This is a genomic window from Virgibacillus proomii, assembly GCF_018916875.1.
GTDB classification, from domain to species: Bacteria; Bacillota; Bacilli; order Bacillales; family Amphibacillaceae; genus Virgibacillus; species Virgibacillus proomii_B.
Map to the genome: position 1 here is coordinate 1 of NZ_JAHLNO010000017.1, position 108,299 is coordinate 108,299.

Below are 108,299 nucleotides of genomic sequence, written 5' to 3' on the forward strand. Positions count from 1 at the left end.
AAGTATTGGGAGTTAATAAATTATATTAGAAAGAATGGAATGAAACAGAAAACTCCTGTATTTGTTGAATATAAGACTAGCTATATGGGAAGACATTATGTGGAAATGAGCGTAGGAGTGTAGCTTCCATTTTTAAAAGTATTAACAGAGGAACGGAGAAAAATTTTTATGTTTAGTGTGGCGGTACTTCTACTTTAAGAAAGGAACTCTGATTATGACAAGCTCTATTTTTGCGCAGTTTGATGGGGGGATATATAGAGTCAGTAGTATTAAAGACAATATTGTAAGACTAGTTAGCGATAATGAGCAAGATATTAAAAAAGGTTTTGTAGAAAAAGTATATCCAGATATTTATTTAAACAAAGATTCCTTGCCAAGATTATTTATAAAAGAGGTTGATAAAACCTCTTTAATTGAGTTATACAAAATTACATGGAAAGTTATTTATAAAAATGGAATTTTTGAACTAATTAATGAAAATAAACAAGATGTAATTATAGGAACATCAAATGCTAAATTAGCAAGAATATATAAAATGGATAGAGTAGATAAATATTATTATGAAAAGCAAGTTCCAAAAAATGAAGTAAAAATTATTAAAGAACGAAAAGATTTACTACTTCAAAAGTAGAAATAAAAAAGAGTATACAACAATCTAGGTAGAGATTACTTGGGTTGTTATTTTTGATTAAACTTCAGTTTCTGATGTTACTAGGGTTGGCAAACGTTAGAAGAAAATGTTCATCAGTTTTTAGATTCAAATGCACAATGTTTGAATGAGACTGTTGTCTTAAAGTAGTAGCGCCCGTTTTGCTCATCAGGCAGCAAATATGAGACAATTTGGAGTGAAAACAGGAGTTCAAGCCACAGCAAAACAGGAATGGAAGCACGTAAAGGATACGGTTCTCTCTGCAAGCCAATATAGCAAACTGAGAATAAAAAATGCCGGTGCAGTAGTTAAGGATAAATTGGCATTGGATGCTATTGAAGTGGGAAAAGCAGCTGATACAACCATTGCTAAAGTCCATCAAATTCCTTCCACTCGTCAGGTACTGGTAAAATGATCAGGTAGAAAAAATTGCATAAGCCGGATCATGCGCCTGTACAACCTAAGTCTATATAGAATGTGGATTTAAATTTATACCAACATGGAAGCTGATCTGCTAAATCAGTGTAGTTATTACTCTCTACATAGATTGTGGGATAAAAGAGGTGTTGAAAAAAAGTTTTACTCTTGAATATTAATTAGAAAAAATTGACGTAACTAATAGGTGGTCATTTTTTGTTTTTAACGTGATGAAACTATTTAGTTTACATTTTATGATATATTAGTTGAAGGTAGAAATAAATTATTAATAGATTTAAGGAAGATGAGGATGTTTTCACATATTAAATGGATTTCATTACGTGCAACATTTATAGCGCAGCGTGATGGTCAGTTACCTCCCTATTTAGGTTCAACAGTGCGTGGCTTGATAGGCCACAGCTTACGTAACATGGTTTGTCCAACTCCTAGAGTCAAATGCTTTACATGTAAACTTGCCAGCATTTGTGACTATGCAACCTATTTTGTATCGCCTAAAAATGTGGCAGGTTCTGTGAACCCGTTTGTCTTACATGTGCTAACGAAGGATAAAACAAAATGGTATAAAGGAGATATTTGTGAATTTGATATTACTTTGTTAGGTGATGCAGCAGCTAACGGTGCAATGTTGATGACGCAAGTAATCCAGCAGATTGAAAATTTGGGTTGGGGTGCAGCACGTATTCCATTTAAGTTGGTAAAAATCACGGATCCAACAACGAATCGAATGATATGGTGTGAACATCAGCTTTGGCTAAAAAATGTGCAAATTCACGAATTGAATTGCAAAGAACGACCCACTTCATTCGTATTTCTACACTTTCCAGCTCCACTTCGCTTACAAAAGAGTAAGAAACTACTCATTGTGCCTAGTTTTGAGGATATCATTCGAGCGATTACACGAAGAGTAAGTTTAATATCCCATGCCTATGCAGGGCACAAATTAGAATGGGATAGCGAAGCAATGTTAAGCGAGGCAAGAAAAGTAAAAGTGGTAAATAGTGATTGGGAACAAGCAAAATTCAAGCGTTATTCGATGAACCAAAAAAATAAAACATTAGAGGTGGATACGATAACGGGCTGGGCGTGTTATGAAGGGGATATTACGCCATTTACCCCCATTTTAGAAGCAGGCAAAGTCCTTCATATCGGTAGAAATCCAACGCACGGATTTGGTTATTATACAATTGATTATTTATGAGGTGAGAGAAATGAATGAAAAAGTCATTGCAAAATTAGCAGAAAATTATTGTAATCTTGAGCGAACGTTGATAGAGGAATTAAAGATTGACGAGCAAAGTGATGTGTCGAGTGCTGAAGAAATATGGCAACCTGTATTTCAGCGCATTGTACCAACGAAATATAATGTAGAGAAAAATGTCTATATTATTGATTCTCATAAAGAATTTTCTCAAAAAGTGAGCCTAGCGATTTATGATGAGCAGTACACACCGTATATTTTTAATTACGGTACGATTAAGTATATTCCCATTGAAGCAGTTGCTGGGGTAGTGCTATGTGAAAATGAAAATTCAAGAAAACTTATACAAAAAGAAGAAAAAAAAGAAACATGGTTGCAATCAATTCAAAAGCTAAAGACAGAAATGAATGCTTATGTGCGTATCCATTCAGGTATATTGGATATAAACGTAGATAGTTTGTACAAAAAATTCATTTGTGATAGAGAGAGGTATGAGAAACAAAAAGGAAAATGTACTGAACCAAATTGTAAGATTCGAGAACCTCAAACACAAAACCGAACATCAACCAGACCTGTTACGATTTTGTGTACTACAGCAGTAGAGGAACATTTAGAAAAAAATGAGTTTGATATTATTTTATCTGTTCAAGATGAAAAATTAAAAAAGCAAATTCCAAAAGAAAAAGATTCATTAGATGATTGGAACAAGTGCTTAAATCACTATCGTTTAGAACGTTATGGAGACGAAAAAATCAAATTGAAAACCTTAGCTGGAATAGACAATTCAGAGAAAAATAAAACGTCTGAGCGTACATTAGAGAGCTTGAATGTTATGAAAGACAATGATCAAAATGTGTTACTCTCCTTAATGTTTCAATTAAATCAACTATTAATGCTTATTAATAACCCGATTTTCTTTCCGCACCAATCGTATGTAAAAGCATTTAATGAGGTGAATAACGATGGAAGAGTTGAATAATCTAAATGAACATTATCAAAGGCTAGCAGCAACAATTTCATCTCAATTACAACTTGAAACACCTAATCATCATGTTACTTCTGGGACAAGTCGGGAATTTGTTTGGCTAGATCTTTTTGAAAGGCTTGTTCCTAAAAAGTTCAAATTAGCCCGAAGTGTTTTTATAATTGATTCGTATGGTCAAATTTCAGCTGAGGTAGATATTGCCATCTATGATGAGCAGTACACGCCGTATGTGTTTAACTATGGAGAGATGCAATTCATTCCGATTGAAGCCGTTGCTGCAGCTGTGCAGAGCAAGAGTCGAACGATGGATCGGGATACTTTGAATAATGTAACGGCTTGGGCAAAGACGATTTACCAATTAAAACCTGTTTTAAATGCTTGTGTACGTATTCAACCAGATTTGTTAGATACGGGAAAACTCAATTCACCACAAGCTCAAACAGCCACGCGTCCCATTTTAATTTTATGTACATTACATTCTTTAAAAACAGATGCAAAAAATGATGATATTTCAATTTTGCCAGATATTAAACGGAATTTTGATTTTATTTTACATTTAGATAAAGAACAACAATTTCAACTAATAGTGGATAAAGAAAAAACATTAGCTGAATGGTATAAAGAATTAAATCATTATGAGCTCAAACGTTATAATGCTGAATATAAAAAATTAAAGAAATTACAGAAGTGTGTGAAAGAAAATGGAAAAAATAGAAGGTTACAAGACTTAGAAATAATGAAGTTATCTAATAAAGAAGAAGATGAGTCAGGCAAACAAAATCCATTATTAACCTTCATGTTCCAATTCAATCAATTATTAATGATCATTAACAATCCGATGTTCTTCCCTCATCAGGCTTATGTCAATATGTTTAATAAAGCAATTCAAATAAAAGAGGAAAAGGAGCGTGTGAAACGAATGGAAGACTCAAAAGATGATTTTTTGTTAGCTGTTTATGATATTACTGGTATTCAAGACTATATTTTCGCCTCTAATCGTTTAAAAGAGAATATCGGCGCCTCTTATATTGTTGGAAAAATGGTAGAAACGCACTTTGTGGACATGTTAAAGGATAGCGTTGAGAAAGATAGGGAGGAGCTATTAAACACCAGTTGGGATAAGGAACTCAACAAAGTTTCTATTTTTAAGCATGATAAAGTGAAAGCTGAAGTCGTTTATATCGGTGGTGGTAATGCCCTTGTTATTTATCGTGATTGGAAATTATATAACAAAGTTAACCGTGCATTTGCGAAAAAAGTACTGAAAGAAAGTGCATCGCTTACCATGGTAACAGAAGCGATTGAATTTTCATTAGAAGACGGGAGAAGTTATGTTACGCTCTACAAACAACTTATGCAAAAATTAAGCGATACGAAAGCAAAGGTGGTACGGACAAACTTAAATCAAACATTACCTATTTTTGCACAAGAACCTTTCAAAGGAAATCCAATTACACACCATGTTGACGACATGAATGTATCTACGGAACAATGGTTGAAACGAAAAGCAGCAGGTGAGGACAGTTCTTTTAAAAAGTATAAATGGAAATTTGCTAAAGAAACGGAAGATTTAAAGCGGAAAAAGGATGAAGATAGTTATATCGGTGTTGTGCATATTGATGGGAATGGAATGGGCGAATGGATTCGCAGTGAATTAGAACAAATTGAAAATGACGCTCATAATCTAGAGAATACAGAAAAACTCATTACTTCTATTAAAAAACATCGTGAACTCTCTTTGCAAATTACGAACTATTTTAGGGAAGCTTTTGATAAAACAGTAGAGAAAGTCGTAAATCAATCGGATAAGAATAGTGGGAAAGAACAGTTGCCATTACGCCCGCTTATTTTAGATGGGGATGACTTTACATTTATTTGTCAAGGCGATTTGGCGATACCCTTTACGTTAAAATTTTTAAAGCAACTTAAATTGCAAAAGAATGAGTATGATATTTTTGCTTGTGCAGGTGTAGCCTTTGTACATAGTCATTTTCCATTTGATCTTGCGTATGAAATTGCAGAACAGTGCTGTCAAAATGCGAAGAAAGTTTATTACAAGGAAAGAGACAAGGGAAGAGAAAATTCTTATTTTGATTTTTATTTGGTGCGTGGTAGTTACGTGCAAACGATGGAGGAACAACGTGTAAATCAAACGCACTTAGAGAAAAAAATTTATAATGTAGCGGAGCTAGAAAAGTTGTATCACATGATGCAATGTCTAAATAGTGGTGATGAAAAAGTATGGCCACACTCACGTTTGATAGCACTTTATGAAGCATATTTGCAAAGCGAAGAAGAAGTTGAATTGGTCACGTTAGAAGCGGCGTCTCGTGGTTATGAAAAAATAGCCTCTGCAGATGAGCGTCTGCTTTTTGATGCATTGCAGTTAATGGATTTTGGGAAGGAACAGGAGTGGAAAATATGCCGAAATATGAGCTAACAATTACACTACAAAGTGACTTAAGTCCTGGAAGTGGTGATAGTATTGCAGGCGTTGTTGATCATGACATTACACATGAATATGGTCTACCAATTATTCCTGCAAAACGTATTAAAGGTGCATTGCGGGGTGTAGCAAAAGATTTAGTAGATTGGCAGGTAGTATGTAAATGTGATGTGGATAAGTTATTCGGCAAACCTGGTCAGCAGTTTAGTTCAGGTTTTAAACTATACGACGCAAAACTTGCGGATGTACCAGCGAACTATTTTGAAAATGATCAAGCCGCGTTTTCAGTTGATTATCATATGCTTTTAGCAGCAGCGAAAAAGTATGGTGCAGCCAAAATTTTACCTCTTTTCACAATGCTGTATACTAAAACAGCAACTGAAAAAGGACAAGCTGAAACAGGTTCATTACGTACAATACGTGTGATTAATCGTGGGTTAATGTTTAAAAGTGTGATGGAGTTAAAAGATAGAAAGCAAGAAGAGTTACTAGATTTATGCGCCAAAGGACTACGTCATCTAGGATATGGACGTACACGTGGTTTAGGTGAAGTAAAGTGTAAGTTAAAGAAACTATCAGTAGAAACAGGGATAAAGCACAATATATCAATAAAGAAAAATGATTTAGTTAAACAAACTAAGTTAGCTAAACAAGCAATCCGCATTACGTTGCAACAGCCAGCCTTACTAGCTGGTAGTAAAGGACTTTATTACAGTTGCATGAATTTTGTACCGGGAAGTGCTTTGCTAGGCGTTTTTGCAACGCTTTACATTAAAAAACATAATTTGAGGACGGAAGCTCATAAAGATAAGAGGTTTGCGCGTCTATTTTTACGGGGAGATGTTTCATTTGGTTACGCTTATCCAGAGGTAGAAGGCAAAGTTTTTATGCCTTGTCCAGCGCATATTCAGCGTGTGAAGAATGGGGATCGAGCGATGTTAGAAAATAAGAAGACAGAGACAAAAATTGTTTTACGAAAAATTAATTCGCTTGCTTACATAGAGGAAAGCGCAAATAAATTATGGCTATATGAGCCAGAAAAAGAATTCCGGATGCATCATTCCAGACCCGAAGATCGGCGAATAGGTCGAGCAGTAAACGATACAAAAGGTGCTGATATATTGGAAGGAGAAAAAGGACAATTTTATTACTATACAGCACTTAGTAAAGGTCAAAGTTTCGTTGGAGAATTAAAAGGTAAGCAAGAAGATATTGAAATGTTGATTTCTTTATTAGAAGAGGTGGATCATACCATCCATCTTGGTCGTTCACGTACAGCAGAATATGGCGCAGCTAAAGTAGAAGTGATAGATAAAAAACTTGATATAGAAGCATATAAAGCTCAACCAGAAGATCAGCAAGTTGCCATTTATTTAGTTACTCCTTTAACGCTTCAAAATGAAGTTGGTCGTTATGTGATAGATGTCGAACTTTTAACTGCGCAAATGGAAAGGAAATTAGGTGTTCCGTTAAAGGTTGAAAAAACGTATTTAAAAGAAACTGTATTGACAGGTTATAATGCCAAATGGTGTTTACCAAAGCAAGAAAAACCTGCTCTGGATGCAGGTACCGTTCTACTTGTATCAACGGAGGATCAAGTAGATTGGTCCATGCTAAAAAACGAGCAGTGGGGAGAGGAAACGAGTCAAGGTTGTGGGGAAATTCGTGTGTTAAAATATGAAAATATACCAGATATATTCGACTGTGAATCAGTTACTTTAAAAGCAGATCCATTAACTGATTCCGTTTATTATATTGATTGTGGAATAGAAAAGTATGAAAAAGAGAGAAGAGATAGAAAAAAAGCAATCTGTTTGGCAAAGGCAAAAGCAAATGAGTTGAAACAATATAGTAAAACAAAAATCTATCAGTTAAAGGAATATGTAGATAGTGAAAAAAGAGCATTGGAAAAGGGAGACACGAAGGACAATGAAAAAATTACTTTACCAAAAGATTTTCCAGAGGTTTTAAAAAAGTTTGCAGACGATGAGTTAATCATAAAATCTGAGGTTTTTGTTGAAACTTTCTTCCATACGATAAAATTGGAGGTGAGAAAAGATGCAAAAGAAACCAATCAAAAATAAAATCACTAAACGCACCTATATTCAAATTACCGGAAAATTAGCTTCTCCTCTTTTGGCAGGATCAGGTGAAGAAGATCGCTCTGACATGGATATTTTACGTGATTATTATGGTCGTCCTTTTCTAGCTGGTACTGCAGTGGCAGGCGCATGTCGCCAATGGTTACTGGCAAATAAGGTGAATGAAAAGGCGATCGACTCTTTGTTTGGTGCTAGGAAAAAAGCAGGAAATCAAGGAGATCAAAAGGATGAAGTAAGGATGGATGACTTCAATCAAAGTCGCATCTTTGTATCTGATGTACAATTTATAGAACCTAAGACAATAATACGTGATCATGTAAAGTTAACAGAGAATAAAACAGCAGATGAAACAGGAAAATTTAACGTAGAAGTGATTGATACAGGTGCCTCATTTGTAATGCGATTTGAGTATATAGAACGCGAAAGTACGGAGAATCAAGCGGATCAAGATTTAATCGATACGTTAATTAGTGCGATTCATCGTGGGAAATTAACATTTGGTGGGAAATCTAATCGAGGTTACGGGAAATTAGAAATTAATGAAGTGAAACGAAAACAGTTTCATTATACTAATAAAGAAACTGTGATGGAATGGTTAGACTGGTCATGGGGTAAAATGTCCGAAGAACAGCCTGAATCACTTGACAGTGACATTTACAATGAAGCTGAAGAGAAGTTTCATGTTATTATAGTTCCTCTTAAAATCAAACAAACTTTACTCATTCGTGATTATCAAACGATGGAAGAAGATCTAGATTACACCTATCTTCGTAGCAATAAAAAACCTGTTATACCTGGTACAACGTGGGCGGGTGCATTTCGCCATCGTTTACATCAAATCGTTCATGAGTTAGACGGTGATGGACAAATTGTAGAAGAGCTATTTGGTTGTAAACATGATAAGGAGCAAACGAATCCTTCTCGATTGATTTTTGAAGAATCTGTGATTGAAAATGCAAAAAAACTAACAGTGACAAGAAATGCTATCGATCGTTTTTCTGGTGAAACCATAGACGGAGCATTATTTACAGGGGAAACTGTTTGTAAAGGCCAGACAACATTAGTAATTAGTTGGCGAAAGGATAGTTCTATTGATTGCAAGATCATCAAGGGAATCATGTACTGGCTCATTAAGGATCTGACTTGTGGATTTTTAGCGATTGGTGGAGAAACAGCAATTGGTCGAGGTGTTTTTGAATTACAAGATGAAGATGCGGTTTCTACCATAAATAACGAAGCTTATCGGAAAGCAGCAATTGCATGTATTCGTGGAGGTGAATGTGGTGCGGCATCAAAAGCTTGATTCAGTAGTTACGAAAGGGCATCTGACAAAAGATGAACTAATAGAGTTTATAAGGGATACAAAGAATGGTGATCTTTATCTAGTAATAGATTATGGAGTTTACTTGGGGAAGGTAGAAGCTAGTGAAATTAAACTGTATGACGATGATGCGATTCTGGAACCACAATTTATCCAAGAAGTGCGTATCTTTAATAAACAGAAAGAAATAAAAATTTCACGTATAAATGATAGATTCGTATGGCGCGAACGTAAAGATACGAATGAAGGTAAAGAAGAAACAACTTGTTTCGATGAAACATATAAACTATGGGGACAAGTAACAGCACACAAAGAAAATTGGTCCATTTTAACAGAACAACGTGGGACTAGTATTGCCATTCCTGATTCATACGAAAAGGGACAAAAAGTAGGACTTGTTTTCCGTAAATATATTGAGTTTCAAGATTGGGATTTAGTAAATGATCAACCTTTTTCTTATCAAGTCGTAGATGATCGTTTAGTTAAATATGCATTATGGAAGGAGGAAAAGGAAAATGAATAATAAGCAAAATGGCGATCGTTTTGTTAATCCATATAATTTTGTCCCTTTAGAAGGAAAATGTGATAAAAAAAAGCGTGAGACCGGTAATTTAACAGGAAAAATAACTTGTACAATAGAAACATTGACGCCGTTGTTTATACAAGATAACCAAAATAAAGAAGAATTTTTCCATTATCCAGATGATGAAAGACCTGTTATCCCAGGCTCAGAAATACGTGGTACAATTCGAAGCGTATTTGAAGCCGCGTTTAATGGTTGTTTATCGCAAGTAAATGATGAGCCATTTCATAGACGTTCAATGGAACCAAAAAAACCTGGGTTATTATATATGACTGATGAGGGCTGGAAGCTTCAAGAATGTGAACGTGTGATGTTAAATACAACATTTTCCAAGGATAAAGATGAAAATAAACATGGAAAATTTATAAACTCCAAAAAATTACAAACAGGACAGCTTATTTATATTAAAAAATCTGAAAGTAAATATCGAACTACAAATGTTAAAGCTCGAAAGTATGTACCTAATGTTGTGCAAGACTATTCTTTTCAGCCTAAGCAGGGCTTTGATAAAGGAATAATATATCTAGGTGAACCACTTGAGGGAAAGAAACATCATGAATCTGTATTTATAGAACTTACATCTAAAGCAAATAAACCGAAAAGTTTAAAAGAACAGGACATAAATAATTTAAAGGATGTTGTATTACTCTATCTTAAGAATAGTGAACAAAACAACAAAGATAGTAAGCCAAATGATAAGAAACCTAGACGTAAACCTTATAATAGTTATTTGAAACTGCTAGACAACGCAACGATTCATCATCAGCTACCCGTCTATTATTCAATAGATTCAAAAGGTAATATTAGTCACTTAGCACCTGCTGTTTTTTCTCAAGAGGTGTATCAAAATACTTTACTTGATATTTTAAAGGCACAAGGAAATTATGAGCCTTGTGAGTGTAAAGAAAAAATATGTCCAGCTTGTCATTTATTTGGATTTGTAAATGAACAAAGTATGCAAGCATCAAGAGTCCGCTTTAGCGATGCTACTATAGAAAAAGAATTTGCATTTTTAGGCAAAATGACTCTGCCAGTATTAGGACAACCTAAGCCAGGAACAGTCGAGTTTTATACAGAAAAGCAGGATTCCGCGAAGTACTGGACGTATGATTATATTCAAGTTGGGAAAAAGCGTGAACCTTTAAAACCAAATAATATTAAAATCCGAGGTCGGAAATTTTATTGGCATCATAATCCTAAATCATATTCTTTAAAGACTACGAATAAGTCAGAAATGGAAACGACAATAAAACCTCTTAATAAAGGTAATAAGTTTACTTTTACTATTTATTTTGAGCGTCTTTCAGAAAAAGAGCTAAGCCAATTATGTAATGTATTAGATATCAACTATTCAACACAGCATGCACATAAAATAGGTCGGGGGAAGCCTTTAGGGTTTGGTAGTGTAAGGATGAAAATTAATGAGATTAAAATTCGTCAGATTAATAAAAAAACTGGAGCTTTTGAAGTAGTTAACAAGGAAAGAGCAAACTTTATGGATGTTAAAATAAATCAAAAAGCTAGTTTATTAACAATTTTACGTTTTCCACCAAGTTTTGCTGAACATTTAATTTCATACCCAGAAGTAGAAGCAACTTCCAAAAAGGAGCCTAAAAATCTGAATAAGTTAGCTTCACATCAATGGTTTACCAAAAATAGTAAGAATAAAGGTCAATTTGAAAAAGTCTTGCCTACGATTGAGGAAGAAGTAGCGACAAATGCTAGCAAATGGCTGAGGGTAATAAAAGTAGGACAGGGAAAAAAACGCACATGAACTTCTAGAAGATTCGCGCACTGTTCGGATATTTTATAATAAAATTGCTACTATGAAAAAAACATATTTCTACTTAATAGATATGCGTCAGTCGAAGATATTTCTTGGTTATTTTCTACATAGAGAATGACATAGTTGGAGATGGCTAGTTTTTAATATATATTTTTCCTTCACTGGATAAAAGTGCAATTGGTTAGATTGTTTGATATGGAAATCGTACAGATCGTTTTTTCTGTATCTAGTTTCTGTTTCAAATCGTAAGTAAAACAAAGGCAATCAATATTTAAAGTCATCATAATAGATAAAAAAATTATCTACTGTTAGATAAACAAATAATTAGAAAAATCTTTGGACAATCAATAGTAAAGATAGTTATTTACGTGCGTGAACCCAAGCTCACATGGAACTTCCGGGAGGGTTCGCGCGTTTTTTTGCACCTCAAACACAAAAATATAGTACGCTTATTTAGCAAGTATTTAGAACTAGTAAAAATGTCATGAAAAATTGCTAAATGTATCCGATTTCACGAAGTGGTTTATGTTATATTCATGTTTAGAACATTCAAGCAAAAATAAAAATTATAGGAGTGAAAGTAATGAAAGCAGCAGTATGGTATGCCAAAAAAGAAATTCGCGTTGAAGATGTAACAGAACCAGTAGTGGAACCAGGGGAAGTAAAGATTAAAGTAGCTTGGGCAGGTATTTGTGGAAGTGACCTTCATGAATATGTTGCTGGACCGATTACGATTCCAACAGAAGAGCCGCATCCTTTAACCAATAAAACAGCTCCAGTAATTATGGGGCATGAATTTTCAGGAGAAATAGCAGAAGTCGGTGAAGAGGTACAAACTTTAAAAGTCGGTGATCGTGTTGTCGTTGAACCGGTTATTTCTTGTGGGGAATGTAATTCTTGTCGCCAAGGATTTTACAATAATTGTGAACGTATCGGGTGCTATGGGATGTCTGGTGTTGGGGGCGGATTTTCTGAGTATGCAGTTGTACCAGAAACAATGGTACATAAAATTCCAAATAAATTAAGTTATGAACTGGCGGCTCTAGTTGAACCTATGGCAGTGTCTTTGCATGCAGTTAGGCAAAGCAGATTAAAAGCGGGAGATTCCGTAGCAATATTTGGAGCAGGACCAATAGGTTTATTAACTATTCAAGCATGTTTACTTGCCGGAGCAGAAAGAGTATTTGTTGTTGAATTGTCTGAAGAACGGAGAAAAGTGGCAGAAAAGCTTGGAGCTATAACAATTAACCCATCAGAAGTTAATACCGTTGCAGAAATTTTAAACCAAACCAATGGAGGAGTAGATGTCAGTTTTGAAGCTACTGGGGTTTCTATTGTACTGCAGCAAGCCATCGATAGTACAAAAATGGCTGGTGAAGTAGTAATTGTCAGCCTTTGGGAATCAAATCCTGAATTAAGTGCCAATACGGTTGTATTTAAAGAGATGAACATTGTAGGGTCAATCGGTTATAGAAATATTTTTCCTACAGTAATTCATCTTATTGCTGAGGGACGATTGCAAGTGGCTGACCTGATTTCGAAAAAAATAGATTTAGATGATATCGTCGGTGAAGGCTTTGAAACATTACTGAACGATAAGTCACAAGTAAAGATATTAATCAAGCCATAGATTTTAACAACAAAACGCCAACTATCCATGGTTGGCGTTTTGTTATGTGTCCCCATGAAAGCTCTGATTTTTAAATAAGGAAGAATTAAAAACGATAATCTCGAAGTCTTACTAGAGCTTACATTTTATATGCACTTACCTTTCTCATTATTGTCAGCTCCTAAGATTAGTAAATTAGCGATTCCGAGGAGCGTATACTTCCCGATTTTTAATATTCATATACTTCGCTAAGATTATTTAAAATTATAGGCTGTAACAATTTTATCTCGTCCAGTTACGTGGTCGTTGTAATATTCGAATAAGCAAATGCCGAGAAATGAACCAGATATATTATATATATTTGTGTAGCCTAATTGTTGTAAAGCCATGACGGCATTATAGCTTCTTTGACTTGAACGGCAATGAACATAAACAGGTTTATCTTGAGGAATTTCTCCTAATCTGTCTCTTAATTCGCTTAAAGGAATATTTACAGCATTTTTTAAATGCCCTTTTTCATATTCGTGTTTTTCTCTTACATCTATAATAAATGCATTATTTTCTATTAATTCTCGGACTTTTGTTACAGGTACTTGTTTAAATTCTCCATTTAATCTGTTTAATGCAACTAATGCAGCAAGGTTAACAACGTCTTTTGCTGTACCGAACATTGGAGAATAACAAAGCTCCAGCTCTTTTAAATCTTCTAATGTTCCACCCATTGTTATCATAGCGGCGATAACATCGATCCGCTTGTCTACATTTCCTTTTCCAATTGCTTGAGCGCCTAAAATTTTACCGGTTGGATATTCATAAATTAATTTAAAATGTAGAGGATGACTATTTGGCATTAAGCCTACTTTATCGTTGGGCATAATATAGACGAAATCATATTTAATTCCGGCACGCTGTGCGTCTTTTTCATTAAGTCCAGTAGATGCTGCATTTTGCTCAAATACATGAATACAAGAAGAACCAATAACTCCTTTATATTGATGTGGAATACGATAAATGTGATCAGCAGCGGCTCTGGCTTGTCTTTGTGCTGGACCAGCTAAAGCTAACCTGGTTGGTTGGTGAGTTAATTGATGATAGACTTCAATAGCATCACCAACTGCGTAAATATTACTATCATTAGTAAGATAATTATGGTCGACTTTGATGCCTCCAGTTTCACCAATTTCTAGTCCGGCATTTTTAGCTAAGTTAGTTTCCGGTTTTACACCAATAGCTAATACAACTGCATCTGTATTCACTGTTTTTCCAGATTGCAATTCAATATGATTCTCTTCCACCTTTGCCAGTCCATCATTTACGTTAAGATCAACGCCTTGGTCAATCATTTCCTTATGGAGAATTTGCGCCATATCATAGTCAAATGGAGCCATAATTTGCTCGCTAAATTCAATCAATGCTACATCTAAACCAGCTAGTCGAAGGTTTTCAGCTACTTCGACGCCAATAAATCCCCCGCCAATGACGGATACATGTTTAACCTTGTTTTGTTTTACATATGCATTCAGTTTTTCGATATCTACTACATTTCGCACTGTAAATACGTGAGGTCGGTCAATACCCGGTAAATTAGGAACAATTGGATTGGCTCCGGGTGATAAAATTAATTTGTCATATGCTTCTTCATAAGTTTTGTCAGTGGCTAAATCTTTTACCGTAATCGATTTGTTATTTCGATTAATGGCGATGACTTCACTGTTCACTCGAGCTTCAATGTTGTATTGCTTCTTAAAACGCTGTGGATTCATAACAATAAGCTGGTTGCTGTTTTCTACGATCCCACTTAAATGAAACGGTAATGAACAGTTAGAAAAAGATACATGTGGTCCTCTTTCAAACATGATGATTTCTGCATGTTCATCTAATCTTCTTACTCTGGCTGCAGTAGAAGCGCCACCGGCAACACCGCCGACAACGACTATTTTTTTACTCATTTGTCTATCTCCTTAGCTAATGTATTTTGGATGCTTTATTAAATTTATGGTTGTTTAATCGAAAATAAAGAATTACCAGCCTAGCTGTTTTGAATATCGTTGGATGTAGGAAGCAAGTAAAAAATCAAATCTGTACAGATACGGGTATGGGTACAAAAACAACGGTTTAAAGGTAAGACTATATTATATTAGTCTGATCATAGAGATTTTAATTTGGGCTGTTCCGTTTCTTGGATAAAAACAGGGTATATTATCGATGTAGATCAAAACAATACGATACAATAGTTTACTAGCATAATTGTTAATTTCAATCAAAATTACTAAAAATCAAATATGTTTCCATATCTGTGATCATTTCTTTATTAGTAGTAAGTGAAGTTAAAATGAACGATTCATATGCAATAATAAACGATTATTTAAGCAGTAACTCTACATTTACACACATATGTTAAACCCCTTTCATTAAACATTTCTAATGTGAACACATTCACGTTTTAAGTATATATAGTACTCCTTTATATTTCAACAAAATGAACTCAGCTAATTCATTGGGATGATGGACTACACCATGACCTGTGCAACCCCATGAGTAGTGAAAACTATATGTAAAAGGTTACGAAGAGGTTTTCTTTTAATATCTATGAAAAAAGCATGTACCAAAAAGGCACATGCAAAAAGCAATTTCATCAATTTTTATTTTCATGCTACTCGTATACGCCCTGATTTGTCGGCGACAGCTGCACCAACAATATCACCCAACACATTAGAAGCAGTACCAGCTATTCCGATCAGCGCATCCACCCCGGCGATTAACGTAACAATTTCTAAAGGCAGGCCAAACATACTTAAGACAGCAGATAATGTCATAAGTCCCGCAGCAAGTACGCCTGTAGTACCAATCGATAACAAAGCACCGATGACTGCGATACTTAAAAAATCGAGCGGGGAAAGACTTAAATCTGTAATATTTGCTGCAAGAACCAATAATACTCCCATGCGCAGTGCTCTCCCGTCTGAGTTGAAAACAGGCCTAGTGGCAGGGCGAAGTTAGCTGTAGTTTCGGAAACCCCGGCTTTTTTTACTGAACGAATAGCGATTGGTAACGAAGCGATACTGCTAGATGTAAAAAAGGCAGTCGTATAAGCTTCTTGTTTGAAAAACGCGAGCACAGGTGTTTTTAAAAATTTTAAAAAGGCTGTATAGACAAATACCATAATAATGCAATACCAGCAAAAGACAAGTGTAAACTTTAATAAGGATTGGAAGGTTGCCAATCCTTGGCTTCCAAATGCTGTGGCACTAATCGAAAAAAATCCCGACTGGCGCATATAAAAGCACGCCTTGCACAATCTTATAGAACATTATTTCATTTAATACTGTAAAAAAAGTATTGAGCAAATTTCCATATTCGATTATTTTTTTATCGGAAGCATGTCTCATGGTAGAAATAGCAATCCCAATAATGACTGCGATAAATAAAATCGCTATTAGATTACCAGAAGTGAAGGCGGAAAAATATTTCCTGGAACAATCTGTAAAAGAATATCGGAAAAACTAGGTGTTTCCGGTTTTTCTACTGTCGTGTCTGGTAAAGAAAGGTTTTCTCCTGGATTAATCCATAAGGCTAGCCCAAGTCCGATAAGTACTGCACAAGCAGTAGTAGCTATATAGTATAGAATAAGCTTTCGGTCCATATGATCTAGCTGAGTCATATTCATTTTGTTACTGCTAATACGACTGTAAGAAAAATAACCGGAATGGCAATTAAGCTAAGTAGATGTATAAGTAATCTTCCTAATGGTTTGAGTATAGTTGTTTGTTGGCGGAAAGAATTCCTGTAAGTATACCAAGCAAAAATGCTGTTGTCATTTTTATTACGAAGGATGTTTGTTTGAAACGTCTCCATAAACGCATAACATTTATCGTATTCTCTTATAATGATTTTATATATTTTTTATAGTACCAAAAAAAGGCTTTTCTTCAGTTTCTATATACTATTTACGTTTTACTTTATACCGTACTAACAAATATAAAGCTGTTAACATTTGAAGAAACTGTGACGAATAAGCATTTTCATTACTTTTTTTATCGTTTTGAAATTGAATTCAGTTATAATAGGTTGGAAAGTGAGGAGGAAGTCATGACTAAGCTATTATATTTTATTATTATTGTTGCTTTTATTGATACTTTTATTCAACTGCCTATCATTACCCCGTATGCAGTTGGTTTGGGTGCTTCTCATGTATTAACGGGAGCAATTGTGGCTGTTTATTCACTTACCAATATGGTTGGTAATGTTCTTGGCGGGCATTGGATTGATAAATATGGTAGAAAGCGAATGTTACTTACCGGTATGGTTTCTGTTACCATTATTTTATTGCTCTACCCGCTGGCCCAATCAGGATATCAATTGCTGGCGATTCGATTTTTACATGGACTTGCAGGTGGCTTTTTAATTCCAGCGGCATTTGCGTATGTCGGAGATAAGACAAAAGCAGGAGCACAAGGAAAAACAATGGCGTTTACTGGAGCGGCCATCGGACTAGCTGCCATTATCGGTCCGGCTATAGGCGGAGCTATGGCTGCTCGTTCCAAAATAGAATACGTATTTTTATTTGTTGCCATCTTATTTGTTATTACATCGTTTTTATTATTTCGATATATTGAGGAGTCTTTCGTCTCGAGTGATAGGGGAAAGGTTCATATGAAACATTTCATCCCCCTATTAAAAAATCCAATGTTGTTACAAGCCTCCTTGGCTGCATTTACAATTATGATAAGTAACGGAACGTTGGCATTTGCTCTACCGTTAAAAGTCGAAGCCATCGGGTTAGATACTAGTGTGACCGGAGCATTATTAAGTACGTTCGGTATTGTTGCCATCATTATTTTTTTAACTCCGCTGAACAGAATCTATGATTATATGAAACCTTTAACATTAGTGGGAATCGGAATTTTTCTGATAGGCTGTGCCTTGTTGTTCTTAAGTTATATTACAACTTTTTGGACAGGGATACTGGCAATGATTATTTATGGAACTGGTTTTGCTTTTATTTTTCCATCCATGAATCGAATGGTAGCAGAAGGCTCTACGCAAATGGATCGGGGAAAAGCGTATGGAATTTTTTATGCTGCTTTCTCATTAGGTGTTGTAGCAGGATCATTCATTTCTGGTGCTATTGCTGAACTATTTGGACTTCCTTTTATTTTTATTGCTGTTATTATGTTTATTGCTTGTACTAGTTTGTTGCTTATTGGTCGAATGCGGCAAAAACGTAGCCAAAAATCAGATTAAAGAAGACAGGGGAGAGAGATTCTCTCCCTACATTTCTTCTACTGGCAATAGTTCAACATCATAGAATAAATTTTGTAAAAGTGGAATTGGCTTTGATTTCAGAAGCATTAGAAAGACTCATAATAGTATAAAATCAGTATAATAGCATAAAGCAAGCTTTGGCAACAATATAGCGTATGAAGTAAAAAGCGTTTTTCTTTTTCAAGGACAAGTAGTAAAATTACTTGATTATACTTCGTAAATTTCACGGAGTTTCATTTTTAGTCTCTGCTTCACTTCAAGAAAAGTTCCTCTAAATGAAGCTTCCCATTATTGTACGTCGGCAATTTCTTCACTTTTTATTTGGAAAAGATCCTTTACCGACATGTTATGTGTATTTGCATAATTTCGGACAAGATATTCTCCAACGCAATAGCCAAGCATCTTTGGATAAAACTGTGAACCGTAAAGTAATTGAACGTATTTTTTATTTCCCGCTTTCAATTGAGCGTTAGGCAATATGAGTTTGTTCCAAAAACGTTTTAATGTTTCATCTGTATATTTTCCTATATAGGTAGCTGTATAGTCTTTCCCTAACTGTTTCCGAACAGCATATTCTGCCATTCCTTCTAAAATGATCGTATCTAATAATGTATATTTTTCTTCAGGTTTTTGGTATTTATTTAAACGGCAGACATGATTATATTCATGGGTAAGAAGTGCATGTATTTCGCTTTCGGTATTCCCCTCAAAGACAAAAAGAAAGATTTTATCTTTAAATGTTAATCCCGACTTTCCATTATATTCTTTCATTAGCCTATGGTTAGTATCAGAGGGGAAAATAAAAATTGGTACGTCTGGCCCACTCCATTCCTTTTTTAATTTCGCGTATTCTAGATCAATTATTTTCCAAATTTGTGCATCTTGCATTTGTTTAATCCGCTTTTTCGATAATGGTTTTCGATACATTCCATACTTAGTAAGATGAGAATAAATTTCTTCCGCCTCCGCATTTGAGAAATAGGATTCAACTCGTTTGGTTATTTTTATTGGATGATTGTAATCCTTTAACAACCATTCATCTGTTCGAACTACTCCGCTCATTTGATCACTCCTTAAACAAGATGAAGTTTTAGATAGCATATGCAAATGGGTGGAAAAGATTTCATTTGTAGCCAATTCGATGGTTTTAACATAAAGTATTGGAGAAAATTATTTTGATTAACAGGAGCTTCATATAGATAAGTTAAAAATGAGAGTCAGGTGAAAAAATGAATTATCTGGACAGTTTAGCTAATCTTGGAGTGGGTGGAGCACATCCGGGAGGGTTGCAATTAACAAAGGCCATGTTGAAAAGAGAACAAATTGGTCCAGAAACATTTGTACTGGATATTGGTTGCGGAACGGGGCAGACGGCTGCTTTTATAGCAGAAAACTATTCATGTTCGGTCACAGCAGTGGATAATCATCCATTAATGATAGAAAAAGCTTTGAAAAGATTTAAAGATCGCAACTTACCGGTTACAGCTATATGTTTAGATATAGAGAAATTAAAACTTGATCAGCAGTTTGATATGATCGTTGCAGAGTCTGTATTGGCGTTTACCGATATTTCATTATCTTTGGCTTCCGCTATCCAAGTTTTACGACCAAGTGGGCGGTTGTTGGCAGTAGAAATTGTAGTGGATTCAAGTATGTCTGAAACGGATCGAGCGTTGATTATGTCATTTTATGGCTTCCGTAAGCTATTAACAGAAGCAGAATGGAAGGACAGATTCTTCCAGGCAGGTTTTAAGCAAATTGAAGTTGATCAGCCAATCATAGATCCTTCGTCAATCAGCTTAGATGATGCGCAAGATTTTCATTTCTCTAAATCAAAACTGGAAGAGGCATTAAATTTACTACAAGAACATCAAGAGCTAACCCAAGCGTACGAGGATATACTTCACTATCGAATATTTCGTTGCTCGCGATAAGAAAGAAATCATATAAAAAGGAGCGAGGAGCAGTTTAATATTTATCGATTAGCGGCGCCTAAGAGTTATTCTGTATTTCGTTTTGTAAAGTACAGCTTTTGTTGATAGACTATTTAAAGTTAAAGAGTTAACAGCTAGTAATAGAAAGTGCTCAGGGTATGTTTACGATTCCTTGCTAGTTTTCTGATAAAGAGAAGCCTTCATGGCAAAATTTAAACGATATGTGCAGGAGATGGAAAACTTTTCGCGAATAATAGATTTAGGATTAAGTTAATTTACTATGGAGGTATGAAATGAACAGACTAAATTTAATTACATTAGGTGTCAATGATATGCAGGAGTCTTTAGCGTTTTATCGAGATGGTTTAGGATTTGAAGTAGTTGTTTATGGAGAAGAGAATAATCCCAGTGTTATTTTTTTCAATAATGCAGGCACCAAAATTTCCTTATTTCCGATTGATCAGTTATCTAAAGATATCAATGAAGAAAACCCACCTGCAAAAGCGAATGTCTTTTCAGGAATAACCCTTGCTTATAACGGAAAATCAAAGCAAGAAGTGGATGAGGTATTTGCCAAAGCGGAAAAAGCAGGTGCCATTATTGTCAAGCACCCAGAGCCAGTGTTTTGGGGAGGCTACAGTGGTTATTTTCGAGACCCTAATGGATTCTATTGGGAAGTTGCATATGGTGAAAACTGGCAATTCGATGAAAACGATATGTTGATCATAACAAAGTAAATAAAATTTTTAAGGGGAAAAGTGTAAGGACTCGCTTAGCTACGTTAGAAACGGTTTTTAAGTATAAGTCGGTTATGCCAGTGGGGTAGTGCAGTTTTGCTTACAGGAAACGATGGACAGGTTTACGTGATAACAGCATGTATTGACCTCACTTTTAAGGACTGTAAACGTTTTATAGTTGGGACAGCAAATGGTACAATCCTTACAAAAGAGATTCTCTAGCAATAGCTTCTGACTTTAAATACGTTACCGATTTGAGAAATGTTTATTATTTATTGCTTCAGAAATAAACAGTCATTTATTTATTACTGTCCATTTGTTTCACTGTATAAGAGATAGTAAGATTTAATGGCTGTTTCTAATGAAAGGCGATGAATAGGATTTATCCCGCATGTAAGGTGCCGTAAGACTCCCACTTCAAGACCTGAGTTGATACAAAAGGGTTTAAGTGGGAGAAAACGGCACCTAAATGCCCGATTCGTTCAAGGTCCTTTAGGTCATACCCTTGTGGTACTAACATTCAGTAGGAGATGGAAGAAAAATCCTACTGAATGAAGTTTCACTTTATAAATTCGTTTCCTAATGACTGTTTTATCTTGGTAAGCGATGGTAAAGTGTTTGTCTAACAATAAATAAACGCTCTGTTTCATCGTATTCTTACCTTGTAGTAGGTTTTTTACAAGTTCATCTTCGGTGTTTAATTTTCGCTTTTCTAAGGTGCGATTTCTTAATAGAATTTGTGCAATTGCCATCGAAGCTCTGTTTATAAGGGATAATAAAAACTCATTATTTATTGGTAATGTTATTTATAAACATAAATACCTCATGTGTTTCCGAAAACAATAATTGGCAAGATGCATACGGCCATTTTAAAATTTTGGAAATGGAATGATGGGTTAATTCATTTAAAAACAAATATAGGAATGTGCATGTAACTCTTTCATTTTAGGCGGATAATAATATACCGTTGTTTGTTCGAATATACATAAAACTTTTTGTCTTTGATAATTATATAGCTCTTGTGAAATTTTCATAATGTAATTAGGGGCTAGTGAAAGTTCATTAAATGCTGTGTTAGATTAATTGATGAAGTTTTGATGATATGGGATTTATCAACATGCTATGTAAAGCTTGTATAATATCTACAAAATTATCAATTTCCCAAAGATAATAATTGGAAAAGCATGCTTATCAGTAAATTGTTTCACTTTAGGCGAATTTGTTTCAAAATATTCTCCTCTCTCAATGCAAATCCCTGCCTCATCTTTTTCAAGCAGTCGCTCATAGGTAGTATGATTTGGTAAATAAATTACTTCCAGTTGTAAAAATTAGTTCATTACTATTTAATAGAGAATCAACATTATTAACTTCTAGAATTTGTGTAATTAAATTTGCCTATCTAATCCGATTGGCTCCTGCAAGTAATTTAGTTTTTTAAAGTTTTTCGTGACAATACATCTTTACCATCAACAGATACAATTAATGTAGTGCCATCAATTTATTCACAAGAATCCTCCTAAAAGTTAAAGAAGATATTAAAAGATTTAACAACCAGTAAAATGAGAATATTTAAAATGATTTGTAGAATATAATTATGATGAAGGATAAAGACAATCCAAATAACCATCGTTTTTAAGACGTTAAAGACGTATAAAATTTGGACAATGTTCATCAGAGGTATAAAAATGCTTTAGCTTTTACGTATAGCACAGCTAAAAAATAGCTTGGACTAAGTTTTTAATTGTCTAGGAAACAATATCTGTTTTTACGTGGTGGATAACTTTTTTGAAAAGTAATATCGTCTAGCTGCCGTCCTCAAGCCCTAGCCCTCGAAGGTCGCTTCCCTTGTGGAGGCAACAGCTTCCTCGTGCTTGGTGAAGGGTCGACCAAGGTGAATATGCTTTTATTCTTCAACAAATAACATGAAAAGGAGAGATAAATTGAACCGAGTGGACAAAGAAACAAAAGGATTGCTTCGTAAAGATCAAGAAAATGTTTGGCATCACATTTCTAAATTTAGTGCTCATAATCAGCCATTAATTGCTGAAGAAGCAAATGGGGTATGGATTACGGGACATGACGGAAAGCGATATTTAGATGGAATGTCAGGGCTATGGTGTGTGAATGTGGGCTATGGACGTGAGGTACTGGCAAAAGCAGCCTACGATCAAATCAAAAAGATGGCTTATATGTCTATGACACAAAGTCATCCTCCGGCGATTGAGTTAGCGGTAGAACTAAATCATTTACTGGATGATGAGTATGTATTTTTTTATTCGAATAGCGGATCGGACGCGAATGAAACAGCATTTAAAATTGCTCGTCAGTATCACCAGCAAAATGGAGATCCATCTAGATACAAAATAATTTCCCGTTATCGAGCATATCATGGCAGTTCCATGGGGGCACTATCTGCTACTGGTCAAGCACTTCGGAAATATAAGTATGAACCGCTAAGTACAGGGTTTTTACATGTTGCACCACCAGATAATTATAGAAAGCCTGCCAGTTTAAGCGAAGAGCAATACAATTTACAAAAGGCTCAGGAAATGGAAGAAGTAATTATTTGGGAACAAAAAGAAACCATTGCAGCTGTGATTATGGAGCCATTAATAACTGGAGGAGGAGTGTTAATTCCACACCCTGTCTATGTTAAGGAAGTAGAAAAGATATGTAAGCGTCATGGTGTATTACTAATCATAGATGAAGTGATTTGCGGTTTTGCGAGAACTGGTAAGATGTTTGGACACATGCATTTTGGAATTAAACCAGACATGATTACAATGGCAAAAGGAATTACAAGCGGGTACTTACCATTATCTGTTACGGCTGTAAGAAAAGATATCTATGAGGTATTTAAACAACAACAAGCGAGTTCTCATTTTCGCCATGTGAATACATTTGGAGGAAACCCGGCAGCATGTGCAGTTGCGCTAAAAAACATGGAGATTATCGCGGAAGAAAACTTATCCGATCGCGCAGCTTTATATGGCGAAAAACTGCTAAAGGAGTTACAAGTACTGTATGATCATCCATATGTTGGTGATATACGAGGATTGGGTTTATTAGCAGGTATTGAATTAGTTGAAGATAAAGAAACGAAACAGCCTATAAGTCCCGATATGATTGGGAAAATAATGAGTGATTGTAAAGAAAAAGGATTAATTATTGGAAGGAACGGGGATACGGTTGCCGGTTATAATAATATTCTTACGTTATGTCCGCCTTTATCCATAAGCGATGAAGAAATAGCATTTATCATTACTATATTGAAACAAGTGTTTCATAAGCATAAAAAAACGAATTAGTACAGAAGTAGAGGAAGTGTTATTCAGAAAAACAGCTTTACACTTAGCAGATGAACTCAAATAAAATGGGCTCATCTTTTTTGTTTTTGTCGGTAGTGGCTTTTCTAAACTGTTGTGCATAGGCTATAGAACAGGTTTTTAAAATATAAGAGGATATTCAAAAAGTGTAGTAATTATGGGGTAGCCGATTTTTGTGTTATATGTTTTGAAGTTTTAGTGTACATTCTACCTGTAAAAACGTCTTCACAACTGTCGTTCTGCTTATCCTCTTATCAACACGTAGTATAAAGGAGAAGAAATATATGTTCAGTTACCCATATCTTATGTATCCCGGGTTGATTTATCTGGTCCCTATGTATCGTACTAGACAACAGTTTCCACCTTTTAATACAACACATTTTTTTGCTTCAGCTAATGAAATTAAACAATTAATGAATGATGCTCATATTGTTTTAAATAAACTATCCACTTCCAAACAATTTGATAAGCAAGTAATGAATGCAGCGCAAAAGTCAGATGAAAAGGAAGTTAAACGATTAATTAAATCTCTAAATATTAAGTCAATCGTAGATGTTAAATTCAATCCCGATTATTTACAGCTAAGATTTAGACAAAAAACAGTAGAGAACGTACCAGCTTGCTGTTCGTTAACACTGGCATTAAAGTGGAGTTAAAATAGCGTTTATTACAAAGTGAATACTTCCCCCATATATAAGGAACGGAATAGCAAATGTTAGTGTGTCCGTGCAAAGCGGCACTTAAATAGTTGATTCGTTCAGAAAAGGAAGGTTTTTTACAGCAATAGTATTCACGAAGAAAAAGCCGATTTCTTTTTTTATACTATAGGAAAGTATAAAACTTTATGGTTTATAGTATAAGAAAAACTACAGCTTTTGCTAAAGACTTGGCAACAAGCCAAGTTTTTCTAATAACCCTTTGATCACTCATTTTGGTTGTTTAATACTAATATACGAAGCAATAAAAATTTGCAATTGGAACAGCTGGTTAGACGATAGAATTTGCTTTATACTGTAAATATAGTAAAAACCAATGTTAGATATGTTTAGTTAGCAAGATTATTTAGCTAAATATAATCTTCATTTTTTATACTATAGGAAAGTATAAAACTTTATGGTTTATAGTATAAGAAAAACTACAGCTTTTCGCTAAAGACTTGGCGATAAGCCAAGTTTTTCTAATATAACATGCACTTGGGGGAGGTAGTTTCATAGATGAAATTTTTTCATACTGCCGATTGGCACCTTGGAAAGCTTGTTCAAGGTGTTTACATGACAGAGGATCAGAGACATATTATGCAAGAGTTTGTACAAGCTGTTGAAGATGAACAGCCAGATGCTGTGATTATTTCAGGAGATCTTTATGATCGAGCGGTTCCGCCAACAGAAGCAGTGCATTTGCTAGATGAAATCTTGGGTAAGATCGTACTGCAATTGAATATTCCTGTACTAGCTATAGCAGGTAATCATGATAGTCCCAGCCGGCTGGACTTTGGCAGCAAAATCATGCGTGAAAACGGCTTGTATATTGTTGGACAGCTGTCTAAACATAATAAGCCTGTTGTTTTACAAGATAAGCATGGTGAAGTTCATTTTCATCTCATCCCTTATTGTGATCCAACTGTTGTTCGTAACGTTTTTGGTGATGATCAAATCCGTAATCATAATGATGCAATGGGAAAAATTATTGAACAGATAGAAGCTACAATGGAACCAGATGCAAGACATGTTTTTGTTGGACATGCGTTTGTTACGCCTTATGGTGAAGAAGAAGCTAATACAAGTGAATCGGAACGTCCACTTGCGATTGGTGGCTCTGAATATGTGGATGCAAGACGGTTTAAAAACTTTCATTACACGGCACTAGGTCATCTCCATCAAGCTCATTATGTAAACGAACCAACCATTCGCTATGCCGGTTCACCATTAAAGTATTCTATTTCAGAAGAGTATCATAGGAAAGGATTTTTAATGGTAGAAATGGATGGAGAAGGGAATGTCGAACTTGAAAAAAAATTGCTGACACCAAAAAGAGATATACGAACAGTAGAAGGTTCATTAAAAGAACTCCTGCAACAGTCGATTAACGAAGATTATGTGTTTGTAAAATTAACGGATGAAACGCCTGTGCTTTCGCCAATGGAAAAAATACGCTCGGTTTATCCTAATGCGATGCATGTAGAACGAAAAATCAACTTTGTAAAATCAGGTAATTCTAATCAGGTCAAATCGGTTGAACGGACAAAAATGACGGATATTGAACTATTTCAAGCCTTTTACAAAGAAGTAAAAGGGTATGAACCAGATGAAGAAACGATTAAGATGTTCCAGGAAGTATTGAATGATCTTTTAACAGATCAAAACGAAACAAAGGATATGGCTCATGTAAACAATTAAATAACGCTGTGAAGTTGATGGAGTTGGAAAGGGTGAGTGAAGTTGAGGCCAGTAAAATTAACCATGATTGCGTTTGGGCCGTATAAGGATAAAGAGGTCATTCATTTTAATGAGTTGGGTGATCGTCGTTTGTTCGTTATCGCTGGTAATACTGGAGCGGGAAAAACAACCATTTTTGATGCGATTTGTTTTGCGTTATATGGTGCTGCTAGTGGCCAAGATCGAGAAAATAACGCAATGCTAAGAAGTCACTTTGCAGATGATCATGTACATACAGCTGTGGAGCTGGTGTTTCGTTTAAAAGGAAAAACATATCGGATTTTACGGCAAATGGGACATGTGAAAAAAGGAAATAAGACCAAAACTGGAGAACGATACGAGTTTTTTGAAATAACCGATGATGAAGAAGTTCCTTGTGTAGATAGACAAATCGTATCGGAGATTGACAGAAAAATTGAACAGCTAATCGGTTTAACCCAGGATCAATTTAAGCAAATCGTTATGTTACCACAAGGGGAATTTCGTAAATTATTAACATCACAAACCGAAAACAAAGAGGAAATTTTACGCAGACTATTTAAAACGGAAACCTATAAGGCAATTGGAGACCGATTTAAACAAAAAAAACAAGAGACAGAAGAAGCTTTTAGGCAAGCAGAACAAGAACGTCAACAATACATTGCTCATATTTATGCAACACTTCCAATCAGAAAAGAATCTTCCCTATTTCAAACATTAGAGCAAGAAAATTATAATATGAATCAGATATTACAAGGTCTAGATGAAGAATGTTTGTACTATCAGGGCAAAATATCAGAAGGTAAACAGATATATGAGCGTGCTTATCTGGACCATGATAAAAAGCAAAAGGAGTTTTATCAAGCAAAAGCGGTAAATGAACGTTTTATCGAACTCAAGCAAAAAGAGTCCCGCTTAAAAGAGCTTGACCAACAGAAATCAGCTTATAACCAGAAAAAGGAACAGTTAAACAAAGCAGAACGAGCTCAGCAAATCATTCCTTTTGAACAGCAGCAGAAAGAATGGCATCAGGAAGAAGAAAATAAAATGCAGGCTTTGGAAGTAGCAGAGCGAAATAAACAATTCATCAATGAACAAGTTGAGCAGGCAGATGCATTGTATAAAACGGAAGAAAAACGTGCGTCAGAAAGAGAAGCTCTTCATAAGCAACTAGATAAATTAAATGATTATTTACCAACAGTTAAACAAATAGATGAAATGAAACAGCATCTAAGTGAATTAGAAAGGCAAAAAAAAGCTGCTTCTGAGGTATTGAATACGATCGATGATAAGCGTGGTAAACAAAGTAAAGAGATTGAACAGTTTGATAAACAAATAAATCAGCTTGAGAGCTCCGTAGATAAGCTTCCTGATATGCAAGAGCAATTAAATATAATGCGTGAACAATACAAGCTTGTACATGAATATAGCAGGTTAACTGAAAAACAAATTCTACTTAAAAATGAAGTAAATCAAAAAGAAAAAGTAGCCATGCAAATGAAAATAACCTACAATAAGCTGGAGCAAACATGGATGAATAATCAAGCGGTTTTACTGGCGACACATTTACATGATGGTGAGGCATGTCCTGTTTGTGGGAGTTTAAACCACCCACATAAAGCAAATCAGCAAAAGGCGATTGTTTCTAAAGAACAATTGGAAAAAGCGAAGCAGCAATATGATAGATTAGATAAAGAGTATCGAGAAGTTGCAGCTAAATTAAGTGCCATTCAGGAACAGATGAAAGAAAAAGCAATAGATGTGGAGAAACATGGAATAGAATTGATAGCAGTAAAGCAAAAAGAAGTGCAGTTGGCTTTTTCAGGAAAACAATTAAGCAACAAGGTTGAACAGCTGAAGCAAACACGTATTAAACTAACCGGATTGAAACGCCAAACGGAGATGCTGAGAGTTTCCTACAAAGAGTTGGAAGATAACCAGAAACAGCAAGAACGACATTATCATCAATTAGAGAGGGAACTAGCTGAAGCACAAGCGCGCTATCAGGAAAGAATAAAATCCATTCCTGAAAACATGCGAATGTTGACAGATCTAAACCAGCAAATAACACGAACAGAAAGACAATTAAAGCAACTGGAAAAGGCATGGGAAGAGGCACAAAAGAAGCAACAGCAATCTAAAGAGGCACAAACCAAGGCCCTTTCAGAGGTTACTCACGCACATAAGCAATTACAAGAAACGATTCATAGACGTGAAAAAGCAGTTCATCAATTTAAGCATGCATTGGAAAAACAACATTTTTCCTCTGAAGCAAGCTATCAAGCAGCTAAAATGAAAGAATCCCACCGTTTAGCATTAAAAGAAGAACTTGAGCAATTTAGACAAACACAAGCGACTTTACAAAAGCAAGCAGAGGAATTAAAAGCAATGCTAAAGGATAAACAACAATTGGATTTATCCAGCATCCAAAACGAGTTAAACCAATTGAAGGATAAATATGAAACAGCTATGGAGAAATGGAATGCATCCAAGCAATATTATCAAGAGGCATTAGCCTTAAAGCAAAATATTCAAACAGCAAGCAAAAGATCAGATAAACGAGAACAACAGTTACAGATCATAACCGATTTGTACGATATGATTCGGGGGCAAAATAATCGTAAAGTATCATTTGAACGCTATTTGCAAATCGAATATTTAGAGCAAATTATTGCTGCTGGAAATGAACGATTGAAGGAATTATCAAATGGACAATATACCTTTATCCGCAGTGACCGCCAAGAATCCCATGGAAGACAGAGTGGGCTTGCTCTGGATGTCTATGATGCATACACAGGTCAGACGAGAGATGTAAAGACATTATCAGGCGGTGAAAAGTTTAATGCTTCACTTAGTTTAGCACTTGGAATGTCTGATGTAATCCAAAGCTTTCAAGGAGCCATCTCCATTGATACAATGTTTATCGATGAGGGCTTTGGAACGCTGGATGAGGAAGCATTAAATAAAGCCATTGATACATTAGTAGATCTCCAGCATTCAGGAAGGACGATTGGAGTTATTTCTCACGTGCAAGAATTAAAGACGATTTTTCCTGCTGTGCTTGAGGTGTCTAAGTCTAAAGAAGGCTCTAGCAGAACTAAGTTTTTAATTAAATAATGCTGATGAATCATTGGATTTAGATGCAGCATTTTTTATTAAGTGTATGGGAGCAAGGTATTTGCTGAATAATAACTGAGACCGAGTCAGGAAAAGCTGATAACATCGTGTGTAAGAAAACTTATGTTAGAGTCTAAGCTCTTTAACTTGCGTCTGTAACGCCCGTCTCGTTCTTTTAAAGGGGGCTAAAAAAATATTCTATTTAAAAACCGGGAACTTTCCCGGTTTTTTGCTCTCTAAAAACAGTATCCGTTTCTACATGGCGAATAACTTTTTTAAAAGTAGTTTCGTCTGCTTAAGCGTTTGTGCTGCTAGTAACTTCGATCTCCTTCCTACAAGAAGTCAACATCGGCTCGAATCTAAAGGAAGGCCGGTTAAAAGCGGGCTTGCCGTTCAACGTCGATATAACTCTGTTTTAGAGGCATGTTTTCTTTATCTTGTTGTAAGGAACCGTATTTTTTTATTCCAAAATATCTGCTTTTGAGGTTACGAACATAATCCAGAAAAATGGCTCTTAAATCCCCAATTCGTTCGGGCGACGAACAAAAGAGACTGCTTGAATAGGCATCGCACACAGAAAAGTGAATTCCTTTTCAAGGACAGAGAAGCTACGTCAGCAATACTTCGTGATTTTTCAAGGACAAGAAAAAACCACGACAGCGAGACATCGCACGCAGAAAAAGTGTTCTTCTTTTTCAAGGAGAAAAGTGCCCCTTGCAGTTGGTACGTTATTAGACGAGTGCTTTTCGCTTTTGTTCCTGGAAAGAAGACTCTATACGGATAAAGCTGAAACGTTCATTGTTTCTAACAATACGCTTGCAATAATCTTTCCGGCTGTCTTAGGTGCTGTTTTCCCTGGTAATCCGAGTGCATGAATCGCTTGAATCCCCTCTTTTTTAGCAAAGGAAAAATCTACACCTCCAGGTTTAGAGGCAAGATCAATGATCACAATAGAGGATGACATGTTAGAGAGAAGTTCCTCATCGATCACCGGATGCGGAATAGTGTTTATACAAATCGCCATTTCATTTATTACTGTATTTAGGTTCTGGAGTTTAACTGCTGTTAATCCCATCTCCGTAATACGTGCGATATCAGCTTGATTTCTCGCTACTACCGTTACATTGGCACCAACTGCGTCAAATAGCCGTGTTACCGTTTTCCCCACTCTGCCAAACCCCAAGATGCACACATTTGCGTTATGAATCGTTTCATCCGTTGCGTTCATTGCCAGCTTCAAGGTTCCTTCTGCTGTAGGAATCGAATTATAAATAGCCACATCGTCACGTTCAAATATTTTTACTAATGTTCTTTTAGTGGCTGTACAAATATGCTGTAAATAATGATTAGCAGTACCTGTATAAATCGTGCAATGTTCTGGTGTACAGGAGATAATTTGTTCGGTAAGAAACAGAGCTTTATCCGAATAAGTTACTTCAACTTTTCCTTTTTCGTCTGTTCCGCCAACTGGAAGAATGATCGCATCCAGTAGTGAAAGATTCGTATTTTCTAATTCTGTATGTTTAATATTGCTTTTCTCAAAAGATAGGTGGTCAAATCCAATTAAATAAAGATGTATGTCAGTATCAGCCAGTAAATTTATTACATGTATGTACCTTGCATCTCCTCCCATAATCAGTACATGTTTTTTATCAGACATACTTACATCCCCTTTCTTTACAAAAACTAAATTACCTCTACCTATTCATTCTATAATAATATTACTGGAAGTATGAATAATTTTAATAATTTCATCATAACGTGAATCTTCAATCAGTAGAGGGGGCTGTTTCCCCGCACTGATTGTTAGTACCGTAAGGGTATGACCTAAAGGTCTCTGAACAGAATCGGACATTTGACTTGCAGTTGGATCCTCTACTTATCCTCCTAGGTTTCACCTCATATTACGGAAAAGAGGTCTTATGGCCAGTTAGTTACATTCGGGATAAAAATGATAAACAGTTGGCGTATTTGCTTGCTTTTTTATAAACTATTGGAATTATTTTGATTAAAGGGTTTATCAAATTTACAGTTCATGGTAAATTAAAAGTATAATGATATTTGAAAGGAGATTTATTGAATGGCGAATTATGTTAAATTAGGAAAATCTGATATTTCTGTCTATCCAATTGGACTAGGTACGAATGCTGTTGGCGGTCATAATATTTATCCAGATATGCTAGATGAAGAACAAGGAAAGAATGTGGTTCGTACTGCATTAGAGCATGGAATTAATATGCTGGACACGGCATTTATTTATGGTCCTAAACGTTCAGAAGAATTAATTGGTGAAGTTATTAAAGAATATAAACGTGAAGATATTGTTCTTGCGACAAAAGGAGCACATAAATTTGTTGGTGAGGAAGTTGTAATAGATAACTCACCAGCTTTTTTAAAACAGTCAGTAGAGGACAGTCTTCGCCGTTTACAAACGGATTATATCGACCTATACTATATTCATTTTCCAGATGAAGATACGCCAAAGGATGAGGCAGTGGGGGCATTAAAAGAATTAAAAGATGAAGGAAAAATTCGCTCCATTGGTGTATCGAACTTCACATTAGAACAGTTGAAAGAAGCGAATAAAGATGGGTATGTTGATGTGCTGCAGGCTGAATATAATTTGCTAAAGCGCGATGCTGAAACTATCTTTTTCCCTTATACAGGGAAGAAAGAAATTTCCTTTATTCCCTATTTTCCTTTAGAATCAGGCCTGCTTGCCGGAAAATACAATAAAAATCAGACTTTTACTGATTTACGTGCAGATAATCCTAACTTCCAAGGTGAAAAGTTCCAGGCAAATCTCACTAAAGTAGCAAAATTAAAGCGATTTGCTGAAAAATATCATACAGAAATTGCTCATGTTGTACTTGCTTGGTATTTCACTCGTCCTTCTGTTGATGTCATTATTCCTGGAGCTAAACGGCCGGACCAGGTGATTAGTAATATGCGTGCTGCGGAAATTCAACTCTCTGAAGAAGATGTACAGCTTATTAGCGATATTTTTTCTTAAGAATTCCTTTTGTTTCGTGGGGGATAAATCCTCACGAAACGTTTTACCATTGTATAGCATATTATATTCGTTTTTGCATGGTGGATAACTTTTTTGAAAGTAGCATTATCGTCTAGCTTAAGCGCTCAAACGACTAGCAAATTTCGATCTTCTTTCTACGATAAAAGTCAACATCGGCTCGAATCTAAAGGAAGGCCGACCAAATAGCGGGCTCGCCGCTCAGGTGTTGGCATACCCCTGTATAGAGGCATGTTTTCTTTTATCCCTTTATATTTTATGAACTTTATGAGAAAAATGGATCCTAAATTCCCGATTCGTTGGGGTCTTGAATGAAGTTTCACTGTATCGCTTCAGATGGTCTCCAGTTTGTACGTTGCTAAACGAGTTCTTCTAGCTTTTATTCTATTTATCTATGCATAGTGTCCGCCAATTTTATGGCTTCTTTCGATGGTGATACCAGCATCGGTATAGCTGATGGCGCGAAGAAGAGAGGTAGGACCGTATTTAGAACGGATCGCATCCATGGCATAACCAATGTCATTTTTCTTAGCACGATCTTCAAATAAGCTAAGCTGAGTATCTTGTTTTACATATAAATTTGTTAATGTTACATAAACCCTCCGGATGCTACTTACTCCATCATAAAACCGTAAGAACAAATTTAGACAAACATGATACATATCCATGGTAACATTGGTAGGAAGGGAAATTGACTGAGAACGTGAAAATCCGCCTCCTGTTACTTTTGAATAACCGATTCCTAATTGAATGGTTTTTCCTGCCCTGTTAGCGGCTCTTGCTCTACGGCAAACTTCTTCACACAAATCAAGTATGCAAACTTTTACTTCCGCTTTCGAATAGTCACGTAGTAACGAGATACCATGTCCAAATCCTTTTTGTTCTGTTTTTATAAAATTTCCTAGTACGGGGCTTAAATCGATCCCCCAAGAATGCCAATACAATTGCTCGCCCATGATGCCAAAGCGTTTTTTTAAATGACGTAAATCAAAACGGGCTAACTGTTCTATTGTTACAATCCCCATTCTGTTCAAATTCTTTTTCATTCTGTTGCCAATCCCCCACATTGCTTCTATAGGAAAAGGCCATATTTTTTGTTGTACTTCCTCATAGGTGCATTCAGCGATGCCTTGCTGCTTTGCATGGAGATCCATAACAACTTTAGCGAGAAATTTATTATCGCCAATACCGATGGAGCATGTAATTCCAAAGCATTCATAAATATCATTTTTAATTCGTCTAGCTACCTCTCGTCGATTGCCAAACAATTTTTGCAATCCATTGACCGTAACCCATACCTCATCAACGGAATAAGGGTGAATAGCTTCTTTAGGAACATATTGGTAAATTAATTTAGTTATTTCAGCTGATACTTTTAAATAATCTGCCATATGTGCTTGAACGATATAGAGATTTGGATCATTCGGCAGCTCGAAGAAACGACTCACATTACTAATGCCGTATTTTTTCTTTAGTGCTGGGGAAGCGGCGAGTACAATGCTTCCCGATCTATTCGGATCTCCTACAACTGCTAGTAAATCCTTCATTGGATCTAATCCTAATTTCATTGCCTCTACACTGGCGTAGAAGGAGCGCATATCGATACATAAGATATCGTTACGTGGATAGGGACTATAATCCATCATGAATCCTCCAATCAAAGAACGTACGTTCCTATTATATGCCGCTAGCAATGGAAATACTAGTGGGAATTTATTCCTGGATAACCATTGTTAATGGTGAACAAATATTAGAAAAACTTGGCTTGTCGCCAAGTCTTTAGTGAAAGCTGTAGTTTTCTTATACTATAAACCCTAAAATTTTATACTTTCCTATAATATAAAAAAACAGTTTAAAAGAAATTTTTCATTTACAGAGGAGGAGGTTTAAAAATTTAAGGTTCATCCTTTTATGGAACATGTACTTCCAACAGAAAACAGGAGAATTTTTATTGACGTGGAATTACTTTAGTTAAGATTAAAATTTGAATATTTCAAATAGATGGGAAGAAGATAGATGAAAAGACAAATAGAATCATATCTTAATCAGGAGCAAAGACTAAAGGGCGCACTAATAGGGATTAGCATTAGGGAAGCGGAAACTGGCAAACAAATTTATGAGTATATGGGGGATACGAGACTTCATCCAGCCTCTAATATGAAGCTTTTGACCGCAGCAGCAAGTTTATCTGTTTTAGGAGAGAATTATCGGTTCTCTACGGAGTTATATACAGATGGAACAGTAGAAAAAGAAATAGTAGCAGGAAATCTTTATTTAGTTGGAAAAGGCGATCCAACCTTATTACCTGAAACTTTTTGTTCGTTTGCTTTTGAGTTAAAGACATTAGGCATTAAACATATTAGCGGTGATATTGTTGGTGACGATACTTGGTATGATAAGGAACGGCTCGCAAAAGATGTTATATGGAGTGATGAACAATATTATTATGCAGCACAAATTTCAGCATTAACTGTTTCTCCAGATACAGATTATGATGCAGGATCCATTTATGTAGCCATTCGTCCAGAGAAATACGGTGAAAAAGCTGCCGTTACCATATCGCCAGAAACAGCGTATGTCCAATTAGAAAATAATACGCTTACAGGGCAAGAAACAGATATAGAGGATCTAATTATAGAGCGAAATCATGGAGAGAATGTGATCAAGCTATCAGGAAGGATACCTAAAAATGGTGAAATGAAAGAAGAATGGATCGCCGTTTGGGAGCCGACCGGATACGCTTTAGACATGTTTCAACAGGCGTTGAAGGAGCATGGTATTACATGGTCAGGAATGATCAGGTATGGACAAGTGCCTGATACTGCAAAACTTTTGTATAGACATGCTTCGAAGCGATTAGCTGAAATAATTATTCCGTTTATGAAGCTTAGTAATAATACAATTGCTGAAGTACTTATAAAAGAAATGGGAAAAACGGTATATGGGAAGGGGAGCTGGGAGAAAGGGATTCATGTATTAAACAGAGAAATACAAAAATTGGGCTTGAAATCTGATACAATGGTTATACGTGACGGTTCGGGGATATCCCATGTAAATTTAATACCAGCTTCAGAAATAACAAAGCTATTATATACGGTCCAACAAGCAGAATGGTTCTCTGCTTTTGAATACTCGCTTCCACTTGCGGGAGCTGTTTCTCGGATGGTTGGTGGTACGTTACAAAATCGTATGCAACATGTAAATGTACGTGCCAAAACAGGAACAATTGATGGAGTAAGCACATTATCAGGATACTTAAAAAAAAGAAATGGCGAAAAATTAATTTTTTCCATTTTGATTAATAATTTACTGGATGAAGATGAAGGAAAAGACATAGAAGATAAAATTATAGATTTAGTAAATCATGTTGAGGAACGGTAGAAAAAGGGCAGTATGACATATTGTTTGTAGATTTTCTTGGGGAAGCGAGCAAGTCCTAAGAAGACGGATTTGCGTTGAAGTCTTAGAACAAAACGCTGTACGTTTTAAAGGCAACTATGAGGGGAAAAGCAATAGCAATAAAAAATAAAAAAGGACTTTGAGGTAATGACAGCGAACCAAGTTGGATTTGCATTTTTATATTTAGCAGCATTTTTGCTAATTGGAAAGTGGATTCGAGTCTGAGTGACTTAGTTACAGAACTTATTTTTACCATCTTCGATTATAGGGGGGGTTTTTAGCGTTAGCGCCGCGGATCATCCCTTACTATTGGTTGAAAGAGGTATTGGTGATTTTGGGCAATCATCAGGTATTACTGCTATAGGTTTATTATTAATGCGAATTGTCGATCCTAAAGGTGATACACCAGCCTTTGAAGGATTTGGTTATAAACAGCTAGTTTATAAAGCCTTTCTTGGCGGAGGACTAGTAACGGCATTATCGGTGTCGCTAATTTATCAATTTGGAGCAATTCCGTTTTTGATTTTTTGCGATGATTATGTGCTTAATTGGAGTCCTCGTAGGATTGCTGCATTTTGGGAAAAAATAATTAGTTAAATGTGTGTTCAAAAAAGAAGTAACGAATCGGTAAGTTTGTAGGCAGCGAGCTTTTGATCAGTAGAAGGAGTGCATTTAAGCAAAAGAGCTACCAGAAACGAGTCAATATAAAACCGGTGTGTTTGCTTGACTTTTTGAACAGCCTGTAGGGGTGAAGGCTTTTTGAATGAATATCATCTTCTTCTATTTTTAGCAGTAGGGTACCTTGTTTTTGCCATTGATAAAAAACAAACGTATTTTCCAGTTCCGGTAGTACTTGTAATAATTGGTATTCTTCTGTCGATAATCCCGTTTTTTCATGATGTCATGATTACAAAAGAAATGTTGTTTACATTTTTTCTTCCGGCTTTGTTATTTATTTCAGCTTATCAATTTTCAAGCAAAGCATGGCAGAGAAGCAAGTATATCATTATAACTTTAGGCACGATTGGGTTATTTTTAACGGTAGGGCTGCTCGGGATATTCATCTACACAGTAGCAAACTGGTTTGTACCGCTATCTCTTTTAGCTGCTTTACTGATAGCAGCTGTATTAGCGCCTACGGATCCGGTGTCAGTTGTTGCTATTTTAAAACAAGCTTCTCGAGATGAGGAAATATCTGAGATAGTCGAGGGCGAATCGATGCTTAATGATGGAACGAGCATTGTCGTTTTAGGTGTATTATTACAGATGTATACACAGAATACAGGGTTTAACTTTATTGAATTTGTTAACGAGTTTTTACTTGTTTCGTTTGGTGGGGCAGCGATTGGTATTTTATTCGGTTGGATTATGAGTAAGGCAATTTACTATACGGATCATTGGCAATACCAAGTAATGCTTAGCATTATTGTGGCCTATGGGAGCTTTTATTTAGGAGAGCTCATTGGGGTTTCAGGTGTATTATCAACGATCACTTCCGGTATGATGCTGTCGTATGAATTTGGGAAAACCATAGAAGAAAAGGATTTTCGCAGACAATTAGACGGTTTTTGGGGGATTGTAGAACCTACTATCTTATCCATCATTTTTTTGCTGATTGGTATTCAAGCAGCAACATACCTCACTTTTTCAGAATGGTTATTTGCGATTGCCATTTTTATCGGAACACTGTTGGTTCGATTTATTGTTATTATCATAATTACACAACTTCAGCCGACATGGAAAAAAACAATTTCTGTAAAAGATTGCGGCATTATAACGTGGGCAGGAATTAAAGGAACGATGTCAATTGCTCTAGTGCTTGGATTAAAGGCAACTTTTGGAAATGATGAGATGTTGTTAATCGCTCTTATTTTTGTAACTATTTTACTATCACTCGTCGTTCAAAGCGCAGGTGTTTATCCGATGATGAAAAAGTTGCAGCAAAAAGAAAAAAGAGTATAGTCCATGAAAAAACTCCACTGTTACTCATAGTGAAGTTTTTTTATTGTATGGAAGTTATATCCATTTTTATCCCGCATGTAAGGTGCCGTAAGACTCCCACTTTAAGAGTCTGAGTTGGTACAAAAGGGTCTAAGTGGGAGAAAACGGCACCTAAATGCCCGATTCGTTCAAGGGCCTTTAGGTCATACCCTTCTAGGTACTAACATTCAGTAGGAGATATGGAAGAAAACTCCTACTGAATGAAGTGTCACTTTATCTTCCCAGTTTGAGCGCTTTTAGCTTTTGTTCCACTATAGGAAAGTATAAAACTTTATGGTTTATAGTATAAGAAAAACTATAGCTTTCGCCATAAAGACTTGGCGACAAGCCAAGTCTTTCTAACAATCTAAGAGGTTAATCTTCGTTAGACAGTTTTAAGATATCTAAAATCTTAAAGAATAAGCTAAGCATGATGGCAGTTACCGTCGCTAACCCCATCCCTGATAATTGAACAGTACCGATTTGCACGGTTGTACCACTTACACCAATTACAAGTACCACGGTTGATAAAATTAAATTTTGTGAACGGCTATAATCTACATTAGCCTCAACTAGCATTCGTAAGCCACTTGCTGCAATAATTCCAAATAAAAGTAAGGAAATACCGCCCATAACAGCTGTTGGAATGGAAGAAATTAAGGCAGCGAGTTTTCCGACAAAAGAAAGAATAATTGCGATAATAGCTGCCATCCCGATAACCCATGTAGAATAAACGCGTGTAATAGCTAATACACCAATGTTTTCCCCATATGTTGTATTAGGTGTAGAGCCAAAAAAGCTGGAAATAATCGTAGAGATTCCATTTCCTGCTAACGATCTGTCAAGACCAGGTTTTTTTGTCAAATCTTTTTTTATAATATTTCCTGTAACGAATAAATGTCCTATATGCTCTGGAATAAGGACAATAGCAGCAGGTAAAATTGTTAAGATAGCGCCCCAGTCAAATTTCATTTGGTAAAAATCAGGTAGTGAAAACCAACTTGCTTCCTGAACAGCAGTAAGATCGACAAGACCGAAAAGAGAGGCGATAATATACCCAGCAATAATACCGAGTAAAATGGGAATGATTTTTAAGAAACCACGTAACGTTACCCAGCAAACAATAGTTATAACTAATGTTAATAAAGAAACAATTGCTGTATCTGGATCTATTGTCCATGACTTATCTGCACCAGCAGGAGCAATCCAACCGGCCATTTCTGCTGCAGTAGGAACTAGTTCGAGCCCAATTACAGATACAATAGCACCCATGGCGGCAGGTGGAAAAATAACATCGATCCAACTAGTTCCAGCAAATTTAATAATGAATGCAACTAGAGATAGAACAACACCTACAGCAAAGAAACCTCCTAATGCATAACTATATCCATCACCACCTGTGTAATCTGCTAAAACTGCAGATACAGGAGCAATAAAGGCGAAACTTGATCCCAAGTAAGCGGGAATTTTCCCTTTTGTAATAAATAGATAAATGATTGTTCCAATCCCGTTCATTAATAATATCGTTGCTGGATTAACACCAAATAAAATAGGTACAAGAACGGTAGATCCAAACATAGCGAATAAATGTTGAATACTAAGTGGTAGACTCGTTAAAAAAGGCAATCGCTCGTCTACTTGAATTTCTGTATGTTGTGCCATCTTGAGTTCCTCCTTGAAAATTTCCAACAGTTACCACTTAAAAACAGAAAAGCACCCTGCCTTGTAAGGGCAGGGTGCTTGAATAAGAAGATCAGCAAAACACATTTTTTCTCTTATTCACAGATTTCCATCTGTTTCACCTTAGCAGCCTCACAGGACTGAATTAAAGGTAACCGTCTAAATATATCTATGTTATTATGCCAGTTAATAAACTTTTTGTCAATCATAGAAAGATGAAAATTTAACACAGCATGCTATTCCAGGCTTTAGAAATATCCAAACTATTAGAAAAATTAGGTGAACTTTTGTGCCTTTGGACGGTGAACTTAATTCCATCTGTGTGCTATGGAGGATGTTCAATAAATCTGTATAAATGACACCATTGAAACTCATTGACAAGCTTATGTTTCTAAATACAACCATTTCGTACTCCAAAACGACGCCGCTTCGAACTTTTATGCGCAGGATGTGCTTAGTGTCGGCACTGCAAACGGATAAGTAAGATTTCTTAAAAAGTGTATTTCTTTTTCAAGGACAAGTAAAACTCTGACAGTGATACATCGTAGCTTTCTCATGGTTAAGGAAACACCGACAGCAACCCATCGCAGTTTTTCAAGGGAGTCCAGTCTTAACCGCCTCCGTCTTTTTGACTCTTTTTTAACAAGCACGCTTAAAGCCATTTTTGCAGTTCTCCTTTTAAAATCTTTCCACTTGTTGTCTTAGGCAACTCTTCGACAAATGAAATTCCTTGCGGACATGAAGAATTCTTAGATTTTTCTTTACAAAATGAGAGGATTTCCTTCTTAGATACCTGTTGTTTATTTTTTAGAACAACAAAGGCATGGGCAATTTCACCAATTTCCTTATGTGGTACCGGAATGATAGCCACTTCTTCTATTTTGGGATGCTGTAATAATAGCTTTTCTAAATAGGCAATTGAAATGCCTTCATCCGGGATATCTTTACGAGCTTCTTTCACATGAATGCGACCATCTTCATCAACTGTTCCTTTATCTCCAGTGAAAATCCATCCGTCTTCCAGCACTGGATGAAACTGTGCATGCTGTAGTGTTCCATTTCCTTTGACGATAATATCTCCAACTTCCTTCCCGTTATGAGCAACATCTTCTCCCTTATGATTAACAACACGTACTTTTGTTTGATTCATAAAAACCCCACCTTATTTCCTTTATTCTTCATATGCGATATTATAAAAATTATATCATAATTTTTTGAAAGCGTTTTATTTAATGTTTTAAATTTCTTAACGAGTTCTTCTTGCAAGTTATGAGTTTAAAAAACAATGGGTGCAACTAGATTTTCCTAAATGTACAAATCTAAGAATTAAAGTTCGGTTTCAAATGAAATAGGTAAATAGTTAATAAATAGGAAAATTGTCTCTAGTTATTAGATTAAATATAAAAATTTTGTTATGATTAATATGTTGAAAAATAGGTATAAGCGATTCTATATTGTATATTTGAATCATCATATATTATAGAGAGAACGCTTTTCCTGTGAATATATAAGTAAATATATGGAAGGTGGAAGTTTTATGAGTTTTAACAAACCCAAGATAGTGATCTTAGGTGCTGGTTATGCTGGTCTAACGACAACTAGACGTCTTTTACAAAAACTATCTCCAGAACAAGCAGAAATTATTCTAGTTAACAAACACAATTATCATTATGAATCTACATGGTTACATGAGGTTGCTGCTGGAACAATTAATCCAAATCAAGCCCGAGTGATGATTAGTGATGTAATTAACCCAAATAAAGTTCGCCTTGTATTTGATGCAGTAAAAAGAATAGATAAAGATGAACAACGTGTAATTTTAGAAAACAGTGAACTTGAATATGATTATCTTGTTGTTGCACTTGGCTTTGAATCAAATGATTTTGGAATTAAAGGAATGGCTGAATATGCTTTTGCAATTGAAGATATTGAGTCAAGTCGCTTAATCAGTGAACACATAGAATACCAATTTGCTAAATATCAAAGTGGGGAAGAAGTAGACGAACATAGCTTAAATATTCTAGTTGGTGGAGCCGGATTTACAGGAATTGAATTTGTAGGAGAGCTCGCTGAACGTATACCGCAGTTATGTAAAAAATACGATATCGACCGCAGTAAAGTAAGAATTATCAACGTAGAGGCTGCTCCATCTATTCTGCCAATGTTTGATAAGGAATTAGTTGCTTATGCTAAAAAGTCCTTAGAAGATCGCGGGGTAGAAATTAAAATCGGTGCCCCTATTTCCGAATGTACACCGGAAGGCTTTATCGTTGGAGAAGATAAAGAACTAATAAAAGCTGGAACTATTGTTTGGACAGGTGGAGTAAAGGGAAGCTCTGTACTAGGTGAGTCGGGCTTTGAATTAGTAAAAGGAAAAGTGAATGTAAATAGTGATTTACGTATGCCTGAAGAAGAAAATATATTTGTAATGGGTGACTGTTCTTGGGTTTGGAATAAAGAAGAAGATCGTCCATATCCTCCAACTGCTCAATTAGCCATGCAGGAAGCTGATGTTGTTGCAGCAAACTTGGTTGCTTTACTTAACAATGAACCATTAACTGATTTTGTATTTGAAAGTAAAGGTACAGTCGCATCACTTGGTCTTTCTGATGGTATTGGAAGCATTTTTAATGATTATAAGATTAAAGGAAAAGCTGCTGCTTCAATGAAAAAAGTAGTAGATAATCGCTCACTATTCCTTATGGGTGGACCTAAATTAGTGCTTAAAAAAGGAAAATTCCGCCCTTTCTAAGAACTTAGATCGTTAAATTTTATCCCGCATGTAAGGTACCGTAAGACTCCCACTTCAAGACCTGAGTTGATACAAAAGGGTCTAAGTGGGAGAAAACGGCACCTAAATGCCCGATTTGTTCAACTAACATTCAGTAGGAGATGGAAGAAAACTCCTACTGAATGAAGTTTCACTTTATAAGGAGGCTTTACAAATATGAAAAATAAGACGCTATGTAGTATTTTATTAGTAATTGCTTCGTTGATAGGGTATAGGCTGTTAAATGATTATCTAGAAGATCAACGTGATTTTAGATAATCATTCAGTAGAAACCAGCTTATGACAAGTCATAAGCTGGTTTCTACATTATCTAGGAAATTATATATCCACTTTTACATCATGGATAACTTTTTTACACTATAGGAAAGTATAAAATTTTAGGGTTTATAGTATAAGAAAAACCACAACTTTCGCCATAAAGACTTGCCGATAAGTCAATATCGGCTCGAATCTAAAGGAAGGCCGACTAAAAGCGGATTTGCCGCTCAGGCGTCGGCATGCCCCTGTTGCAGGAGCATGTTTCCTATATCCCAAATGTAACGATTTCTCATTTGAGAAGTCTGCTTATTATTTTACGAACTTTATGAGAGAAACGACTCCTAAATCCCCGATTCGTTTAACTAACATTCAAGGAGAAAAGCACTCCTTGAATGAAGTTTCACTTTATTTTATGAATGACCTTATAATAAATTAGCAATACTACGTACAGGAGGTCATTTACATGAAGAGAGTAATCATCATTGCTTCTTTGTTATTTTGTTTGGTAATACCGGAGTTTGTTAATGCTGAAAGCGAGCATCCATCTGATGTTTTTATTAAAAAAGTTGAAGTGAATCAATACAACTTAAATGAAGTTGATCAATTGTTTATTGATCAGCGAAGGTTACAAACATTAATACAACAATTAAAACAAAAAATATATCAACCCCCCGTTAATGCAAGAATTAATCAGAAAGGAAAAATTATTCCTGAACAATTAGGAACGACTGTTGATACAGATGCGTTTCATATTTTGTTTCATAAAACGTTTTATGATGCTACAGCTAAAGGATTTAACGTACCTACGATGCCAGTCTATCCTCGTGTTGATAAAACATTACTAGAAGAAATTAGTAAAAAACAATTAGGGAGCTATGTAACTCACTATAAAGAAAAAAATCAAGAAAGAACACGTAATATTGAGCTTTCCGCCAAAGCCATTGATAATCATGTTGTATTCCCTGGAGAATTATTCTCATTTAATAAAGTAGTCGGCGAAAGAACAATAGATAAAGGGTATAAACGAGCACCAGTTATTGTTAAAGGGGAGTTATCGGAAGATGTCGGGGGCGGAATATGCCAAGTATCTTCTACCTTATTTAATGCTGTTAATTTGGAAGGAATTGAAATTGTGGAAAGGTACACACATAGTAAGCAAGTGCCGTATGTTCCTCCGGGAAAAGATGCGACGGTAAGCTGGTGGGGACCTGATTTCAGCTTTAAGAATAGATATAATCAACCTCTTTTAATTCGAGCGGATGCAAATAATGGCAAAATGAGAGTACGAATATTTTCTTCAGATATAGCTGAGAATTTTGGCGGTCAAAAATAAAGTAATTTGTAAACGAATCCTGGGTGTATGATGTAGGAGTCTGTATAATAAATAATTGGGGCCCACCCTGAGATTTGTGTGATATGCTCCCCTTTAAGTAGACAGATTAAAAAATAAAAATCTGTTGACCTAAAGGGGAGTGTTCTTGTGTTTAATAAACGGTTTTCCAAAGAGGAAAAATATAAAATCTTAATGGTTTATGAACAAGGTAGACGGTGATTTACTTAATTGTTTCTTATAGAAAATTCATCCCTGTTTATGGGCTTCAATTGCAAAGCTAAGCTTTACTTCATCGCCAACAAGTACGCCACCAGTTTCCAGCGTTTGATTCCATGTTAGTCCAAAATCTTTACGGCTAATCGATGTTTCTCCATTAAAACCGGCAACCATGTTTCCACTCATTGGGTCCTTACTTTGGCCCCCAAGTTCAACAGCCACAGTAATAGGCTTTGTCGTACCACGAAGAGTAAGATCACCTACTACCCCATAATTGGTTTCTGACTTTTTATTAATTTCTTTCGATACAAACGTTGCTTTCGGAAATTTTTCTGTATCAAAAAAATCTGCAGAGCGCAAATGATCATCCCGGTCTTTATTGCGTGTATCAATACTATTTACATCAACAGTAAGTTCAATTTTTGCATTGGTTAAAGCATCCAAATCTGCTTCAATTGTTCCATCAAAATCATTAAATGTACCTTTTGCTCGAGAAATCATCATATGCTTCACTGAAAAGCTGATTTCACTATGAACAGCATCCACTTTCCAAATAGATTTCGTCACTATAAACACCTCTCTAATAACTTATTCTTTGTTTGTTACTTTATGTAACTAAGTATAAAATAGGAACTTTGTATTGTCAAGTAATCATTGACTGATCATCTCTTCGTCATTTTTGTTTCGCTAAGGCTCCAAAATCATCATGTCAAGCAGTCGTATGAGAAAAGAAGGATCTTAGTAAGAAAGAAAACTAATTCTCAGAAAGTTATTCATTTACATTTGATGTGAGATAGAATGTCACTTTTGTATTACGTTTACCCACAGCAGAATAATTTAAAACAAAAGTTTATCCTGCATGTAAAGTGCCGTAAGATTCCCACTTCAAGAACCTAAGTTGGTACAAAAGGGTCTAAGTGGGAGAAAACGGCACCTAAATGCCCGATTCGTTCAAGGGCCTTGAGGTCATACCCTTGTGTAATAACATTCAGTAGGAGATGGAAGAAAACTCCTACTGAATGAAGTTTCACTTTATTCGCGTGCCAAAAGTGAAGGAAAGTGAAAAACAGTAGAAGGAAAGAGATTATTTGGAAAAAGAAGGAGCGGCTATAAATAGATAAAGGGATATTAATTCTGTAATACACATGTTGCCTTCTAATCAGGTATTAGTAGTTTTTGATCGGACACCCAATAGATAGTGAATTGCTTGAACAACCTATTACAACAACTTATAATAACTACTTCGGTTATTGCATGGTTTAAAAACAATGATGTAACTACAAAAGAGAAACAACAACAGCAAGTATTACAAGCTAACGGACTAATTAGTTCGCTAAAAGATAAGAAGAATTGTTAGCTTTTTGATAGGATGGTTTTAGACTTGGGATATGAAATGTTTTTTATATAATAGGTGAGTAATCTAAAGGATATGTATCAATTATTTTTTATAGCAAAACCATATACAATTTGAATTAAAATGTTTTTTGAAAATTAATTTAATTTCAAGTCTATGTTCAAAAAGGGAGCTAAAAAAGGAATTAAACTACTTATTATGTTCATGGGGTAAAAAAGTTGGGATTGTCAAAATATCTAACCTAGTGTAAGTTTTCATCACACGAGTAGGTAGTACATTTTATTGTGATAGAAAAAGACGATTTGTTTGAATAAAACATAGTGGATTATTCAAAGGAAGGAGAAAAGATAAAGCGTCAACGAACCTTATTTTTAGTAGAAGTTGCTATTTTTGCAGCCTTTGCTTTATTATCTGATATTATTCCATTTTTATCTTTTAAAATTTGGGCGTAAGGTGGTTCGGTATCTTTTGCTATGATTCCGATTTTTATTGTTGCTTTTCGGTGGGGAGTAAAAGGAGGACTCTTGGCTGGGTTTTTATGGGGTGTTTTGCAGATTGCTGTTGGCACCGCTTATATTTTATATCCAGTTCAGGGATTTATTGATTATGCACTTGCTTTTACCGTATTAGGATTTACAGGTGTTTTTGCTGAGAAAATTAAACAGGCAGTACGGCAAAACAAAACAAAAAAGTATTTGGCTTATATTGTTTTAGGCGTGCTGTTAGGCTGCGGATTACGTTTTATTGTCCATTATATTGCTGGAGTTACCTTTTTTGAATCAGCAATTAAAGGACAGCCAGTTTGGTTATATTCACTAATTTATAATGCTTCTTACATGATTCCAGCATTTCTACTGAGTGCTGCTGTCATCATATTGTTATTTCATAATCATCCTCGGGCATTACTGTAAAAACCGGCGGCCTAAACTTAAGGCTAAGTACAAGGCACATTTTAAGATTTACCTCTGACGCTTACAGCTGAAATGTGAAGGATATAACAAAATATCATTCCGTTTAAAACAGCTATGAGAATACTAAACTTGCTAAGAAAGCGACATCTTAAAATGAACTAAACTCTCAAAAAATGCATAGGCTATAGCACACTTATTAGAGAGGAAGGTTTAATGATGGAGCTATCTTTACCTCATTTTTTATATGGTCTATTTACATTAATCATAATCGGAACCATGATCATGCGAAAAGGTGTTGTCCTTCCAACTTTATTAGGTACATTTTTTATTGCTTGGTTGTACAAAGGAAGTATCGTAGATGGGTTTACAGCAATTTTTAAAGCGAATTTAGTTGCAGCGCAAGAACTGTTTAGCATCTTTCTGATTATTACGTTTATGCTAGCTTTATTAAATTCGCTTAGAGATCTAGGGGCAGATAAGCACATGATTCAGCCCATTCAAAAATTGATGGTTAATGGGCATATATCCTATTTTGTATTAGTTGCAGTAACCTATGTTATTTCCTTGTTTTTTTGGCCGACATCTGCCGTTCCGTTAGTTTGCGCTTTGTTAGTACCGGCAGCTATACGAGCAGGATTACCGGCGGCTACAGCTGCAGTAGCAATCGCAATTGCAGGACAAGGTATGGCTCTTTCCTCTGATTATATTGTTCAAGTAGCTCCAAACTTATCTGCTGTCTCTGCAGGTGTTGAGACAGCCGCGGTAGCAGAGCAAGCGTTAATTTTATCCTTAATTGCAGGTGGAATTGCTATTGGTTTAGCTTATATATTGTATCGGAAAACCATTCGCACTAAAGTAGACCCTTTAAATAATCAAGAACTTAAAAATATGCAAAACATTGGAGAAAGAACTCAAGAGCAACAAGGACCAAGACTGAAAACATGGAGTAAGATCTTTGCTGTTATTGTTCCACTAACGTTAGTTGCGGTAGTCATTTATATGGTTTATGAAAAACTTAATTCCGGAAGAATGAGTGGGTTAGAAGAAGGAGATGGTGCTGCTTTTATAGGTGGAGTTGCGGTTATTCTTCTGCTATTATCGACTATTGTTCTTCGAAAGCAACAAGCACTGGATTATGTCACCAAACATATTACGGATGGATTTGTTTTTGCTTTTAAAGCGATGGGACCAGTAATTCCCATCGCAGGATTTTTCTTTTTAGGCAGTGCGGATTTCTCAGCAAATATATTGAGTTTGGAAAATCAAGCACCAGCGTTTTTATTTGATTTTGTGCAGTCAACCCAAGCATATTTACCACAAAATGAATGGTTATCAGCATTAAGCATTTTAATAATCGGAATTGTTACTGGATTAGACGGTTCAGGATTTTCAGGTCTGCCATTAATAGGTGCACTAGCAGCCTCTCTTACTACAAGTGGAATGGATACAGCCACTCTGGCTGCAATTGGACAAATAGGAACGATATGGACGGGAGGAGGAGCTCTGGTTGCTTGGTCTTCACTTATTGCAATTGCAGGATTTTGTGGAGTACCTGTAATGGAGCTTGTTCGGAAAAACTTTATTCCCGTGATTTGTGGCTTATTTGTAGCAACTCTGGCTGCTGTGATGATTTTTTAAGAATAGAAAGTTATTTATTAACCTGAATCTCATAATAACATGGGATTCAGGTTTTTAACATTATCCCACTACTTTCGGATAACGTCTTAAAAACATGTAATATAAAACAAAAAACAATAATATAGTACACATAGAAAGTCCATTTATTTTATTATTCAAAACTATTTTACGTTTAAATAAATTAAAGCTAAAAAAATAAAAAAGCGTTTTCAAAGTGGTTTACTAAAAAAGGGGGGAGAGGGATGTCTAGTATACTAGTGGCTGTTATTGGAATAATTGTTTTTGCTTTAGGTTATCGCTATTATTCTAAATTTGTCGCGGAAAAGATTTTTAAACTAGATCCAAATTATGTTACACCTGCATATCGCTATAAAGATGGGGTAGATTTTGTTCCAACAAATAAATTTGTTTTATGGGGACATCATTTCACATCTGTTGCTGGAGCTGCACCAATTCTTGGGCCAGCTATTGCTGTTTACTGGGGATGGTTGCCGGCATTTTTATGGGTCGTTTTAGGTACCGTATTTGCTGCCGGTGTTCATGACTTTGGTACACTAGTTTTATCGGTACGTAATAAGGGGCAATCCGTTGGAACATTGGCTCATCGCTTAGTTGGTCAACGTGCAAAGATATTGTTTTTATTCATTATTCTTATCCTTGTATTAATGGTAAATGCAGTATTTGCCTGGGTTATTTCCAACTTATTTATTTCCTACCCGGCAAGTGTTTTACCGGTGTTTATTCAAATTCCTTTAGCCGTTTGGATTGGGTATGCGGTATACAAACGAAATGCCAAGATGCTTCTTCCATCCGTGGTAGCTTTAATTATTATGTATGGAGTTGCCATTTTATCAAGTAAGATTGAAATATTGCAAATTGACTTTGTCCAGTATTTAGGTGGCGAAGGGGGCGCGGGAATATTTGGACTAAGTACCGTGTCTTCGGCATTCTTTATTTGGATTATTATTTTAATGGTCTATGTTTATATAGCTTCCACGTTACCGGTTTGGAAATTATTACAGCCACGAGATTTTATTAATTCACATCAGCTTGTTGTTGGCTTAGGAATTTTATATTTAGGATTACTGTTTACCAACCCTGAAATGACTGCGCCAGCAACAAATGCTAATGCAGATACACCATGGCTACCATTATTATTTATTACGATTGCTTGTGGAGCTATATCTGGATTTCATGGTCTGGTATCTTCTGGAACTTCTTCTAAACAATTAAATAAAGAAACGGATGCCCGATTTGTTGGTTATTTAGGTGCAATTGGTGAAGGTATATTGGCACTAATTTCTATTATTGCAGTTGCAACGTTTTTTACCAGCACCCGAGACTTTTCAAATGTATATCAGAGCTTTGCTGATGCTAATGCGGATGGCCTGGGAGTATTTGTAGAAGGTGCGGCTGTATTAGCAGGAGGACTTGGCATTCCGAGTGATGTTGCAGTTACCATTGTATCCATTATTGTAGTTAGCTTTGCGGCTACAACGCTTGATACGTCCGTGCGACTAATGCGCTACATTATTTCTGAACTGGGTAGTGAATACAAACTTCCAGCGTTAACTAAAGCTCATGTCGCAACATCCATTGCTGTTATCTCCAGTACCGCACTTGTTTTACTCCCGGAAGGCCCGAAAGGATTTGGGTCTGGTGGCTATCAATTATGGCCATTGTTTGGTACTGCCAATCAACTCTTAGCAGCAATTAGTTTAATGTTAATCGCAGTTTGGTTAAAGCGGTTAGGAAGAAATTATGCACTCGTACTGATTCCAATGATATTTTTGATGGTAATGACGCTTTATGCTATGTTCCAGCAGGTTGCTTTTGAATGGTCATGGATGGGAAGTACACCTAACACATTATTATTCATTTTAGGAGCGATTATATTTATATTTGCCATCTGGATTATCATCACAGCTTTTTCAGTTTTACGAAAAGATTATGAACGCCCATTAGATGGATAGTAACGGCTTTTAAAAATAAAAGGGGATTAATTCCCCTTTATGTCTTTAATGGTGTCAAAGATCTGATTAAATATCGTTGGTATGTTTTTAGTGGATTTCTTTTTTAACTACAGCTAACAGTTATTTTGCTTTTGAATACATTTAAAGGGGCAGATAAAGATGCTTGAACAAATTAAAAAACTTGTCCACTACTATGAGGAAGTTATTAGTTTACCGCATCGTCAAGAGATCGCACGGGAGTTAAGGCATGAAGATGATATATTTTTATTATTACTTTATTCAGAGATGATTGGAATTCCTAATCCAGTCTATTATTACACATTAGAACTATATCCGTATATATTAGAAAAGTTCCATGACTGGCATCTGCGAATGGGAATGGAAAAATCACCTTTATCCGGTATTCGCTGCTGTTAATTATCAAGTAGGGGGGGAAGAGAAATGGAAGACTTCCTAAAAAAAATTATCTTTGTAGGTGGTAAGGGAGGAGTGGGAAAGTCGACATCTGCCGCTGCGCTTGCTTGGAACAGAGTAAAAGAAGAAACACAAACACTGCTTATATCCACCGACCCCGCCCATAATCTAGGTTATATATTTAATCAGAAAATTGGAGGACGAATAAAAAAGATCAGTAAACATTTACAAGTCATAGAAATTGATCCAGATCATGAAACCAAAGTCTATATTAACGAGGTAAAAGAAAATATCAAGCATTTAATCCAGCCACAAATGATGGATGAGGTAAATCGTCAACTCGACACAGTACGGGCATCCCCTGGTGCAGATGAAGCAGCACTATTTAATAAACTAGTGTCAATCATTTTGGAAGAAAAACATCATTTTGATCAAATCATTATCGATACCGCACCGACTGGTCATACCATTCGGCTACTAACGTTACCTGAGTTAATGGGTGTTTGGATAGAAGGCCTATTACAACGGCGAAAAAAGACGAATGAAAACTATACACAACTATTAAATGATGGAGAACCAATTGAAGATCCTATTTATGAAGTATTACTTAAACGGAAGGAACGATTTACTAAAGCTCGTGAGTTGTTATTAGATGATCAAACAACAGGATTTATTTTTGTAGTTAATCCAGAGAGTCTGTCTATTACAGAAACAGAAAAAGCAATTCATTTTCTTGTAAAACATGGCCTACATGTAAAAACATTAATAATAAATAAAGTCTTACCAGAGGAGGTAGAAGGAGATTTTTTACATCAGCGAAAACAAATGGAACGTTCGTATATGAAAAGAATAGAAGCCACTTTTACGGATCAAACAAAAGTGTATGTTCCTTTATTTGCTAGTGATATTATTGATATAATACAATTAGAAAAATTCAGTTCCTTCTATTCCACTGGTGATGTGTAAAAAAATTCCAAAAGATAAAGACACATAGAAACTTGTGGTAGCAAAAGTTTCAGCAAAGTGAAAGACTTGTGTTTAGAAATACTAAGTGTAAGAAAAAAGCACCGAAGCCGAATAGTTCGATGTGATTATTGGAAACATTCTCTAGAGTATGAGGACTATTAGTTATCTATGCTAGAATTAGTGGCGCTTAAAACTTTTCTTTACATAAGCAAAAAATTCTGAAAAAAATAATTGGAAAGAGGTAGGGATTTCTATGAAAGCATTTGTCCATGAACGTGATGCATTAATAGTGAAGGAAATGGAAGAGCCAATTCCTAAAGCAAATGAAGTATTAGTTAAACTCAAAGCAGCGGGACTTAATCGTCGAGATCTATATATTTCTCAGCGACGAAAGGGTGTTGAATCACCACTTATTTTAGGTTCAGATGGAGCAGGAGTAATAGAAAAAGTTGGCGAAGAAGTTCAAGGGGTGCAGGTAGGGGATGAAGTTATCGTAAATCCATCGCTAGGATGGTTTGATAATAGTGATGCACCACCTGCAGGGTATGAAATATTAGGAATGCCTGATCATGGTACTTTTGCTGAAAAAATTGCCATTGATTATCGTCAAGTGGAGAAAAAGCCCGCTCACTTATCGTGGCAGGAAGCCGGAGTGCTTACATTATCTGGGTTAACAGCATATCGAGCACTGTTTACTAAAGGACAAATGAAGGCAGGAGAAACGGTATTTATTCCTGGTGCCGGGAGTGGTGTAGCTACGTTTTTAGTTGCATTTGCAAAAAATATTGGTGCAAAGGTGATTGTAACATCCCGAAGCAGAGAAAAACTGGAACAAGCAAAATCATTGGGAGCCGATATACTGCTCCATAATGAGAATGATTGGAAAGAGGCGTTGAAATCGGAAACAGTGGATCTCGTCATCGATAGTATAGGGCGAGCTACCTTTCAACGATCCCTCGATGTGTTGAAAAAGGGCGGAAGAATGGTTGTGTTTGGTGCTACGACGGAGGATACAGTGACCATCAATTTACGTGAATTTTTCTATGGTCAGTATCAACTGTTTGGCTCAACGATGGGAAGCAGACAAGAGTTGGCAGCGATGCTTGCTCATGTTGAACAATATCAATTACACCCGGTTGTCGATAAAACTTTTTCATTACAAGCTATGCCAGAGGCGCTGGATTATTTAAAGGATAATCACCAATTCGGAAAGATAGCTATTGATTTATCCATATTATAAACAAAAGCTAGAAGTGCTTGTTTAGTGGCTTACAAACTGGAGAACTTCTGACGAGATAAAGTGAAACTTCATTCAAGGAGTGCTTTTCTCCTTGAATGTTAGTACCGCAAGGGTATGACCTAAAGGCCTTTAAACGAATCGGGGATTTAGGACCCGTTTTTTCTTATCATGTTCAAACATCATTAGCACATTTTTAAAATGAGAAAAATACGGATCCTTACATCCGGGAAAAAGTGAAACTTCATTCAAGGAGTGCTTTTCTCCTTAATGTTAGTACCGCAAGGGTATGACCTAAAGGCCTTAAACCAATCGGGCATTTAGGTGCTGTTTTCTCTACTTATTCTCTATAACTCTTGAATGGAGATTTTTCTAGCGCTCCTTAATAAGACATAGGAAACATGCCTCTAAAACAGGGGTTGCCGACGTCTAAGCGGTAAAGCCTGCTTTTAGTTGGCCTTCCTTTAGATTCGAGCTTGATGTTAACTTCTAAGAAAAGCCAATTTTGCTACGGCTAGGCTGGAGATTTTTCCATCCAGTCTTTACCTTCTAAATGTCTAGTTACCAGCATGCTGGTAACTGTATCACCAGTAACATTAATCATTGTTGCAGGAGCGTCAACCACTATTCCAATAGCAGAAATGATTGGCAAAGCTTCTAATGGCAAGCCGTACAGTGTAATAATCATCATTTCACCCATAAAACCACCACCCGGAATACCACTCATCACAATCCCAGACAATAAACAAATTCCAATTGCTGTTAAAAAAGTATCGATTCCGGAAAAGTCCATATTAAATACACCGAAGACAAATGCTATTTTTAACATTGCTGAAAGACATGAGCCATCCATATGTATGGTAGCTCCAAGTGGAAGCACTGTTTCCCGAATATCCTTAGGAACTCCTATTTGCTTTGCAGCTTGTAAATTAGCAGGTAATGAGGCCACACTGCTACCAGTTCCAAGTGAAGTTGCAGCTGGGGCAAGTATGTTTTTCCAAAATCGGGCTACCCCTTTTTTACCACCAGCGATAAAAGCATATAAGGTAAAGCCAATGGCAAAATATAAGACGGATACTGGATAATAAATAATTACTGCTTTGGCATAATCACCAATTAACTCTGCACCAAACTCCCCAACTAAAGATGCAAAATAAGCGCCTAATCCAATCGGAGCATAGTACATAACGAGTTGTATAATTTTCATAAACACTTCTGAACCGCTTGTTAGAAATGTGGTAAATGCTCTTCCTTTTTCTCCAGTAAGTCCAGTTGCTACACCGATAAGTACAGAAAAAACGATCAAAGCAAGCATGTTATCGCGTGAAAATAAGTCTACAAAATCCGAAACAGTCAAAGTATTTACTAGTTGTTCAGAAAAACTCATTTTCTCTTGGACCTCATCTGGTTTTATTCGTGGAATATCCACACCAGAACCAGGTTGGAAAATAACGGTAGCAACTAGCATAAATACTGCAGCAATGATTCCGGTACTCACAAACACCGATAGCATGGAACCCATTATCTTTCCCAGCCTTTTCATACTGTCCATATTTGCTATAGCAGAAGAGATTGTAAAGAAAACAAGCGGAATTACAATCATAAATAGCAAGTTAATAAACAGATCCCCTAATGGCTTAATAACTGTAACGTCTTTGCCGAATATAAGTCCAATAATGGACCCGATAATAATTGAAGCAAGTAATATGATCGGAAAGCGATAGGATTTTAATTTATCCTTCATATCTGTTCATTCCTTTTTCGTGTAATAAAATAAGATAACTACTCTAGTCTACACGAAAAACAATGTTAACAAAAGGGAGTTCACCTATTTGACCAGTTATATTTATCATAATCAGGGCTTTTAACGAGAGCTAAGATACCAAACTAAATCGGTTAACAAAAGACTGTGTAAGAATTTCTTTATAAATACGGTTGAACAAGATCAATCGCATGTTGGAGTTTCTTACTGTTTTTTTCATATACATACTTACTTTCCTCGTTTTCAGTGGCTAAAGAAAACAGCTCCAAATCCGCTTGACATTTTTTCAAGTTTGCAAGCAATAACGCTTTTTCTGTTGGTTCAGGGACGGTTATTTTATCATCGTATAAATCAAGGTATAACTGACCATTGTTATCGGCTTGGGCTAGAAATACATTTTCAATACTTACATTTTGTTTATCTAATTCAGTTTCTAACCAGTTTACATTTAACGATAAATTAGCAAGTGATTCTAACATTATCTCTCCATCCATTATAACCGTTTGTGGTTCTTTTTCTGGGGCTACATTTATTCCTAAATCTTTTGCTGTTAATGGTCGATTTTCTTTTTTAGGAAGTACATTTAATTCTCCAGAAGACTCAAGAACAGCAAATTCCACATCTGATGCTAAAAAAACGTTATTCTCTCGCAATGCTGCTAACAAATCATCTGTTGAGTATCCTTCTTTTTTTAGATTATCTTCCATAATTTTACCATCTTGAATAAGTACAGTACTTTTACCTTCTGTAAAATTACGAAATCGTTTACTTTTTAATGACAAAAACTCGGCGATAAAGGGAACAATAAACCAAATGAACATGGAAATTAAGGCATACATGAAATTGGCATTTGGATCAATAGCATGAACAGCAGCAATTCCCCCCAGCACAATACCCGATATATATTCGAAAATGTTTAACTGTGATATTTGTTTTTTACCTAGCCATTTTGTCATAAAAAACAAAATGATTAACATAGAAAACGACCGGATGATTACGTTAATCCAATCTGGCATTGGGAAACCTCCTTTCATAAAAAACTAGTAAAAATGACGGAGCAAATTTCTTCGTTAACTTATTTCTTGGGTTCCTTCATTTTAACTCATACACTGTATACCCAAAACGTAAGCCGTCTCGAATTTTGTCGTACGGGACTAGCTTGTGTCGGCTTACCAACAGTACCGGAAAACATAGAATCGATATTTTGTACGCAGAAAAAGCGTTTTTCTTTCTCAAGAAAAAGGAAAGCTACGTCAGCGATCGTACGCAGAAAAAGTGTACGCTTTTTCAAGGTCAGAGTAGCTTCGACAGTAATATAACACGGTTTTTTAAAGGATAGGGAAAAAAAGCGATACATCAAAGTTTAATGGACGGCATAACCTTAGCCGGCATCCTTTTCATTCCGGTTTGAACTTGCTCAAAACATAGATTTATTTATATTGCGGTTCCTCCTTCGTCAGTTTAATGACTTGTTGTTGTAAATCTTTTTTCACTTCCGCTACAATCTGCTTTGCTTGTTCGAACTTTTTTTGTTGTTCTTCTTCATTGGTTTTTTCTATAAGCAATTGTAAAGTAGCCTCAATACTTTTAACAGAAGAAAAACATCCTTTTACTTGTGCTCCGACTGTCACGTTAATAGCCTCCTAGCCTCTTGATTTAAAAATTAATGCTCCAATTACACCGAAAACAATTGCTGAAGAAATACCAGCACTTGTTACTTCAAACATTCCAGTTACGACACCGACAAGACCATGGATTTCAGCTTCTTTCATAGCACCATGAACTAATGAATTACCAAAGCTTGTAATTGGCACCGTTGCACCTGCACCAGCAAAATCAATTAATGGTTCATATAAACCAAAACCATCTAATATAGCACCTGTTACAACTAAAATAGTTAAGGTTTGTCCAGGATTTAATTTAAAAATATCGAATAAAAGCTGACCGATTACACATATTAATCCGCCAACTAAAAATGCCCAAAAAAAGATCATTATACATCACTTCCTGATTCTATAGCTACTGCATGTGCAATACATGGGATTGGATCGTTTTGCTGTACGCTTAACGGTGAATGCAGTGCACCAGTAGCTACAACTAAAATACGTTTTAGTTCTCCATTTTTCATGCGATTTAACAAGTGGCCATATGTTACTACAGCAGAACAGGCAGAACCACTTGCCCCAGCCAGGACGGGTTGACCTTCTCGATAGATGATTAGTCCACAATCTACATATTGGTCTTCTTGAATATTTAATCCTCTCTCCAATAATAAGTCATACGATACTTCTCGACCGATATGACCTAAATCGCCGGTAACAATTAAGTCATAATAGGATGGCTCAATATTCAAGTCTTTAAAATGATTTTCAATGGTATTGACAGCAGCAGGTGCCATCGCTCCGCCCATATTAAATGGGTCGGTTATTCCCATGTCTACTATCCTGCCAATTGTAGCGGACGTAATCACCGGTCCCTTGCCCTGTTGAGCTATCAAAGAGCAACCTGCACCAGTAACTGTCCATTGTGCAGTTGGTGGTTTTTGCCCCCCATATTCCGTAGGGTAACGGAACTGTCTTTCAGCGGAAGCATTATGACTTGATGTCCCGCTAAGAATATAATTTGCACCTTTATTATTAACGATCATTGCTGATAGGGCGAGGCTTTCCATCGATGTAGCGCAGGCATTAAATAAGCCAAAAAAAGGGATATTCAGTGTTTTTGCTGCAAAATTAGTAGGTGTAATTTGATTAATTAAATCTCCGCTTATAAAGAATTGAACGTTTTCTTTTTCAATTGGACTTTTTTTAAGTGCTATTTGACAAGCTTCTTCCATTAATGTTTGCTGAGCTTTTTCAAAAGATTCTTGTTTTAACCATATATCTTCATGTAGCAAATCAAAATCTTTAGCAATTTTTCCATTAGCTTCAAACGGTCCGCCCACTGTACCTGTAGAAATAATCACCGGTTTATTAGCAAAAACCCATGTTTGATGTCCTCTTAACATTATAGCCCCCCCCAAATAATGAGGATTGTTTTAATAAGCGCTACAACAAATGCTGCGAAGACGCCATATACGATTACGGGTCCAGCCAGCTTTAACATGTTCATACCAACTCCGAGAATAAAACCTTCTGTGCGATGCTCAATTGCTGAAGCGATAACCGCATTTCCAAACCCTGTAACAGGGACAGCGGAACCTGCACCAGCAAATTGGCCAATTCGGTCATATACGCCAAATCCAGTAAGCAGCATGGTGATAAAAATTAAGGTGGCTACTGTCGGATTACCAGCTGTCTGTTCTGTAAAATGGAAAAAATACATATAAAAGGTAGAGATAATTTGACCGATAAAGCAAATAAAACCACCTACAAAAAAAGCTTTAACACAATTTTTAAAAATAGGTCTTTTTACTTCTCTTTGCTGTTGAAATGCTTGATACTCTTGAGCCTCAGGTGGTACATTTTTCTTTTTCTTATCTGCCATTTTATACTCCCTCTTTCATTAAGTATGTTCTTTAGAAAATTCAATGAGTCGTTTAACTTCCTTTTTTAATTCTTTTTTAGTAAGTTTGTTTTCTTGGATTTGTTTTTCTAATTTTTCCAGTTCTAACACAATTTTTTTATCTGTTGATACTTCTATCTTTAAATCGGGAAAAGTTTTTTTCATCTCTTTCTTAAGTTCTTTACGAATATCCGCCAGCTTAAATCGTTTCATATGTTTGATTTCTACGGTTAATAATAAAATCTTATCTGTATTAACAGCATTAATTTTTGTTATTTCGGGGTAATAACTAAGTAAGTCTTTTGCTTTATTCGCTGGTTTTTGACTGACAGGTTGTTCCGTAGAGATTTTTGTTAAATTTATTTTTTCATTTTTTTGGTTTGTTGGGGGTTCTAGTGCGGAATCATTCCCGCAAGCAACTAATGTTACAACTAAAGCAACCATCCCGATCCATTTGCCAATTTGCATTATTTCACCTACTTTAATGGAGTAAAAGGAGGCTGGATGATTGAACCAGCCTCACTTCAACAGTTGTTTTGCTTTAAGGGTTGTTCAAAAAACCGTCAAAAATGATACTTAGAAATTCGTTGGGTTGCTTCCGGCTACTCATGTATTTAAACAGGATACACTCCGTTCGTCAGAACTACGTCACCTTGGATAAAAGGGCGTACGAGTGTCGGTGTTGCCACAGGACAAACGTCGAAGTGATACATGCGATTTTTTCAAGGATGCCTTTTGTTCTTAGCCGACTTTGGTTCTTTTGACTTCTTTTTGAACATGCACTTTAAAAACCTTTATATTGAGGTTCTTCCTGTTCAATTTGCTGTATGCGTGGTTCTATACTTTGTAAGATAGCCATCGTTTGTTGAGCAGCGTTTTCGTATAGTTGCTTTGCTTGTTTATTTTCTGTTTGTAAAGCAAATTGTTCAAAACTGGCTTGAGCACTTTTAAGACCAGCAACTGTTTGCTTTATTTGACTTGATACAGTCATATAGGTTCCTCCTTTTAAACTGTTCATTAGATAGAATGAGTTGTTAACGTACGAAATATACAGACGATGTTTTTCCTATTATCACCAGTTATTACTAACTTTTTGGAAACTAAACAGATAAAGTAGAAAATAAAGAGGGAAAATCTTTGCTTTCAATGAAAAAAGTAGTAAATAATGAAACTTTTTCGCGTGATATTTCGTCTTATATACTAAGTGGGAGTATAGGAGGATAGTTCGTGAAGAGGAAAATAACCTTACTATTTGTCATCATTGGTTTATGTTCTATCTTAATTATGGTTGGAGGAATCGGCTACCGTAATATAACAATAAAAGAAACGACAAAATCGAAGGAGGTAGGAGATTTTATTTTACATATGTACATTGAGAATGCAGATAAGGGTGTTAAGGTATATAGTTCCCTGCAATATATTGGAGAGGGGACAATTAAGTTAAAACATCAGGAGCCGTTAATATCTGTTGTTTCAGGAAATCAACGTCATTTCTTTTCCGGCGAAACAAAAACGAAACAGCTTAATCATGGGAATATTTATCATCCATTTAGTGATGGAAATAAGTTTGAAATATCAAGGAAAACAGCAAATGAACTACACTTTGAAGCCCGTTTTAAAGTAGATGATGAAGAAATTATTATTAAACATTCAGAAAGACTGCAATTTGAATAGCCAGCATTCTTAAAAAGGAGAATACTGGCTGTTTTTTATTGCTCAGGAAGTTATAAAATTGTTCACTGGTGGAAATATTTGTATTGAAATTATCTGTATCCAGATCCTACCTCCCGAGGTTACTTCAAACCTAAAGCGAGACATCCCCCGTTGTAATTCCAGTACTTGTCGAGGCTAATCAAGACGCCTATCCCTTTTTGTTTTTTATTTTTTATTTAAATTTTTGTGGTGTAAAAATGGAGTTACATCCATACGAATAGGATTAGAAAATTTGTGAATGATTTGATTCGACCAATTATCTGTGCGACGATTTTGTTTACGTTTTTCGTAATACTTTTGTAATTGTGCATCAAATTGCTTAATAAATGGAAGTTGTTGTTCAAATGGTTGATATTTATTTTCATGATAAACTACTTCCAATGGCAAACGCGGTTTCTGTTCAGGCTCATGGTTTGGATAACCTACAGCTAGTCCAAATAAAGGTACAACTCGTTCAGGTAGTTGAAGCAATTCACTTACACGATGAATATCATTTCGTAAGCTTCCGAGAAAGCATATTCCTAGCCCTAAATCTTCAGCTGTTATGGCTGCATTTTGGGCAGCAAGTGCCGCATCAACAGTCATTACGATAAATTGTTCCGAGGATGCTAAACTTTCCTGCATAGCAGTTTGTTCTTCCGTAGTTCCTAATTGCTCTGCCCGATGCAGATCACCACAAAAAACAAATAAGTGTCCGTTATTTTGAACATAAGGCTGGCCGGAAATGGCAGTGAGTTGTTCTTTTATCTGTTCATCTGTTACTCCAATGATCGTATAAGCCATTACATAACTAGAAGTAGAAGCCATTTGCGCTGCATTAACGATTGTTTTAATCTGAGCTTCTGTAAGCGGCTGATCTTTAAACTTACGAATAGATCGGTGATTCATAATGGTTTGAATTGCTGAATTTGTCACGTTTTTATTCTCCTCTTTAATATACTCCTCTATATCATAAGAGGTTCTAAATTTTACTGTCAATTGGAATGCTCGAATAAAGAAGAAGTAATATTAAAATGAGGCTTTTTTTGTTACACTAATCTTATAGTAATGTTCAAAAACTCCGGTAAAAATAAAATAGTTAGGGTTAGAAGAAAGATGACGCTGTAAAATCACGGGATTTGTTCGGCAGATGAACGTATTAAATACATAACGAGTTTGAAGATACAGACCAACTGTAGTGATTTTTACAAAACACTGTATTAAAAAGAAGTTTGCTTAAACCCTGTTTCGATAAAGAATTAGAGGGAGGACGGGAGTAATGAAAACCTTTAAACTAAAGTTGTTAAACATAATGGAAGAAAAAGATGGAGAAATTATGCCACATAATATTGAACTATTAGATGGTTTAATTATTAATCGGGAGGATGAAAATAATCGATGGACAATAGAAGCATATTTGAACAAGTCGTACTTGCCTTTTTTTGAAGAACTCTGGAAGCAGAAGCAGGAAATCTTGATTCAAGTAAAAATTACCAAGGAGAGTAATGATACTGCAACATTCATTACCACGATTATAGATATAAATGAGATCGGTGCGCATATAAATGTTTTATTTTTAGGAAATATTGTCGATAAAAGAAAGGCAAGTATTGAAACTCTCTTAACTACATTGATCGACAAGGGATATCAAGGAAAAGAATTGTTGGAGAAATTTAAAGAAATTATGTAACAACTAAATCAAGCCTATAGCACAAAAAGTCTAAGCAGAGAGGTGCCTGATTCGTTTGGATGACAAGGCAAGAAAAACTTTGACAGCGAGACATCGTGGTTTTTCAAGGGCGTCTGAATTTTATCCATGTTCTCTTTATCCCGCATGTAAGGAGCCGTAAAACAACAACTTAGAGAATACGGAGAAGTTTAAATTGTAGAAACGGCACCTAAATGCTCGACACTCCTTGAATGAAGTTTCACTATATCTCGTCAGAAGTTCTCCCGTTTGTCCACCGCTAACCCGAGCGCTTCTTGCTTATGTTCTTCTTATCAGGAAGGGAGGAAGAAAAAGCCCAACTGAATGAAGCTTTGTTTTGTCTATGCCTAAGTTTTGTGTGAGTGTGTATACTTTATAAAAGAACCACTAGTAACTCAGGTCATTTTGGTTAAAAAGCAGTGATCATTTTATTTAAACAGATAAAGGAGCCCCATTAGTGTAAAAGAACTATTATTAAAAAATATGGGCTTTTTCCATTATCCCCTGTTATAATATATCTTAGATTTTTACTAACAGATACTAACTATGATAGTAAATAAGGAGAAAATTATAATGCAATACCAAAAGCCAGTGTTTCGCTGGGGGAAACGCTTATCACCTGTACAGGTTTTATTATTATTTTATTTTTTAGCAGCCTTGTTATCAACAGCAGTTATGTCATTGCCTATTGCATATCAAGATGGGGTGGATATTGCTTTTATTGATATCATTTTTACTGCAGTTAGCGGCTTAAGTGTGACGGGATTAAGTTCTATTAACCTTTCTGAAACATTAAGTACAACTGGAATTATTTTCCTTGCTTGTATACTTCAACTTGGTGCGGTTGGAGTAATGGCTATTAGTACTTTTATCTGGCTATTATTAGGAAAAAAAATAGGCTTAAAAGAACGTAGATTAATTATGGCAGACCAAAACCAATCTACGTTTGGAGGAATGGTTCGATTAATAAAACAAATTGTTTATGTGCTTTTAACGATAGAAGCGATCGGCTTTTTTGTCTTAGGAACCTACTATTTGAAATATTTTGATTCTGCAGGCGAAGCTTATTTACACGGACTCTTCGGTACAATTAGTGCTATATCAAATGGAGGATTCGATATTACCGGCGCATCATTAATTCCATTTAAAGATGACTATTTTGTACAATTTATAAACATGCTGTTAATTATTTTTGGGGCTATTGGTTTCCCGGTATTAATTGAAGTAAAAGAATACATATTTGCAAAATCTGAGCAGCGTAAGTATATCCGATTCAGTCTATTTACGAAAGTGACAACGACCACCTTTATGGTACTCATTGTGGTTGGTGCAATTGGTATGTTTTTACTGGACATAACTAATTTTTTTGCCGATAAATCTTGGCATGAAGTGTTATTTTATTCACTATTTCAGTCCGTAACGACGAGGAGTGGTGGAATATCAACGATGGATGTTAGTCTGCTCTCAGAACCTAATCATTTGTTTATGTCCTTGCTAATGTTTATCGGAGCTTCACCAAGTAGCGCAGGGGGAGGTATTCGGACTACTACGTTTATATTAGTAGTAATATTTATCATAACGTATGCAAGAGGGGGAAGGAGTATTCGGCTGTTTAATCGTGAAGTCTATGATGAAGATTTATTAAAAGCAGTAACTGTAACGTTAATGGCATTAATACTTATATTCACTTCAATCCTAATCATGTCTATTGTTGAACCATTCACTCTAACTGAGATTCTATTTGAGGTAACCTCAGCGTTTGGTACTGTCGGCTTATCATTAGGAATAACGAGCGATTTAACAGTATTTAGTAAAGTAATTCTCATGTTGTTAATGTTTATTGGACGTGTAGGAATTATTACCTTCCTGTTCATTTTTAAAACAAATAAAAAAAGTGGTAACTATCATTACCCAAAGGAAAAATTAATTATTGGCTAAGTTTATCAGTTGGGGGAAAATAGTATGCCTAGACAGAAAAATGATCTACCAATTACTCCGTGTATTCTGGATCATCTAAAAGAAGCGATACTACTAACAGATCAAAACGGTATCATTGTAACCGGCAATCCATCTGCTTATAAATTATTAGATACAGAATGTGCTGTGAATAAGCGAATCGATGAATTTATAGATATGTCGTTTGATGCATTTGAGGAAATACATCAGCTTGTTGAACTGTATAAAAACAAAGGTACGTTTATCGAATTAAAAGGAATCAAGGTTGACGAGACGTATTACTGTTTTTACTTAAAGGGATTACGAATTACCGATAAGGTTCAGGAATTAAAACAATATATGACTAATTTTATAGCTGATTATCTTGAAGGAATTATTATGTATGATGAGAATAGTGGTGCAATTATTGATTGTGACCCAAATTGCACTACTATGTTCCGTTATACGAAGCAGCAATTACAAACGAAAAAGATGACGGATTTATTTGCTAAAGACAGTTTACATGCATTTCATAAGAATCATCATAAACAAGGGTTTATTCATGAGTTAACAGCATTTACCAAAGATGGAGAGCAATTTTATGTGGAGATGCTGCAATATCCATTGTTAAAGGAAACAATGGTTAACGTTTGCTTATTAAAAGATGTGACGGAACAAGTAAGAAATAAAAAGCGAATCGAATATTTAGCTTATTATGATGAGCTAACTGATTTACCTAATCGCAATTACTTTATACGTTTTTTACAACAAGCAATTGAACAAGCTGCCATTATAAAACAGGAGGTGGCTGTATATACATTAGATCTAGATTATTTTAAAGAAGTAAATGATATATTGGGATATTCGGTTGGTGATGAACTAATCCGTTATAGTGCCCTTCGATTGAAGAACTTTTTACAACCTGATACGTTTGTTGCACGTATGGCGGGGGATGAATTTATCATTTTACAATCTGGAATTAATAATAAAAAAGAGATTATATCATTTGCCGAACGGTTAATTCGGATGTTTGAAGATCCGATTAAAATTAATGGGTATGATATTTACACATCTGTAACAATAGGAATCAGCCTATATCCTAAACATGGAGAAGAAGCAGAAGAATTAATAAAATATGCGAATTCAGCTATGTATGATAACAAAAATAAACATCGGAACAACTATAAATTCTTTGAACCTGCCATATCAAAAAAATTTCAATCTACAATCACGCTAGAAAGTGAACTACGTGAAGCGATTAAAAATGAACAGTTAGAACTTCATTACCAACCACAAGTGGATTTTCAAACAAATCGTATCGTCGGGATGGAGGCACTGTTGCGCTGGAAGCACCCAGAAAAAGGATATATCCCCCCAAACGAGTTTATTACGATTGCAGAAAAAACAGGATTGATTATTGAAATTGGTGAATGGGTCATTTATGAAGCTTGTAAACAAAATAAAGCATGGCAGGATGAAGGATTTGAACCTTTTGTTATTAGTGTAAACCTTTCAGCAATACAATTTCATCAAAAGGATTTAATTTCAAGAATAAAGTATATCTTAAATCGTACTGAACTTGATCCAGCATATTTGGAATTAGAGATAACAGAAACAATGGCGATGACTAATGAACAAGCTGCACTACAAATATTGCATAAATTAAGAGATTTAGGGATTCTTGTCTCCATTGATGACTTTGGTACAGGTTACTCATCGTTAAAATTACTCAGCCTTTTTCCGATCTCCAAATTAAAGATTGATAAAATTTTTATGGAGAATAGGCATGAGGAAAATCAATTGATTGTTAAATCAATTATCCATTTATGTCATTTATTAAATATGCGAGTTGTTGCAGAAGGTGTAGAGACGGAGGAACAGTTTGCTTTTTTAAAGGCAGAGCAATGTGATGAATTGCAAGGGTTTTATTTTAGTAAACCATTACCGCCTAATGAGGTTTCACGTCTATTGACAAAACATCATTAATGTAAAAAATATAACAGCTTGTGCGTATTTTGTCGGCACAAGCTGTTAATCGTATTAGTAATAAAATGCAGCACCTACAATGATCAATAAAATAAAAAGTACAACAATTAGCGCAAAGCTACTTCCATAACCGTATCCATATCCATAGCCTCCTGAATGGCAACAGCCTCCACCATATCCGAATCCCATTATTTCACCTCCTAATCTTACAGTTATACAATATGCATTTGTATAGAATTTGTTTGGACGTTTAGCCCAATTCTATTTCAATCATTGATGAAATTTTGTTTTTTAGCATAGAGGCTGATTTACCAGCGTAACATTTTTTCTTAATACTAGCTTGCTTGTGCTAGAGAATTACACTCTTGTTTAATAAGCACAAAAGCTAGAAGCGGTCGTTTAGCGACGTACGAACAGGAGAGTTTCTAACGAGACAAAAGGCAACTCCATTCAAGAAGTACTTTTCTCTTTGAAAAAGAAGAGCGCTTTTTCTTCGTGCGACGCGTCGCTGTCGTAGCTTTTCTTGTCCTTGAAAAAGAAGAGCGCTTTTTCTTCGTGCGACGCGTCGCTGTCGTAGCTTTTCTTGTCCTTGAAAAAGAAGAGCGCTTTTTCTTCGTGCGACGCGTCGCTGTCGTAGCTTTTCTTGTCCTTGAAAAAGAAGAGCGCTTTTTCTTCGTGCGACGCGTCGCTGTCGTAGCTTTTCTTGTCCTTGAAAAAGAAGAACGCTTTTTCTTCGTGCGACGCGTCGCTGTCGTAGCTTTTCTTGTCCTTGAAAAAGAAGAGCGCTTTTTCTTCGTACGATGCGTCGCTGTTGTAGCTTTCCATGTTCTGTCGGTCCAAATGAACCGGGGATTTAGGAGCAGTTTCTCTTATAAAGTTCATAAAATCATAAGCGGACTTTTCAAATGAGAGAAATACGATTCCTTACATTCGGGATAAAGAAAACAAAACATGCCTCTAAAACAGGGGTATGCCGACGCTTGAGCGACAAGCCCGCTTTTTAGTTGACCTTCTTTTAGATTCGAGCCGATATTGACTTATCACAGGAAGAAGGGTGAAGTTTGCTAGAGATAAGCTAGAAGAAACGATTATAAAAATATCTCCATAAGAAACGGGGGATAGGTTCTGATACAATTCAAAAAAGAGGGGAAATCCCCTCAGGTTGGGTTGTTACAATACAGTTAAATGTTGCAATTTACAATTCCTTTGCTGCAATGCTAAAGATTTTTAATTGGTCATTTTCATACTTTGTTATAAACGTATAATTATATATAATTTTACTTGGCTTTTCTTCCTTTTTTGAACGTGTTTCAATGGTTACTTTTATTGTCGTTTTCACTTGATTACTATCTGTGGCCATACTTTTTGGTTTTTCATAGTTTATTTTAATAAAATCAATGTAACGATCTCGAAATTCCGCATATGAGGTCTTTGAAAGCATTTCGCTGCTTAGAAGAGTGTAGGCATTAACATAATCTCTTAGCTCAATACTACCGAGAAAGTAGGAGATTAAATATTCTGCATCTTGCTTTAGCTCTTTCGGGTCTTTGGTGCTAATAATATCTGAAGTACTGGCAAAATCCAATTCATCTGTTTGTGCTTTATTAGACCATGTTTCAATTTTTTTAATTACATCCTTAATTGGAATACTAAATCCAAGTGTTCCATCCTTGGTTCCAACTGAATTTACACCTATAACATTACCGCTGTTTCGATCAATTAAAGGTCCACCACTATTTCCTTCAGCAATTTGGGCAGAGATTTGAAAAGCATTATTATAGTTAAAGCCATCAACAGTAAAATCACGCTCTTTACCAGAAATAATTCCCAAGGTTACCGTGTTTTGAAAACCATGCGGACTTCCCAGCGCAATTACCTCATCTCCTACTTCTGGTGTTTTTTCTTTTTCTACTGTTAGAAATTCTCCTGCAAGTTGAGGCACACGGATAACAGCAATATCTGTTTCCTCGCCAATACCTACAATTGCTGCTGGGTAAACTTTTGCATCAGCAGTTCTAACATAAATGACATCCGAACCTTTAATTACATGTGCATTGGTAATAATGTCGCCTTTTTTGTTATACAGAAACCCGGAGCCTGTCGTTGTACTGTCTTTCGTTTGCCCTTCGATTTGTATCACATTCTTTTCGGCCTCATGAATAATTGATTTTAAATCAAGTTCCTTTGTATTTGTAACTTTATTAACAACAGGATTACTAATTACAATATTTTCGTGTTTCGATTGTTGAAACAAATAAATAATTACAGTAAAACCAATCATAAGAATAGCAGCTGATAGAATGATGGCAGCATATTTATTTTTGTTCATGTGATGTTCACCTCATTGGTAATAGCTCTATTACTCCGTATACCATGTTATTGCCTTAACTTCAGCTTTTAGATTTATATACTTTTCATCCAGGTCATAGTGGGTGAATTCAAATTTCCCCTCTTCATTGGGATATAATTCATCCGGATAGATATAGACCTCATTTGTTAATATCTCTTTCCCCTTTTTAGTTAAAATAGCATATTTCACCACTATCGAGTTAATTGGGATCGTGACTTTATTTTGCACCTGACCTTTAACAACTAGATTTCCTTGATCGTCACTAGTAAGGTCGATGCTTTTTAAGGTTATTGCATTAGATTTATTCGTTTGTTGCTCTTGACTTGCAGTAGACATAGCTTGTTCGATTCTATTTTGCTGTGCTGTTTCAAAGGCTACCTTTTCTTTATCAATTGTAGTTTGTAAGCTTAACAGTTTTTCTGACTCTGGTGCATATTTCAATCCATCTTTCACAATCAATTGGGCATCGTTAAATTGTTTGTTATTTAGCTGTTCACTTGCCTTAGTAAATACGAAACTAATAATTTGGTTTCGGATATTGTTTGTAATTGTTGTTGCTTCACCAGTTTCGATGGATACTGCTTCCCATAATAATAGCTTCAGTTTATCAATATTAGGCTCTTTTTCTAATTCATATTTAATTTGATTTAGTTTAATGGTATCGCGTTTTTTTGTAATTAATTCAATAATATGATTTACAGCTTCGCCATTAAAATCTTTTAGTTTCTGTTCGGATTTGTTAAGCATCGTTAATGCTTGTTGAAACTGTTTCTTTTCCATGAGTGTTGTTGCTTCTTTTATTACGGCTTGAATAGATAATGCAGTATCCATAAAATCCAAGGAGTTTTGCGCTTGATAGAAATTATTTTTATGATCCAATGCTTCTTGAAATAAAGCTTTAGCTGTTTGATAATCTTGTTTCAAGACCTTTTCTTCACCTTCAATGTATAGATCCTTGGCTTTTGCGGTATTGATCTCCAGTATGATATACGTAGAAAGGAAGGAAAGCAAAACGACAGCACTCGATATTAATGGTAATTTCCAACGTTTTATCCATGGAGTTTTATTATTAATTCGATTATATCGATCTTCAGGAAGATATTTGCCACATTTTATACAATAGTGCTCATCCTCTTTTGTTTGCGTCCCACAATAAGGACAATAGAGCATAGTAATCACCTGCTTGATAAAATTTCAGTATATGTACACATATGTTCAAAAGGATAACGTCATCCATAATGGAAAATAATATATAGTTAAGTACAGTTAGTCAATCATTGACTCAATTAGAGAAAAACATGTTAAACTTCTAACAAAGAAAGTTTCAATTTATTTTATCATACTTTAGCTTTTCTCGACGATCAGAAATTGGTATGATATATAAAGAAATACTTATTATAAAAGTATCAAATGATTGGTTTGTTTAGAGGGGGTGCAGTTTATGTGGGAGATAGCATTTGGGGTACTTTGTTTTGGGATTATTTTGTTAAATATTGGCTATTGTATTTTTGATAGAGAAAAATAGACGAGTAAATCCAAACAAGGTCAGACTTTGTCTGACCTTGTTTGGATTCCCGTAGTTTCGGATATGTTCATGCAAGGTGTAAAGTGAGGAATGAAATTTACTTTATCTAGTCAGTGTCCATTGGTCGAATGGAAAAATAACAAATTCCGAACGTCCAATAATTTCATTTTCTTCAATAAATCCCAGTCCATTACGGCTGTCTTTGCTAATTGCACGATTATCTCCCATTACAAAATAGCTTCCTTCTGGTATTTTTTGCGGGCCAAAATTACCTGTTTGTCGTTGGGCATCCTCATCGAGAAATGTTTGTTCATATTGCTCCCCATTTATATATAAATTACCACTATTGATCTCAATGGTTTCTCCGGGTAGTCCAATTACTCGTTTCACATAATTTTTATATGGCTTTTCAATAATAACAATGTCTCCGCGCTCTGGCTCATCAATGATATAAATGATCTTATTAAAGATAACCCTTTCTCCGTTTTGAAGCGTAGGATCCATACTTTCACCTTCAACTATGGAAGTTGCAAAGATGAACGTCTTTAAAAAGAAAGCAATCAAGATAGCAATAATTAATGCTTTTACCCATTCCAACCATTCATTTTTCTTTTTTGATTCTGACACCGAAGACATCCTTTCCAAATAACATTTCATTATTATAGTAGCACACAGCAAGAAACTAATCGAGCCTTAAAACCTATAGGAACGCAAGTGGCCAATAATAAAAAAGCTTGTCAGTTTCTGTCACGCTGTGCTACATTAATCTAAAGTAACAGTATTTTGTTTGTTTTATACTACACAGAATTGTCAGTCCCTGTACCATTGTAGCTACAAACAATATTGTAATGTAGTTGATTGCATATGAAAAAGTGATCATGTCCAGCAATTCTGGACGTATGGTTTCGATATGGGCTAATGGCACTAATCGAATTCATAATTATTTATACCTATATACCTGTAATAATTTGCGTAAGGGGACTCCAGCCCAACCATGCATAAGGAGGTATACTTTCAATTAAAATGACTACAACAGACAATCTTCTAAAACGTATTGAATTTCTACGCAATAAAATGACGATGGTCGCTTTGGAAAAAGGATTTACAAATTTAGAGTCCATTAAAATTAGTCAAGAATTGGACAGACTTTTAAATTTATATGAAAATATAAAGCAGCATGAAACAAAGAAATGAAATTTTTAATGCTGTTTGTTTCATTTAGTTTAGTAAATGATTTTGTAAATATTCTTCTAAGCGATCAAGACCCAATGCTAATGTGGCTTGATCATAAGCGTAGGATAATCGCATATATCCTTCTCCCAAACTTGAAAAACTATCTCCTGGTACTAATGCAACCCTGTTTTTTCGAACGAGATCCAATCCGAGTTGGAATGAAGTCTGTTCTTTTAAAGGAAAGCGAGGGAACATATAAAAGGCTCCTTCGGGTTTGAGACAAGCTAGCCCCATTGCTTGTAACCGTTGAAGGACAAAATCTCTACGCTTCTGATAAGCTTCTCGCATTAACTTTGTATCTTCTAGGCCGTTTGTTAGTGCTTCTAAAGCAGCATATTGGCTAATTGATGTTGCACAGGATACATTATATTGATGTACTTTAAGCATTTGTTTAGATAGCCATTGAGGGGCTAAAGCATAGCCAATTCGAAAACCAGTCATGGAATGAGATTTTGATACACCATTAATAACAATAGTTTTGTCCTTCATATCAGGAAAGCTAGCGATAGAAGTGTGAGCTTGTTCATATACAAGCTGGCTATAAATTTCATCAGCTAATATAAAGATAGATTTACCTTTTAATACATCAACTAGTGTGGCTAATTCCTCTTTGGTAAATGACATTCCGGTTGGATTAGATGGATATGGAAGCACCAGACACTTTGTTTTGGGTGTAATATATTGGAGAAGTGTCTCCTTTGTCAGCTTTAAATTTGTTTTGGTCGTATCTATATGTACAGGTTTAGCTCCTGCTAACCGTATTAATGGTTCATATCCCGGGTAGATTGGAGCGGGGAGTAACACTTCATCACCAGGATTTAATATAGTGCGAAACGTTATATCAATAGCCTGTGAAGCACCTGTAGTTACGATTACTTCGTTTTCTGGATGATAAGATACATGATAGCTTTTTTCATAGAAGCGAGAAATAGCTTTTCGTAAGTTGAGTAGACCGGCATTATGCGTATAGGTTGTTTTATTGTCATAGATTGCTTGAACAGCTGCCTCTTTTATATGTTCAGGAGTATGAAAGTCTGGTTGTCCAATTGTTAAAGACACAACGTCCTCTTCATCAGCCACCAAATTAAAAAATTTACGAATCCCAGAAATTTCAACTGATAATATATGTTTATTCAATAAGTGTTGCATAAAATGACCTCCAATTATTAATTGATAAAATTGTTGAAAAATATTTAAAAATTCGTGATATATCATATACAAATATACGGTATACTTAAGATACAAGTATAAAAGGAGTGTATCATATGCGGCCTAAAACGTTAAGTTTTGAGCAACTAGTAAAGCAAAATAAACAAGAATTGCTAGAAGATGGAAACAGTATTTCAAGAATTGAAAGAAAATTGGAAAATAGGAAAATGGGACTTGTAAAAAGAAACAGGCAAAAAAAGAAGTCGACATCTAATAATGAAAGTTAAGTTCAATCATGTAGTGATGATTGTACATGACAACAGTAAGGGTAGTATGTCCTTGACATCATCTGAAAATTTGGACAGGAACAACAGGAGTGTAAAAAAATTGGGACTCCTGTTGTTTGCGTTAGTCGGAATCATTTCGGTAAGTAACCCGATGCTGTTGAGTGCAATAAATTAATTGAAACAAACTATAGCATTTTTTAAGCAGATTGCTGTATATGAACCTTGTTCGAAGAGGAGCGTTGAATAAATAAAACAGCAGCTAAAATACAGGACATACCAATAAATTGCAGTATAGTAAAGTTCTCTTGAAACAGGAAAATACCAATCAATGTGGCGACAACCGGCTCAATGGTTGTTAGAATCGATGCCTTAGATGCTTCTGTTTGATTTAAGCCATATGTATAAATAATATAAGCGAAAGCAGTTGGTAAAAATCCAAGTCCAAGGGCATAAAATAATACAAAAGGATTAATTAGTAGCGCTCCTTTTTCTGCATACGGGAAAAATGGAGACAAAGCAATTGCTGCCGTAATAAAAGTAAATGTTGTAATGCTAAGTGTTGAATACGTTTCTAATGCGAGTTTACTAAAAATACTATAGAGAGAGTAACCTAAGCCTGCCCCTAAACCAAATAATATTGCTTTTGCAGAGACAAAACCGATATTTAACGGGAAGATCCCGACAACTAAGCATATACCAACAAACGTTAGTAACAGTGAAATAAGTTTACTTTTTGTCAATGGCTCCTTAAATAAAAGAAAAGAAAGAATCGTTACAAATGCCGGAGCAGTATATAATAATGCAGTAGCTACTGGAATAGTACTAAGCTGCATGGCAGTAAATAAACAGAAATTAAAAAAAATAATACTAAAAATGCCTGTTCCGATAAAGTAACGGATATCTTTAAACGCATGAAGCTTTATTTCTTGCCGAGCAAAAATAACTAAATAAGCCAGCAATAAAAAAGCAGCCGTCCATGCTCGTAAAATAACGACTTCCATTGGTGTAAAACCAAATTCATAGAGGTGTCTTACATACCAACTGATCGTTCCCCAGAATGAAGCTCCTAGTATTATAAATAGATATGCTTTCTTCAATAAGTGTCCCCCCTTTCTCATTTATACTACTCCGTTCTCTTTAACTTTCTGGCATATCCGTACCTTCATAGGGATTTCTAGTATTTACTTAGATTTCCTAATGAACATCAGATTAAAAAATTTTTGTTGATTAGGAAATTATATCCGTTTTGCATGGTGAATATTTTTTGAAAATAGCTTCGTCGTCCTGTTTGTGCTTATGCTGTACCAAACTTCGATCTCTTTCCTATAATAAATCCAACATCAGCTCGAATTTAAAGGAATGCCAACTAAAACGGGTATGCCGCTTAGGCGTCGGCATACCCCTGTTTTAGAGGTATATTTTCTTTATCCTTCATGATCCCTCATGAAAGGTGCCGTAAGACTTTCCATTCAAAGAGGAAACGGCACATAAATGTCCGATTCGTTCGGGTTGACAGGACAAGAAAAGCTACTTGAATAGACACCGCACATAGAAAAAGCGTCCTTCTTTTTCAAGGACAAGAAAAGCTACTTGAATAGACACCGCACGTAGAAAAAGCGTCCTTCTTTTTCAAGGACAAGAAAAGCTACTTGAATAGACACCGCACATAGAAAAAGCGTCCTTCTTTTTCAAGGACAAGAAAAGCTACTTGAATAGACACCGCACGCAGAAAAAGCGTCCTTCTTTTTCAAGGACAAGAAAAGCTACTTGAATAGACACCACACGCAGAAAAAGCAATTTTCTTTTTCAAGTACAGAGAAGCTTCGACAGCCATACATCGCGGTTTTTCAAGGACAAGAAAAGCTTCGGCAGCGGATGCTACCACACGCAGAAAAAGTGTTCTTCTTTTTCAAGGAGAAAAGAGCTCCTTGAATGAAGGATCACTATCAGAATTATCTGCCGTTGATACGACGTAACCGAGCGTTTCTAGCTTTGGTTCTTTTTCTCTATTGGAGAGGATGAAGAATACAGTGAAAGAAACTTTATTAGCGTGAGCTACGTATATTTAAGGGATAAAATGGTAAAAATAGTATGAAGCTAAAATGATAAGATCGGGCACGATGGGAGGTATTGAAATTGATGACATGGTGGATTGGAATTATAAGTCTACGGGAAATGGATCAAAAGTATTGGTATTTATTATTTTTGATCTTTGGAATAAGTGTAATATATAGTATGGTTCGTTCATTTATTCGTTGGATTGTGCAACGACGTTCATTTATGCTCTTATCTTATTTATTCATTAGCTTTTTTATTTTTACCATTTATTTCGGGCTAAGTTTATTAAATGGCGGACTAAACCAAGGATTCTTTTATTCATTTCCTCTAATCATGCAATCATTAGCTTTTTTTGGTTGTCTATTGATTATTGGAGCAACAATAAGACGTTGGTTAAATAAATAATAAGCATAATATCCTTTAGTAATTAGCTTAGTAAAGTTTATACCGTTTAGTTGGTAATGTAAAAGTACAACTAGAGAAGCAGCTACTAATTCAAGATATAATATAAGGAGAATGGGATAAAAGAAATGGCAATTTCTCTCCGACTTCAACTTACTTAGTAGTACGGAACTTGTTTTTCAAAGATCTCCTTGAAAGTGTTTTTTAACTTCGATGCGATTTGGTAGGCGGCCATTCCATTTTACCAAGCGAAGATGGTGTAAAGTAAGTAGACGTACTCCTTTTCCAATGGTTTTTAGGTGTTGGCTTTTTCCCTCTCCATTTCATGTACTGATAGATCACTTTTTTTGCACTGGATAAGGACATTTTAGCTTGCGGGTTCCGGTAACTCTCATCTAATTCTCCTAAATGTTGTAAATTATTAAAGTCTTCTTTAGTTGGCGGTATATGAAAATAATAATCGGCAACTCGTACGAGTAAAGTAGAGTATTGATTACTAAATTTTGGTTGTTTGGAAAAATGAAGTCCTACCTTTGTGGCATGTTTTTCTTTGAGAAGTCTATTAATGGCTTCTTTTTTTATAAAGTATAAATGTTTTGGGTCAGGAGCAGTTTTAGCGTGGCGATTTATTGTATAAAGTGCTTTTGCAATTTCATCTAAGTTATCTTGTTCAGTCATCGTATTTGCTCCTCCGTAAAAATGTAATTATGCTTGTATACATCCTATCGTAAAGCAGTTTGGCTTGCAAGGGATATTAAAAAGTAATCAGAAATAATTGATTTTAAGCTTGTTTCATAAAATGTAACTTGAAAAATAAAAAGGTATAATTGATTAAGTTAGCTTAAGGTGAACCGAAGTTATTTTTATTTTATGAAAGTGACTTTAATGAATATTCATGTATTTCAGGTTTACAAAGAAAGCGAAATGGAGCTCGGGTTGTGCCAATACCGCTATTCACAAATAACAGGAATTTATCATTATTTAAGCTATATTTTCCTTGTACATACTTTTCAGCATAGGCAGGGCTATATAAATGTCCAATCAACGGAAATCTAATTTGTCCTCCATGGCTGTGCCCGGATAATTGTACATCAATAGGGTATTTTTTGGCGATATCTGCAAAGTCTGGCTCATGTGCTAAGAGGATAGTAAAGAGATTAGGATTCGCATTGACTAATGTAGCATCTAAGTCTGGTTTTCCTAACATAACATCATCGATTCCTGCTATTACTATTTCTTCATTCGCAATTTCAATGGTAGTATGGTTGTTTTGTAATAATTGAAAACCGGCTTTATTCATTGCATCATTAACAACCTCTGTACCGTAACCACCGTGATCATGGTTTCCATATATCCAAAATTTTCCGTGATAAGCGCTAAGCTGTTTTAATATATTGATAATCTTTGAATCCCAATGGAAATTTTGTGGTTCATCGACAAGGTCACCTGTAAATACAATTAAATCAGGGTCCAATCCATTTATTTTTTGAACTAATTCTTTTAACTGTTGCAGTGAATAGTGAAATCCGACATGCGTATCGGAAAACTGCACGATTTTAAAGTTATTAAACGATTTTGCAATTTTTTTCGATGCAATTGTATTTTTATTAATATGAAGTAGAATTGGTTCTATATCTCTAGCATAATAATAGGTTCCACTACTTAACCCTAATAAAGCAAGCAAGCTACCAACCGCTTTTTTTAGAAATGTTCTTCTGTTCATGGCTGACAAACCTTTCTCAACAATCAATTAGAATCAAATTATAACATGAATATAGAAAAATAGAATCCCTACTTGTAACTGTCATCATCTGAGAATGATAGAGAGGATTGAATGCTTCGTTCGTTAGATACACTATAGTATAAAGTATAGAAACTGAACTTAAGAAATAGAAGCCCAAACAAGTTGGAGTTGCTCAAAAGAGAAGGATATCTTCTAGTTATAGTGGTTAGTGGAATGGTTTAAATTTTAAAAATGACAATTAGAAAAACTTGGCTTGTCGCCAAGTCTTTGTTTTCATATAGTATAAAAAAGAAAGTGACGAACATGAGAGTTGCCACTTTCTGAGTTAACTTAATTATGAAGGAGAACAGTCATTACAGTCGTTTTTGATATGCAAATTTATCCCTTCTATTTGTAATGTACTGTGTGAGATACTGAAATGTTTTTTTAACAGTTTATTTGCTTGAATAAGGATTTTATCTCGATCTACAGTATTATCTACAACTAAATGACAGCTTAGAGCTGGAAATTCAGAAGTGATTGACCAAATATGAAAATCGTGAACATCATCAATTCCTGGTAGCTCCATTAATTTACTTTTTACTTCTTCAACGTTAATATTAGTAGGTTTTCCTTCCATTAAAATATGAATGGAATCTTTTGTTACCCTAATACCAGAAATCACAATGAGGATCGCAACGATAACACTTGCGATTGGATCGGCGATATCCCAGCCGAATAGCAAGATGAGGATACCTGCAACAATGGCGCCTATTGAGCCTAAAAGGTCACCAAGGACGTGTAAAAGAGCACTGCGAATATTTAAGTTTTCCTGTGAATCGCCACGCATTAGCATCCATGCGACAACAATATTCACAACTAAGCCGATGAAGGCGATAATCATCATACTTGCACTTACATTTGGCGGCTCAATAAACCGTTGAAATGCTTCATAAAATATATAAAGTGAAATTATAATTAATGTCAAGCCATTTATGAAGGCAGCAATGATTTCAACTCGACGGTAACCGTAAGTTTTAGAATATGTTGCTTGACGTTCACCGATTTTGAATGCCAGAAGACTTAAGCCAAGAGCTGCTGCATCGCTGAGCATATGTCCGGCATCTGAAATGAGTGCGAGACTGTTTGTTAAAAAGCCACCGACAGCTTCAACAACCATAAAAAAGGTAATTAATAAAAAGCTAAAAAACAGTACTTTTTTATTGCTAGTAGTGTGGTGACCATGATCGTGGCCATGACTATGATTGTGTTGATGGTTATCATGTGACATAATTTCCCCCCCCTATTTTGTATGTTCACTATGCTCAATCGTCTGTTTCAATAAATTCATAACATGATCATCGTCTAGTGAATAGTAGTAAGTCGTTTTTTCACGGCGATTCTTTACTAACCGCAATTGTTTTAAATACTTTAATTGATGAGAAATAGTAGATTGATGCATGCTTAATTTTTGAGCGATTTCAGTTACAGAGTATTCTTTATGAGAAAGCAAATGTAAGATTTTGATTCGGGTCGGGTCAGATAAAGCCTTAAAGGTTTGTGATACATGTTCAATTAACTGTTCATCAATTGGTTGGTAATCCATAATCGTCTCTCCTATACTATATGATCATATGTTCATATTATAACTTAAAATATAATCAATTTCAAGGAATGAATAGGTTTCGTTTTTCTTATTTCCTTACTGTGGTAAAATAAAATTAGTCTGTTCTCCGTCTAAAGTTTGCTTATATTACAGAGAAAGTAAAAAGCAAACCTCCTGCATGAAGAAAAAGGGGTGGTATGATTGAGTATGTTACAAGAGAAATATTTAACAGGCATAACATTGGAAGAAATAATGATTCCTTCTGAAAAGGTGGCACATGTACAAGTAAATAATCCGCTTGAGCATGCCTTACTTGTATTGGTTAAGTCGGGTTATTCTGCTGTGCCTGTTCTTGATTCATCGTATAAGTTAGTTGGTACAATTGGAAAAACTGCGATTCTTAACCAGATTCTCGGATTAGAACGTTTCGAATTTGAACGACTTTCAAATATTGTAGTAAAAGATGTGCTCAATGAGGATATTCCATGTTTAATGAAAGAAGATTCCTTATTACAAGGATTGAATGCGCTTATAAATCATCCGTTTGTTTGTGTTGCTGATAAGAATAAATATTTTGATGGGATTTTAACGAGAAGAGCGATTCTTAAGCAAGTAAAAAAAGATTTGTATGCACAAAATGATTAAACGAATGGGGCTGGGACATAAACAAATACTAAATAGCAAAAAACGAACAATTCATTTATAATTGTTTGGTTTGTTTGTGTTAAAAAAATTCCTATCATCGCTACGTCAAACTATTTCGCTTTCCGCGGGCACGGCCTCAGCTTCCTCGGAAAGCAAAGATCGCTTTCCTGCGGGATCTTCAGCTCGAGCTATTCCCGCAGGAGTCTACATATTTTGACTACGCTAAAAACTTGCGTATACACAAGGACGATTTATTGTTCGTTTTTTAATCAGCTGTTTTAGTTTTGTCCCAGCCTCTTAGATCCTTTTTTTCACTATAGGAAAGTATAAAACTTTATGGTTTATAGTATAAGAAAAACTATAGCTTTCGCCACAAAGACTTAGCGACAAGCCAAGTTTTTCTAATCAAATCTTAATCGAAATTTTTAAGGTGGTATCAAAAAATCTGATAAAAATAACACAACGGAATTTCATCGCCGGTTTAGAATGTATAAAAAATTTTAGCGAAGAAGTTAAGTTGACGCCGTTGAAATCTTAATATTCAACGTAACCGCGTAATTAGTGATCATGTCGACTCGAAGCCAAGCCTTCTCGAACTTTGACACATAGAACGTGCTAGTTAGTTTCGGTTGTAAGAAGGGGACATGAAAAAAGTCAACAGCTTTAAAATAAGGTAAATGGATTTTCTGAAAACTGAGAATATGAAAAGATAGGCAATGAAAAACAGCTAATTATTGCGACAAAAAAAGCGATCTGCTAAATTATAAGATAGTACATAATTGGGAGGTAACGAATCATGAAAATGATGGATGGAAATGAAATTATCAACTTTATTTCGAATAGTAAGAAAAGCACACCTGTAAAAGTATATGTAAAGGGAGAAGGATTAGATCAATTAACGATTGATGATTCCATCCAAGCTTTCTTAGAATCAAAAAGCGGAATTTTGTTTGGAGAATGGAATAAGGTACAAAGACTGTTAAATGACCATCAAGATGTGATAACGGATTACGTTATCGAAAATGATCGTCGTAATTCAGCTATTCCTCTACTTGATCTAAAAGGAATAAATGCCCGAATTGAACCGGGTGCGATTATTCGTGATCAAGTAGAGATTGGTGATGGTTGCGTCATTATGATGGGGGCAGTAATTAACATTGGTTCTGTTATCGGCGAAGGAACTATGATAGATATGAACGCTGTACTTGGTGGACGAGCAACGGTTGGGAAAAATTGTCACATTGGTGCAGGTACTGTGTTAGCTGGTGTAATTGAACCACCATCTGCAAAACCGGTAATTATTGAAGATGATGTAGTTATTGGGGCGAATGTTGTAGTATTAGAAGGGGTAACGATTGGTAGAGGAGCAATTGTTGCTGCTGGGGCAATTGTCACAAAGGATGTGGCTCCAAACACATTAGTAGCAGGTACTCCCGCAAGAGTATTAAAGGAGATTGATGAAAATACGAAATCGAAAACTGAAATAAAACAAGAACTACGCAAGTTGAATGATTAAGTAGGGAATTAATATGTTAAACTTACAACAAATCCGCAGAGATTTACATCAAATACCGGAATTGGGTTTTCAAGAAACGAAAACCCAACAATACTTGGTACGTAAAATAAAAAAACTGCAAACAGAACGTGTGTCGATCCAATTATGGAAGACGGGAATATTAGTCTTTGTAAAGGGAACACGACCGCAAAAAACAATTGGCTTTCGAGCTGATATCGATGGATTACCGATCACTGAAAAAACAAATTTTTCATTCACTTCACAGCATGAAGGGAGAATGCACGCTTGTGGACACGATTTTCATATGACCATCGCGCTTGGTGCTTTAGAACGCGTGATTTCTGAGCCAATTACTGATGATTGTTTGTTTATATTTCAACCAGCGGAAGAAGGTCCAGGCGGTGCTCTTCCATTGTTACAATCGAAAGAGTTTAATACTTGGCGTCCTGATGTTATTTTTGCCCTGCATATTGCTCCAGAATTACCTGTTGGCACGGTAGCAAGTAAACCAGGCTTACTATTTGCAAATACGAGTGAATTATTCATTGATTTTATTGGTAAAGGAGGACATGCTGCATATCCACATGTAGCCAAGGATATGACGGTTGCTGCAAGCAGTTTTATTGTTCAAATGCAGCAAATTGTTTCCAGAAATATAAATCCGTTGGAAAGTGCTGTCGTTACAGTTGGAAAAATGGAGAGTGGCTACGTCCAAAATGCTATTGCAGAAACTGCTCGCCTGGAAGGAACGATTCGAACCCAGCATCCAGAGACAATTCACATCGTAAAAAAGCAATTGGAAAAGCTAATGAAAGGTTTTGAAATTGTTTATGATTGCTCTATTCAGGTAGATTATGGCGCCAATTATTATCAAGTGTATAATCAAGCTGATATGGTAGAAAAATTCCAACAAGCCTTGGATGGTTCAGATATAGAATACAAACAAGCGAAAGCTGCTATGACTGGTGAAGATTTTGGTTATTTTATGAAGGAGATACCAGGCTTTATGTTTTGGCTTGGTGTCAATTCTCCATTCGGTCTTCACAACGCACAGCTCAACCCAGATGAGGAAGCATTAACGATTGGTTTAGATGCTGTAACCCGGATGATTTCTCAGCTTTCTGAATGATCGGTGTATAGTTTTTATTCTAATGCAGAATCTATCTATGTAGAACAACATTAATTAGAGGAGGCATTAGAATGGCGAGAATAGGCGTGGAAGAAAGTCTTGCTAATGTAAAAGAAGCGTTGATGGAAATGGGTCATGAAGTAGTAGACTTGCGAAGCGAAGAAGATGCTGCTTACTGCGATTGCTGTATTATTTCAGGTCAGGATAAGGATGTAATGGGAATTACAGAAGCAGTAATCGCCGGGTCTGTAATTAATGCACAAGGTATGAGTGCCGAAGACGTTTGTCAAATGGTAAATCGTAAATTAACGTGATCATTCACCTGTTCCTCCTACAAGAACCTTTTTATGTTAATAGTCATATAAAGATAGTGGTATTAGCAAATTCTAAGAGGATGATGCAGGAGGAATGGATGAAGATGCGTTTAAATGAAAAAATACCGGAAATTAGTATAGCGAAAGAATGGCTAAATTCGGAACCATTAACTACGGAAACAATTAGCGGCAAACCAATATGTGTTCATTTTTGGTCAGTAAGCTGTAAACTTTGCAAAAAAGCAATGCCTAGCTTTGTGCGAATACGAGATACTTATACTGATACATTGCAAGTAATTTCTGTGCATACCCCTTTAACTGAAGATGATATGGATTTGGATGAAATTCGTAGCGTAGCAGCTAAAAATGATTTAACCGAACCGATTGCTATCGATAATGAAGAATCATTATCAAAAGCTTTTAACATTCATTTTGTTCCCGCATATTATTTGTTCGACCACTCCGGGAAGTTGCGTTATATTCAGCGAGGTAAAGTAAATGCAAAAATGCTGGAAAAACAAATACGGCGGCTAATTAGGTAAAGTGAAACTTCATTCTGTGGAGTTACAATATAATGAAAAAATGAGTCTGATCAAAAACATCTCTCTATCTAAAGGGAGATGTTTTTTACTGTCAAATCCTAACTTGGATTAAAAGGTATTGAACTTTAAATGGAAGCGAAATTAGTTTGCCGATAATATCTCAAAATTTAAACTTTTATAGAATAAAAAGTAAAACCTTTAAACGAACAGTTCTATTTAAAAGAGAAATTCGTGATTTTTGGTTTTTGCTTCAAAAAATCAATAGCGTTATTATGGCTCAAATTTTTAATACGAGTACAAGAAAGATCGTTTTCCTAATATATTTTATCTTTTTCCAAACAACTTTCCTATGAATAAAATCCGTAATGGTAATTGGTGAATTTTTTAAAAAATTTAAAAAAACAGTGGCAATTTATTTCGGAACCCGTTATATTTAATGTTACGAAAACTATTTAAGGGGAGGAAATGGCGTGGAGACATTTAAAAAGTTAAAGGATTATTTTTGGCCATATAAACGGTTTTTTTTACTGTCCTTGCTATTTTTATTTTTACTAACAGTAATAACGGTTATTTATCCAATTATCTTACAACAAACGATTGATAGCGTTGTTTTCAAAAACCGTTATGAATTAATCCCGTATATTTCTGGTGTATTTTTATTTTTAATGATTATTAAAGGCTTTGCGACATTTTATCATCAATATTTGGGAGATCTATTTGGTATTACGGCTGTATATAAACTGCGAGATGGTTTATATCATAAATTACAGAAGCTGTCCTTCTCTTATTATGATAACGCAAAAACTGGAGATATTATGTCCAGACTCACAGCTGATGTGGAAGGATTTCGTTTTTTTCTTTCTTTTGGTTTTGCCGAATTATTGCGCATTATCTTATTAATTACGATCAGCTTAGGGGTAATGTTTTATTTTTCAGTACCGCTCGCATTAGTGACAATGGCGGCAATGCCATTTCTTACTATAGTCGTTTTTCAATTTGATAAACGTGTTCACCCTGCATTTCGCAAGATTCGAAAGTCCTTCGGTAAACTAAACACAAGAGTGCAAGAAAATATTAGTGGTATGCATACGGTAAAATCTTTATCTAGAGAAGACTTTGAGATTGATCGATTTTCTCATAGTAATAATGATTACAAACAAAACTATCTAAATACATCCTTTATTTGGTCAAAGTATTTCCCCTTAATGGAATTTATCGGTAATTTTTGTGCTGTAGCGTTACTTGCTTATGGCGGTTTTTTAGTTATTAATGATAAGCTGTCGCTTGGAGCCTTAGTCGCTTTTTTTAGTTTAGTTTGGTATATTGTTGGACCTTTAATGAATCTAGGTTTTGTAATTAATCAATTTTCCCAAGCAAAAGCGTCTGCAGAGCGCTTGTTAGAAATCCTTGAAGCAAAAGAAAATATTGTTGAAACAAAGCAAGCAATTAACCAGCCAATCCAAGGACATGTTACATTTAAAAACGTCACATTAACTTATGCGACAGATAACGATCCAGCTTTAAAGGATATTAGCTTCAATGTAACCCCTGGTAAGAGTATTGGGTTGATCGGATCGACAGGTGCCGGAAAAACAAGTATCACCCAACTTATTACTCGTTTTTATGAACCAGATACCGGGGAAGTGCTTATTGATCAAATACCTGTATCAGGTTTTCAGCTGAAAACATTACGACAGGCAATCGGCTTTGTATTGCAGGAACCTTTTTTGTTTTCCGCAACAATCAGAGAAAATATTGCTTATGGTGATCCAAATGCATCCGAAGAACAGATTATCGATGCTGCTAAACGCTCACAGGCACATGATTTTATTATGAACATGCCAAATAGGTATAACACGATGCTTGGTGAGAGAGGAATGGGATTGTCAGGTGGACAAAAACAGCGGATAGCGATTGCAAGGGCAATATGCATTAATCCGAAAATCCTTGTTTTAGATGACGCTACTTCAGCAGTAGATATGGAGACGGAGTTTAAAATTCAGCAAGCATTACGGGAAGTAATGAAAGGCAGGACTTCGTTTATTATTGCTCATCGTATCTCTTCATTAAAACATGCTGATGAAATTCTTGTTTTAGAAGGAGGAAGAGTTATTGAGCGTGGAACACATGAGTTTTTAATAAACAATAAAGGAGCATATCAACGAATTTACGAAATTCAGTATCAAGATAAAGATGAAATTATGAAACGGCCACATGCTTAAAAGGGGGGGAATAAATTGTCAAAGGAACAACAAACCAAAGAGAAACATAACCATTTACAGCGATTTTATTATACGCAAGACCAGGTAATAGAAAAGCCATTTAATTGGCAGCAAATGCGGCGCTTACTTATTTATTTAAAGCCATATTCGAAAAATTATTTACCGGCTGCAATGCTTGCCATGCTTATTTCTACACTTATTCGATTAATCGTCCCAATATTAATTGGGAAGGTTGCCATTGACATAGTAATAAGCAATAAAAATATTACCATGCTTACTTATTTAGTTTTAGGAATAATAGTCCTCTATCTAATAAACTATCTAGCAAATGTATTTCGTATTAAATGGGTCAATATGTTAGGGCAAAATGTTATTTATGATATTAGACAACATTTATTTTCCCATGTGCAACGATTGTCGCATCGTTTTTTTGATTCACGTTCGGCCGGATCTATTTTAGTAAGAATTATGAATGATATTAATTCATTGCAAGAATTGTTTACAAATGGAATTATTAATTTATTAATGGATATCGTTACTCTCATAGGGATCATTGTTATTTTATTTGTTCTAAGTCCGAAATTAGCATTAGCGATTATGATCATCTTACCACTCATGTTTTATCTTACTACAAAGCTTCGTAGAAAAATTCGCAGATCATGGCAACAAGTTCGCATTCAGCAGTCAAGAATGAATTCTCATCTAAATGAGGCATTACAAGGAATGCGTATTACTCAGTCGTTTTCCCAAGAACTAGAAAATGCAGAGTACTTCCACGGGGTGAATTCGGATAATTTTGAGAGTTGGAGGGAAGCGACGAGAAAAAGTGCGATGTTTCGACCATTTGTAGAAATGAGCAATGCACTGGGAACCATTATTTTAATTTCTTATGGTGCCCATTTAATTTTATTAGGTCCGGAAAATGGAGGAATTGGTATAGGTACATTTGTTTCCTTTGCATTTTTTATTGGTATGTTTTGGGATCCGATATCTCGATTAGGACAGATGTATAACCAAATGCTTATGGCCATGGCGGCGTCTGAACGAATTTTTGAATTTTTAGATGAACGACCAAACGTAAAAGAGAAGGAAAACGCGTATGCTTTCACTGATATAGAAGGACAGGTAGAATTTGACAAGGTATCTTTTTCGTATGATGAGAAACGAGTTGCTTTGCAAGAAATATCATTAACTATAGAAGCGGGAGAGACAGTAGCTTTAGTAGGTCATACTGGAAGCGGAAAATCAACCATTGCTAACCTAATTAGCCGGTTTTATGATCCAGTAAAGGGCAGTGTTAAAATGGATGGGCATGATTTACGAAATGTTCGATTGGATAGTTTACGGCAGAAAATCAGTATTGTATTACAAGATACCTTTATTTTTTCAGGGACAATTATGGAAAATATCCGATTTGGCAGACCAAATGCAACGGATGATGAAGTAAGGCAAGCAGCCAAATTTGTAGGAGCAGATGATTTTATTAACCGTATGGCCAATGGTTATGAAACGGAAGTAGAAGAAAGAGGGAATATTTTATCAGCTGGTGAACGACAGCTGTTATCCTTTGCTCGAGCATTGCTGGCAGATCCACGTATAATAATATTAGATGAAGCGACTGCAAGTATAGACACAGAAACAGAAATCAAAATCCAATCAGCTCTTGCTAAATTATTAAAGAAAAGAACAGCGATTATTATCGCCCATCGCTTATCTACCATTCGTAAAGCCGATAAGATTTTTGTTTTAGAAAATGGGCGAATTATTGAAAGCGGAAATCATGAAGAACTAGTGCAAAAACAAGGTAAATATTATGGACTTATTAAATCGCAGTTTCAAATGTTAGATGTGATTTAAAAAAGAGGCAGCTTTGCACATAATCCTGTTAAGTAGACCATGAAAAAGAGTATGTTAAGAAGCGGTCTTTTCCCGGTACTAATTGGGGAAGGACCTTTAAATAAAAAAAATTTGTTATAGAAATCAAAACATTCTCCAGTAGCTTGAATGGCCTGCAAAATAAGTTTAGGATGTACTAATACAAATTCTCCGTTTTTTACTGGGAAAAGTTTGATTCGGTATCATCACGACAGGACTGCCAAAAAAGCGTTTTTCTTTTTCAAGGACAAGAAGTTCTACGACAGCGACACATCGCGTTTTTTCAAGAAGAAAAACACTCCTTGAATGAAGTTCACTCTATCCCGTCAGAAGTTCCAGATTGTAATTACTAACCGAGCGTTTGACGCTTTGTTACGTTAAATAGGGTATAAATCAAAGTATAAAAGTTGAGGGTAAAAATCTGTAGTTTTTATGTATAAATGTGTTGTTGTCAGGTTACGGTATTGAAGTCTTCACACTAGTCTGGTTTTCATAGATATGTATACTTATTAATCAAAAATAATGTACAAGAAACGATAACATCGGTAATATAGTAAACATACGGGCTTTAATATAAAGAAGTTGAGTTAAGGATTCAGTTTTGATGTACGGTTAGTAGATGATTTTTAAAGTATAAAAGTCTTTTGTTACGAGACATCATTTAGTATAGTAGAACTAAAGTGACGATGATAAGTTATGAACAAAGAATAAAGATGGAGGAAACACATGAAACGGGAATTTGCAGTAATTGGCTTAGGAAGATTTGGAGGAAGCATTTGTAAAGAGTTAAGCATAGAAGGAATGGAAGTACTTGCTATTGATAATAACGAAGATCGTATTAATGAATATAAAAATATAGCATCTCATGCAGTAATTGCTGATGCAACGGATGAAGTTTCTCTTAAAGAGTTAGGAATTAAAAATATTGATCATGTTATTGTTGCGATTGGTGATGATATTCAAGCTAGTATTTTAACGACGGTTATTTTAACCGAGTTAGGAATTAAAAAAATAACCGTCAAAGCACAAAATGATTATCATGCAAAAATTTTAAATAAAATTGGGGCAGATCAAGTTGTACATCCAGAGCGGGATATGGGAAAACGAATCGCCCATAGCATTATATCCAATAATATTTTAGATTACTTAGAGCTTTCGGATGATCATAGTATTGTAGAAGTAAAGGTTGGAGAAAAAATGCTTGGTAAAACATTGGCGGAACTGGATATCCGGGCAAATTATGGCTGTAATGTTGTTGCAATTAAGCATGGAAAAGATATCAATGTTTCACCAAGTGCTGACCATCGTTTTTTAGAAGGCGATATTTTAATTGTAATAGGTGCGGATAAAGATATTTTTCGGTTTGAAAAGCATTTAGTTATAGAAGAATAAAAAAACAAACAGCCAGAAAGGGATCTGGCTGTTTGTTTTTTATACTTCCATAATAATTGGTAAGATCATCGGGCGGCGCTTTGTTTTGTCATAAAGAAATGGAGCGATTGTATCGGTAATTTCATTTTTGATTTCTGACCATTGAGTTGTTTTACGTTCCATTACTTTTTCTAAGTGAGCAGATACTAATTTTTGAGCTTCATTGATCAAGTCTTCAGATTCCCTCATATAAACAAAGCCTCGTGAAATAATATCAGGACCTGCAGAAACTTTAAACTCTTTCATATTAATACTTACTACGACAATCACTAAACCTTCCTCAGAAAGGATTCGGCGATCTCTTAACACGATATTGCCGATATCGCCGACTCCGTTTCCATCAACATAAATGGAGCCGGAAGGGATTTTTCCAGCAATCGTAGCAATATCCTTTCCTAAAGCCAAAACATCTCCATTATCCATGACGAAGCAATTATCTGGATCAACATCACAAGCAGCTGCCAATTTGACATGTTCTTTAAGCATGCGATATTCTCCATGAATCGGCATAAAGAACTTTGGTTTTATTAACCGTAGCATTAATTTTTGTTCTTCTTGACTACCATGACCAGAGGTATGGATGTTTGTAAGTTTGCCGTGAATAACGTCTGCTCCTGCTCGGTATAATTTATTAATCGTCCGGCTAACACTAATTGTATTTCCAGGGATTGGGGACGAAGAGAATACAACTGTATCACCGGGAATGATTTGAATTTGTCGATGAGTACCATTAGCAATTCGTGATAAAGCTGCCATTGGTTCACCTTGGGATCCGGTACAAAGGATAGTTACTTCTTGAGCAGGTAGACGATTAATTTGATTTGCATCAATAAACGTATCTTTTGGAGCTTGAATATAGCCTAATTCCTGTCCCAGATTAATAGCCGACTCCATGCTTCTGCCAAATACAGCAATCTTTCGGTTATTTTGGACAGAAGCTTCTACTACTTGCTGCAGTCGATAGATGTTTGATGCAAATGTAGCAAAGATAACTCTTCCATCAACTCTGCTAAAAATATCTTTTATATTACCTCCAACCACTCTCTCTGATAATGTAAACCCGGGAACTTCACTATTTGTACTATCTGATAGTAGACAAAGTACTCCCTCGCTGCCGATTTCTGCCATTCTTGTTAAGTTAGCAGGCTCACCAACTGGTGTAAAATCAAATTTAAAGTCACCAGTGTGAACAATGTTTCCTGGTGGAGTTTTTACAACAATACCATATGAATCGGGAATGCTATGGGTAGTTCGGAAAAAGCTGACCGAGGTTTTACGGAACTTAATATAATCGTCTTCTTCAATGGTAATTAATTTAGCATTTCTCAATAGACCGTGTTCATCTAATTTGTTTCGTATTAATCCTATCGCAAGTTTACCAGCATATATTGGCACATTAAGCTCACGGAGAAGATAAGGAATGCCTCCAATATGATCTTCATGCCCATGAGTAATAAATAATCCTTTGATTTTGTCCTGATTTTGTACTAAATACGTGTAGTCAGGAATAACATAATCAATTCCAAGCAATTCATCTTCAGGGAATTTAATCCCTGCATCAATTAAAATAATCTCATCTTGAAATTGAACACCATACGTATTTTTACCAATTTCTCCAAGCCCGCCTAGAGCAAAAACAGCAGCTTGGTCATTTTTTACAAACTTCATTGGTTAGATGTTCTCCACGCGAAAATCTTTGGATTGTTTTTCATATGCTAAATGTGCTTCATCTAGTGCTTGAATATATTCAATATTATACTTGCGCTCGTTTATTCTTGTTCTAACTTCTCTGACAGATTCTCCTTCAACGTATGCACATTTTGTTCTTTCTCGAACTGGAATTTCATCAGCCCGCTCTTGATATAATATTTTATAAATCATCTCATCTCTCCTTGATTATTTCATTTTTATTTCTATTTTGAACACGATTTTTTGCTAAACAAATATCCTACCTTTTAAAATCACCACTAAAACGGTCTCCGTCATTTTTCCAAATCACGTATATTTTTTGTCTTTTTCCCGATATTTATGGTACCTTTATTGTGATTGGGTAATAATATCGATGATTAATGGTAGTCTTTTTTACAAGTAGTTGGTACACGTCCTTGACCTAAAAAGTCTTTCCAGCGTTTCTTAAGCTTTTCTTTTAGACGCTTTAACATGACGTGTCAGCTCCTTTCAAAGTTCTAAGAAAAGCAAGAAATACAATCTACCGATCCAATCCCTCTTATCTATAGTATAGTATGAGTTGAGGAATTTTGAAATAAAAATACGTTATTTCATAAAAATATTTATGATAGCAACTGGGTAGTATGCTTAGAGGTTTTTAGTTTTGGCCCTTTCATAATTACTTGTAATAGTTATTTATCCCACATGTAACTGGCAGTAAGACCTCTACTTCAATGTTACGAGCTGAACCCCAGGAGGATAAGTGGAGGAACTAACTGCAAGTCAAATACCCGATTCTGTTCATTCTAACAATCAGTAGGGGATAAAAGAAAACCCCCACTGATTTGATGATTCACTTTATACTTTTTTCGTAAAAAGATTTATTTGTTCATCGTCTACGAGTCAACAAAGTATGATAAGCATGTAAAAAAATATGTCCCGTTACTATGTACCTTCATCGGTTTTCCGTTGAATTTACAACGCACCTAAGCTGCCGAAAACTCTGACTTACTTCAAGAGTTATAGAGAATACGAAGAAGTCTAAGTGGAAGCTAACGTAACGGTACCTAATTGTCCAATTCGCTTGGGCCGATAGACAGGGGTAGGGGGATAAAGGAAAGTCCCACTGAATGAAGTATCCTTATAACTATACTTTAGTTTAAGCAGAGAAAATTATTTTATACATTGAGAGAGAAGGGGAAGAAATATGCATAAAAAAATTGTGTTCTTTGATATTGATGGTACTATATTAAACGAAACAAACAAAATTCCAAGTTCCACTAAGCAAGCGATTAAACAGCTGCAGGATAATGGAGTTTATGTAGCCATAGCCACCGGAAGAGCTCCATTTATGTTTGAACATATTCGTAAAGAATTAAATATTCACTCATTTGTCAGCTTTAATGGACAATATGTGGTGTTTGAAGAAGAAGAAGTTTATACAAATCCGATCAACAGCGATGAACTGGCGGATTTATACCAAGCAACTCTGAAACATAAATTTCCGATAGTTTTTATGAATCACCAACAAATGAAGGCAACTGTTCCGGATCACCCGTTTATTGATAAAAGTCTAAAAAGTTTAGATTTTAGTTACCCGGACGTTGACCCTGCTTTTTATAAACAGGAGTCGATTTATCAAGCACTACTATTTTGTGATGAGAAAGAAGAAAAGTTATTTGCAAAAGACCATAAAGCATTACATTTTCTACGCTGGCATGAGTATTCATGCGATATTATACCTCAAGGTGGTTCAAAGGCTGTCGGAGTTAAAAAATTAATTGAAGCAAGCGGATTAAACATTGAAGATACGTATGCATTTGGGGACGGTTTAAATGACATGGAGATGATTAAGGAAATCGGCACTGGTGTAGCTATGGGTAATGCTATTCAAGAATTGAAAACAGTAGCTGATTATACAACAGATCATGTTGAAAAAGATGGGATAGCTAAGGGATTAAAACAGTTAAGATTAATTTAATAAATATAGCGGCAGTTAGACAGCTGCCGCTATATTTATTCTACAGGTTTTGCGTTCTCAGGAACAGCAAAAGGGTTTTGTTTATTAATGTGATCATAGAACATAATACCGTTTAAATGATCAATCTCGTGCTGAAATACAACTGCTGCATAGCCTTTTAAGCGTAATTTCACAAGTTCTCCTTGCATCGTTGTTGCACTTACGGTTATCCGTGCATGCCGTGGAACATAACCTTCAACATCACGATCTACAGATAAGCAGCCTTCCCCGCCTGGAAGGTATGTTTTTTCTACAGAATGACTGATGATTTTAGGATTAGCCAGTCCATAGCTATATTTTCTTCCATTTGGTGCTTCAAAGTGAACTGCTATTAAACGTTTATTCACTCCAAGCTGGGGTGCAGCTAAGCCCACGCCAGCACGTAATTGATATTTTTTAGCCATTTCATCATCTTGACTATTTTTTAGAAATTGAAGCATTTTTTCCAGCAAATGTTTATCTTTGTCTTCTAACGGGATTGTTACCCCTTCAGAAACTTTTGTCAGTGAAGGGTGACCCTCCCGAACAATGTCTTTCATAGTAATCACACGTACCACTCCTATTCCAACATTCCATTAATTATTTTATCATATTTATATGTGTTATAGCATATTTTGACTATTGGATAGGGATATAGGCATTAATAGGTTCATTTTAAACAAGGATAAGCGCGATTACTGTTATATTACTAGCTTTTTAGATTGGAAGAACTTTTAATCCAGCATCTAATTGCCGTAAGAATTTCGTACTTCCAGAGTTATAGACAAGACAACTGAGAGAAACGGATCCTAAATCCCTATTCGTTCGGCCGACAGGACAAGTAAGACTTCCCGAATAAGCATCGCACGCAGAAAAAGTGCTTTCCTTTTTCAAAGTGCTTTCCTTTTTCAAGGAGAAGAAACAACCACGACAGCGATACTTCGCACGCAGAAAAAGCGTTCTTCTTTTTCAAGGACAGAGTTGGCTACGACAGCAACACACCGCACGCAGAAAAGTGTTTTTCTTTTCAAGGACAAGAAGGAACTACGACAGCACTACATCGCAGTTTTTCAAGGCCGCCTGCGAACTTAGCCTTTTGATCTACTCTTTGTAGAGAAAAACGCTTCTTGAATGAAGATTGATTTTATGAATAAAAAATTTACTTTGTCCGTTTTTGATTTTTGTACAAACTGATTTATGTTATACTAAAAAACATAATATTTGGTTCAGCAAAGTTGTAGGAGGTTAGAGTTTCATGTCAATAAAGAAGTTAGTAATTATCGCAGTAATTATACTTTCAATTTTAATCACTGCGTGTAGTAGTAAAACCTCGGAAGAAAAAATCCAGAACCATTTGGAAGAAGCGGTAGCTTTAGAAGAAGGGTTTGAAAAACAGCAAAGTAAAATAACAGATTTAGAAAGGCAAGAACAAAAATTATATAATAAAATAATCGATCTGGGCATGGATGAAATGGATCAAATAAAAAAACGTTCGGAACAAGCGCTTGAAACGGTTGATAAACGAAAAGAAGCAATTAAAAAAGAGCAGGAAAGTATTAAGCAGGCTAGAGAAGAATTTTCAAATATTGAGGAATTAATAAATGATCTGGAAGATAAAGAAGTAAAAGCAACCGCTGATAAAATGAACAAAGTAATGACTCAGCGTTATAATTCCTACGGTAAATTAAATAAAGCCTACAACGATGCATTGAAGTTAGAAAAAGAAATGTATGAAATGCTGCCTAAAAAAGATTTAGAACAAAAGACTTTAACTGATCAAGTTAATAAAATAAATGAAACTTACAATAAAGTAATTGAGTTTAATAAAGAATTTAATAAATATACACAGGAATATAATAAAGTTAAGCAAGGCTTTTATAAACAAGCAGGAATAGAAGGAACTAATAAAGATTCGGACAAGTAATTGTCTGAAGAGAAGTAAGGTTTAGAAGCATTCTCTTAAAAAAAGAGGTGCTTTTTTAAGTTTAAAAAACTATATCCCTTTTATACATTATGGATAACTTTTTTGACTATAGGAAAGCATAAAATTTTAGGGTTTATAGTATAAGAAAAACTACGGCTTTCGCCATAAAGACTTGGCGACAAGCCAAGTTTTTCTAAAAAAGTAACTTCGTCCAAATTAAGCGTTCGAACGTATAAGCACACTCCGATCTCCTTCCTACGATAAGCCAACATCGAATCGAATCTGAAGGAGGGCCAACTAAAGCGGGCTTGCCGCTCAGGCGTCGGCATACCTGTTTTAGAGTCATGTTTTCTTTATCACGAATGTAAGGATCTCTATGTTTTTCATTTTAAAAATGTGCTTATGATTTTGCTTACTGATGAGAAAAACGGCTTCTAAATCCCCGTTCGTTTGGGCGACAGGACAAGAAAAGCTTCGATAGCACTACATCGCACGCAGAAAAGTGTTTTTCTTTTCAAGGGCAGAGAAGCTACGATAGCACTACATCGCACGCAGAAAAGTGTTTTTCTTTTCAAGGACAGAGAAGCTACGACAGCACTACATCGCACGCAGAAAAGTGTTTTTCTTTTCAAGGACAGAGAAGCTACGGCAGCACTACATCGCACGCAGAAAAAGTGCTCTTTGAATGAAGTTTCCGTTGTCTTGCCAGAAGAGCTTCTATTTATGCACCGCTAAACGACGCTTCTAGCTTTTGTTCGTTATGAAAAGATAAAGTATGAACATGCATTGCCCGTAATTTTTATCCCGCATGTAAGGTGCCGTAAGTTTCTCTCAATAAGAGTTGAGTAAACATGGAGGAGTGTGAGAAACCGGCACCTAAATGCCCGATTGGTTCAACTAACATTCCTTGTTCCACGGACTGAAGTTTCACTTTATTGTACAAGTATAAATGTAAGGGAGAAGCATCGAGAATACATGATATAGGGGATGCGGACAGTTCCTTTATAAAAAGCTTACTAATATATCGTACCAAATAATACTTCTAAGACTTCAAGTTATTCCATAAAAATTAACGTATTATTGTTTGTCAATTCCTAAAAATTGTAATCGGAGTGCAACGAGTGTAATTTTTAACTTGGCAAGCTGTATAAAATATGAGATATCAAGTAATTTTTATATTGGAAAATAATTGTTTGTAATAATACAGATAAGAAAAAGTACTATAACAGGAAGTGGAGAAAGCGTTTTAATAAAAATGGTTATTTTTCAATTTATGTAAAAAGTACATAATGAAAACAAAGTGTTTGACCGTTACAAATAATTAAGCTAGAATTTAGATGAAAAGAAATTGTACTAATATTTTTTTGCATTTTTATGTAACAGTTTTGTGAATATCTTTTTCTAGTAAGTGCAAATAATTATCAGCCGTAAATAGTCTTAGAGGATGGTATAAATTGTACGTCTCTGGGGATTATTCACAAGCAAAAAAAGGGAATACCTTTAAAAGAAGTACAGTTTTTTTCGTTTTTGGGTAGGCTAGAAATAATAATACTAAAAGGATATAAGAAAGGAAGAGGTGAACTATTTTGAAACACGTATTAGAAAGTGTTGAAAGTCAGTTCGAAACGTTCCAAATTCTTAACGAAGATGGAAAGATTGTCAATAAAGATGATATGCCCGATCTTTCAGATGATGAATTAAAAGAGCTTATGCGCAGAATGGTTTACACTAGAGTATTAGATCAGCGCTCCATTGCATTAAATCGTCAAGGTCGCCTAGGTTTCTATGCTCCGACTGCAGGACAGGAAGCATCACAGTTAGGAAGCCAATTTGCGCTTGAAAAAGAAGATTTTATTCTTCCAGGATATAGGGATGTACCGCAATTAATTTGGCACGGACTTCCATTATACCAAGCATTTTTATTTTCTAGAGGCCATTTTCATGGAAATCAAATGCCAGAAGGAGTTCATGCACTAAGTCCACAGATTATTATTGGTGCACAATATGTTCAAGCTGCTGGTGTAGCATTAGGAATGAAGAAGCGCGGCAAGAAAAATGTTGCTGTTACTTATACTGGTGATGGTGGAACTTCACAAGGTGATTTTTATGAAGGAATTAACTTTGCAGGAGCATATAAGGCACCAGCGATTTTCTTTGTACAAAACAACTTCTTCGCTATTTCCGTTCCAGTTGAAAAGCAAACAAATGCTAAAACACTCGCACAAAAAGCGGTAGCTGCTGGGATAGAAGGTATTCAAGTTGATGGTATGGACGTACTGGCTGTCTATGCTGCTACGAAGCATGCCAGAGATCATGCAATTAGCGGTAATGGTCCAATGCTTATTGAGACATTAACTTACCGTTATGGTCCACATACAATGGCTGGAGATGATCCAACTCGTTACCGTACGGAAGACTTGGATAACGAATGGGAAAAGAAAGATCCACTTGTTCGTTTCCGTAAGTTCCTAGAAAGTAAAAATCTATGGTCAGAAGAAGAAGAAAATAAAGTGATTGAAGAAGCGAAGGAAGATATTAAGCAAGCCATTAAACAGGCTGACCAATATCCAAAACAAAAAGTTACAGATTTAATTTCAAATATGTTTGAAGAACTTCCATATAATTTACAAGAACAAATGGAAGAATATAAAGAAAAGGAGTCGAAGTAAATCATGGCACAGATGACAATGATTCAAGCCATTACAGACGCGTTACGCACAGAACTCAAAAATGATGAAAATGTGCTTGTATTTGGGGAAGATGTCGGTAAAAATGGCGGCGTGTTCCGTGCTACTGATGGATTACAAGCTGAGTTTGGTGAAGAACGTGTATTTGATACACCACTAGCAGAATCAGGAATTGGCGGTCTTTCCATTGGACTTGCTTTACAAGGATTTCGTCCTGTACCAGAAATTCAATTCTTCGGCTTCGTTTATGAAGTAATGGATTCAATTAGCGGACAAATGTCACGTATGCGTTATCGTTCTGGTGGTACACACATAAACCCTATTACAATTCGTTCACCATTTGGCGGCGGAGTGCATACGCCCGAATTACACGCTGACTCTTTAGAAGGATTAATTGCTCAACAACCAGGAATTAGAGTGGTCATTCCATCAACACCGTATGATGCAAAAGGCTTGTTGATCTCGGCAATTCGTAACAACGATCCAGTGTTATTCTTAGAGCATATGAAGCTGTATCGCTCATTCCGTGAAGAGGTTCCTGAAGAAGAGTATACCATTGACTTAGATAAAGCTGATGTAAAACGAGAAGGTACAGATGTAACATTAATTGCTTATGGCGCAATGGTTCATGCTTGTCTTAAAACAGCAGATGAACTGGAAAAAGACGGAATAAGCGCTGAAGTTATTGACTTACGTACTGTTTCACCTCTAGATATTGATACAATTATTACATCCGTAAAGAAAACAAATCGTGTAGTTGTTGTTCAAGAGGCTCAACGTCAAGCAGGGGTTGCTGCAAATGTTATTGCAGAAATTCAAGAACGTGCCATTTTGCATCTAGAAGCTCCTGTATTACGTGTTACCGCTCCTGACACCGTTTATGCATTTTCTGAAGCGGAAGAAGTATGGTTACCTAATCACAAAGACATCATTGAAAAAGTAAACCGTGTCATGAACTTTTAATAAGAGACAGGAGGTAAAATTTTATGGCTTTTAATTTTAAATTACCTGATATCGGAGAAGGAATTCACGAAGGTGAAATCGTCAAGTGGTTCGTCAAAGAAGGTGACGAAGTAAAAGAGGATGACGTCCTATGTGAGGTTCAAAATGATAAAGCAGTTGTTGAAATCCCTTCTCCAGTTGATGGTACAGTAGAAAAAATTCATGTTGAAGAAGGAACAGTAGCAGTTGTTGGTGATACACTTATTTCATTTGATGCAGAGGGTTATGAGTCAGATGATAAGGTATTAGAAGATTCAGAAGAAGAAGCACAAGCACCTAAAGCTGAAGAAACAAAAGAAGTAACTACTCAAGCTGCTGATAGCAAAGATCAAGATAAACGAGTTATCGCAATGCCATCTGTCAGAAAATATGCTCGCGACAATGGTGTGAACATTTCGGATGTAACTGGATCAGGAAAGAATGGTCGCATCCTGAAAGAAGATATTGATAGCTATCTGAAGGGAGATCAACCCGCTGCAGCAGAGGTTAAAACTGAAGAAACGGCTAATACAGAGAAAACAGCTGCAACAGCTACTGCAGGTGACTTCCCAGAAACTCGTGAAACAATGAGTGGAATTCGCAAAGCAATAGCTAATGCAATGGTTAATTCTAAAACAAAAGCGCCTCACGTTACCTTACTAGATGAAGTAGATGTTACTGCATTAGTGGCTCATCGTAAGAAATTTAAGCCAATTGCAGCCGAACAGGAAATCAAGCTGACTTATTTACCATACGTTGTAAAAGCGTTAGTTTCTGCATCGAAAAAGTATCCTATCCTTAATGCTTCTGTAGATGATGAAACAAATGAAATTGTTCACAAACACTACTACAATATTGGGATTGCAGCAGATACAGATAAAGGTTTACTAGTTCCAGTAGTTAAACATGCTGATCGCAAATCTATTTTTGAAATTTCCAAAGAGATTAATGAATTGGCAGACAAGGCTAGAAGTGGTAAACTAGCACCAGATGAGATGAAAGGTGCAACGAATACAATTACTAATATCGGATCTGCAGGCGGTCAATGGTTTACTCCAGTACTAAACTATCCAGAAGCAATAATTCTTGGTATTGGACGTATTGCAGAAAAACCAATTGCTCGTGATGGAGAGGTAGTCATTGCACCTGTACTCGCATTATCATTAAGCTTTGATCATCGCATTATTGATGGAGCTACGGCACAAAAAGCTCTAAATCAAATCAAGCGATTATTAAGCGATCCACAATTAATTATGATGGAGGCGTAAGGTATGGTAGTAGGAGATTTCCCAATTGAAGTAGACACACTTGTCGTTGGAGCTGGTCCTGGTGGATATGTTGCAGCTATTCGTGCTGCTCAACTTGGACAAAAAGTAACGATCGCGGACAAAGGCGCATTAGGTGGAGTTTGTTTAAATGTAGGATGTATTCCTTCAAAAGCATTGATTCAAGCTGGCCATCTGGCTGTACATGCACGAGGTAATGAAGAACTCGGTATTAAAACGGAAAATGTGTCCATTGATTTTTCCAAAGTGCAAGAGTGGAAGGGCAGTGTCGTTAAAAAGCTTACTTCTGGAGTCCAAGGGCTATTAAAAGGGAATAAAGTTGATATTGTTAAAGGTGAAGTTTACTTTGTAGATAAAAATACAGTAAAAATTATGGATGATAAAAAGTCACAAACATATACGTTTAATAACTGTATTATTGCAACAGGTTCTAGACCAATTGAAATACCAGGCTTTAAATTTTCCGACCGTGTATTAGATTCTACAGGTGCGCTTAACCTTAAAGAAATTCCTAAAAAAATGGTCGTTATTGGTGGAGGATACATTGGTACGGAGCTGGGAACTGCTTACGCTAATTTCGGTACAGAAGTTACGGTATTGGAAGGAACGAAGGACATCCTTGGCGGTTTCGAAAAACAAATGAGACAGGTGGTTAAAAAGCGCCTGAAAAACAAAAATGTTACGATTATCACGGAAGCAATGGCTAAAGGTGTGGAAGAGTCGAAAGACGGTGTGAAAGTAACATATGAAGTTAATGGAAAATCAGAAACTGTTGAAGCCGATTATGTATTGGTAACAGTTGGTCGCCGTCCAAATACAGACGAACTTGGACTAGAACAAGTCGGTATTGAAATGGATGATCGTGGTCTAATTAAAATTAATAAGCAATGCCGTACAAACTTTGATAATATCTATGCTATTGGTGATGTTGTTTCAGGAATGCCACTAGCTCATAAGGCTTCTTATGAAGGTAAAGTAGCTGCTGAAGCAATTAGCGGTGAAAAAGCTGAAATTGATTATATTGGTATGCCAGCAGTTGTATTCTCTGAACCAGAATTAGCTACCGTTGGTTATACAGAGCAAGAAGCAAAAGATGCTGGATTCGATGTAAAAGCTGCTAAATTCCCATTTGCTGCCAATGGTCGTGCATTGTCATTAAACGATAGTGATGGATTTATGAAATTGATCACACGTAAAGAGGATGGCTTAGTTATTGGTGCACAAATTGCCGGTCCTAACGCAAGTGATATGATTGCAGAATTAGGACTAGCTATCGAAGCTGGAATGACAGCAGAGGATATCGCCTTAACCATCCATGCTCATCCAACACTTGGAGAAATTACCATGGAAGCTGCTGAAGTTGCTTTAGGTACACCAATTCATATGTTATAAAATAAAATGGGAGAGCTAATCTTTTAAAGGTTGCTCTCCTTTTTATTATCCAGCAAACGATATCCGTTCTTACATGATAGATATCGTTTTTGAGAGTAGTTTTGTCTAGCTTATGCGGCAAACTCATGAATATGAAAAATACATATACATAGTCAAGTGATACATTATATAATTATGTTGTTTCCTCCGCAACTATTTGTTTCAACTTTTTTATAATTTCTTGTTTGGATACTTGCCCAGATATTCGCTCAACTGTCTTTCCGTTTTTTGCGATTAGCAATGTGGGAGAGGCAGGATCTATGAGTTCTTTTACTTCAGAAAGCTCTTTTTTCTCGGTTTCTACAGGACTAAATTCATTCGGATAATTAGCTTTAATTTCAATAATCGCATCGTAATAGATGTTTTCCAACTTATTATTAGTGGAATGGGTGTAGAATACTACATCATACTCCTTTGGTTGAAAAGATATAATATTAATGGTAGAAGCATTTGATTCTCCGCAACTAACTACCAGTAGCAATAAAGAAATAAAAATGGGGACGATTCGTTTAATTATCCTCACCTACTTTACTGTCGTATTCCTATTTATAAGTTTAACAAATATATAGGTGCTAAACTTTGCTGTAAACAAACTGTTATTAAGTTGAAAGTGTTATGTTAGATTTGGTAATAAATTTACTGATTCTAACATGAAACAGTAATAAATAATCGCTATTTGTCGAATGCACTAGCAATTTCTATATTATAAGTGGTTGGATATTATGATCCATTCTTTTTAGAAACGATTCATAATTTGTGAAGAAATAAGACAGAATGGATTTGTTGGGGGAAGTGATTTAGTTGTTCGGGGACTGGAATAAGTGTTTTAACTACGTAGCAATGACGAAGTTTTATCTGCATCTAAGGTTTTTTAAGACTCCCATTTCAACAGTTATGAGAAAATGAAGATGTCAAAGTGGGAGAAAACGGTATCTAAATGCCCAATTGGACAGGACAGGCTAAGCTTCATTAGCAGTACACACTACACGAAGGAAAAGTGCCTTTCTTTTTCAAAGACAAGATAGGCTTCGACAACGCACACCACACGAAAAAGAGTGTTTTTCTATTTCAAGGACAAGTGTAGATTATAAATCCTTGTCAAACATTAGATGAGGTAAAGCAAAATAAATCCGCTATCAATGGAATTTAAAGAAGATGACTCCTATTCAATATAGAAATCATCTTCTAGATGCACAACTCTTTTTTAGTTTGTCCTAGACATAGGTGTCAGTTTAAGCTCCTTACCCTTTTCTTTTTCCGGTTAAATCAAATTCTTTTGCTTCTCTCCTAAATGATTTTACTAAGGAGAAAATTACCAGAATCATAATAATTGCAAATGGGAAGGCGGCAATAATTGATGCAGTTTGTAGGGCGCTTAATCCACCCTGCCAAAGAAGTACAGCTGCGGCACTTGATTGAATGATACCCCAAATAAATTTGACAGAGTTTGCAGGATCAAGGCTTCCTCCAGTTGTTTGCATACCAAGCACAAAGGTTGCTGAATCTGCTGAGGTGATAAAAAAGGTACAGATTAGTAAAATAGCGATAACCGAGATTACCGTACTAATCGGGAATTTTTCCAATACAGCAAATAATGCTGTTTCTTCTCCTAGATCATTTATCGTCTGAATAATATTTGCATCCTTAAAAACTTCTAAGTGAATAGCGGAACCGCCGAAAACGGAGAACCATAGTGCACCGAAAATTGTTGGCACAAGTATAACACCTAAAACGAATTCGCGAATCGTTCTCCCGCGTGAAACCCTTGCTATAAACGTTCCTACAAAGGGTGCCCATGCAATCCACCAGGCCCAATAAAAGAAGGTCCATTTATTTTGCCAATCTGAATTTGCCTCGCTAAACGGTGTCATGCGTAAGCTCATACTAGGCAAATTTTGAATATAGCTTCCTAATGTAGTAGTAAAATAATTCATAATAAAATTAGTTGGACCTAAAAATAAAACGAATAACATAAGTAGTACTGCAAGAGCAAGATTTGCGTTACTTAAATATTTGATCCCTTTATTCAGTCCTGTCATTGCTGAAGTTATATAAAATACAGTAACAATGGCAATAATAATAAGCTGTACGGTGATAGTGGATTCTAATCCAGTTACATAGGAAAGCCCTCCGCTAATTTGGATTGCTCCTAAGCCAAGTGAAGTGGAGACCCCAAATATTGTTGCGAATACAACAATAAAATCAATTACTGTACCCCATGTACCTTTAATTCGATCGCCAAAAATTGGTTCAAGGACAGCACTTACAACTCCAGGGGCTTGTTTACGAAATTTGAAATACGCTAGCGCAAGTGCGATAGTTGCATAAATCGCCCATGGGTGAACACCCCAATGAAAGAAGCTATATTGCATGGCGGTTATAGCCGCATCATCTGTTTCTTTCGCACCAAACGGTGGTGTATGATAATGGGATATTGGTTCAGCAGCTCCCCAAAACACTAGCCCAATCCCCATTCCGGCGCTAAATAGCATGGCGAACCAGGTTAAGTAGCTGTATTCCGGCTTGTCACCAGGTCGCCCTAATTTAATGTTCCCATATTTGGAAAATATCAGATAGATCGAAAACACAACAAATGCGGTTGCACTTAATAAATAAAACCAACCAAATTTATCTACAAGAAATGTTTGAATAATGTTTGTAACATTATCCAAATTGGCATTTGGCCATACGTCTTTTGGAATGATTCCCCAAATAATAAATAATGCTACAACAATTGCTGAAATATAAAATACTCGTGTTACTTTTTTCACAAAAATAATCCTTTCTATTTTTATTTTTTGGTTAATTATGTAGACGTACTTATTGTATTAAAACATATAGCATGGTATTTATTCAAATAACAAAACTTGTTTTTACTATTCCCTGACAGACTATAAATAACCAGTTCCAAATAATTTAAAAAGCCAAAATATGATGTCAAAAGCATCTGCTTTTTTATACTATAGGAAAGTATAAAGTGAAACTTCATTCAGTAGGAGTTTTCTTCCCTCTCCTACTGAATGTTAGTTGAACGAATCGGGCATTTAGGTGCCGTTTTCTCCCACTTAGACCCTTTTGTATCAACTCAGGTCTTACGGCACCTTACATGCGGGATAAAACTTTAGGCTTTATAGTATAAGAAAAACTATAGCTTTCGCCATAAAGACTTGGCGACAAGCCAATTTTTTCTCAGTTTTCATTGTCAATATTTTTCCTGAAGTTTATAATAATGGAGACAATATTCGAGATTGTATAATCAGGAGGGATTGAATGAGGAAAGTCGGAATCATTATAGCACTTATTATCACTATCTTGCTTGCCGGATGTGCCAATGAAAACTTTGAAAATAATCAATCTACAAAGAGAGAAAATCCAAAAGAAGAAAAAGAGACTGGCTTTCAAGTAGAACATAGCTCCCAAAACGCTGAAGATAAGCAAGAAAAGGCACAAGTGAAAACAAAAGAAATAACGGAGCAAGACGGTCCTAAATATACAGTAGCTGAAAATGCTACAATTGTACCAATTAATAAGGATATAAACGAAAAGGTAGTCCTATTAACAATTGATGACGTTCCGGATAAATATTTTTTGGACATGGCTAAAACATTAAAACAACTAGATGCCAATGCAATCTTTTTTGTTAATGGACATTTTTTACATACGAAAGAACAAAAGGATTTCCTTAAGCAAATTCACGACATGGGATTTGTTATTGGTAACCATACATACAGTCATGCAAAACTTCCAGATTTAACAGAACAAGAACAAACAAAAGAAATTGTTAAAGTTAGTGATCAAATTGAAGAAATAATTGGAGAACGTCCTAAATTTTTTCGTGCTCCACATGGTATGAATACAGATCACTCCAAACAAGTTGCTAAACAAGAAGGTATGGTTATTATGAACTGGACATATGGTTATGACTATTTTGCTCCTTATCAAGACGCTAAAAAACTGACTAAGGCCATGGTAAGTGGCGAGGGGCCGGAAGTAGACGTGCCATATTCACTATTGAAGCCAGGAGCAAATTTGCTGATGCATGATCGAGAATGGACAAATAAAGCGTTGAAAGATATTGTGACAGGTTTAAGAGAAAAAGGTTATGAAATGGTTGATCCACACACAATTAAAACTTTAAATTATTAAATATAAGTTTTAAACGGCTCCTATCAAGAGTCGTTTTTTTACTATCTAAGATTCGTTTCTACATAGTGGATATCTTTTTTGAAAGTAGCTTCGTTCAAGCTTATGCGCTGTAGCACACGTCTTCTTCCTATAATAAGTCAACATCGACTCGAATCTAAAGGAAGGCCGCCTAAAAGCGGGCTTGCCGTCCATCGTCGACATCCCCCTGTTTTTAGAGGCATGTTTTCTTTATTCCGAATGTAAGGGGGGGGTATTTCTCTCATTTGAAAAAATCCGTTTATTATTTTATCAAACTTTATGAGAGAAACGGCTCTTAAATTCCTGGCTCGTTTGGGGACAAATAGGACTTCTTGATTAAGTATCGTATACGAGAAGAAGTGCTTTGCATTTTTAGGGACGTCGATTACAAATGGGTTGCACAGGAGTCTTGCGGCACCTTAGATCCAGGATAAGTTACTTAGCAGTTAGCAGTTACCTGTTCATTTATATATGCGATTGCCAGTCATGAAAATCCTAAAGGGTTGATCCAATTTTTTAAAGAGTAGGGAAATTAACTTTAAACGCTAGAGTCAAAGAAGAAGCTCATAAGTTTTAATTGATAATAATATAATGAGACATACTATATGGGATTGATTTTTTAAATATGACATATTATAATATGAATAAGCTAGCATATTATGCAAAGGGGTTGGCACTAATGGGGACTATTGTATGCCAAGATTGTCATAAGATCATTGAACAATATGAAAATGAAAAAGTTGTTACACTTTATAGTACTTGTCCGACTTGTCGCAAAAATAAATAATAAGCGATATAGCTGTCAGCTTGTAGGGAAGGTTGTTCTCTACAGGCTTTTTTGTACGTTAAAAAATTTACTGCAGATTTCTTTTACATTGTAAATATTACGCCAACCCAACTCGAGAATCACTTGATTGAAAGGGGATGTACTTGCACGTCGAAGTATTTTTACTTAAACTAGACTAAGTAGTTGCTTTTGTTTGTTTAAGTAGTGTCAAAAGAAATATGAACACTCTTCGACATTAAGTTTTGACGATTGATCTTTACACAAAGACGGGAGCCAAACTTTGTTGCGTAAGACCCTTGACCCTGTCATGCTTGTCACTCAATCTATAATCTTAGTGGGTAAAGGCGTTCAAAATTCTTTTCATAAAAGGGATTCTTTTTGCCCACAATGTACTAATATCAAGGGTATCAAGTTTTAATTAAAAAACTTTTGACAGTAGATTTGTTGCATGGGAGGGTAACTTAATGAATTATCATTATCCAATAGATGAAACATGGCTAAAAGAAGAAGTGATACAAGTGGTTCAATTTTTTACCCTAGTAGAGCAGGCATATGAGAAAAAAGTAGAACGTGATGTATTATTGGCTGCTTATCGAGCATTTAAACAGATTGTACCTTCGAAAAGCGAAGAAAACAAACTATTTAAGGCTTTTGAACAAAGTTCTGGCTATTCAGGTTATCAAGCTGTAAAGCAGGCAAGATCAACTGAAAAACCTTTTCTATCCATAAGAAAAGAGGAAAAGCTTCGTTAATAAGCTTTTCCTCTTTTATCCTTATATTGTTATACTATAGGAAAGTATAAAAATTTTAGGGTTTATAGTATAAGAAAAACTACGGCTTTCGCTAAAGACTTGGCGACAAGCCAAGTTTTTCTAATAAATCATTTAACTTTGAGTGGATTAAAGAATTATTTGTTATTTAAAGCAAGGTTATAAAATGGCAATAAATGATCAATAGTAGATTTTGCTAGCTGTAAAAAAGTAGTGCCATTATAAACGCGCTTATCTTCCTTAGAATAATGTCGCCCAATTAAAAATTCAGCCTTTTTTACATCTCGAAAACGTTCCACATCTTTCTCCTCTAAATCACTTATCTGCTTAGCACCTTTTTTAGTATGATCTAAGGAGATAACGAAATCTTCAGGAAGTTGTTTTAAACGGTTAAAATCATTAAGAAACGCTTGAGCGATTGCTGATTTATGATCCAATTCATAAATAAGTGCTAACCAAATAAATACATGATCATCAAACAACCCAACTTGAAAATGTGGATGTTTCTTATAGCCCCGTTTGTTATTGGTCACTGCTAGCCACGTATCATTAGGCGGATTAACTGTCCTTCTGGCATGTTTAGCTATATGTAAGAACATCTCATTGCCTAATTGAGTTGCTAAATAATCAGTTAATTCGTTACCTATTTCTCTAAACTTAGGTTGAATTCGAGCTTGAATAGCTTCCATACGAGCTTCAAGTCCATCAATTGTAAATGTATCAAAATCTCTCTCTTCAAAACCTGTAAATGACATCTTATTCATCCTTTCTTTAACCAACTTTACTGTTAAGGTAATCAGCTATTTAGCTTTGTCCCGTATCAAGGTGCTGTATGGCCCTTCCTTTAGAGGGAGGGAATGCCAAGAAGTCTAATTGGGAGATAACGGTACCTAAATTCCTGATTCGTTTAGATTGACAGGCCAGGCAGCAATACATCGCACGCGGAAAAAGTGCCTTTCTTTTTCAAGGACAGAGTTGCTGCGGCAGCAATACACCGGCAGAAAAAGGGTGCTTCTTTTTTCAAGGCATCTGCGAACTTTGCCTTTGATTTACTGTTTGAGATAAAACTCCTTGAATGAAGTTTCACTTTATTACAATTTATAATTATTATTAAGTATGGATGAAAACAAGTCAAGCTATACGTATTATAATTAATGTAATATGCTGTTCAAGCATAAAATCAAATGTTTAAGAACAATTTATAATTGGGAATATAGTATTTAAGATTACATTTTTCATAAATATGCTCCCTTTAATAAAGAAGTAATGGTTTTACCTGTTTTTCTCAATGAATGGAATAGTTAAAAATCTACGTATGTATAAACAAAGGTTTGTTTTATAGAATAGGTCACTCTGTATCGAACCAATCCCTACAAATATTCATAAATATATTAAAAGGAATCCTGCAATGGGAATGGAAAGGGTGTGTACCAATTGAAATACGTAATGGAAGTTCTACATCGTAAAGAAGCCGAGGAGAAATTACCTGTCATACGTATGGAAATCGATTATGAACTGGTTACACTATACGATGCTATGAAAAATAACGATAAAATAGCGATAATAAAAAGTAAGGAAAGATTAAAGCAATTAAGAAAACAATTATTGGAATTAAGTCAGGTATAATTAGATAGGTTAATTTGGCTTTCATTTACACTATAGGAAAGCATTCCTGTAATAAAGCAAAATGAGGATTGTACAAAAAAAGCCCTCTTGGTATGATACGAGGTGTCCAAAGCTAATCAGCAAAAAGGACCCTTAATTTAAACCAAGGAGGACTATTATGAATTATACACAAAATAAAAAGATATCGCAACTAACGGATAAAACTTTGATTGTAGGAGTCGACATCGCTAAAAATAAGCATGTTGCGCGTGTTCAGGATTTCCGAGGAATTGAATTTGGAAAACCACTTTATTTTAAAATAATGAGCTAGAAGGTTTTCACCGTTTTATGCACTGGGCAGATGAATTAGCCATCCAACATAATAAATCAAATATGATTATTGGTATGGAACCAACAGGTCATTACTGGCTTCCAAGATGGCCGTTATTCTGAGCCGCATTTACCGGAAGGAATTTACGCAGATCTTCGAGAAGGCATGAATATGTATGATCAATTAATAAAGGACCTTCAAGCAGTACAAGGACGCGTCCACCAATGGCTTGACAGGTATTTTCCAGAATATACAATGATCTTTTCAAAATGGGAAGGGGACTCCTCGTTACAAGTCTTAAAGATGGGCTTGTTTCCAGATGAAATAGCTGGAACAGATGAAATGACCATTTTGGCTGAAATACGTAAAAAAGTTAAAAGGGGAGTTGGATTGAAAAAGATCCGCCAGCTAAAAGAAGCTGCACGCCATTCTATTGGCATTCATTAAGGAAGGCAAAAACCTGGCCAGGTTAAAAATTAAAATCTTAATGGACCAATATACTCTTCTTCACGAAAAAATCAGTGACGTGTGGGAAAGGGTAAAGGAAATTACTAGCACGATTCCTGGTGTAAAGGAAATAAAAGATATCAAAGGCGTAGGTGACAGCACAGTTGCCTCATTTCTAGCAGAAGTAGGGGATTTAAACAACTATGATCACCCAGAACAAATTATTAAATTAGCTGGATTAAATTTAAAACTGGCTACGTCAGGAAAATGGAAAGGCAAAACAGTTATTACCAAGAGGGGGCGTCCTAAATTAAGAGCCCTATTGTTTAAAGTTATTTTGCCTTTAGTCCATCATAACCCTGCATTTAAAGCATTACATGAATATTTTACAACAAGAAAAGAAAATCCGTTAAAGAAAAAGCAATCCTTGATAGCACTATGTTGTAAGTTGATTCGAATTTTGTTTGCGGTAGGTACGAAGCAAGTAGCATTTAGTGCAGAAAAGATGTTACGCGACATTCCGCATTTTCGATT

The 108,299-nt window shown here is 35.6% G+C and carries 90 protein-coding genes and 4 pseudogenes; 58 read left to right on the top strand and 36 right to left on the bottom strand.

Features of this window, described 5'->3' with window-relative positions; all coding sequences use genetic code 11:
• Window positions 1-214 precede the first annotated feature (214 nt).
• The 10 genes from KQI21_RS06265 (at window position 215) to KQI21_RS06310 (ending at window position 13,138) form a co-directional block, all read left to right on the top strand.
• On the top strand, window positions 215-631 hold the full coding sequence (locus tag KQI21_RS06265; RefSeq protein WP_216483272.1) for a UCP033725 family protein: 417 nt from the start codon (window positions 215-217) through the stop codon (window positions 629-631).
• A 199-nt stretch (window positions 632-830) separates the two neighbouring features.
• Window positions 831-1,064, top strand: coding sequence for a hypothetical protein (locus KQI21_RS06270; protein ID WP_216483274.1), 234 nt, complete (start codon window positions 831-833; stop codon window positions 1,062-1,064).
• A gap of 312 nt (window positions 1,065-1,376) precedes the next feature.
• Entirely contained in the window at window positions 1,377-2,285 is a 909-nt protein-coding gene (gene cas6 / locus KQI21_RS06275) for a CRISPR system precrRNA processing endoribonuclease RAMP protein Cas6 (RefSeq protein ID WP_216483276.1), read from the top strand.
• Between the two features lie 10 nt (window positions 2,286-2,295).
• Window positions 2,296-3,264, top strand: a complete 969-nt coding sequence (locus tag KQI21_RS06280) for a DUF6602 domain-containing protein (RefSeq protein ID WP_216483277.1) — start codon at window positions 2,296-2,298, stop codon at window positions 3,262-3,264.
• Window positions 3,248-5,710, top strand: a complete 2,463-nt coding sequence (locus KQI21_RS06285) for a DUF6602 domain-containing protein (protein WP_216483279.1) — start codon at window positions 3,248-3,250, stop codon at window positions 5,708-5,710. The genes KQI21_RS06280 and KQI21_RS06285 overlap by 17 nt, the downstream gene beginning before the upstream one ends.
• Window positions 5,692-7,800: an RAMP superfamily CRISPR-associated protein gene (locus tag KQI21_RS06290; protein WP_216483281.1), complete on the top strand. Its 2,109-nt coding sequence runs from the start codon at window positions 5,692-5,694 to the stop codon at window positions 7,798-7,800. The genes KQI21_RS06285 and KQI21_RS06290 overlap by 19 nt, the downstream gene beginning before the upstream one ends.
• Window positions 7,775-9,121 (top strand): RAMP superfamily CRISPR-associated protein, encoded by a 1,347-nt coding sequence (locus KQI21_RS06295; protein WP_216483282.1) that lies wholly within the window; start codon window positions 7,775-7,777, stop codon window positions 9,119-9,121. Before KQI21_RS06290 ends, KQI21_RS06295 begins: the two co-directional genes overlap by 26 nt.
• Window positions 9,102-9,662 carry a type III-D CRISPR-associated protein Csx19 gene (csx19, locus tag KQI21_RS06300; RefSeq protein ID WP_216483284.1) on the top strand — a complete coding sequence of 187 codons (561 nt, stop codon included), beginning with the start codon at window positions 9,102-9,104 and terminating at the stop codon, window positions 9,660-9,662. Before KQI21_RS06295 ends, csx19 begins: the two co-directional genes overlap by 20 nt.
• Window positions 9,655-11,496 (top strand): TIGR03986 family type III CRISPR-associated RAMP protein, encoded by a 1,842-nt coding sequence (locus tag KQI21_RS06305; RefSeq protein ID WP_216483286.1) that lies wholly within the window; start codon window positions 9,655-9,657, stop codon window positions 11,494-11,496. Before csx19 ends, KQI21_RS06305 begins: the two co-directional genes overlap by 8 nt.
• A 595-nt stretch (window positions 11,497-12,091) precedes the next feature.
• Window positions 12,092-13,138 (top strand): 2,3-butanediol dehydrogenase, encoded by a 1,047-nt coding sequence (locus KQI21_RS06310; RefSeq protein ID WP_216483288.1) that lies wholly within the window; start codon window positions 12,092-12,094, stop codon window positions 13,136-13,138.
• A 233-nt stretch (window positions 13,139-13,371) separates the two neighbouring features.
• On the opposite strand, the gene KQI21_RS06315 is transcribed toward KQI21_RS06310, so the two are convergent.
• From KQI21_RS06315 to KQI21_RS16710, 3 genes and pseudogenes are all read right to left on the bottom strand, one after another.
• Entirely contained in the window at window positions 13,372-15,066 is a 1,695-nt protein-coding gene (locus tag KQI21_RS06315; protein WP_216483289.1) for an FAD-dependent oxidoreductase, read from the bottom strand.
• Between the two features lie 699 nt (window positions 15,067-15,765).
• Window positions 15,766-16,394 (bottom strand): annotated as a pseudogene (locus tag KQI21_RS16705) (dicarboxylate/amino acid:cation symporter).
• Window positions 16,366-16,784 (bottom strand): annotated as a pseudogene (locus KQI21_RS16710) (dicarboxylate/amino acid:cation symporter). Before KQI21_RS16710 ends, KQI21_RS16705 begins: the two co-directional pseudogenes overlap by 29 nt.
• Window positions 16,785-17,206: 422 nt before the next feature.
• Here KQI21_RS16710 and KQI21_RS06325 point away from each other — a divergent pair.
• Window positions 17,207-18,361 carry an MFS transporter gene (locus KQI21_RS06325; protein ID WP_373687634.1) on the top strand — a complete coding sequence of 385 codons (1,155 nt, stop codon included), beginning with the start codon at window positions 17,207-17,209 and terminating at the stop codon, window positions 18,359-18,361.
• Window positions 18,362-18,670: 309 nt separating this feature from the next.
• On the opposite strand, the gene KQI21_RS06330 is transcribed toward KQI21_RS06325, so the two are convergent.
• Complete coding sequence (locus KQI21_RS06330) at window positions 18,671-19,444, bottom strand: DUF2268 domain-containing putative Zn-dependent protease (RefSeq protein ID WP_216483290.1); 774 nt, start codon at window positions 19,442-19,444, stop codon at window positions 18,671-18,673.
• 167 nt (window positions 19,445-19,611) lie between these two features.
• On the opposite strand from KQI21_RS06330, the gene KQI21_RS06335 reads away from it, so the two are divergent.
• A complete protein-coding gene (locus tag KQI21_RS06335) occupies window positions 19,612-20,316 on the top strand; it encodes a class I SAM-dependent methyltransferase (RefSeq protein ID WP_216483291.1) in 705 nt (234 codons plus the stop codon).
• 293 nt (window positions 20,317-20,609) lie between these two features.
• Complete coding sequence (locus KQI21_RS06340; protein ID WP_216483292.1) at window positions 20,610-21,053, top strand: VOC family protein; 444 nt, start codon at window positions 20,610-20,612, stop codon at window positions 21,051-21,053.
• 497 nt (window positions 21,054-21,550) lie between these two features.
• Here the strand turns inward: KQI21_RS06340 and KQI21_RS06345 are convergent, their stop codons facing one another.
• The gene (locus KQI21_RS06345; protein ID WP_216483293.1) at window positions 21,551-21,805 is read right to left on the bottom strand and encodes a hypothetical protein; all 255 of its coding nucleotides are present in this window, start codon (window positions 21,803-21,805) and stop codon (window positions 21,551-21,553) included.
• Window positions 21,806-22,993: 1,188 nt separating this feature from the next.
• Between KQI21_RS06345 and KQI21_RS06350 the strand changes: the two genes are divergently transcribed.
• The 5 genes from KQI21_RS06350 to KQI21_RS06370 all read left to right on the top strand — a co-directional run bounded on the left by KQI21_RS06350 (window position 22,994) and on the right by KQI21_RS06370 (window position 30,694).
• Window positions 22,994-24,361, top strand: a complete 1,368-nt coding sequence (locus KQI21_RS06350; protein WP_253291334.1) for an aspartate aminotransferase family protein — start codon at window positions 22,994-22,996, stop codon at window positions 24,359-24,361.
• 302 nt (window positions 24,362-24,663) lie between these two features.
• Entirely contained in the window at window positions 24,664-25,035 is a 372-nt protein-coding gene (locus KQI21_RS06355) for a YuzC family spore coat inner layer protein (RefSeq protein WP_216483295.1), read from the top strand.
• A gap of 558 nt (window positions 25,036-25,593) precedes the next feature.
• A complete protein-coding gene (locus tag KQI21_RS06360; RefSeq protein WP_216483297.1) occupies window positions 25,594-26,775 on the top strand; it encodes an exonuclease SbcCD subunit D in 1,182 nt (393 codons plus the stop codon).
• A gap of 36 nt (window positions 26,776-26,811) precedes the next feature.
• Complete coding sequence (locus KQI21_RS06365) at window positions 26,812-29,910, top strand: AAA family ATPase (RefSeq protein WP_309245512.1); 3,099 nt, start codon at window positions 26,812-26,814, stop codon at window positions 29,908-29,910.
• A gap of 556 nt (window positions 29,911-30,466) precedes the next feature.
• Complete coding sequence (locus tag KQI21_RS06370; RefSeq protein WP_216483300.1) at window positions 30,467-30,694, top strand: hypothetical protein; 228 nt, start codon at window positions 30,467-30,469, stop codon at window positions 30,692-30,694.
• Here the strand turns inward: KQI21_RS06370 and dpsA are convergent.
• The gene (gene dpsA / locus KQI21_RS06375; RefSeq protein ID WP_216483302.1) at window positions 30,683-31,570 is read right to left on the bottom strand and encodes a dipicolinate synthase subunit DpsA; all 888 of its coding nucleotides are present in this window, start codon (window positions 31,568-31,570) and stop codon (window positions 30,683-30,685) included. The two genes, KQI21_RS06370 and dpsA, sit on opposite strands and share 12 nt — an antisense overlap.
• Window positions 31,571-31,990: 420 nt before the next feature.
• Between dpsA and KQI21_RS06380 the strand changes: the two genes are divergently transcribed.
• Window positions 31,991-32,923: an aldo/keto reductase gene (locus KQI21_RS06380; protein ID WP_216483305.1), complete on the top strand. Its 933-nt coding sequence runs from the start codon at window positions 31,991-31,993 to the stop codon at window positions 32,921-32,923.
• 410 nt (window positions 32,924-33,333) lie between these two features.
• Here KQI21_RS06380 and KQI21_RS06385 read toward each other — a convergent pair whose 3' ends face one another.
• Window positions 33,334-34,584 carry a DNA polymerase IV gene (locus tag KQI21_RS06385; protein ID WP_216483307.1) on the bottom strand — a complete coding sequence of 417 codons (1,251 nt, stop codon included), beginning with the start codon at window positions 34,582-34,584 and terminating at the stop codon, window positions 33,334-33,336.
• A 373-nt stretch (window positions 34,585-34,957) separates the two neighbouring features.
• Between KQI21_RS06385 and dacB the strand changes: the two genes are divergently transcribed.
• The 3 genes from dacB (at window position 34,958) to KQI21_RS06400 (ending at window position 38,302) form a co-directional block, all read left to right on the top strand.
• Complete coding sequence (gene dacB, locus KQI21_RS06390; RefSeq protein WP_216483309.1) at window positions 34,958-36,322, top strand: D-alanyl-D-alanine carboxypeptidase/D-alanyl-D-alanine endopeptidase; 1,365 nt, start codon at window positions 34,958-34,960, stop codon at window positions 36,320-36,322.
• 327 nt (window positions 36,323-36,649) lie between these two features.
• Window positions 36,650-36,937: a hypothetical protein gene (locus tag KQI21_RS06395; protein WP_216483311.1), complete on the top strand. Its 288-nt coding sequence runs from the start codon at window positions 36,650-36,652 to the stop codon at window positions 36,935-36,937.
• Between the two features lie 162 nt (window positions 36,938-37,099).
• A complete protein-coding gene (locus KQI21_RS06400; RefSeq protein ID WP_216483313.1) occupies window positions 37,100-38,302 on the top strand; it encodes a cation:proton antiporter in 1,203 nt (400 codons plus the stop codon).
• A 393-nt stretch (window positions 38,303-38,695) separates the two neighbouring features.
• On the opposite strand, the gene uraA is transcribed toward KQI21_RS06400, so the two are convergent.
• Both uraA and KQI21_RS06410 read right to left on the bottom strand, forming a co-directional pair.
• Window positions 38,696-39,982 carry a uracil permease gene (uraA, locus tag KQI21_RS06405; RefSeq protein ID WP_216483315.1) on the bottom strand — a complete coding sequence of 429 codons (1,287 nt, stop codon included), beginning with the start codon at window positions 39,980-39,982 and terminating at the stop codon, window positions 38,696-38,698.
• A 670-nt stretch (window positions 39,983-40,652) separates the two neighbouring features.
• On the bottom strand, window positions 40,653-41,150 hold the full coding sequence (locus KQI21_RS06410) for an AMP-binding enzyme (RefSeq protein ID WP_216483317.1): 498 nt from the start codon (window positions 41,148-41,150) through the stop codon (window positions 40,653-40,655).
• Between the two features lie 387 nt (window positions 41,151-41,537).
• On the opposite strand from KQI21_RS06410, the gene KQI21_RS06415 reads away from it, so the two are divergent.
• On the top strand, window positions 41,538-42,752 hold the full coding sequence (locus KQI21_RS06415; protein WP_216483319.1) for an NAD(P)/FAD-dependent oxidoreductase: 1,215 nt from the start codon (window positions 41,538-41,540) through the stop codon (window positions 42,750-42,752).
• A gap of 760 nt (window positions 42,753-43,512) precedes the next feature.
• Window positions 43,513-44,382: a VanW family protein gene (locus tag KQI21_RS06420; RefSeq protein ID WP_216483320.1), complete on the top strand. Its 870-nt coding sequence runs from the start codon at window positions 43,513-43,515 to the stop codon at window positions 44,380-44,382.
• Window positions 44,383-44,628: 246 nt separating this feature from the next.
• Here the strand turns inward: KQI21_RS06420 and KQI21_RS06425 are convergent, their stop codons facing one another.
• Window positions 44,629-45,165 carry a YceI family protein gene (locus KQI21_RS06425; protein WP_216483323.1) on the bottom strand — a complete coding sequence of 179 codons (537 nt, stop codon included), beginning with the start codon at window positions 45,163-45,165 and terminating at the stop codon, window positions 44,629-44,631.
• Between the two features lie 631 nt (window positions 45,166-45,796).
• Between KQI21_RS06425 and KQI21_RS06430 the strand changes: the two genes are divergently transcribed.
• The 7 genes and pseudogenes from KQI21_RS06430 (at window position 45,797) to KQI21_RS06460 (ending at window position 53,094) form a co-directional block, all read left to right on the top strand.
• Window positions 45,797-45,955 (top strand): phage holin, encoded by a 159-nt coding sequence (locus KQI21_RS06430; protein WP_309245513.1) that lies wholly within the window; start codon window positions 45,797-45,799, stop codon window positions 45,953-45,955.
• A gap of 344 nt (window positions 45,956-46,299) precedes the next feature.
• Window positions 46,300-46,863 (top strand): annotated as a pseudogene (gene thiT, locus KQI21_RS06435) (energy-coupled thiamine transporter ThiT).
• A 216-nt stretch (window positions 46,864-47,079) separates the two neighbouring features.
• Window positions 47,080-48,501 carry a hypothetical protein gene (locus KQI21_RS06440; protein WP_216483409.1) on the top strand — a complete coding sequence of 474 codons (1,422 nt, stop codon included), beginning with the start codon at window positions 47,080-47,082 and terminating at the stop codon, window positions 48,499-48,501.
• 242 nt (window positions 48,502-48,743) lie between these two features.
• Window positions 48,744-50,474 carry a carbon starvation CstA family protein gene (locus tag KQI21_RS06445; RefSeq protein ID WP_216483325.1) on the top strand — a complete coding sequence of 577 codons (1,731 nt, stop codon included), beginning with the start codon at window positions 48,744-48,746 and terminating at the stop codon, window positions 50,472-50,474.
• A 159-nt stretch (window positions 50,475-50,633) separates the two neighbouring features.
• Window positions 50,634-50,891 carry a cory-CC-star protein gene (locus tag KQI21_RS06450; RefSeq protein WP_216483327.1) on the top strand — a complete coding sequence of 86 codons (258 nt, stop codon included), beginning with the start codon at window positions 50,634-50,636 and terminating at the stop codon, window positions 50,889-50,891.
• A gap of 24 nt (window positions 50,892-50,915) precedes the next feature.
• Entirely contained in the window at window positions 50,916-51,854 is a 939-nt protein-coding gene (locus tag KQI21_RS06455; protein WP_216483329.1) for an ArsA family ATPase, read from the top strand.
• 253 nt (window positions 51,855-52,107) lie between these two features.
• The gene (locus tag KQI21_RS06460; protein WP_216483331.1) at window positions 52,108-53,094 is read left to right on the top strand and encodes a zinc-binding dehydrogenase; all 987 of its coding nucleotides are present in this window, start codon (window positions 52,108-52,110) and stop codon (window positions 53,092-53,094) included.
• 511 nt (window positions 53,095-53,605) lie between these two features.
• On the opposite strand, the gene KQI21_RS06465 is transcribed toward KQI21_RS06460, so the two are convergent.
• The 8 genes from KQI21_RS06465 to KQI21_RS06500 form a co-directional block, all read right to left on the bottom strand.
• Window positions 53,606-54,835, bottom strand: a complete 1,230-nt coding sequence (locus tag KQI21_RS06465; RefSeq protein WP_216483333.1) for a dicarboxylate/amino acid:cation symporter — start codon at window positions 54,833-54,835, stop codon at window positions 53,606-53,608.
• Window positions 54,836-55,014: 179 nt separating this feature from the next.
• Window positions 55,015-55,869, bottom strand: coding sequence for a DUF421 domain-containing protein (locus KQI21_RS06470; RefSeq protein WP_216483335.1), 855 nt, complete (start codon window positions 55,867-55,869; stop codon window positions 55,015-55,017).
• A 414-nt stretch (window positions 55,870-56,283) separates the two neighbouring features.
• Complete coding sequence (locus KQI21_RS06475; protein ID WP_216483337.1) at window positions 56,284-56,484, bottom strand: DUF1657 domain-containing protein; 201 nt, start codon at window positions 56,482-56,484, stop codon at window positions 56,284-56,286.
• Window positions 56,485-56,496: 12 nt separating this feature from the next.
• Window positions 56,497-56,847 (bottom strand): stage V sporulation protein AE, encoded by a 351-nt coding sequence (spoVAE, locus tag KQI21_RS06480; protein ID WP_216483338.1) that lies wholly within the window; start codon window positions 56,845-56,847, stop codon window positions 56,497-56,499.
• Window positions 56,847-57,860: a stage V sporulation protein AD gene (spoVAD, locus tag KQI21_RS06485; RefSeq protein WP_216483339.1), complete on the bottom strand. Its 1,014-nt coding sequence runs from the start codon at window positions 57,858-57,860 to the stop codon at window positions 56,847-56,849. Before spoVAD ends, spoVAE begins: the two co-directional genes overlap by 1 nt.
• Window positions 57,860-58,339 (bottom strand): stage V sporulation protein AC, encoded by a 480-nt coding sequence (gene spoVAC, locus KQI21_RS06490; protein WP_216483340.1) that lies wholly within the window; start codon window positions 58,337-58,339, stop codon window positions 57,860-57,862. Before spoVAC ends, spoVAD begins: the two co-directional genes overlap by 1 nt.
• Window positions 58,340-58,357: 18 nt before the next feature.
• On the bottom strand, window positions 58,358-58,825 hold the full coding sequence (locus KQI21_RS06495) for a YhcN/YlaJ family sporulation lipoprotein (protein ID WP_216483341.1): 468 nt from the start codon (window positions 58,823-58,825) through the stop codon (window positions 58,358-58,360).
• A 316-nt stretch (window positions 58,826-59,141) separates the two neighbouring features.
• Window positions 59,142-59,348 (bottom strand): DUF1657 domain-containing protein, encoded by a 207-nt coding sequence (locus KQI21_RS06500; RefSeq protein ID WP_077320253.1) that lies wholly within the window; start codon window positions 59,346-59,348, stop codon window positions 59,142-59,144.
• Window positions 59,349-59,584: 236 nt separating this feature from the next.
• Here KQI21_RS06500 and KQI21_RS06505 point away from each other — a divergent pair, with 236 nt between their 5' ends.
• Window positions 59,585-60,031, top strand: coding sequence for a hypothetical protein (locus tag KQI21_RS06505; protein ID WP_216483342.1), 447 nt, complete (start codon window positions 59,585-59,587; stop codon window positions 60,029-60,031).
• Window positions 60,032-60,235: 204 nt separating this feature from the next.
• Here KQI21_RS06505 and nfsA read toward each other — a convergent pair whose 3' ends face one another.
• Window positions 60,236-60,985, bottom strand: coding sequence for an oxygen-insensitive NADPH nitroreductase (nfsA, locus tag KQI21_RS06510; RefSeq protein ID WP_216483343.1), 750 nt, complete (start codon window positions 60,983-60,985; stop codon window positions 60,236-60,238).
• 343 nt (window positions 60,986-61,328) lie between these two features.
• On the opposite strand from nfsA, the gene KQI21_RS06515 reads away from it, so the two are divergent.
• From KQI21_RS06515 to KQI21_RS06525, 3 genes are all read left to right on the top strand, one after another.
• Window positions 61,329-61,739: a YwpF family protein gene (locus tag KQI21_RS06515; RefSeq protein WP_216483345.1), complete on the top strand. Its 411-nt coding sequence runs from the start codon at window positions 61,329-61,331 to the stop codon at window positions 61,737-61,739.
• 591 nt (window positions 61,740-62,330) lie between these two features.
• Window positions 62,331-63,695, top strand: coding sequence for a TrkH family potassium uptake protein (locus tag KQI21_RS06520; RefSeq protein WP_216483347.1), 1,365 nt, complete (start codon window positions 62,331-62,333; stop codon window positions 63,693-63,695).
• A 24-nt stretch (window positions 63,696-63,719) separates the two neighbouring features.
• Window positions 63,720-65,678, top strand: coding sequence for a GGDEF and EAL domain-containing protein (locus KQI21_RS06525; protein WP_216483348.1), 1,959 nt, complete (start codon window positions 63,720-63,722; stop codon window positions 65,676-65,678).
• Between the two features lie 54 nt (window positions 65,679-65,732).
• On the opposite strand, the gene KQI21_RS06530 is transcribed toward KQI21_RS06525, so the two are convergent.
• The 5 genes from KQI21_RS06530 to lepB all read right to left on the bottom strand — a co-directional run bounded on the left by KQI21_RS06530 (window position 65,733) and on the right by lepB (window position 70,180).
• A complete protein-coding gene (locus KQI21_RS06530; protein WP_309245516.1) occupies window positions 65,733-65,870 on the bottom strand; it encodes a YjcZ family sporulation protein in 138 nt (45 codons plus the stop codon).
• A gap of 258 nt (window positions 65,871-66,128) precedes the next feature.
• Window positions 66,129-66,503 carry a 6-fold beta flower protein gene (locus KQI21_RS06535; RefSeq protein WP_216483350.1) on the bottom strand — a complete coding sequence of 125 codons (375 nt, stop codon included), beginning with the start codon at window positions 66,501-66,503 and terminating at the stop codon, window positions 66,129-66,131.
• Between the two features lie 370 nt (window positions 66,504-66,873).
• Window positions 66,874-68,007 carry a S1C family serine protease gene (locus KQI21_RS06540; RefSeq protein WP_216483351.1) on the bottom strand — a complete coding sequence of 378 codons (1,134 nt, stop codon included), beginning with the start codon at window positions 68,005-68,007 and terminating at the stop codon, window positions 66,874-66,876.
• Between the two features lie 30 nt (window positions 68,008-68,037).
• Entirely contained in the window at window positions 68,038-69,198 is a 1,161-nt protein-coding gene (locus KQI21_RS06545) for a zinc ribbon domain-containing protein (RefSeq protein WP_216483352.1), read from the bottom strand.
• Between the two features lie 457 nt (window positions 69,199-69,655).
• On the bottom strand, window positions 69,656-70,180 hold the full coding sequence (lepB, locus tag KQI21_RS06550) for a signal peptidase I (RefSeq protein ID WP_216483354.1): 525 nt from the start codon (window positions 70,178-70,180) through the stop codon (window positions 69,656-69,658).
• 396 nt (window positions 70,181-70,576) lie between these two features.
• Here lepB and KQI21_RS06555 point away from each other — a divergent pair, with 396 nt between their 5' ends.
• A complete protein-coding gene (locus KQI21_RS06555) occupies window positions 70,577-70,747 on the top strand; it encodes an aspartyl-phosphate phosphatase Spo0E family protein (protein ID WP_077320262.1) in 171 nt (56 codons plus the stop codon).
• 24 nt (window positions 70,748-70,771) lie between these two features.
• On the opposite strand, the gene KQI21_RS06560 is transcribed toward KQI21_RS06555, so the two are convergent.
• Complete coding sequence (locus KQI21_RS06560; protein ID WP_216483355.1) at window positions 70,772-71,935, bottom strand: aminotransferase A; 1,164 nt, start codon at window positions 71,933-71,935, stop codon at window positions 70,772-70,774.
• Window positions 71,936-72,051: 116 nt separating this feature from the next.
• Between KQI21_RS06560 and KQI21_RS06565 the strand changes: the two genes are divergently transcribed.
• Window positions 72,052-72,222 carry an FbpB family small basic protein gene (locus KQI21_RS06565; RefSeq protein ID WP_216483357.1) on the top strand — a complete coding sequence of 57 codons (171 nt, stop codon included), beginning with the start codon at window positions 72,052-72,054 and terminating at the stop codon, window positions 72,220-72,222.
• 197 nt (window positions 72,223-72,419) lie between these two features.
• Here the strand turns inward: KQI21_RS06565 and KQI21_RS06570 are convergent, their stop codons facing one another.
• On the bottom strand, window positions 72,420-73,319 hold the full coding sequence (locus KQI21_RS06570; protein ID WP_216483359.1) for a DMT family transporter: 900 nt from the start codon (window positions 73,317-73,319) through the stop codon (window positions 72,420-72,422).
• A 1,039-nt stretch (window positions 73,320-74,358) separates the two neighbouring features.
• On the opposite strand from KQI21_RS06570, the gene KQI21_RS06575 reads away from it, so the two are divergent.
• Window positions 74,359-74,685, top strand: coding sequence for a hypothetical protein (locus KQI21_RS06575; RefSeq protein ID WP_216483360.1), 327 nt, complete (start codon window positions 74,359-74,361; stop codon window positions 74,683-74,685).
• Window positions 74,686-74,886: 201 nt separating this feature from the next.
• Here the strand turns inward: KQI21_RS06575 and KQI21_RS06580 are convergent, their stop codons facing one another.
• The 4 genes from KQI21_RS06580 to KQI21_RS06595 all read right to left on the bottom strand — a co-directional run bounded on the left by KQI21_RS06580 (window position 74,887) and on the right by KQI21_RS06595 (window position 78,011).
• Window positions 74,887-75,360: a YkyB family protein gene (locus KQI21_RS06580; protein ID WP_216483363.1), complete on the bottom strand. Its 474-nt coding sequence runs from the start codon at window positions 75,358-75,360 to the stop codon at window positions 74,887-74,889.
• Between the two features lie 190 nt (window positions 75,361-75,550).
• Window positions 75,551-76,405: a metallophosphoesterase gene (locus KQI21_RS06585; RefSeq protein ID WP_216483364.1), complete on the bottom strand. Its 855-nt coding sequence runs from the start codon at window positions 76,403-76,405 to the stop codon at window positions 75,551-75,553.
• A 355-nt stretch (window positions 76,406-76,760) separates the two neighbouring features.
• Entirely contained in the window at window positions 76,761-77,696 is a 936-nt protein-coding gene (locus KQI21_RS06590) for a cation diffusion facilitator family transporter (RefSeq protein WP_216483366.1), read from the bottom strand.
• Between the two features lie 12 nt (window positions 77,697-77,708).
• Window positions 77,709-78,011 carry an ArsR/SmtB family transcription factor gene (locus tag KQI21_RS06595; RefSeq protein ID WP_216483368.1) on the bottom strand — a complete coding sequence of 101 codons (303 nt, stop codon included), beginning with the start codon at window positions 78,009-78,011 and terminating at the stop codon, window positions 77,709-77,711.
• A 201-nt stretch (window positions 78,012-78,212) separates the two neighbouring features.
• Between KQI21_RS06595 and cbpB the strand changes: the two genes are divergently transcribed.
• From cbpB to KQI21_RS06635, 8 genes are all read left to right on the top strand, one after another.
• Window positions 78,213-78,656 (top strand): cyclic-di-AMP-binding protein CbpB, encoded by a 444-nt coding sequence (gene cbpB, locus KQI21_RS06600; protein WP_077320272.1) that lies wholly within the window; start codon window positions 78,213-78,215, stop codon window positions 78,654-78,656.
• A gap of 796 nt (window positions 78,657-79,452) precedes the next feature.
• Window positions 79,453-80,172, top strand: coding sequence for a 2,3,4,5-tetrahydropyridine-2,6-dicarboxylate N-acetyltransferase (gene dapD, locus KQI21_RS06605; protein ID WP_216483369.1), 720 nt, complete (start codon window positions 79,453-79,455; stop codon window positions 80,170-80,172).
• 13 nt (window positions 80,173-80,185) lie between these two features.
• A complete protein-coding gene (locus tag KQI21_RS06610) occupies window positions 80,186-81,301 on the top strand; it encodes an N-acetyldiaminopimelate deacetylase (protein ID WP_216483371.1) in 1,116 nt (371 codons plus the stop codon).
• A 71-nt stretch (window positions 81,302-81,372) separates the two neighbouring features.
• Entirely contained in the window at window positions 81,373-81,615 is a 243-nt protein-coding gene (locus tag KQI21_RS06615) for a YkuS family protein (RefSeq protein ID WP_216483373.1), read from the top strand.
• 98 nt (window positions 81,616-81,713) lie between these two features.
• Complete coding sequence (locus KQI21_RS06620; protein ID WP_216483375.1) at window positions 81,714-82,157, top strand: TlpA family protein disulfide reductase; 444 nt, start codon at window positions 81,714-81,716, stop codon at window positions 82,155-82,157.
• 470 nt (window positions 82,158-82,627) lie between these two features.
• Window positions 82,628-84,379 (top strand): ABC transporter ATP-binding protein, encoded by a 1,752-nt coding sequence (locus KQI21_RS06625; RefSeq protein WP_216483377.1) that lies wholly within the window; start codon window positions 82,628-82,630, stop codon window positions 84,377-84,379.
• A gap of 114 nt (window positions 84,380-84,493) precedes the next feature.
• Entirely contained in the window at window positions 84,494-86,236 is a 1,743-nt protein-coding gene (locus KQI21_RS06630; RefSeq protein WP_216483411.1) for an ABC transporter ATP-binding protein, read from the top strand.
• 744 nt (window positions 86,237-86,980) lie between these two features.
• On the top strand, window positions 86,981-87,646 hold the full coding sequence (locus KQI21_RS06635) for a potassium channel family protein (protein ID WP_216483379.1): 666 nt from the start codon (window positions 86,981-86,983) through the stop codon (window positions 87,644-87,646).
• A 39-nt stretch (window positions 87,647-87,685) separates the two neighbouring features.
• On the opposite strand, the gene rnjA is transcribed toward KQI21_RS06635, so the two are convergent.
• Window positions 87,686-89,353: a ribonuclease J1 gene (rnjA, locus tag KQI21_RS06640; protein WP_216483381.1), complete on the bottom strand. Its 1,668-nt coding sequence runs from the start codon at window positions 89,351-89,353 to the stop codon at window positions 87,686-87,688.
• Between the two features lie 3 nt (window positions 89,354-89,356).
• The gene (locus KQI21_RS06645) at window positions 89,357-89,566 is read right to left on the bottom strand and encodes a DNA-dependent RNA polymerase subunit epsilon (protein ID WP_216483383.1); all 210 of its coding nucleotides are present in this window, start codon (window positions 89,564-89,566) and stop codon (window positions 89,357-89,359) included.
• A 994-nt stretch (window positions 89,567-90,560) separates the two neighbouring features.
• Between KQI21_RS06645 and KQI21_RS06650 the strand changes: the two genes are divergently transcribed.
• Window positions 90,561-91,334: a Cof-type HAD-IIB family hydrolase gene (locus tag KQI21_RS06650; RefSeq protein ID WP_216483385.1), complete on the top strand. Its 774-nt coding sequence runs from the start codon at window positions 90,561-90,563 to the stop codon at window positions 91,332-91,334.
• A 35-nt stretch (window positions 91,335-91,369) separates the two neighbouring features.
• Here KQI21_RS06650 and def read toward each other — a convergent pair whose 3' ends face one another.
• Window positions 91,370-91,921 carry a peptide deformylase gene (def, locus tag KQI21_RS06655; RefSeq protein ID WP_216483387.1) on the bottom strand — a complete coding sequence of 184 codons (552 nt, stop codon included), beginning with the start codon at window positions 91,919-91,921 and terminating at the stop codon, window positions 91,370-91,372.
• A gap of 686 nt (window positions 91,922-92,607) precedes the next feature.
• Between def and KQI21_RS06660 the strand changes: the two genes are divergently transcribed.
• From KQI21_RS06660 to lpdA, 6 genes are all read left to right on the top strand, one after another.
• Window positions 92,608-93,276: a YkyA family protein gene (locus KQI21_RS06660; RefSeq protein ID WP_216483389.1), complete on the top strand. Its 669-nt coding sequence runs from the start codon at window positions 92,608-92,610 to the stop codon at window positions 93,274-93,276.
• 450 nt (window positions 93,277-93,726) lie between these two features.
• The gene (locus tag KQI21_RS06665; protein WP_216483390.1) at window positions 93,727-94,011 is read left to right on the top strand and encodes a hypothetical protein; all 285 of its coding nucleotides are present in this window, start codon (window positions 93,727-93,729) and stop codon (window positions 94,009-94,011) included.
• 851 nt (window positions 94,012-94,862) lie between these two features.
• Window positions 94,863-95,945 (top strand): pyruvate dehydrogenase (acetyl-transferring) E1 component subunit alpha, encoded by a 1,083-nt coding sequence (gene pdhA / locus KQI21_RS06670; RefSeq protein ID WP_216483392.1) that lies wholly within the window; start codon window positions 94,863-94,865, stop codon window positions 95,943-95,945.
• Window positions 95,946-95,948: 3 nt separating this feature from the next.
• Window positions 95,949-96,926: an alpha-ketoacid dehydrogenase subunit beta gene (locus tag KQI21_RS06675; protein ID WP_216483394.1), complete on the top strand. Its 978-nt coding sequence runs from the start codon at window positions 95,949-95,951 to the stop codon at window positions 96,924-96,926.
• Between the two features lie 23 nt (window positions 96,927-96,949).
• A complete protein-coding gene (locus tag KQI21_RS06680) occupies window positions 96,950-98,212 on the top strand; it encodes a dihydrolipoamide acetyltransferase family protein (RefSeq protein ID WP_216483396.1) in 1,263 nt (420 codons plus the stop codon).
• A gap of 3 nt (window positions 98,213-98,215) precedes the next feature.
• Window positions 98,216-99,622 (top strand): dihydrolipoyl dehydrogenase, encoded by a 1,407-nt coding sequence (gene lpdA, locus KQI21_RS06685; RefSeq protein WP_216483397.1) that lies wholly within the window; start codon window positions 98,216-98,218, stop codon window positions 99,620-99,622.
• Window positions 99,623-99,794: 172 nt separating this feature from the next.
• On the opposite strand, the gene KQI21_RS06690 is transcribed toward lpdA, so the two are convergent.
• Together KQI21_RS06690 and KQI21_RS06695 are read right to left on the bottom strand one after the other, a co-directional pair.
• On the bottom strand, window positions 99,795-100,184 hold the full coding sequence (locus KQI21_RS06690; protein ID WP_216483399.1) for a thioredoxin domain-containing protein: 390 nt from the start codon (window positions 100,182-100,184) through the stop codon (window positions 99,795-99,797).
• Between the two features lie 718 nt (window positions 100,185-100,902).
• Complete coding sequence (locus KQI21_RS06695) at window positions 100,903-102,432, bottom strand: glycine betaine uptake BCCT transporter (protein WP_216483401.1); 1,530 nt, start codon at window positions 102,430-102,432, stop codon at window positions 100,903-100,905.
• A gap of 499 nt (window positions 102,433-102,931) precedes the next feature.
• Here KQI21_RS06695 and KQI21_RS06700 point away from each other — a divergent pair, with 499 nt between their 5' ends.
• From KQI21_RS06700 to KQI21_RS06710, 3 genes are all read left to right on the top strand, one after another.
• On the top strand, window positions 102,932-103,807 hold the full coding sequence (locus KQI21_RS06700) for a polysaccharide deacetylase family protein (RefSeq protein WP_216483402.1): 876 nt from the start codon (window positions 102,932-102,934) through the stop codon (window positions 103,805-103,807).
• A 697-nt stretch (window positions 103,808-104,504) separates the two neighbouring features.
• Window positions 104,505-104,612, top strand: coding sequence for a GapA-binding peptide SR1P (locus tag KQI21_RS06705; RefSeq protein WP_077320290.1), 108 nt, complete (start codon window positions 104,505-104,507; stop codon window positions 104,610-104,612).
• 464 nt (window positions 104,613-105,076) lie between these two features.
• A complete protein-coding gene (locus tag KQI21_RS06710; RefSeq protein WP_216483403.1) occupies window positions 105,077-105,364 on the top strand; it encodes a UPF0223 family protein in 288 nt (95 codons plus the stop codon).
• Window positions 105,365-105,519: 155 nt separating this feature from the next.
• On the opposite strand, the gene KQI21_RS06715 is transcribed toward KQI21_RS06710, so the two are convergent.
• Entirely contained in the window at window positions 105,520-106,137 is a 618-nt protein-coding gene (locus tag KQI21_RS06715) for a YktB family protein (RefSeq protein ID WP_216483404.1), read from the bottom strand.
• Between the two features lie 679 nt (window positions 106,138-106,816).
• Here KQI21_RS06715 and KQI21_RS06720 point away from each other — a divergent pair.
• Both KQI21_RS06720 and KQI21_RS06725 read left to right on the top strand, forming a co-directional pair.
• Window positions 106,817-107,008, top strand: coding sequence for a YkzI domain-containing protein (locus KQI21_RS06720; RefSeq protein ID WP_216483405.1), 192 nt, complete (start codon window positions 106,817-106,819; stop codon window positions 107,006-107,008).
• A gap of 157 nt (window positions 107,009-107,165) precedes the next feature.
• Window positions 107,166-108,299, top strand: a pseudogene (locus KQI21_RS06725) (IS110 family transposase); the annotation flags it as partial.

Coding starts and splice junctions, on each gene's coding strand:
- lpdA (WP_216483397.1), top strand. CDS start 98,216: ATGGTAGTAGGAGATTTCCCAATTGAAGTAGACACACTTGTCGTTGGA.
- KQI21_RS06385 (WP_216483307.1), bottom strand. CDS start 34,584: ATGGATTATAGTCCCTATCCACGTAACGATATCTTATGTATCGATATG.
- KQI21_RS06455 (WP_216483329.1), top strand. CDS start 50,916: ATGGAAGACTTCCTAAAAAAAATTATCTTTGTAGGTGGTAAGGGAGGA.
- KQI21_RS06360 (WP_216483297.1), top strand. CDS start 25,594: ATGAAATTTTTTCATACTGCCGATTGGCACCTTGGAAAGCTTGTTCAA.
- KQI21_RS06555 (WP_077320262.1), top strand. CDS start 70,577: ATGACTACAACAGACAATCTTCTAAAACGTATTGAATTTCTACGCAAT.
- KQI21_RS06595 (WP_216483368.1), bottom strand. CDS start 78,011: ATGGATTACCAACCAATTGATGAACAGTTAATTGAACATGTATCACAA.
- KQI21_RS06615 (WP_216483373.1), top strand. CDS start 81,373: ATGGCGAGAATAGGCGTGGAAGAAAGTCTTGCTAATGTAAAAGAAGCG.
- KQI21_RS06285 (WP_216483279.1), top strand. CDS start 3,248: ATGGAAGAGTTGAATAATCTAAATGAACATTATCAAAGGCTAGCAGCA.
- KQI21_RS06470 (WP_216483335.1), bottom strand. CDS start 55,869: ATGCCAGATTGGATTAACGTAATCATCCGGTCGTTTTCTATGTTAATC.
- KQI21_RS06270 (WP_216483274.1), top strand. CDS start 831: ATGAGACAATTTGGAGTGAAAACAGGAGTTCAAGCCACAGCAAAACAG.
- KQI21_RS06420 (WP_216483320.1), top strand. CDS start 43,513: ATGAAGAGAGTAATCATCATTGCTTCTTTGTTATTTTGTTTGGTAATA.
- KQI21_RS06700 (WP_216483402.1), top strand. CDS start 102,932: ATGAGGAAAGTCGGAATCATTATAGCACTTATTATCACTATCTTGCTT.
- KQI21_RS06635 (WP_216483379.1), top strand. CDS start 86,981: ATGAAACGGGAATTTGCAGTAATTGGCTTAGGAAGATTTGGAGGAAGC.
- KQI21_RS06515 (WP_216483345.1), top strand. CDS start 61,329: ATGAAAACCTTTAAACTAAAGTTGTTAAACATAATGGAAGAAAAAGAT.
- KQI21_RS06540 (WP_216483351.1), bottom strand. CDS start 68,007: ATGAACAAAAATAAATATGCTGCCATCATTCTATCAGCTGCTATTCTT.
- KQI21_RS06440 (WP_216483409.1), top strand. CDS start 47,080: ATGGAGCTATCTTTACCTCATTTTTTATATGGTCTATTTACATTAATC.
- KQI21_RS06290 (WP_216483281.1), top strand. CDS start 5,692: ATGCCGAAATATGAGCTAACAATTACACTACAAAGTGACTTAAGTCCT.
- KQI21_RS06620 (WP_216483375.1), top strand. CDS start 81,714: ATGAAGATGCGTTTAAATGAAAAAATACCGGAAATTAGTATAGCGAAA.
- KQI21_RS06340 (WP_216483292.1), top strand. CDS start 20,610: ATGAACAGACTAAATTTAATTACATTAGGTGTCAATGATATGCAGGAG.
- KQI21_RS06580 (WP_216483363.1), bottom strand. CDS start 75,360: ATGACTGAACAAGATAACTTAGATGAAATTGCAAAAGCACTTTATACA.
- KQI21_RS06450 (WP_216483327.1), top strand. CDS start 50,634: ATGCTTGAACAAATTAAAAAACTTGTCCACTACTATGAGGAAGTTATT.
- KQI21_RS06460 (WP_216483331.1), top strand. CDS start 52,108: ATGAAAGCATTTGTCCATGAACGTGATGCATTAATAGTGAAGGAAATG.
- KQI21_RS06335 (WP_216483291.1), top strand. CDS start 19,612: ATGAATTATCTGGACAGTTTAGCTAATCTTGGAGTGGGTGGAGCACAT.
- KQI21_RS06280 (WP_216483277.1), top strand. CDS start 2,296: ATGAATGAAAAAGTCATTGCAAAATTAGCAGAAAATTATTGTAATCTT.
- KQI21_RS06495 (WP_216483341.1), bottom strand. CDS start 58,825: ATGCAAATTGGCAAATGGATCGGGATGGTTGCTTTAGTTGTAACATTA.
- spoVAC (WP_216483340.1), bottom strand. CDS start 58,339: ATGGCAGATAAGAAAAAGAAAAATGTACCACCTGAGGCTCAAGAGTAT.
- spoVAD (WP_216483339.1), bottom strand. CDS start 57,860: ATGTTAAGAGGACATCAAACATGGGTTTTTGCTAATAAACCGGTGATT.
- KQI21_RS06295 (WP_216483282.1), top strand. CDS start 7,775: ATGCAAAAGAAACCAATCAAAAATAAAATCACTAAACGCACCTATATT.
- KQI21_RS06520 (WP_216483347.1), top strand. CDS start 62,331: ATGCAATACCAAAAGCCAGTGTTTCGCTGGGGGAAACGCTTATCACCT.
- KQI21_RS06675 (WP_216483394.1), top strand. CDS start 95,949: ATGGCACAGATGACAATGATTCAAGCCATTACAGACGCGTTACGCACA.
- KQI21_RS06500 (WP_077320253.1), bottom strand. CDS start 59,348: ATGACTGTATCAAGTCAAATAAAGCAAACAGTTGCTGGTCTTAAAAGT.
- dacB (WP_216483309.1), top strand. CDS start 34,958: ATGAAAAGACAAATAGAATCATATCTTAATCAGGAGCAAAGACTAAAG.
- KQI21_RS06560 (WP_216483355.1), bottom strand. CDS start 71,935: ATGCAACACTTATTGAATAAACATATATTATCAGTTGAAATTTCTGGG.
- rnjA (WP_216483381.1), bottom strand. CDS start 89,353: ATGAAGTTTGTAAAAAATGACCAAGCTGCTGTTTTTGCTCTAGGCGGG.
- KQI21_RS06410 (WP_216483317.1), bottom strand. CDS start 41,150: ATGAATCAAACAAAAGTACGTGTTGTTAATCATAAGGGAGAAGATGTT.
- KQI21_RS06545 (WP_216483352.1), bottom strand. CDS start 69,198: ATGCTCTATTGTCCTTATTGTGGGACGCAAACAAAAGAGGATGAGCAC.
- KQI21_RS06710 (WP_216483403.1), top strand. CDS start 105,077: ATGAATTATCATTATCCAATAGATGAAACATGGCTAAAAGAAGAAGTG.
- KQI21_RS06645 (WP_216483383.1), bottom strand. CDS start 89,566: ATGATTTATAAAATATTATATCAAGAGCGGGCTGATGAAATTCCAGTT.
- cas6 (WP_216483276.1), top strand. CDS start 1,377: ATGTTTTCACATATTAAATGGATTTCATTACGTGCAACATTTATAGCG.
- KQI21_RS06330 (WP_216483290.1), bottom strand. CDS start 19,444: ATGAGCGGAGTAGTTCGAACAGATGAATGGTTGTTAAAGGATTACAAT.
- KQI21_RS06565 (WP_216483357.1), top strand. CDS start 72,052: ATGCGGCCTAAAACGTTAAGTTTTGAGCAACTAGTAAAGCAAAATAAA.
- KQI21_RS06325 (WP_373687634.1), top strand. CDS start 17,207: ATGACTAAGCTATTATATTTTATTATTATTGTTGCTTTTATTGATACT.
- KQI21_RS06650 (WP_216483385.1), top strand. CDS start 90,561: ATGCATAAAAAAATTGTGTTCTTTGATATTGATGGTACTATATTAAAC.
- KQI21_RS06315 (WP_216483289.1), bottom strand. CDS start 15,066: ATGAGTAAAAAAATAGTCGTTGTCGGCGGTGTTGCCGGTGGCGCTTCT.
- dpsA (WP_216483302.1), bottom strand. CDS start 31,570: ATGTCTGATAAAAAACATGTACTGATTATGGGAGGAGATGCAAGGTAC.
- KQI21_RS06630 (WP_216483411.1), top strand. CDS start 84,494: ATGCGGCGCTTACTTATTTATTTAAAGCCATATTCGAAAAATTATTTA.
- dapD (WP_216483369.1), top strand. CDS start 79,453: ATGAAAATGATGGATGGAAATGAAATTATCAACTTTATTTCGAATAGT.
- KQI21_RS06265 (WP_216483272.1), top strand. CDS start 215: ATGACAAGCTCTATTTTTGCGCAGTTTGATGGGGGGATATATAGAGTC.
- KQI21_RS06355 (WP_216483295.1), top strand. CDS start 24,664: ATGTTCAGTTACCCATATCTTATGTATCCCGGGTTGATTTATCTGGTC.
- KQI21_RS06305 (WP_216483286.1), top strand. CDS start 9,655: ATGAATAATAAGCAAAATGGCGATCGTTTTGTTAATCCATATAATTTT.
- KQI21_RS06660 (WP_216483389.1), top strand. CDS start 92,608: ATGTCAATAAAGAAGTTAGTAATTATCGCAGTAATTATACTTTCAATT.
- KQI21_RS06610 (WP_216483371.1), top strand. CDS start 80,186: ATGTTAAACTTACAACAAATCCGCAGAGATTTACATCAAATACCGGAA.
- KQI21_RS06705 (WP_077320290.1), top strand. CDS start 104,505: ATGGGGACTATTGTATGCCAAGATTGTCATAAGATCATTGAACAATAT.
- KQI21_RS06585 (WP_216483364.1), bottom strand. CDS start 76,405: ATGAACAGAAGAACATTTCTAAAAAAAGCGGTTGGTAGCTTGCTTGCT.
- KQI21_RS06415 (WP_216483319.1), top strand. CDS start 41,538: ATGAGTTTTAACAAACCCAAGATAGTGATCTTAGGTGCTGGTTATGCT.
- KQI21_RS06680 (WP_216483396.1), top strand. CDS start 96,950: ATGGCTTTTAATTTTAAATTACCTGATATCGGAGAAGGAATTCACGAA.
- KQI21_RS06715 (WP_216483404.1), bottom strand. CDS start 106,137: ATGTCATTTACAGGTTTTGAAGAGAGAGATTTTGATACATTTACAATT.
- KQI21_RS06345 (WP_216483293.1), bottom strand. CDS start 21,805: ATGGCAATTGCACAAATTCTATTAAGAAATCGCACCTTAGAAAAGCGA.
- KQI21_RS06535 (WP_216483350.1), bottom strand. CDS start 66,503: ATGGAAAGCTACAACAGCGACGCATCGTACGAAGAAAAAGCGCTCTTC.
- uraA (WP_216483315.1), bottom strand. CDS start 39,982: ATGGCACAACATACAGAAATTCAAGTAGACGAGCGATTGCCTTTTTTA.
- KQI21_RS06380 (WP_216483305.1), top strand. CDS start 31,991: ATGGCGAATTATGTTAAATTAGGAAAATCTGATATTTCTGTCTATCCA.
- KQI21_RS06310 (WP_216483288.1), top strand. CDS start 12,092: ATGAAAGCAGCAGTATGGTATGCCAAAAAAGAAATTCGCGTTGAAGAT.
- KQI21_RS06445 (WP_216483325.1), top strand. CDS start 48,744: ATGTCTAGTATACTAGTGGCTGTTATTGGAATAATTGTTTTTGCTTTA.
- KQI21_RS06590 (WP_216483366.1), bottom strand. CDS start 77,696: ATGTCACATGATAACCATCAACACAATCATAGTCATGGCCACGATCAT.
- KQI21_RS06465 (WP_216483333.1), bottom strand. CDS start 54,835: ATGAAGGATAAATTAAAATCCTATCGCTTTCCGATCATATTACTTGCT.
- KQI21_RS06525 (WP_216483348.1), top strand. CDS start 63,720: ATGCCTAGACAGAAAAATGATCTACCAATTACTCCGTGTATTCTGGAT.
- spoVAE (WP_216483338.1), bottom strand. CDS start 56,847: ATGATCTTTTTTTGGGCATTTTTAGTTGGCGGATTAATATGTGTAATC.